Below are 115,343 nucleotides of genomic sequence, written 5' to 3' on the forward strand. Positions count from 1 at the left end.
ACTGATCAGGAATTCTATGTCTTCGCTGCCATGGGGGTGGGGCGAGCTGTCTTCGCGCGGCGTGAGCGAAACTTCCAGCGTGCACTGGGCCATGGCCAGGGTGCCGAGAATTTCCTGCGCCGCTGTTACCAGTTGTTTACCTGCTTTCTCACGCTGTTTGCCCAGCTTCTTTGCCGCCTTGTGATAGTGTGCGGCCAAGTCACCCATTTCTGTGCGCAGCTCTTCTACGCGCTCGCTGCTGCCTTCTAATCCCGTTAGCTCTTCCTGCAGGCGCCGGTGGGTCGCAATGACTTGCTCGGGCATCACCCGATGCTTTCTTGCTACGTCATAAAAGGCCTCCAGGCGGCGTTGTACCTCACTCAGACGCTCCGGATTAACCTCCACTGAGTCAATATGGCGCTGTATTTCACTGTGGGCCTCGTTCAGCTGAATGGCCGCACTGTCTAATAGTTCGCGGGCACCCTCAATCGCGGGGCCGCTGTGGGTGTCCTCATCCAGGAAGTTAAGTGCCTGACGGGTTCCAATCTCTTGCTGCTCGCACAGCTCCAGTGCCGAGTGGGCAGAGCTCAAAATTTCCTCAGCATTGGCCAGCAGCTTTTGTTCCTGCTCCATGGCGACCAGCTCACCTTCCTGCAGTGCAAGCTCGTTCAGCTCTTCTACCTGGTAGGCCAACAGCTGCGCGCGGGCAGTGTGTTCATCCTGGCTACCGGTGAGTAATTCCAGCTCGCGCTGGGCACGCAGCCAGTCTGAGGCGAGTTGTTCCACCGATGAGGCCAGTTTTTGCTGTCCGGCGTACACATCCAGCATTTCTCGCTGCACTGCTTTGCGCAGCAGCGATTGATGCGCATGCTGGCTGTGAATATCGATCAGTATGGAGCCCAGTTCGGCGCAATCCTGCAGGGTAGAGGTACTGCCGTTGATATAGGCGCGACTGCGGCCCTCGGTAGTCACCACCCGCCGCAATATGCACTCGTCGCCGCCGCTGAGGTCGCGGCCTTGCAGCCAGGCGCCGGCTGCCGGTATGTCGGAGATATCAAAAGTTGCTGTGATATCAGCGCGATCGCAGCCATGACGCACGGTTTTGGGGTCTGCGCGGTCGCCCAGGCAAAGGCCAAGGGCGTCGAGCATAATTGACTTGCCTGCACCGGTTTCGCCGGTGATCACGGTCATGCCGCGGGCAAACTCCATTTCCAGTGAGGAAACGATAGTGTAATTGGTGATGCTGATGTGGCTAAGCATGTGCGTACCCGATGGTTTTGTCAGTTATACCCTAGATGAAAGGCGGCATAAACATCTGCTGTGTTCAGTCGCAGGTTTTGTGTTTGCCGGGCACTGTGATACAACCGTGTTTATCAAGGGGCGCAGGTATTCATGACAAGCGATGTAATTTCTGAACGGGCCAGTGTTTTACTCAAAACATTGGTAGAAAGCCATATTCGGGATGGTCAGCCGGTGGGCTCCCGTACACTGGTGGAGCAGGCGGGTTTACCGGTGAGTGCAGCCACTATCCGCAATGTCATGTCGGACCTCGAAGATCGCGGTTACCTCATTTCTCCCCATACTTCCGCCGGCCGCATTCCTACCGCGATGGGTTATCGCCTGTTTGTCGACACTCTGCTGCAGGTGCAACCGCTGGAACAGCAGGCGGTGACAGCGCTGCGCAGCGAATTGAACCCCGATAAGTCAGCCACCGAGTTGGTGCAGAGCGCCTCGTCCCTGCTCTCCAGTATTACCGCCCAGGCGGGTTTGGTGACGGTTCCTCGTCAGGAGGCGGGTCAGTTGCGCCAGGTGGAGTTTTTGCCGCTTTCCGGTGATCGGGTGCTGGTGATTCTGGTGATCAATGAGCGAGAAGTGCAAAACCGCATCATTCACACCCAACGTGCCTTTACTGAGGAGCAATTGCGCGAGGCAGCCAATATGGTCAACCAGCGCTTTGCTGGCCGCCCTTTGCAGCAGGTACAGGAAGAAATTGTGCATGAGATGCAGCAGGCACGCAGCCAAATCGATGGCTACATGCAGGCTGCCCTGGACCTGGCGAGTCAGGCGTTGGACCAGGAAACCTCCGCAGATGAATGCCTGGTGGCTGGTGAATCCCGTCTGCTTGGCAATGCCACTGCAGATGAAATGTTCAAGTTGCGAGAGCTGTTTGATGCTTTCGAGCAGAAAAAAGACCTGTTGCACTTGCTGGAGCGCTGTTCCCAGGCGGATGGCATACAGGTGTTTATAGGTGAGGAGGCCGGATATGACGTATTTGGCGACTACTCGGTGATCACCGCTCCCTACAGCGATGGCGCCCAAACGCTGGGCGTTCTGGGGGTGATAGGGCCCACCCGCATGGCCTATGAAAGAGTGATCCCCATCGTGGACCTTACCGCTCGCATGCTGAGTTCTGCGCTGGGCAAATAGCGTCTGCGGCGTCTGCCGCAGATTGGGGCGTAATTTACCCCCAAAAACCCACAAATATCCCTTGAATCGCCCCGATTTGGCCCCATATCGCCACTGTAACCCCCTAGATTAGCCATACGGAGTGCAAGCGTGGCCGAGCAAGACCCAAAACAGCCAGAAAACGAGGTTCAGGACGAGCAGACAGCGAACCCTGAAGCTCAATTGGAAACCGCTGAGGAAGTTGCTGCAGCAGAAGCCGCTGACGCAGGTGCTGAAGGCGATACCGAAGTCTCATTGGATGACGAGCTGAGTCAGCTGCAGGAAGACCTGCTGGCCGCCAGGGATGCCGCGCTGCGCGCCCAGGCCGACGCCCAGAATGTTAAGCGTCGCGCTGAACAGGACGTTGAGAAAGCCCGCAAGTTTGCTCTTGAGCGCTTTGCCAGCGACTTACTGCCGGTTGTCGATAACCTGGAGCGTGCCCTTGAGGCGGCCTCCGGTGACGACGAGGCAATTAAGCCGATTGCCGAGGGCGTAGAGCTGACACTCAAAAGTTTCATCGACGTGCTGGGCAAAAACAAGGTTGATGTGGTGGATCCCCAGGGCGAGCCCTTTGACCCCAATTTGCATCAGGCCATCACCATGATTGAGAACAAAGAGGTTGAGCCCAATACCGTGACAGCTGTCATGCAGAAGGGTTATTCGCTCAATGGCCGGTTGATAAGACCCGCCATGGTAATGGTCAGTAAAGGCGGTTGAAGTAAAAAGGGGGTTGAATCAGGCCAAATTGACCCCAAATAAAGAACAACGCAATTGATACCGGCGCACAGCGCCAAGTAAGACTGGAGACATACAATGGGCAAGATAATCGGAATTGACCTGGGTACCACAAATTCATGTGTATCCGTGCTGGATGGCGATGGACCTCGCGTGATTGAAAACGCTGAGGGCGATCGCACGACACCTTCTATTGTCGGTTACACCGATGAAGGTGAGATCCTTGTTGGGCAGGCGGCGAAGCGCCAGTCTGTCACTAACCCTACTAACACACTGTACGCAGTGAAGCGCCTGATCGGCCGCAAGTTCAAGGACGATGTTGTCCAGAAAGACATTAGCATGGTTCCTTATACAATTCTTGCTGCTGATAACGGCGACGCATGGGTACAGGCCCGCGACGAAAAAATGGCACCGCCTCAGGTGTCTGCTGAAGTTCTGCGCAAGATGAAGAAAACCGCCGAGGAATTCCTGGGCGAGCCAGTGACTGAGGCGGTAATCACCGTTCCTGCTTACTTCAACGACTCCCAGCGTCAGGCGACAAAAGACGCCGGCAAGATTGCTGGCCTGGACGTGAAACGTATTATCAACGAGCCAACGGCTGCTGCGCTGGCCTACGGCATGGACAAGGCGAAGGGCGATCACACTGTAGCGGTTTATGACCTGGGTGGCGGTACTTTCGATATCTCTATCATCGAGATTGCTGAAGTTGATGGCGAGCACCAGTTTGAAGTGCTGTCGACTAACGGTGACACGTTCCTCGGTGGTGAAGACTTTGACATGCGCTTGATCGAGTATTTGTCACAAGAATTCAAGAAAGAGTCTGGCATTGATCTGCACAACGATCCGCTGGCTCTGCAGCGGCTGAAAGAAGCTGCCGAAAAAGCCAAGATTGAACTGTCTAGCTCACAGCAAACTGAGGTGAATCTGCCTTACATTACCGCTGATGCGAGCGGCCCGAAACACCTGGTGGTGAAACTGAGCCGCGCCAAGCTGGAATCCCTGGTCGAAGACCTGGTGACTCGCTCTATGGACCCTGTTAAGACCGCACTTAAAGATGCTGGTCTGTCTCCCTCCGAGATTGATGACGTAATTCTGGTGGGCGGTCAAACCCGCATGCCGATGGTGCAGAAGCAGGTTGCTGACTACTTTGGCAAAGAGCCTCGCAAGGACGTTAACCCCGATGAAGCGGTTGCCATGGGCGCCTCTATCCAGGGTGCGGTACTGTCTGGCGATGTGAAAGATGTGCTCCTGCTGGACGTGACTCCCCTGACGCTGGGTATTGAGACTATGGGCGGCGTAGCAACGCCGCTGATCGAGAAGAACACTACGATTCCTACCAAGAAGTCGCAGATTTTCTCAACTGCTGACGATAACCAGACTGCCGTTACCATTCACGTAGTGCAGGGTGAGCGCAAGCAAGCCACTGGTAACAAGTCGCTGGGCCGTTTTGATCTGGCAGACATTCCACCAGCGCAGCGTGGTATGCCCCAGATTGAAGTTACCTTCGACCTGGATGCCAACGGTATCCTGCATGTGTCTGCCCAGGACAAGGCAACCGGCAAAGAACAGTCCATTCGCATCACTGCCTCTGGCGGTCTGTCGGATGACGATATCGAGCAAATGGTTGCAGACGCCGAAGCTAACGCTGAAGCAGATGCCAAGTTCGAGGAGCTGATCACCGCGCGTAATACTTGCGATGGCCTGATCCACGCTGCCAGGAAGACTGTTGAGGAAGCTGGCGAGCACGCAACTGACGAAGAGAAAGCGGCCATTGAAGCGGCGGTTTCTGAAGCTGAGGAAGCGGTAAAGAGCGACGATAAGGAAGCCATTGACGCAGCTGCTACCAAGCTGACTGAAGCGACAGGCCCTGTAGCGCAGAAGATGTATGCGGCGCAGGCCGAGCAAGCTCAGGCGGCCGGTGCTGGCGCTGAGGCCGGTGCACAAGGCGAGCCTGCTGAAGATGTGATGGACGCAGAGTTCGAAGAAGTGAAGGAAGACGATAAGAAGTAACGCCTTAGGCGTCATCCCCACTCAGGTGGGGATCCAGAGGCTCTGGACCCCGGATGCACATGGGTGACAGAGCCAGGGTTACGCGGGACGCATGTGCCCGCGTAGTCATTTATGAAAATACCGTAAATACACTGAAGATTTATGTCAAAACGCGACTATTACGAAGTGCTCGGTGTCGGCAAAAGTGCTGACAGCAAAGAGGTTAAAAAGGCCTATCGCCGGGTAGCCATGAAGTATCATCCGGATCGCAATCCGGATGATCCCGATGCTGATGAGAAGTTCAAGGAAGCCACTGAGGCCTACGACGTTCTCATGGATAGCGAGAAGCGCGCGGCCTACGACCAATATGGTCACGCCGGGGTTGACCCCAACATGGGTGGCGGTGGTTTTGGCGGTGGCGGCAATTTCAGCGATATCTTTGGCGATGTGTTCGGTGATATTTTTGGTGGCGGCGGCGGTGGCCGCGGCGGTCGCGCTGGACCACAGCGTGGCTCTGATTTGCGTTACACGCTGGATATCTCTTTGGAAGATGCAGTGAAAGGCACAACGGTTGAAATCCGCGTGCCTAGCTTATCCGGCTGTGAAACCTGTGACGGCTCCGGTGCCAAGAAAGGCTCCAGCCCTGTGACTTGCGGCACTTGCGGTGGCGCTGGCCAGGTGCGAATGCAGCAAGGCCTGTTCCAGGTTCAGCAAACATGTCCTGCCTGTCGTGGACAGGGTCAGACCATATCCGATCCCTGTGGTACCTGTCATGGTCAGGGTCGGGTGGAGAAAACGCGTACACTGTCGGTGAAAGTACCGCCAGGTGTCGATACGGGCGATCGCATTCGTCTTTCTGGCGAAGGCGAAGCAGGACCGCAGGGTGGTCCTTCCGGCGATCTGTTTGTACAAATGTCGGTCAAGCAACACAACATTTTTGAGCGAGACGGTAAAAACCTGTACTGCGAGGTTCCGATTACTTTTGTCGACGCAGCACTGGGTGGTGAGCTCGAAGTACCAACGCTGGACGGCAGGGTTAACCTGAAAATTCCAGCAGAAACGCAAACCGGCAAGTTGTTTCGCTTGCGCGGTAAGGGTGTGAAGCCGGTACGTGGTGGCAGCGTGGGTGACCTGCTGTGCCGCGCTGTGTTAGAAACGCCAGTCAACCTGAACAAGCGGCAGAAGGAGCTGTTGGAAGAGCTGCAGCAAACTCTGGGTGAAGATGGCAAGCGCCAGTCGCCGCGTCAGCACAGTTGGTTTGAAGGCGTGAAAAGCTTTTTTGACGATATGACATCATGACAACAAAAATAGGCATTACCGGCGCCGCCGGCCGTATGGGCCGAACGCTGATCGAGGCTATTGCAGCATCCAGCGATGACCTGCAACTGGCAGCCGCTATCGAGCACCCTGAAAGCAGTTTGCTCGGTGCTGATGCCGGCGAGCTGGCCGGGCTGGGTAAAAACGGTGTTGTAGTCGTTGCGTCACTCGATGCGGTGATTAGCAACATCGATGTGCTGATTGATTTCACTGTGCCTGCGGCGACCATTGCCAATGTGCAGGCCTGCGCCGAGCAGGGGATCGGTATTGTTATCGGTACCACCGGGTTTACTGCAGAACAGCAAGCCATCATTGACACTGCTGCGATGAAAACAGCGATTTGCAAGGCCTCTAATTTTAGCACCGGCGTGAATGTCTGTTTCAAGCTTTTGGATATGGCTGCTCGAGTGCTGGGCGACGATGTTGATATTGAAGTGTATGAAGCCCATCACCGACATAAAGTCGATGCCCCGTCTGGCACTGCTTTGAGCATGGGCCAGGTGGTAGCGGACGCGCTGGATCGAGACCTGGATAAGGTCGCTGTGTATGGTCGAGAAGGACAAACCGGTGCGCGTGAGCGCGAGACCATCGGCTTCGCGACTGTGCGCGCAGGAGACATTGTCGGTGATCACACTGTTACGTTTGCCGCCGAGGGCGAGCGGGTCGAAATCACGCACAAAGCATCCAGCCGCATGTCGTTTGGACGTGGAGCTGTTCGGGCGGCCGGTTGGCTGAAGGCCCAAAATGCCGGACTTTACGACATGCAGGATGTGCTGGGCTTAAAATAAGTTAAGAACCGTTAATCCCCGTGAGACGGGGGAAACGATGCAATCAGGAGACAGAGTCTTGAGCGATTTTATCGTCAACATCGATGAAACCAATGCAGCTGCACTGCTGATTGAGGAGTCCCACAACCGTCCGGTCGTGGTGGACTTCTGGGCTGACTGGTGCGAGCCCTGCAAGGTGTTGATGCCTTTGCTGGAAAAAATAGCCACCGATTACAACGGCGCTTTCTTGCTGGCCAAAGTAAACGCAGATGAGCAGGGCATGATTGCCCAGCAGTTTGGCGTGCGTTCCCTGCCCACCGTCATGGTGATACAAAACGGACAACCGGTCGATGGTTTTGCCGGCGCGCAGTCTGAGCAGGAGATTATGTCGATGCTGGGCAAGTATTTGCCCAAGCCCTGGGATGGCTTGCTGCAATTGGCAGAAGAGGCGATTGCCGAGGGCGACTTTCCCAAAGCACTGACTCCGTTGCGCCAGGCCTGGGATGAATCAGGCAGACTTTACGAAATCACGGTGCCTTATGTGCACGCCCTGATCGAATGCTTGCGCCTGGATGAGGCCGAGGCCTTGCTGGATGAGGTCAGAATGGCCGATCAGGATGCAGCCTATGAACAACTGCGTGCGCAGCTCGAAATCAAACGCGAGGCTGCCAAGTCCCCAGAAATAGAAGCGCTGGAAAAGCAGTTGGCGCAGGACCCTGAGAACCTGGACCTGATGCACCAGTTAGCGGTTCAGTTTACCAACGCCGGTCAGTTCAAGGACGCGATGGAGTACCTGATTACTGTCTTGCAGCGAGATAGAGAACACGGCGACGGGGCGACCAAAAAAACCTTGCTGGACACCATAGCTTCGCTGGGCAAGGGCGACCCGTTGGCAGCAGAGTACCAGCGCAAACTCTATAGCCTGCTTTACTGATGGAATTGACCCGGATTTAGTTCGATGGCTGATTTACGTCTCTCGTTGTGCATGATCGTAAAGAACGAGTCCTACTTCCTGCCAAAATGCTTGGAGCAATCGGCCGAGTATGTCGATGAAATCATTATTGTGGACACAGGTTCCAATGATGACACCAAGTCGATTGCCGCTTTATACACTGACAAAATATATGATTTTGAATGGCAAGATGACTTTTCTGCTGCACGCAATTTGTCGATTGATAAAGCCACAGGTGACTGGATTATTGTTCTTGATGCCGACGAAGTTATCGAGCCGCGGCATTGGGCAGAGATACGAACGTTAATTCAGAGTACCGATCAAGAGGCGTTCTTTCTAACGGAGCGTAATTATAGCTTTGAATCTTTTGGGAGTGGTTGGCAACCAATTCAAGAAAAAAGCGCCTACACTCGAAATTTTTCAGGCTACAAAGTCCATAATATAGCCCGTCTGTTTTGCAATGTTCCCGGTATTCGCTACGCAGGGCATGTGCATGAAATAGTGGACAGGTCCCTGACAGCGGGCCGTTCTCAGGTTGTTGATATACTCATCCATCACCACGGAGACGAAAGTCCCAATAACCCAAAGAAAAAGCGTCAACTAAACTACCTGCGTTTGATGGAGTTGGACCTGGATAGCGACTCGTCAGGGCGTCTGTATGGAACTGCGGCCTCAATACGAATGCATTATCTCAAAGACTTTGATAGAGCGATTGCATACTACGATCGTGCCATCGAACTCGGGTGGGAGGTTGAGGAAAGCCAAGAAGCGCAGGCATCAGCGCGCTATTTGGCAGGTGATTTTGATGGCGCGTATTCAGGCTTCGAGCAACTTTATAAAGCGGGCTATCGGCGGGCAAATCTTTGCATAAATTTTGCCAATCTGGCTGTCAAGCGCGGCAACCCCGGCTTTGCGGCTGACCTGCTTGAAGAAGCGATTCAGCTGGGTATTCCTGATCCGAAAGTACGGATAAGCCTGGAACACAACATCCGTTACCTCCGAGAACAAACGGGATGATTATTTATAGCGACCTCTGGGGTCAATTTTTGTGAGACCTGTCAACATTGTGCACATCAGAGTCGCGATATACGGTAGCGATCGGCCTAAATACATGGCTATTTTTGACATTTAATCACTCAGTAAAGGAGGAAAAGCAGTGGATACCGCTTTCGCCCCGGAAGACATCGCTTTTCGCGATGAAGTAGCAGCGTTCTTTGATTCAGCTTTTGACAAAGATATCGAATCTCGTCTGTCTGACTCAGACCCCGCTGTGTTTCAGCCCGCCATCATTGAATGGCAAAAAAGATTGTTTGAGCGTGGCTGGATAGCACCCGGTTGGCCGGTAGAACACGGTGGTACAGGGTGGGACGCATCCAAAGCCTTCATTTTCGAAACAGAACGAGCCAGTCGTGGCATAGGCGATGTGAGCCCCTTTGGCCTGAAGATGGTTGGCCCGGTACTCTACGAATTCGGCACCGATGAGCAGAAGGAACGCTTCCTGCCCAAAATTCTCGCAAGCGACGAGTGGTGGTGCCAGGGCTACTCAGAGCCAGGCTCGGGTTCTGACCTCGCTTCGCTGAAAACCCGCGCGGTGCGCGATGGTGACGACTACGTTATTAACGGCGCCAAGATCTGGACTACTTATGCGCAGTTTGCTGACTGGATATTCTGTCTGGTGCGCACCAGTACCGAGGGCAAGAAGCAGGAAGGCATCAGCTTTTTGTTAATCGACATGCACTCGCCTGGCATCAAGGTGAATCCAATTGTTTCCATAGACGGTCACCACAGTCTCAACGAAGTGGAGTTCAAAGACGTGCGGGTGCCGGTTGCGAATCGTATTGGTGATGAAAACAAAGGCTGGACCTACGCCAAGGCGCTGCTGGCACACGAGCGCACGGCGATTGCCGGTGTCGCAGACTCCAAACGCGGAGTAGACCTGATCAAGAAGTTTGCCAGCGCGGAAGTAAACGGCGGAACACGGTTGATTGACGAGCCCCTGTTCCAGAAGCGTTTGTCCGATCTTGAACTGGACTTGATGGCGCTGGAGTTCACTGAATTACGAGTGCTGGCCTCGTTGGCGTCTGGCGGCGCTCCCGGCGCGGAGTCATCAATGCTGAAAATCACCGGCACCGAAATCCAGCAAGCGGTTCAGGAACTGACCATGGACGTGGCGGCCTACTTCCAGGGCGTGCTACCCAAGGGCGCTCCAGATTCAGAGGTGTTGGGGCATGAGTTTGGTCCGGGAGCCTTCACCAGCTTCATGTATGGGCGCGCGGCGACCATTTACGGCGGATCCAATGAGGTCCAAAAAAACATCATCGCCAAGGCCGTTCTCGGTCTCTAACGCGCAGGGAGTAATGACAGATGAATTTTGAATTCTCAGAAGAACAGGTCATGTTGCGCGACAGCGTCGCGCGCTACGTGCAGGATGATTACGATTGGGAAACGCGGGTCGCCATTGCTGGCTCCGAGACGGGTATTGACCGGGCCAAATGGCAAACCTTTGCTGAACTGGGCTGGCTTTCTATTCCGTTTGCCGAAGAGCACGGTGGGTTCGGCGGTGGTCCCCTCGATGTTATGGTGGTGATGGAAGAGCTGGGCAAGGGCCTGGTGCTGGAACCCTATTTGGCAACCGTGCTTCTCTACGGAGGCCTGTTGCAAAAGGGTGGCAGTGCACGGCAACAGGAAGCTCGCATCCCCTCTATTATCGACGGCAGTAGTTTAGGTGCCTTTGCTTATCTCGAGCGCCAAAGTCGTTTCGAGACTAGCGACGTGCTGACGACTGCTACAGCCAACGACGGTGGCTACGCACTGAACGGTGAAAAGGTTGTTGTTTTTAATGGTATGAACGCAGATCAACTGATCGTGTCGGCTCGCACCAGCGGCGAGCAGAGCGATGAACAGGGCATTAGTCTGTTTTTGGTTGCTGCAGATGCCGAGGGCATTGAAAGTGTCAGCTATCGAATGATGGACGGACAACGCGTCTCCAATATCGTGTTTAAGGATGTGCAGGTTGCTGCAGACGACCTTGTTGGCGAGCTCGACGGCGGTCATGCGCTGATTAATGCCGTTGCTCGTGATGCTAACCTCGCGCTTTCTGCTGAGGCGCTGGGAATCATGGCTCAGCTAAATGCCAAAACCGCGGAGTATGCCCGAACTCGAGAGCAGTTTGGCGTGGCCATTGGCAAGTTCCAGGCGTTGCAGCATCGTATGGTTGATACCTTCATCAGCTATGAGCAAACTAAATCAATGCTGTATCGAGCGGTTTGTGCGCTTACCGATGACCAGGAAGACGAAGATCAGGCGATTCATGCGTTAAGGATGATGGTGGACAAAGCCGGCAAACACATCTTTGGCGAAGCTATTCAGCTTCACGGGGGCATGGGTATTACCGACGAACTGGATATTGGTCACTATGCCAAGCGATTGATGATGATTAACACCACTTTTGGTAATGGCGATTATCATCAGGCAAAGTTCAACGCACTACGCTATAACTAACCAAGCACAATTACGCTCCCCGGCCAGCAACGGGTGGGGGAGCTCCCTTTAGGAGAGATACAATGAAACTGGGCTTTCTGCTGGGCTACTCCGGCAAAAAAATTAACATTCCAATGGATCTGATCAAGCATGCAGAATCTTTGGGCTTTGATTCGGTCTGGACCGCAGAGGCCTATGGCAATGACGCGATTACCGCGGCTAGCTGGGTATTGGCGCAAACAGAGAAGATTCGGGTCGGTACCGCCATCATGCAAATGCCCGCGCGAACACCGGCTATGGCCGCAATGACAACCATGTCCCTGGATCAGCTATCCGGCGGTCGGTTTATTGCAGGTTTGGGCGCCTCTGGCCCCCAGGTTGTTGAAGGCTGGCATGGGGTGCCCTACGGCAAACCAGTGACACGTACCCGCGAGTACATCAAAATCATGCGTGCGATTATGGCGCGTGAAGGTCCCGTGGAGTTCGACGGCAACATGTACCAGATGCCCAATAAGAGTGAAGGCACGACTGGGCTTGGCAAGCCGCTGAAATCGATCTTGGAAGGCAATTCTGATATTCCTATTTACACCGCGTCTATCACTCCAGCCGGATTGCGCTGTGCCGGTGAAGTGGCTGATGGTGTATTCCCAGTGTGGATGGATCCGAACAAGTACGACATCATAGGCGATCATCTGGAAACCGGCTTTGCCAAAGCGGGCAATGGCAAGGGTCTTGATAACTTTGACATTGCGCCTTTCGTATCGGTAGCGATGAATGATGATCTTGATGCGGCATTTGATTCCCTGCGTCCCTGGCTGGCGCTCTACATTGGTGGAATGGGCGCTAAAGGTAAAAACTTCTATCACGATTACACCACACGTTTAGGTTACGGCGAGGCAGCGGATAAGATTCAGGACCTGTATCTGTCTGGCAAGCAAGCTGAAGCCTGCGCTGAGGTGCCCCGAGAGCTGCTGGATGAGGTCGCGCTGGTTGGTCCTAAAGACCGCATTCGGGAACGCCTTGGAGCCTGGAAAGAGGCGGGTAAGAAAGGACAGGTCGGCACGATGCTACTGGGCGTGCACGATCCCGCGGTACTTGAGTTGTTCGCCGAGGAAATGCTCTGATGGATGTCGCCGGTAAGGTTATTGTAGTCACCGGCGGCGCTAATGGTATTGGACGTGCGCTTTGCGAGCGCTTTCACGCTGGAGGCGCTCGCAAGGTTGTTGTTGCCGACCTCGAAGAAAGTAACGCCCAAAGTGTTGCCCTGACTCTGGGAGGGGACGCATTTGGTGTTGATGTACGCGATGAAAGTGCGCTTGCAGCGATGGTTGCCAAGGTTGAGGCCGACCATGGTGGCATCGATTTGTTTTGCAGTAATGCCGGCATCATCGCTTTGGACGGTGAACCCTGGTGGGCTACCTCAGCTGCCAACGAAACCTGGCAAGCCATGTGGGACATTCATGTGATGTCACATGTCTTTGCCGCGCGAGCATGTCTTCCCGGTATGCTGGCGCGTGGCAAAGGGTATTTCCTCAATACCGTTTCAGCTGCCGGTCTTCTCAATCAAATCGGCGATGCGGCTTACTCAACGACCAAACACGCTGCAATCGGCTTTGCTGAATCGCTGGCAATCACCCACGCTGACGATGGTATTGGCGTATCTGCGTTATGCCCACAGGCAGTAGCCACTCGTATGATTGGCGACAACGGCGATGGTGGCACTGCAGGCGTAGACGGAGTGTTAACACCCGAAGCCGTTGCCGATGAAGTTATTAAAGGTTTGGCCGAAGAACGATTTTTGATTTTGCCGCATGAAGAAGTTGAAGCGTATCGCCAGAACAAAGCCCGGGACTACGATCGGTGGTTGGGCGGCATGCGTAAACTGCGTCGCAACATGGGCGTGCCCACTGTTTGATTTAAACGAGGTTCTCAAAGTTGGAACGCAAGGATCGGTTCGCCAGAACAATTCTTAACGGCTTTGAGGCCTTCTTCGCTGAATTCCAGAATATTACCCTGGCGGCAAAAACCCGCTTTGAAAATTCCGACTGGCACGGTTTACAGGAATCGTCACGCCGTCGTATTGACCTGCGTAAGGAAAAAACCTCCGAGATTATTCAGTACGTGGAGTTGATTGCAGGTGAGTACCTGAAGGACTTTGAGTTCTGGAGAGAAGTTCGGGAAATTTATGCGGGGATGATAGCAGGGCACAATAACTTTGAAATCGCCGAAACGTTTTTCAACTCAGTGTTTTGCGCGGTTTTCAAGCACCGAAAAATTCGTAATGACTACGCCTTTGTTTTTTCGTCGCACGGCGATATTCCCCCTGCAGACGTGAGCAAGGTTTATCGAACCTACCCACTCGGCAAGTCGATAGATGCTGCGATCACTCAAATGCTTGGGGATTACGCGTTTGACATTCCTTACGAAAATTTAGAGCGTGATGTTGCCAGTATTAGGATTGTGGCCGACACCTACCTGCGCCCACGGTTCGACCTCGACGGTGAAAATATGCGTCTTGAGGTACTGGAGCATCATTTTTTTCGTAACAAGGGCGCCTACATTGTAGGCCGTATCGTCAGTGGCGAGCAGTCTATGCCCTTTGTTCTGCCTGTACTTCATAATGAGCAGGATGCGGTTTACGTGGACACCGTGCTCTTTGGGGCTGACAAGGTCAGCGTGGTGTTCAGTTTTACGCGTTCTTATTTTTTGGTAGACGCGAGCATTCCATCGGCTTATGTGTTGTTTTTGCAGCAGTTGATGCCAGCCAAGCCTATATCTGAAATTTACAGTGCCATGGGTTATAACAAGCACGGTAAAACTTACTATCACCGCTGTGCCTATCGGCATATGACGAGCACCAGTGATCAGTTTATTATTGCCCCGGGCATTAAAGGCATGGTGATGAGCGTATTTACGATGCCGTCATATGACTTTGTGTTCAAGATTATTAAAGATCGGTTTACCCCACCCAAAGATATGACGCGAGAACAGGTCAAGGCCAAGTATGCCCTGGTGAAACGCTGGGATCGCGCCGGGCGTATGGCCGATACTCAGGAATTCACTAATCTCGCTTTTGCCAGGGAACGTTTTTCCGACGAGTTGATAGACGAGTTGTACAAAGTCGCACCTTCGTTGATCGATGAACATGGCAAGGCCTTGATCATCAAACATGTTTATGTCGAGCGAAGGATGATTCCGCTTAACTTGTATTTACAGAATGCCACTGATGAGCAGGTGTTGGATGTAATAGACGAGTACGGCAATGCCATCAAACAATTGGCTGCAGCGAATATTTTTCCCGGTGACATGCTGTTAAAAAACTTCGGTGTTACGCGTCATGGACGAGTGGTGTTTTATGACTATGACGAAATTCAACCTTTGACAGAGTGTAATTTTCGCATCATCCCCGAGCCACGCACCGAAGCCGAAGAAATGGCCAGTCAGCCATGGTATATGGTTGGCCCTAACGATATTTTCCCGGAAGAGTTTCGTTTGTTTTTTTCCGGCAACCAGCGTGCACGAGAGGCGTTCGACGCAATTCACAGTGATTTGTACGAGGCCTCATTCTGGCAGGGGTTGCAGGAACAGGTTCGCAGCGGCTACGTGGAAAGTTTCTTTCCCTACCGCCGAAAAATTAGATTTGAAAGGGGAGAGGCTGCCTGATGGCGACAATTTATCTTATACGACACGGACAAGCGTCGTTTGGTTCGGCGAACTACGATCAGTTATCTGAACTTGGGCAGCTGCAGGCAACGCGGACCGGGCAGTACCTGGCTAGGGCCGGTGTCAGCTTGGACGCAGCCTACAGCGGAGACCTTTGGCGTCAAAGAGAAACCTGCGAGAGAGCCTGTAAGGAACTTGACGGCGACATTGCGCATCATGTTGATCCCCGCTTTAACGAAATTCGCAACGATGAGCAGGTAGAGCATCTAACGCCCATTGTGGCCGAGCAGAATCCAGCCCTCAAGCAACTGTTGAAAACGGGTCTTTCCAACAGTAAGCATTACCAGAAACTGATCGAGGCAGTGTTCAACTACTGGGTGAGTAATGACTGCAGCGCCTATGGAATACAGTCATGGGATGAGTACTCAGGCATGGCACAGGCTGCGCTGGCTGAGGTCATGAGCCGAGAAGGTAGTGGGAAAACGATTGGTATTTTTACGTCAGGCGGCACCATAGCGACGCTTGTAGCCCATGTGCTCGGTTTAGGTGGTACTCAAACCTATCAGTTTTATGAGCCTGTATTTAATTGCTCGGTCACCCAGCTTTTTTACTCTGGCGAGAACGTTTCTCTTTCTTACTTTAACGACCGGTCGTTCCTGCAGCTCTTGGGTAAGGAGCGCGGTGAAGAGCTGGTGAGCTATCGCTAGGGTGGAGCGCCTGAGAATTTGAGATTCAGCCACTTTCCCGATTTATAGCGGCGCAGAAGCATGCTGGATTTAATGATGTAGTCCAATAGCATGACAGCGAAAATCCAGTGGACAGACAATCCCAGCTTGAAGAAAGCCAATGCTGGTAGCAGGCGGCCAAAAATGATGCCGCATACGGTTGCTAACAAAGGAAAGCGAGTGTCGCCAGCTCCACGAAGGGCGCCCGACAGAGTAATATCTACCGCCATGATTGGCTGCGCGATGGCAATGATGTAGATGAACAGAACCGTTAGCTGCACGGTTTCTTCATCATCGATCATAAAGCTCGCAAGTTCTTTGGCATAAATTGCCATTAGTACTGAGAAGATAGACATGGCCACTATAGCCATGCGCAGTCCTCTCCATCCTGCTTTCATGGCTAATTCGGGGTTGCCTGCACCTAACTGCTGTCCTACTAGCGTAGCGGCTGCGATGCCAAAGCCAAACCCAATGACAATTGAAAACGACACAATACTGATGCCAATGCCATAAGCGGCGTAGGGGGACGTACCGTACTGGCCAACGATAGCGAAAAAAGCCAGAAATGCCACCTGAACGAAACCCTGCTCTAAAACAGAGGGAGCACCGATGCTGACTAATTGACGGGCAGTTGGCAGGTCTATGCGCCACTGCTTCAAGGCTTTTATCGTAAACTTGCCGCGCCACCATACCGCCGCGAATACGCAGGTGACCATTGCGCTAGCGAAACTACCTCCAAGGGCGACCCCTGACACACCCATGGCGGGTAATCCGGCGACACCATGGGCCAGTAGGTAGCCAAACAGAATATTAAACATGGAGCTGAACAATAAAAACCAGAGGGGGGTGATGACATCACCGGTTGCGCGCAATGATGTGGCCAAAAGCATGTTCAGCGCCGAGAACAAGTTGAAAACACCGAGCCAAAAAATGAAGCTGGCTGTTTTGCGGGTGGTTTCTTCGTCAAGTCCGAACATACTGGCGACAGCCTCTGGCATCAGAAGCGCAGGAAGCGAAAGCACCAGGCCAAGCAACAATCCAAGGGCAATTGAGGTCCAGGTGACTATTTCAGCTTCGGCGATGCGCTTGGCCCCCCAGCTACGGGCAACCATAGCTGTGGTCGCTATTGAAAGCCCCATCAGTACCGCTTGAATCAGGAAAAAAATTCGATGCCCGCTGGTAACCGCCGCCACCGCGCTGTTTCCCAGCCCGGAGACGATCTTGATATGGGCAAAGCCCACTGTGGTGAACAGCAGGTTAGAGATAATCGTGGGCCACGCAAGCTGCCATACCCTGCGGCTGGTGGAAGAGATTTGTCCGGTTTGATCGTTCATGTGAGGGCTAGTGCTTAGTGGACAGGGATTTGCATTCCCTATGACGGAAGCAGTCGCCTGTATGGTCGTTTACCATACCTGTGGCCTGCATGTGGGCGTACATGATGGTAGAGCCGACAAAGGTAAATCCTCGCTTCTTCATGTCTTTGCTTAACGCGTCAGAAATATCGGTGGTCGCCGGTACCTGAGACATGGACTTCCACTGGTTCTGCATAGGTGTGCCGTCAACAAAGTCCCAGATATAGCTAGCAAAGCTGCCTTTCTCGGCCTGTACTTCCAAAAACGCGATGGCGTTCTTACGTGCGCCAAACACTTTTAGTCGATTGCGGATTATAGCGGGGTTCAGCAAGAGCTTTTCCAGCTTGTTGTCGGTATAGCGCGCCACTTTATTGGCGTTGAAGTGATCGAACAGCTTGCGATAGGCCTCGCGCTTCTTCAGTACTGTAATCCAGGAAAGGCCGGCTTGAGCGCCTTCCAGAATCAGAAATTCGAATAAGGTTTGGTCATCCCATACCGGCACTCCCCACTCTTCATCGTGATATTGCATATAAAGCGGGTCGGTGCCACACCATGTGCAACGGGTCTTGGCCATGAGGCACTCCTTGTCTCGGAAGAGCGAGTATGGGGTCGAGCTTGTTCATTGTCTAGCCACGTGGTTGAACTGGAAGCGGGGGTTCGCTTGTGCCAGACTCAATGAATCAATTGAACTAGGACCAGTTATGACCGATACAGTTTTGTATGAACAAACCGGACACATAGGTCGCCTGACATTAAATAACCCTGCTCGTCACAACTCGCTAGGGCAGGGTGAGCTAGAGGCAATACAGGACTATTTGAGCGCCGTAGAGATGAGTAGTGAAGTTCGTGTTCTGATAGTGACCGGCGCCGGGGAAAAAACCTTTTGCGCGGGTGCATCGCTTGCCGAACTCGGTGCTGGAAAAATTAGCGGTGACTGCTTTCAGGCCACCACTGATCAATTAGCGGCATTATCGGTACCAACAATCGCATCACTCAATGGCAATGTATTTGGCGGCGGCGTTGAGTTGGCACTGAGCTGTGATTTTCGGGTTGGGATTGAAGGCAGTCGTATGCGGGTTCCAGCTGCCGCTATCGGCCTGTGCTATCCCATTAGCGGGATCAACCGCTTTGTCGAACGCCTGGGTGTAAACCTTGCAAAGCGCATATTAGTGGCATCAGAGGAGTTTAGCGCCGACGCTATGCTGGAGATTGGCTTTCTCGACCACCTGGTGCTGCCGGCCCAAAGGGGGCAGATGACGGATAAACTGGCGCAGCATATCGCGGGCCTCGCACCACTGGCGGTTAAGTCAATGAAGCAAATTTTGCAGCAAGCGGCTGCTGGAGGCATCGATATGGATGAGGCGCGGGAGCTATCCGATAGGTGTTCGAGTTCAGAGGATTTGCAGGAAGGGTTTGCTGCGCAACGGGAAAAGCGTCAACCGCGCTTCCAGGGGGCGTAGTACACTTATTTTGGTGCCAGCGGCCCATGACAGCGAAGCTCACGGTCTATAGCCATCCAGGGCAGGCCCAGGTTTTCCAGCCAGTTAATCGCAGCCTTCTCAGTCTTGAGTCTGGCTACACTGGACGCGCCACAGGCTTCCAGGCAGCTGTCTGCAACAACACTGACACTGAGCATGCCGGGAATAGGGTAGCCGTCGATCGGGCTAAGACCCCGGCCGAAGTTTTCATCGTTAAATCGTGTTCGGCGTTCAAAATCTCCCCGCATCGCAAAGCCTTTTCCGTTGAGCTTGATCCGATTAATGGCGGTGCGATTTCCAAACGGATGACGCAGTCCGAGTAACCAGTTGGCACCGTCAAACTGTTTGCCGATTGTGACGGCGTCCTGAGCCATCTCAATCATGGCGTTCTCTATTCCTTCCTTGATCAATTTTCGGCGTACCGAATCTATCGCATATGGACGAATGCAGCTGTTCAAATCCAGCAGCATGCCTTTCTGGGGAAGCAGAGCGCCCTGATGAGTCAGCTCCAACTGGGACCAACCCACCAGGTGAAGCATGGCTTTAACCTGAGAATCGGTCGCCTTCAGCCGGCCATCGTCGTCGTAGCAATTGAGTAGCAAGCGAGTGGTTGGATCGAATATGTGGCTGCTTTCTTCCCAGAGCGCGGTAACAAAATCGAAAAGGCTAAGCGCTTCTGGGTCGAGCGCCGTGTAGCAACCGGTTCCTGCAGACTGATTAATTTTACTGATCAGGCTATCTGCGTTGAAAGCACTAAATTTGTGTTCGAGGCGGGAAAGCTCAGCTGTGGCAATACTTACCAGCGCATCAGCCTCACCGGGAAGAGTATCGATAGTTAACTGACAGGAGCTACCAAAGCAGTGAATACGTTTCCTGTGCATCATGATGTGGCCGACTACTCCCGGGTGACGGTCGAGTTTGTGTTAAGTGACGCCTATATTATTGGGAGAGTCGGTATATGGCAACGCTACTAAGCCAATCTGCGTCACGAATCTGATTGGAAACTTATGGCATTGGTAAAGAAACATGAAACTGAGAACCATCATTTTGGCTGACGGTCACTGCACCGCCCATAGAATCTGCGAGTGACCGTACAATTTGGAGCCCCGCCTTGTTCTGAGATCGTTCAGACTGTGTTGCAGACAGTCCAACGCCATCATCGGATACGGATAAAAGTAAGATACGTTGATCATGCATTGAGCGATCAACTTTAGCGTCTATTTCGATAAATTGAGCCGCTCGATCGTCAGTAAACGCGTGTAATAGTGAATTCTCAAGTAGCTCATACAGTATGACAGCAGCGGGGGAGGCAATTGTTGCCGGGAGAAGCTCCGAGGTAGTCAGATTAATGGTAGTGATTTTCGCTGGATCAACGGGGGTGAGGTCAAGCAGGTAGTTTGTCAGGCTATCGACATAAGTGTGAACGTCTGCCATTAACAAACCGCCTTGAAAGTAAAAGCACTTCTCCAGCAGCTCCATTGCCTTCAATTGCCCGAGTACCTTCGGCCGGCTTTCGCCGGCGACTTCTGCAGGACCGAGATATTTTCCGACTAAATCCAGAGTTGCAACATTGTGCTGGTGAACAGCGCGAACGAGATTGTCCTGCAGCTCGTGACTTTCTTGTAAATCGTCACGTGCCCGATCTGCAGCATCCAGCATTTCACCCGCATTTTTGATAGCTTCTTCCTTTAACAGATGCTCGCGATAAATACGCATGGCACCCCAGATAGCAATTAATAAGATAGCGCTGTAAAGACAATATGCCCACCACGTCAACCACCAGGGCGGGAGCACCTGTATTCTCAGGGAAACACCATCATCGCTCCAAATGCCTGCAGAGTTTGCGCCTCTCGCGCGAAACACATAGTCACCAGGCCGAAGATTGGCATAGGTAATTTTATTATTAGTGCCATCATCAACCCAGCCCGAATCGAGGCCTTCCAAAATATGGGTGTAGCGGTTTTGGTCTGGGTTGGCGAAATCTAGCAGTCCAAGCGTAATAACTATACTTCGGCTCTGGTCTCTCAGGTGGATTTCAGATCGATTTTGAATATTAGTGTAGAGGGCAACTTCACCGTTAACGATCTCTATTAGAGGTATTGTGAGCTGTGGTTGTGTTGGGTTTATTGAGACATTTTCCGGATGAAATATGTTGTATCCATTCGGCCCGCCGAAAAAAATTCTTCCGTCCGCTGTTCTAAGATACGCTCCAAAACTAAAGTCGTTTCCTTGGAGTCCGTCTGTCTCTCCATATTTAGAAATTAGGATGCCCGTTTCTGATAGATGAACAATTCCAATGCTTGTCGACAACCAAAGATTTGAATTTTCATCTGACAAAATCCCATAGATGGAACTTGCAGCAAGCAAAGACTCTGAACTAAAAGGTTCTGCTATAAATGATAGTTCGCTTGATTCTTTTTTATGAAGTTCAAATACCCCATGATCTTTGGTGCCTAGTAGAATTCTTTGTGTATTGTCTGCGTTGATCGTTAGCAAAAAAATCTCGTTAAAACCCTCCGGATAGGAAATTTCTGTTTCTAGGAATTTATCCGATTCGCGCTCATACAGAAAAATAGATTTTTCCGTTAGCAGATAAAAGTCTCCTGTAGGAGAAAGGCATAATGCAATTACGGAACGATCCTCTAGCCCCGGGTACCTGAAAACTTTTTTGTCAGACACCCGCACAATCCCATGATCATAAGTAGCAATCCAAATATCTTCTTCATCAATCTGAAGAATCTTAGTAACTGAAACATCTGAGAGTTCTTCGTAGGGAAACGGCTGTGTCTCTCCACTATGTGGATCGACTATGGCTATCCCATTTTTCCAAAATCCAATCCAAATATGGTCACTCGTTGCTTCAATTGACGTTGCCCTTTCATCAGGAAGGTATGTTTCTGAGTTACTTTCGAGCTTTATGTGTTTCTCAGTCTTAGTATCGTACCTAAATACACCATCGAATGTGCCGACCCAAATGGCTCCGCTGGGACCTTCTTCAATGGCCATAACGTCGTTGTATACATTACTATTTCTCGAGGTCATCAGCTCAAAAAATGTCGGTTTTGCTTGGTCTAGCCCGCTGTATGTCCCGATCATAAGCCTGGTGTCAATTTTGTGAAGCGTGGTGACATGATTGCTGGCAATCTCTGAATTTTCTCGGCCGTAGTGCGCAGTAATCTCTAACAAATTATTTGCCGTATATAGGCCGTGATCGCTAGCAATCCAAAACTGGCCGCGGTATTCGACAGCATCAGTTACTGTAACCTTCCTGTTCGCGTCGACAGTGCCTTGGCTGATAACAACCCAATTTTTAGGATCGATTGTTAGTAGCTCTCCTCGCTCTGTTCCAATAATTGCAGTCTGATCGTTGATGCTTTTTAACAAAGATATATTGTGGGCTCTAAGATCAATAGGAATGCGTTTGCTGGTTTTAAGGGAGATGTTAGCGAGATACAGCTGACCAGCGGAATAAACAATGATCGAACCGTTTGGTAAAGCCAGTGAAAGAGTATTCGATTTTGTGATTGGTATTTCTGAAAACACTGTCGTGAGATCTTGCACATCGCTCAAAGTGCCGTTGGCGATCAATGTTTTGGATGAGGAGTGAAGTATAAAGTTGCCATATACGTCTCTGGTAATGCCGGTCAGATAATCGACGCTCGTTAATTGGCTGTGGTCTGCACTTTGGAAACCTCCAAGATGGTCGTTCCACGCTACGAGGCCTCCGCCATATGTAGCTACTACCAGATTTCCCCTTGAATCCTCAGAAATTCCTCGTATATCAGACGCCGGTAATCTGAATTTAGCCCTCCTTGAAGCGGAATATGTATGAACACTTGCGCCGTCGAGGTGGTACAGCCCTGTTTGGGTGCCTATCCAAAGGTGCTCAGACTCATCAGTAAACATGGCGGTGATTGTTTTCCCATGAATCATTGACGATAGAGGCGATGAGTGAAGCTGAGTTTTAACTTCAGCCAAAGAACTGTGAGAGCCTGCTGTGAATAAGAAAAACAGAAGTATGAGGGCTTGGCGCGGAATCGCCGAGAACTTCACTTTTTTGGTCGAGTAGGTCCAGTAATATGGACGCTATTATAATGCGGTGTAACAGTCATCAAATTTAGTGGACTTGATGTCATTCGAAGTGATTTAGAAGTTTAGGCGTATTCGACATCAAGAATGCCTGATTTTTTTATTTCCATGATAAATTCCTCTTTTGCCTTTACCAGATCTGGCACTAGCTCGCTTGCAGTTGGCCGGTCTCCTCCTCTATCGGCGTCCTCGATGGCCGCAGCTATTGATTTTACTCTCTCTGCCCCAATGTTGGCGCTCATTGATTTGATTGCATGTGCGGTCTTATAGGCGTCGTTGGCTTCAATGTCAGCTACTTCTAGCGCCAGCTGAGAAAGCTTTGGTTCAATTTGCTGGATATAACCATCGAAAATGCGAGGCAGCAACGAGTTGCCGGTTTGTTGTTCCACTTCCCTGATATTGCGAATAGCAGAATCATTAATAACTTCAGTGTTAAATGCTTGAGTGTCCTCAGGTAGCGAAGGCAACGTTAACGTGGGCTGCAGAAGGTCGACTATTTCTCTGCTCTTTTTTGAACCGTGCTTCGCTAAAATTACTTGTAAGTCAGTAACGGTGAAAGGCTTTGTTACGTACTCATTCATTCCGACGCTCGTACAGCGATGTTCATCTTCCTTTGTTATTCCAGCTGTTAGTGCAATGATCGGTACTTCCGGTAGCGAGTTATCGCGTTCATACTCTCGAATTAGCAGGCATGATTCGAATCCATCCATGACCGGCATCTGACAGTCCATAAATACAATATCAAAGCTTTCATTTTTAAAAGTTTCGAAAGCTTCTTGGCCATCAGAAGCAATGACTACTCGACATCCGATAAGATTGAGCATTTCTTTGGCGATTTGCTGATTTACTTCAACATCCTCAGCCACCAATGCCTTAATTGTTGGAGCGTTATTCACGCTTTTAAGTGAAACATTGTCGCTTCTCTGGTTATTTGCACTTTCAAACTTAGGAAGTTGCTCTAGTAATGCTGAATTTGTCAGAGGTGCAGATACTTCGACCCAGTCGCGGATAAGAGGAATAGCTTTTGTTCTGTTAAGCGGCACAATTACGATTCCCGCGGTGTCTAAAAGGGCTTGAGTCGTTACGGATTCAGAAATTTTTTCTAAATCTTCCAGGCAGCAGATGTTTACATTTACTCTGGTCGCAAGTTCAACGAACTCAAGGGCTGTCTCTGCTACATGATGTTCCACATTCAAAGAAGAAAGATGCGAGGTGATCATTTTTTCCTGGTTTTTGTTAGTTGAAAAAACCGAGGCTTGGAAGTTTTTTGACGTGAAAGTATCAATTCGGTTTTTTGACGCTTTGAGTGGCATTGTGATTTCTATAGAGCTACCTTGCTTTGGCTCAGATTTGACTGTGATGGCGCCATCCATCATATCCATAAATTTTCTTGATATGGACAAGCCAAGCCCTGTACCGCCATATTGCCTTGTTGTACTCGCATCAGCCTGTGTAAAGGCGTCAAAAACCTTATCTTGCGTTTCCATATCCATCCCTATTCCAGTGTCGGTAACAGACACATGGACGTCGAATGAATCTATTTCGTTTAAATCTTTAGTCACTGTCGTTTCAACTATCACATGGCCATTATGAGTGAATTTAATGGCGTTGCTAACTAGGTTCATTAGGACTTGACGAATTTTGGTTGGATCTCCTGTGAGCTCAGTTTTTAGTTCAGAATCACAGATGTTTATAAGAGCTAACCCTTTTCGATCTGCCGGTTCACTCTGCAAATAGCAGATGTCATCAATTAAGTCATTTAGACTGAAATCAATATTTTCGAGTTCAACTTTGGCGGCCTCAATTTTTGAAAAATCTAGAATTTCATTAATTAAGCTAAGCAGTGAAACCCCGCTGTTATGTGCTGCCTCCGCGAAACGTCGCTGCTCTTCGCCCAAGCTCGTATGAAGTAATAGTTCGGTCATGCCTATCATTCCATGCATGGGAGTTCTTATTTCATGGCTCATTGTCGCTAGAAAATCTGATTTGGCTTGATTTGCTTTTTCGGCTGACCTTCTTGCATCTTCCAGGTCTACGGTTCTCTCCTCTACTTTTTGTTCTAGGTCTCGTTGTCGTTGAAGAGAAAGCTCAGCTTGTTTTTTTTGCCTGCGAAAAATTATCAGAACAAAGACTATGCCAAGTATTATGTATGCTGCATAGGCATATGGACTTAACCAAGGCGGAGGCGCGACGGAAATTGGAAGCGAAAGAGCGTTCCAGTTCCAGGTCCCGTCTGGGGAGGCGGCAGCCAATCTCAACGTATATTTTCCAGGAGGTAAAGTAGTAAACGAGACCACTCTCGCATCAGGAGAAATGGTCCATCCTGGGTTAACCCCTTCCAACATGTATGCATAATTAACGGACTCTGGGTCTGAGTAGTCGGCTGCATAAGCCTCAATAGATAACATTCGGTCTTTGTGGCTGAGATTTAGCTGATCTAATTGATGGTATGGGACATCAAAAGTCCTTTCTTCATTCATGACTTTGATAGAAAGAATGCTCACAGAGGGTGGAACACTCTTCTTTGTAGCTGCTTCAGGATCGATTACATTGAACCCTCGACTTCCTCCGAAGTAAATTGACCCTGACTTAGATTTGAAAGAAGCCCCCATGTTGAATTCACTTCCTTGCAGTCCGTCTCTGGCTCCGTAATTGGTAACGTTGTTGTCAGAAATTTGTATTTTTGAAACGCCGCTATTGTGCGAAACCCAGATGTCACCTTGTTTGTCTGACTGGATGCCATAGATGTTGGAACTGGGCAGGTCAAGTTCGGTCGAGCTGCGAGTGATATCAGCTGATAGTTCCGAACGGCTTTCGATGTCCCAGCTGGTGAGGCCTTCGCCCGCGCTTCCCATCCACAGAGTTCCGTCATCGGCCTCAAGAAATGCCCAGATTATAGAGTTTAGAAATGCATACGACGCATCATCTGTTTTTGGTTGATCAAATGTCCGATCTTCCTGATTGAAGCGAGAGAGACCTGCCTCTGTGCCGATCCAAATATATCCGAGTGAATCTTGGTATAACGCGATAACATTATTGCTTCTCAAGCTAGATGGATTTTCAGGGTCGTGTTTTAAATTGTCGAATGAAGAACTAGCTTCATTAAAAATACTTAATCCGCCGCCGTATGTGCCAATTAGAACTTCACCAGAATTAGTTTTGAGAAATGTAGTGATGCCATTCGCTCCTACGGAGCTTGGGTCAAGAGGGTTATGTTTAAATTTCTCTATCTTGTTTGTACCAAGATGCAGTCTGTTTACGCCGCCGTCATATGTTCCAATCCAGAGCGTTTCCCCGTCGCTCAGCAGGCTCATTACGATAGAGTTCGATAGCCCTGGGCTTGTGAATTGATTTATCCATTCGAACTTTTCTTTGTTAGGCCTGAGTCGATTCAGCCCCTCATCTGTACCAACCCAAATGCTTCCGTCAGAAGTTTCAGTAAACGTGTTAACAGAGTTGCTGGATAATCCCCCGATTGCTTCGTCAAACTTTGAAAACTGCCCGGGTGTCCCGCTAGCGAGCCCATATAAAGTTCCAACCCAGTATTGCCCCTCGCGGGATTGAAAAACACTGAAAATAAGATCTTCTGGTAGGCCTGAGTTTTCGCTAGTGTACCTAATGAAAGTCCCAGCGGTTCGGTTGAACAGATTGAGGCCTTTATGTGTACCTACCCAAATGTTGCTCTCGAAGTCTTCATATATGTAGTCTATTTGGCTTGATGATATAGAAGAGTTATTTGAATCCGAGTGTTCGTATCTAAAAATAACGTTATTTTCAACGTCATACTGAAAAAGCCCGCTTGACGTGGCTATCCAAATTTCCATGCCAGACGCCAAAATTGATTTTACGTCTTCAAACGAATTGCCCAGATTGACTAGATCAATTCTAGCCCGCTCATGCGACATAGAAGCCTGATCAATTTTGACGATAGCTCCCTCAGTTGTGGCACCCCATAGTTGGCCATCTTCGGTTTCTGTAAATGCGATTATTGTTCCAAGTGCAGCTTCGTCTGGCCCTCTTGCCACGTAGTGGGTAAAGGAGCCGTTCTGTGAGTTAAACACACTATATGCGTTTGAATAGCCAAGCCAGATACGGCCATCCTCGGCGATGTGCATTGCCGAAATGTCGTTTGAGAGAGGTGTGTTTCTGTCATTCGGGTTGAAAAATATTGATGTGAAGCTGTTGTTTCTATAGTCATACTTATTAATGCCCCCTCCTGTGGTTGATATCCATATCGTTCCGTCGTCATCTTCGATGATATTTGATGCTAGGTTGCTGCTGATAGAGTTATCGTCACTGCTAGAGTACCTATAGTTCTCGACATGAACGCCGGTATATTTGTTGACGCCTTCTTGAGTGACGAACCAAAGAGCACCCTGAGAATCTTGAAAAGTCTGCCGAACACTTTGTTGTGTTAGCTTTTCAGATACAGGTGAAAGAGTGAAACTGACGTCTATGCGTCCCCCCGTCTCTGCAATCGAAGAAGGGGGCAAAGCTAGCATTAACGCCGAAACGAGTGTGTAAATGTATTTCATGGCCACCGAACCATAGTCATCTCGGTTTACCGAGATTGTAGTTGGTTAGGTTAGCCGATACCAGAAGTGATAATGAAGCTGAAATTGTAAAAGTTGTAAATAAAAGGGGCGTTAGACGATTTGCTAGCCGAAACTATAAATCGTGTAACGCCTTCTCCAAATGGAGTTAGAACCGTTTTAGCGAAGGCCCCACCTGTATGCGGCCTGGTCAGCGTCGGAACGAAGGCCCCATCGGTATGCTGACTGTTCAGCAAAGGAACGCAGGCCCCATCGGTACGCGGACTGGTCAGCGAAAGAGCGGAGGCCCCATCGGTACGCTGACTGGTCGGCGAAAGAACGCAGGCCCCATCGGTACGCTGACTGGTCGGCGAAAGAACGCAGGCCCCATCGGTATGCTGACTGGTCGGCGAAAGAACGCAGGCCCCATCGGTACGCTGACTGGTCGGCGAAAGAACGCAGGCCCCATCGGTATGCAGACTGGTCAGCGAAAGAACGCAGGCCCCATCGGTATGCTGACTGTTCAGCGAAGGACCGAAGGCCCCACCGGTAAGCAGACTGCTCAGAAAAGCTCATGCTGCCCCACTGATAGTCACTGCTGCCGGCGTATGTCTGTGCTTTGGTTTCAGCCGTAGTGGCAGTGTTGCCCCACTTGTAGCCGCTGCGAGCGGGTGTGTTTTTGGCCCACTGAGCATTAGATTTGGTTGGCTCGACGTTCTTACCCCACTTATAGCCCGCACTTCCGCTGCGGGTGTAGACCTTGGAGTCGGCAATAGAGTGGCTTACGCGATGAACCAGGTTGTGGGTCTCGGTTGCTCCGTTCTGGTCAGCTTCGGCCAGTGACAGTGAGGGTGTGAGCAGCGCTATCGCAATGCTGGTTAAACCCGCTGATTTGATCGCTTTGTAAGTATTCATGTCATCATTCCTAGTTCTAGTCTTTTGTTAGCGCCTGAATGTGATGCTTTTAGTGCTCTGGTTACTCTCCGTGAGACGCAATTCACATTAGCTTTTCCCTACGCTTGAACACGTTATACGACCTGTAATCGGGCTGTTGAACCCGTACGCGTGACCATTTTGGGGTAATTGAGTTAAAAATTACGCAGTAGGATATTGGTAGAATCCACCTAAAGGCTTTCTATCTATATGAAAAATATAGAAAAATCTAGAAAATCCGTTGAGCGCGGCGTGTTTGACCCATAAAGGTCAAGAAGACTAAAGAGGGCGTTTTCTGCTGCCTTGGGTAGTGCGGCTACTGAGCCCGATTTGAAAGGCTTTCAATTTTTTGTTTTTCGAGTTCGTACATCTGGTCCCAGGCAAAGGGGTGGTTCAGTGGCGGTTTGTGGTTGAGATCCAGGCGTTCCACATGATTTTTTACGCCCCAGACTCGCATGTCGCTAAGCCCTTTGGCCGGTGCAATGTTCGACAATATGCCATCCAGGCCAGGCAGGCTGATCTCTCCGCTTTCATTCATGACCGCAGGACCTTCAAAGTGCTCTTGCATTGCCATATCGCGCATCAGGTCGAGATCTGCATTGCCACAGCCGGTATCACCCAGAGTGATGGCCCTGGTGATACTTACGTAACCATTGCCCTGCTGGAATGGGCTGTAAGCGAGCAGACCGTCGAGGTTTATGGCAGGCTCAGCAGTACTGGTTAGTTTGCATTTCACATCGTCGGGTGTGAGTTCAGGTTCCAGCTGAAGTAGTAGGGCTACCAACCCAGAGACCAGGGCCGCAGCTTGTGAAGTGCCGGTCATTACCAGTTCACCTCCCTGTAGCTGGTATTCAGGATGTTCCTTCAGGAGCCCCGAACCAGGCCGGGTGATGCCAGTAATATGTCCGCCGGGTGCGACGATGTCAGGTTTGATGTGTCCTTCTGGAGTGGGGCCTCGCGATGAGAAGTCAGGTACGTAGTCGTCTTTGCGAGTCTCCAGAGTCCACGAGTCCGTTACTGCACCTACGGTAATAATGTAGGGGAGGTTTCCGGGCGAGCCCACGGTCATTGCTTTTGGCCCATCATTTCCGGCGGCCGCCACTACGGTAATACCCTCAGCCCAGGCTCGCATTATGGCCTGGTTGATGGGGTCCAGGTAATAGGGCCAGCGAGGCCTGGCAGAAAAAGACAAATTAAGCACCCGAATGCCATATTTGTCTTTGTTATCGACCGCCCACTGCACGCCGCGAACGATATCAAGCAGGCCGCCCTGGCCGGCCTCATTAAAAGCTTTAATGGCCACCAGGTTTACATCGGGAGCAATGCCCTTGAATCCACCCGAAGGCTTACCGTTCAACCGCGTTTCTCCGCTGTGTGCCAGAACGCTGGTCAGGTGGGTGCCGTGCCCGCTCTCGTCAAATACGTTGTCGCTGCTATTATTAATAGCGTCATAGCGGGCAACTACTCGATCTTTACCTGTGGTGCTGAGGGTGAGGGCAGGGTGGTCCCAGAGTCCGGAATCCAAGACTGCAACCGTCACTCCTGCGCCGCGAACCCCATGGCGATGAAGGTCCTCTGCGCCCGAAACTGCGCTGTAATAAAAATTATCTGCGTTGTCAGGATATCCCGGGATCAGCTTAACCTCACAATCATGACCAAAACTGGCGGTGACTGCATAGTCGCTTTGCTCCGGCGCACTATTGGCTGTCGATGTGAATATTAGCGCCAGTTCTTCGCGGCCAGCGAGGAAGGGGACAGAAGTATCCTCTAGTGATAAATGAGCCTCACCTATGGACGAGCTTGTAATGCTGCTTACAGGTAGCTTGTGTTCGCCCAGTTGGATGAGTTTGATCGCCCCAAGCGCCGCCGGCCAGCTGAGCTCTAAGGCGGTTAGCTTTTGCGCTTTGTCTGTTTTGTTGAACAGCGGCCAGACGAAACCGTTTTGTCTGCGGCTAATTTCGACTGCGCCGGAGATACGGCAATCTGACGGTTGTGTTTGAGGTTCTTGCGGTTGGTCGTTCAGGGCGAGGTCGTCAATGTGGCGAATGACACGTCCTGTGTTTAATACGGCGGCCATTTGCTGGCTCGATAGAGTTGCGCCGATCGCGTTTATAATTGGCAGCTGGTGAGTGACGGTACCGCCTTCGTGGATGACCAATGACGCCATTTCTTCAGCGGAAGCACCTTGCAACATGACATCCAGGGAGTCGGGCTGTTGTGCTTTCGCCGTGAAACTGATCGCCACAAGAGCGGTGAGCAGCGGCAACTGTTTGATCAGTTTCATACAGTAGTGGCAGGTGTTGCGGTTGTAATCAAGACTGCTGCAGCGCTTCACTAAAGTTTTGGCGCAGCATATCGGGCACGTCTTCCGGGTAGATTGGCCGAGCAAAGAAGTAACCTTGCAGCAAGTCAGCACCGCGTGCGACCAAATAGTCCAGCTGCTCCTTTTCTTCAATGCCCTCTGCAATGACTCTCAGGTTCAGGGTTTTGGACAGAGCGATAATGGCGTCCACGATCGCTGCTCCGTCAGAGGTGCCAAGATCGGCGACAAAGCTTTGGTCAATTTTGAGTGTGTCTATGGGAAAGCGCTTGAGGTAGCTGAGCGAAGAGTACCCTGTACCGAAGTCGTCAACTGCCAGCTCAAGGCCCAGGGCCTTTAGTTGTTGCAGTTTTTCAATATTCGTTTGCGCGTCAGTCATGATGGCGCTTTCCGTTAGCTCAAGTTCCAAACGGCTGGCCTGCATGCCTGACTCGCGCAAAAACTCTCCAATCGAACGCGGCAGGTCGCTTTGGTTAAATTGTAATGGCGAAATATTGACGCACACCCTGAATGGGGGAAGGCCCATTGAGTCCCAGTAATTGCAGTGGCGGGCTACCTCTTTCATCACCCACTCACCAAGCTCGATGATTTGCCCGGTTCGCTCCGCCACAGGTATGAAGTCCAGTGGTGAGACCATTCCGCGAGTAGAGTGCTCCCATCGCACCAGGGCTTCCATGCTAACGACATCACCAGTGGCAGTGTCCACTTGTGGCTGATAGCGAAGTTCCAGCTCATTATTCTGCATGGCATCACGCAGCTCTTCTTCCATCTTTAGCTGTTCGACGGCCTTGGCGTTCATCTCTTCGTCATAAAAGCGGAAGCAGGCACGCCCCTGGGCCTTCGCGGCGTACATGGCAGTATCCGCGTTACGCACCAGAGTGTCGGGATCTTCACCGTCCTGAGGGAACAGCGCAATACCCACACTGGGGGTCACAACCGGATTGTGTGATTGCAGGGCGATAGGTTCCGAGAGTGCTGCGAGAATACGTTGCGCCACTCGTTCAACCTGCCCGGCATTGGGGATGTCCGACAATACTACCGTGAATTCGTCACCGCCAAGTCGCGCAATTTCGGTATTGGAAGTATGAGAGTCATCTTCTGCGCTGTTGTCCGAGTAATAGTTGATGGCGTCGTCTTCACGTAGCTCAACGGTAAGCCGCTTGGCTATCTCTACCAGCAGACGGTCTCCGCGACCGTGGCCAATAGAATCGTTTATGCGTTTGAAATTATCCAGGTCGATGAACAATAAAGCGGCATTGGTTTTGTGGCGGCGACAGCGCTTCAAAATGCGATTTAGTTGCTCGTTGAAACTTCGCCGGTTTGGCAGGCTGGTAAGTGGATCATAGTAGGCCAGATAGCGCAGTCGGTCCTCTTGGCGTTTAAGCGAGTTGAACGCATTACTGGCACGCAGCATGTACTGCACGTCTCTGCTCAGCAAAGACCAGTTCACGGGTTTTGTTTTGTATTGTGTGGCGCCTGCCTCAAACCCCTGATCGATCGACTGGCGGTCATCGGAGCCGGTAACGATCATGATAGGGATGGATTCGCCCTGGGGCATTTTGCGCAGTCTTTTACACACTTCCAGGCCAGTCATGCCCGGCATTTCAACGTCTAGGAACACCAGGTCGGGCCGCTCCCGCATAAATACATCAATGGCCTCTGGGCCATCCGCTGCCTCCACGACCACCATGTTTTCCGCTTCCAAACATTGCCGCGTTAACAGCCGAACATTGAAGTCGTCATCGCAAACTAGGATCTTTGCTTTGTGGTGTGAGCGTTCTTCATTGGGCATGTGTATGGGAGATAATGTGGTTATAAGAGGCGTAGGCTATCATCACTCGAACTCATCTCCTAGCCCGAAGCATAGAAAGGGCAAAACAAGTCATAGAGGCGCGAAAAAACCGATTATATGGGGCGACAGAGAGCGTATTGCGTTTGCATTGTGCTGCCCGGCGCCACCAGCTTTAAATCCAATCAGGTGTGGGTTACGGTGAGCGCAGGCGTTGTTGCAAGGGATGCAAGCTTTCTCGATGCAGAGTCGGTTCTGCAAGCGGCTGAGAGTAGACCTTACATCGCAGGGAAAAGCGGCCGTAACCGAGTGGCTTTTTCGGCGAACCGCTCAGGAAAACAGCGGTTCGCGGCGCTGGAGCTGCAGTTGCTTTGCGAAGCGAGGTAGCTGCTGTAAAGGGATCGCTGGGCTATAGTAGAAGCCCTGTACCTGCTGGCACTTATGTTCGCGCAAATACTCTACTTGTTCATGGGTTTCTGCGCCTTCGGCCACTACCATCATGCCCAGGCGCCGCGCCATTTCAATGATCATGGCGCACACTGCTTCCTGGTGCGGGTTGTGAGGCAGGTCGCGCACAAAGCAGGCGTCTATTTTTAACGCTGAGATGGGTAGCTCTGTCAGATGTGACAGCTGTGAAAATCCGGTACCAAAGTCGTCCAGCGAGAAGGAAATACCCAGCAGGCGCAGTTGATCCATGCGACCTTTCACTGCTTCAGGGCTTTTCAGTATAGTGGTCTCGGTGAGCTCGAACTCGAGTCTTGAGGCGTCGGTGCCACTGCGCTTGATGATGTCTTTGACGATGTCTACAAATCGATCGTCCTGAAACTGGCTAAAGGAGATGTTCACCGCCACATCCACATCGCGGATACCTTGCTCTTCTACCCAGACTTGCGCGGCGCAGGCGTGTTGAATCACCTGGTAGCCAATCGTTCGCAGCAGCCCCATGTCTTCGCAGGCGACAATGAACTCGCTTGGGCAGAGCAGGCCTCGCTCCGGGTGGTTCCAGCGTAATAGGGCTTCCAGCCCTACCAACTTGCCGGTTGTCAGGTCTATGCGGGGCTGATAGTGAAGCTCAAACTGATTTTGTCGCACAGCGGTTCGCAATTCAGCCGCCAGCGAATTGCTGCCGCCCTGATCGAAAGTGAGTTGCTCGCTGTAGCGAATGTACTTGCTGCCTTCTACGCTTTTAGCCTGCTGCATGGCAGAGCGGGCGAAATCAACCAGCTCAGAAAACTGCTTGCCGTCATCCGGGTAGATTGCCGCACCAATGCTGGCATCGATCGACACCTGCTGTTCGCTGAGAATCATTGGAGCAGTAATCGACTTGATCATTTTTTCGGCGATCAACTCAACGTCTCTGGAATTGCTGACATCCTCCAATACGATGGCAAACTCGTCACCGCCAAGGCGGGCGATGCTGTCTGTGCTGCGCATTTTGTTAATGAGGCGGCGTGAGATCGTCTTGATCAGCAGGTCACCGTCGGTTTCGCCATAGTGATCATTGATATTAGCGAACTGGTCCATGTTGATGTAAAGCAGCGCAGTGTTGAAGTCGTAACGTTCGCTGCGCTCCATGGCCCGCTCCATATGGGCGCGAAAACCGGCTCGATTGAGCGCGCCGGTCAGCGAGTCGCGGTTAGACAATTGCTGGATAGTGTCTCTGGCTTGCTTTAGCTGAATTGAATAATCAAGAACCCTGTGAACCAGCGCGTCCTGTAATTGGCCGCGCACCAGGTAATCCTGGGCACCTAGCTCGCGCAGTTGTGAGGCTAGTTGATCGTTCTCTTCGTCTAGCAGGAGAATGAGCGGCACCGTCGCCTGGTTTTTCTGGGCCAGGCGCAGCAGGTACTCGGTTTCCGGACCATAGGTCATGATGACAGCGTCGATCATGGGATCGAGCAGAGCTTCAATGGGGCGTTGCATAGATTCAGAGGAGGCGAGATTGAACCGGGCTGGTAAGGCGCGCCCGAGACAGGCAGACAGAATTGTATGATCTGCGTTGTTCTCGGAAATAATTAATACCGTGTGTTGGTCCACTCTTCGTCCCTGGTTTCTCGCCCGTCTGCATCTTGAGCAGTCATCGTTGCACTCCCTTTTAGAATGCTCTAACGATCACTGCTTATTCGTTATATAACATGAAGTTATACGGAATAATTCAGAGGAATTCTACTGATACTTTATTAAAAAGTACCAACTGTGGGGGCTGAGCGCTCGCGTTAGCAATAACTGGCCTTGGTCGCCATTGGTACTGGCAGTGGGTGTATTATTCTGGCATCTGAATCCTGTTGGAATAAAACCATGAGTGAAGATGTATTGTTCGAGGTGCAGGAGGGCGTTGCCCTGATCACTTTGAATCGCCCTGAAGCCCACAATACACTGTCGGCCGGTATTATTGAGGGGCTGGGAGCAGCCTATCAGCACTGCGACGCCGACGACTCGGTTCGCGCAGTGGTAATTACCGGCGCCGGCAGGAGCTTTTGCGCCGGTGCCGATATGAGCGGTGGTGGGGAGACTTTCGATGGTGGCGCCGTTGCGCAGGAAATCAGCTCCTGCCCTTTAGCCATGCAGGCATTTGAAGTGCGTAAACCGGTGATTGCGGCCTGTAACGGCCACGCGGTGGGCGCCGGGCTGGGAATGGCCATGCAGACAGACATCCGCGTCTTGGCCGACGAGGGTAAATACGGCTTCTTGCAGTCTCGCCGCGGTGTCGTGACCGACTTCGCCATGGAGTACTTGCTGCCCAGATTAGTAGGCATGGAACGAGCGCTGGAACTCCTGATGAGAGGCCAGCGGCTCAACGGCAGTGAGGCCGTAACCTGGGGTCTCGCCGGAAGAAGTGTGCCTGCGGAAGCAGTATTGGAAACAGCGTTGGATATCGCGCGGGATATGGCGGTGAACGCAGCCCCGCTGGCCATGGCAATGCACAAGCGTTTGGTTTGGCAGGGGATGGATATGAGTTATGCCGAGTTAGCCCGCAAGGAGACCAGGGGGCTTAACTACAGTATGACCAAGCCCGATGCCGTCGAAGGCGGCATGGCCTATTTTGAGCGGCGCGCGCCTGAATGGAGTGGCTGTCTCAGCGAAGACTGGCCCGAATGGATGAACGATTAAAGTGGCGGCTTTCAGTCCGGCAACTCGCAGCTGAATACCGGAATATTACGGTCAGTTCGAGCCTGGTACTCATCAAAATCCGGGTAAACTGCCAGCAGGGTAGGCCATAGCGCGGCTTTTTCTTCATCACTCACCTGCCGCGCCCGATAGGTCTTGTCCTGCCCATCGGCCATTATTTGAATGTCAGGATAGGCTTTGATGTTGTAGTACCACACGGGGTTTTTGGGCATACCTCCGCTTGATGCCACCAGCAACTTGCTGTCTCCGTGAGGAATGTGAATCAGAGGTAGGCGCCTTGTTTTGCCGCTTTTAGCGCCGGTCATGGTGACCATGCAAACGGGGCCGCCAAGAAAGGTATTCATTAGTCGCCCCTTGCTCAGGCGAAATACGCCGGCCTGAAAACGACTGGTCCAACGTATGATCAGCTTAATTGCAGGCAGCTGATTTTCTTTATATTGCATGATGTCTTCGCGGTTGGTTTTGACGTAATCGTACTTCACCATTTTAAATGTCCTTTGAGCGCGGGTAATAGAGGTTAATCTACAATTACCATGCTGCCAAACTATGCTAGACTCTTCCATCCGTTTTGCCTCTCCCTGTAAGCCCATGAGCATCGCCTCCGACAAACTGGAAACCATTCGCCAGCAGGTGCAGTACCATCTGGACCATGCCGAGCAACATCGCCTTAGCCCCGAGCAAGAGCTAGCGCTGAAAGAGCGCATTGCGGCTCGACTGGTGGCGGAAGACGCCGTGCTTGTCGCCCATTACTACACCTCACCGGCGGTCCAGGCCCTTGCGGAAGAGACCGGGGGCTGTGTTTCTGATTCTCTTGAAATGGCCCGTTTTGGCCGCGACCACTCCGCCAAGACCCTGGTAGTCGCGGGGGTGAAGTTTATGGGCGAGACAGCGAAAATTCTGACGCCGGGTAAGCGTGTGTTAATGCCCACGCTTGAAGCGACCTGTTCATTGGACCTGGGCTGCCCTATCGATGAGTTTTCGGCGTTTTGCGACCAGCACCCTGATCGCAAGGTCGTGGTTTACGCGAATACTTCCGCAGCAGTGAAGGCTCGCGCTGATTGGGTGGTTACTTCTGGCATTGCCCTTGATGTCGCCGAGCATTTGGCAGATCAAGGCGAGAAAATTATCTGGGCGCCCGATCAGCACCTTGGAGATTATGTGCGCCGCGAAACCGGGGCAGACATATTGATGTGGGATGGCGCCTGTATCGTTCACGAAGAATTCAAAGCCCGCGGGATCGCTGATCTCAAAGCAGTGTATCCGGATGCGGCTGTGCTGGTGCACCCGGAATCGCCCGCATCTGTGCGGGAACTGGCCGATAGAGTGGGGTCTACCACCCAGATTATTCGCGCAGCCAGTGAAATGGACAACAAACGCTTTATTGTCGCTACCGACCAGGGCATTTTCTACAAACTGCAGCAGGAAGCACCGGACAAGGAATTCATTATTGCCCCAACTGCCGGCGACGGTGCCACTTGTCGAAGCTGTGCCAATTGCCCGTGGATGGCGATGAACGAACTGGAGTTATTGGCTCAGGTGTTCGATATCGGCGACAACGAGGTCTTGGTAGATAAGACTTTGGGCGAGCAGGCGATGGTGCCTTTGAAGCGTATGCTCGATTTCGCTGCCGAACTACAACTGACGGTCAAAGGCAACGCCTGAGTTGCCGTTACAAGCGTTCCATTTGCTGTCGCATTTCTGCAACATCCTTTAGCCGCTGATTGATTTTGGCGCTGGTCAGGTAGTCGTTCTTTACCAACTTTAAGGCATAGCTCAACTGTTTTTCTGCCTGATCCAGAATCCCGTTGAGGATGAAATATTCCGCGCGCGATTGGTGCAGACCGATAATGTTGCCTGATAAGCCCTGTACTTCCGCCAGCAGGTACCAGAGCCCCGGATCAGTGGGGCGTCTTTTCCCCTGGGCGACCAGAACTTCCTCGGCGATGTGCGGTTCCTGGTTTTTCATCAGGGCGTTGGCATAGGTCATGGTCAGAGGATGATTACCCGGGGACAGGTTTAATTGCCGTAACAGTTTGTCCACTGCTTTTTCAGGTTGGGCGCGAAGCATGTCAATTTCCGCATCGGCAATCAGGTATTCCAGCCGGTCCGGGTCGCCAGACCAGATACTGTCCAACTCCAGTGCAGCTTCGTCAGCCCTGCCAGCATTAGTCAGGGCGATCACCAGGCCATAGCGCGCTGCCTCGATCGAGCGGGGATTGCCATCCAGTTCTCCTCTAAAACGCTGCACGGCTTCTTCTGGTGTATTGGCCAGTTGGTTCACGACTCGTGCGCGCATTAACTGGTATTCAAGTTTTGCCGGACGGATGCTCTTGGGGTATTGGCGCGCCCGGTTGCGAGTATCGGCGATACGGTTTTCAGATAAAGGGTGAGTCCGCATAAACTCAGGAATGCGATCGCCGCCTGTATAGCGCGATGCTTGCAGCATGCGCTCGAACATTGCGGGGGCGGCGTGCGGGTCCATGCCCGCATCTACCAGGGTTTGCATGCCAACCCGGTCTGCCTCTTGTTCATTGCTGCGGCTGTAGCGTAGCGCGGAGTCCTGGGCGAGCGCCTGAGAAGCGCTGATGGCCGCCATCCCCGCATCGCCACCGGCCGTTGCCATGATTACCAGTCCCGCCAGCATGGCGGCCAGGTTGATTGGGGCCTGTTTTTTTCGGAATTCAACGCCGCGGGAGAAGTGCCTTTGGCTCAGGTGAGCGATTTCGTGGGCAAGCACGGTGGCTAGCTCATCTTCTGTCTGGGCATAAAGCAGTAGGCCATTATGAACGCCGATTACGCCCCCGGGAACAGCAAACGCGTTGATAGAGGCATTGTTGACCACGACCAGTTCTACCCTGCGGTCTTCGAGTTTGCTATGGGTGACCAGCTCATAAATCAGGTTTTCAAGGTATTCGAACAGTAGGGGATCATTTTCTGTGGGGGCCTGACTGCGGAAAATACGCAACCAGGTTTGCCCCAGCTGGTGCTCAAACTCCTTGGAGAACAAACTGGTGCTGGACTCTCCCAGGTTGGGGAGTTTCAACTCTTCTGTCTGTGCGCTGACCGGCGCAGCAATGAAATAGCAAAGCATCAGCGGCAGGACATAGCGCCAGCAATGCGCTGCTTTACTCAATCGGGATAACACGTTTCTGGTCACTTCAGTTCGCAGCAAAATGGCAGTCTATTGTACTGTATGCGAAGGCAAGGATGAAAAGATCTGCCCGCCAAGGGTCAGAGTGGGAAAGCTCGGGAAAGTTCATTCCCTGAGGGGGAATGCGTATACTGGGTCTCTAGGAAGTTTTATGAGAGCAAAAGATGAGTGACCTTTCTGTCATCGAGGTGGACGCCCGCGGCCTGGACTGTCCCATGCCGCTACTAAAAGCCAAGCGGGCCCTCAATGCAATAAAGAGCGGCGAGCAGTTGCGTATTCTGGCTACCGATCGTGGCTCACAGCGCGATTTCCAGGTATTCGCCAAGCAGTCAGGCCATCTCCTTTTGGCCTCCGAGGTAGACGGCGACGTCTACCGTTATTTGTTGCAAAAGCGTTAGCGCACAGGAGATCGAGGGCATGCTCGATATTTTTAAGAAGTGGTCCCGGACTTATTTGTTCGAGGAAGAGTCGGTGCTGCTGCTGGTTTTACTGGCGATTTCCGTTGCCCTTCTGGTGACTATTGGCGACATTCTCGCGCCGCTATTGGCGTCGATTGTGCTGGCCTATCTCATGCAGGGCTTCTCCTCGCAGCTACAGAGCCATGGAGCGCCGCCCTGGTTGGGGCTGGCGCTGTCATACGGTGTATTCATAGGTGCCTTTTTTGGTTTTACCCTGGGTCTTCTGCCCCTGGTTTGGCGGCAGTTGATGGCGTTGGCCAGTGAGCTGCCTCGCTATCTGGATCAAGGACGTCAGCTACTGAGCGTGCTGCCGGAACGATACCCGGAGATTTTCACGGCAGAGCAAATTAACGAGTTGGTGGGCATGGCCCAGTTAGAAGCCGCAAATATGGGGCAGATGTTAGTGACACGTTCACTGGCTTCACTGCCCGGCTTATTTACTGTCATGGTCTACATGATTTTAATCCCTATGCTGGTGTTCTTCTTCCTTCGCGATCGCGAAAAAATCCTCGATTGGCTGGCGAAATTTTTACCTGAAAAACGGCCTTTATTGCGCCGGATTTGGGGGGAGATGAATCAGCAATTTGCGAATTATGCTCGCGGTAAAGTGCTGGAAATTATTGTGGTGGGTAGCGTCAGCTATGCTGCATTTGCCTGGATGGGGTTGAACTACGCTGCGTTGCTGGGCTTGCTGGTGGGCTTATCAGTGATCATCCCCTATATAGGGGCCGCGCTGGTCACCTTGCCAGTGATTTTCGTCGGCTTTTTCCAATGGGGCTTCAACACTGAATTTTATACTTTGTTTGCTGTCTATGTTGTTATCCAGGGTCTGGATGGAAACGTGTTGGTCCCATTGCTGTTTTCGGAGGCGGTCAATTTACACCCGGTGGCGATTATTCTCGCCATCCTCTTTTTTGGCGGTATTTGGGGGCTGTGGGGTGTGTTTTTCGCGATACCCCTGGCGACCTTGATCAAAGCCATTATTAATTCCTGGCCTACCCGAGATGCGATATCCGCAAACTCTCCGGAACCAACCATATCTATGGAGTAATTGATGTTCGCTAATTTAACACGACGGAAGTTACAGCTTCTGTCAGGCCCCCTTTTACTTGCTGTACTGTCTGCGTGCGCCCACTTTCCCGATGCTGGCTTGGCGCCCGTGCAGAGCCCTAATGACGAGCGAGAGTATCGCCTGCTGACGCTGGAAAATCAGATGCAGGTTTTGTTGATCTCGGATCCGGATACCCTAAAAGCGGCTGCTTCGCTTGACGTTAACGTGGGCAGTGGCGATAACCCCGAAGGTCGCGGTGGTCTCGCTCACTTTCTGGAGCACATGCTGTTTCTCGGCACTGATAAATATCCCGATGCCGCGGAGTATGCGGAATTTGTGACCGAGCATGGCGGTAACCGCAATGCCTACACCAGCTTTGAACACACCAATTACTTTTTTGACATTAACGCTACCTATCTTCCGGAGGCACTGGATCGTTTTGCGCAGTTCTTTATAGCGCCACGGTTTGATGCCCAGTATGTAGACAGGGAAAAGAATGCGGTAGAGGCTGAGTATCAGATGGGCCTGAAAAGCGATGGGCGTCGAGCCCTGGATGTGTTGCAGGAAGTCATGAATCCGGAGCATCCGTTCAGTCAGTTTTTAGTGGGTAGCCTCGAGAGTCTGGCCGATCGCCCAGGGTCTGCCATTCGAGATGAGCTATTGAGTTTTTATGACAAGTATTACTCAGCCAATATGATGCGTCTGGTGGTGCTGGGGTCCGAGTCACTGGATGAGTTGGAAGATTTGGTGCAACCCCTGTTTTCTCCCGTGCCTAACAAGTCCTTCCAGCATGCTCCAAATGCAGCGCCCATGTTTGCTGATGGCGTTTTGCCAATGGAGGTGGAGGTAAAGCCGCAGGCCACCCTGCGTCAGCTGAAGGTGTCCTTCCCGATCGCCGATTATCGGTCGGAGTACAAGGCCAAGCCGCTCTCTTATCTGGGTAATCTTGTGGGGCATGAGGGAGAGGGAAGTTTGTTGTCGCAACTAAAAGCTGAGGGTCTGGCCGAGGGTCTTGGCGCGGGGCTTGGTTTGGCCTGGCGCGGTGGAGCCTTGTTCAGCATCAGCGTCTCTCTTACTGAAGAGGGGGTTGTCAATCAGCAGCGCGTGCTGCAGCTTTTATTTTCCTACCTCGAAATGCTCAGAGAGCAAGGTCCCAAGGAATGGCTTTACGATGAACAGGCTCAGCTTGCGCAGCTGGCTTTTCGATTTCAGGAGAAGGGCAGCCCCATGGGGTATGTGAGTGCTATCTCGGGAGGTATGCATACCTACGATCCGATTGACGTATTGCAGGGCGGTTACCTGATGAGTGATTACCAGGCGCCGATGTTAGAGGAGCTGTTAGGAAACATGGTTCCGGTCAATGCACTGGTAGAACTCCAGGATGCTTCGGCGCGGACCGATCTTGAGTCTGTACATTATGGCGTGCCCTATTCGGTGCGTCAGCCCAGTGCCCAGCAGCTGGCCGCTTGGCAATCCGGTAGCGTCACCGACGCTTTTCACTTGCCCACCCCGAACCAGTTTATTGCTGAAGACGTCTCCCTGGTCAACATCGAAAAGGACAACCCGTCGTCGCCAGTTCTGGTGTTGGATGAAGAGCGCAAGCAAATTTGGTATGCCCAGGATGAGCAATTTCGTTTACCTCGCGGTGCCACCTATATCAATTTCCGCTCGCCGCTGGTTGGGCAATCAGCGCAGCAGAATGCGAGTGCGGTGCTTTACACCGCTCTGCTGAAAGACCAGGTGAATGAATACACCTATCCTGCATTGCTGGCAGGGCTTAACTTCAGCTTATATAAGCATGCGCAAGGTATTAGCCTGCGTATCAGCGGGTACAACGACAAACAGGCGGTGCTTTTGCAAGAATTGCTGCAAGTAATGGCCAGCCCAAACTTTGACTCCCAGCGCTTTGATAACATTCGCAAGGACATGATTCGCGCACTGGAAAATTCTGTGGCCAAGCGTCCTAGCAGTCAGGTGCTCGATGATTTGCGTGAATCTTTGCTCTACGGGGAGTGGGGCGAAGAGCCTGTGATCGCAGCGCTGCGAGGCATGCAGGTAGAAGACCTCAATGCCTACGTCGTTAATTTCTGGGGCAGCGCCAATGCCGAGGCAATGATCTATGGCAATTATTCGCCCGACTCTGTTCAGGCGCTGGCCCGCAAACTTGATTTAGTTTTGCCGGACGGTGTTGCTCCCGATTTACAACCCTTGAAAGTGCTAAAGATCGCTGAGGGAGAGTCATTGCTTTATCCCGTCCAGGTTGAACATGACGATGCGGTCCTTGCCTGGTATCTGCAGGGAGCGGGCAATTCCTGGAAAGACCGCGCTGCCACCGCGCTTACTGTGCAAATCATGAAGTCGGGCTTTTTCCAGCAGCTTAGAACCGAACAGCAGTTGGGCTACATCGTGAGCACATTTGCCTGGCCGCAGCTTGATGTTCCGGGTCTGGTGATGCTGATTCAGTCACCGGCTGCTGATGCCGCAGCTCTCTCAGACGCCATGAACGCTTTTCTTGGCGATGTGCCATTGGCAGTTGATGAGGAGCAATTCCAGCGTCATCGGGATGCCTTAATAAACGAAGTTTTGCGGCCTCATAAAAACCTCTGGGAGCAGGCGGAGTTTTACTGGCAGTCAATTGCTAAAAAACAGTATGAGTTTAATGGCCGTCAGACCATGGCCAATGCTATTAAGTCGCTCAACAGGGAACAATGGCAGGCTTATTTTGAAGAAGTCTTCCTGAATCAACAGCGTTCTCTGCAGGTCGCTGCTCCTGGCGCACGTGGCCAGTTTCCGCGAGGGGCAGGGCGGAGCGTTGAGTCCGCCGTTCAGCTGAAGTCAGGCCATGCAGTGTACGATATCGAATAAAAAATGTAATAAAATTACATAAAATAAATAGGAAGTACTGCAAATAGCTGTTTTTTATCACTTTTTAGCGTTCTTATTTGGAACCCAGGTTTCAATGTTGCTCTCTATACTGTAGTATTATTACATTGCAGTAGCCTGGGGAGAGTTCCTGTGGGCCGTTCTGGCAATCGACTATACTTCCAAGGCCCATAGAAGATTACAAGTTCTATTAAAGAACCATCATGTGCCTGCAGAGCAAAAGAAACCTAGAGGTGAGCATGGCTGAAGATAAGGACCCTATTGAAACTCGAGAATGGCTGGACTCTCTCGATGAGGTAGTGAGAAACAGTGGTGCCGAGCGGGCGGGCTTCTTGATGCGCGAGTTGGGTCGCTACGCAATGGAGAGCCATGTCCGCCTGCCGTCTTCTGTTGTAACTCCCTTTGTGAATACCATTCCTCCGGTTGAAGAGAAAAGCATGCCGGGAGACCTGTTCATGGAGCGTCGAATTCGCTCACTCGTTCGCTGGAACGCGCTCGCAATGGTGATGCGGGCCAATGACAATGACGAAGGGCTGGGCGGCCATATCTCGAGTTTTTCTTCCAGTGCCACGCTGTACGATATTGGCTTTAACTACTTCTTCCGCGGTACCGAGGGTGGTCACCCGGGTGACCTGGTGTTTTATCAGGGGCACTCGGCGCCAGGTATGTACGCTCGTTCTTATTTAGAAGGGAGGCTCAGTGAAGAAAAGCTGGATTCGTTTCGACGCGAGGTTGACGGCAACGGCTTGTCATCTTACCCCCATCCCTGGCTGATGCCGGACTACTGGCAGTTTCCTACTGTTTCTATGGGGCTGGGCCCCATTCAGGCTATTTACCAGGCCCACGTCATGAAGTATCAGCAAAGCCGCGGTTTGCTTGATCACGGAGATCGCAAGGTCTGGTGCTTCATGGGCGACGGTGAGTGTGATGAGCCTGAGTCGTTGGGTGCCATTGCACTGGCGGGCAGAGAAAAAATGGGCAACCTGAATTTTGTCATCAACTGTAATTTGCAGCGCCTGGATGGCCCGGTTCGAGGGAATGGCAAGATCATTCAGGAACTGGAGGGTGTGTTCCGCGGTGCTGGCTGGAACGTCATCAAGGTAATTTGGGGGAGGAAGTGGGACCCACTGTTACAGAAAGACAAGACTGGCTTGCTGCGCCAGCGCATGGACGAAGTGTGTGACGGTGAGTTACAGAACTACAAATACAACGGCGGCGCCTACACCCGCGAGCATTTTTTCGGCAAGTATCCCGAACTGCTGGAGCTGGTCAAGGACTTGTCTGACGAAGACATCATGTACCTTAATCGAGGCGGGCACGACCCCTACAAAGTTTATGCCGCCTATGCTGAAGCGGTAGCCGAGACGCAGCGCCCGACCGTTATTCTTGCGATGACGGTGAAGGGTTATGGCATGGGAGAAGCAGGCGAGGCCAATAACGAGACCCATTCGCTGAAAAAACTGGATATGGATAGTCTTAAGGCGTTCCGCGATCGTTTCGGTATTCCTATCAATGACGAAGAACTGGCTGATGTGCCTTATTATCGCCCCGATGCGGATAGTCCCGAGATGCGCTACATGCGCCAGCGTCGGGAAGAGCTGGGTGGATCAATTCCGGCGCGTCGTAATGAGATGGAATTGCTGAAAGCACCGCCGCTGGCAGGCTTTAGCAAACAGCTCGAAAGTAGCGGTAAGCGAAAGATTTCTACCACTATGGCCTTTGTCCGACTGCTCTCCAGTTTGGTCAAGGACAAGTCTGTTGGTGAGAGAGTAGTGCCTATTGTGCCGGATGAGGCGCGCACTTTTGGAATGGAGGGAATGTTTCGTCAATTGGGCATCTACTCCTCTGTGGGCCAGCGTTACACCCCACATGACTCCGACCAGATCATGTTTTACAAAGAAGACAAACAAGGACAAATACTCGAAGAGGGCATTAACGAGGCTGGCGCGTTTTCTGCCTGGTTGGCAGCGGCCACGTCTTACAGCACCAGTGGCTACTCCATGGTGCCATTTTACATTTACTACTCTATGTTCGGTTTCCAGCGCATCGGCGATCTGGCCTGGGCTGCTGGCGACTGCCAGGCTAGAGGCTTTTTGATTGGTGCTACAGCCGGTCGCACCACCTTGAATGGCGAGGGACTGCAGCACCAGGATGGGCACAGCCACCTGCAAGCCAGCACCATTCCTAACTGTGTTAGTTATGATCCGGCTTATGCCTATGAGTTGACAGTGATTATTCAGGACGGCCTGCATCGCATGTATGAGCTTGGCGAGAACAAGTTCTATTACATCACCACGATGAACGAGAACTATGTGCAACCTGCAATGCCAGAGGGTGCCGAAGAAGGCATTATTCAGGGTATGTATCATTTGCGTGCGAGCGAGGGGACGAGCAAGCAAAGGGTCCAGCTAATGGGGGCGGGCACCATTTTGCGCGAAGTCGAGGCCGCTGCCGAGATACTGGAAGCGAACTATGGTATCGACGCAGACGTGTGGAGTCTCACGTCAGTGAATGAGCTGCAGCGCGAAGGCAAGGCGGCGCTGCGTTGGAATCTGCTCCATCCTGAAGATGAACCGAAGGTGCCTTACGTGACTCAGCAGCTGCAAACGCAATCGGGTCCCTTTATTGCTGCCACAGACTACATGAAATCCTATACCGACCAGATTCGTGAGTTTGTGCCCGGGCATTTCACAGTGCTGGGAACGGATGGCTTTGGTCGTTCAGATACCCGAGGCAAGTTGCGAAATTTCTTTGAAGTGAGCCGCGAATTTGTCGTCTTGTCGGCGCTCAAAGCGCTGGCTGACCTGGGGCAAATTGAGCCCGCTGTTGTGGCAGCTGCGATGAAGGACTTGGGCATTTCCCCGGATAAAGTTGATCCGCTGACCGTTTGAGCAAGGAATCTATTGTGACTAAACAACAAGTGACAGTCCCTGATATCGGCGGTGCCGAGGGCGCAGAAGTGATTGAATTGCTGGTCGCGGTGGGCGATGAGATCAGCGTAGATCAGGGTTTGATCGTATTGGAGTCTGACAAGGCCTCGATGGAGATTCCGTCGACTGTCGCCGGGGTGTTGGTCGAACTGCTGGTGACTGAGGGCCAGGAATTGGCTGAGGGTGCGCCCCTGGCAGTGATCGAAGTGGCCGGCGAGACTGCGGCTGTGCCGGAGCCGCAAGCGGTTGACAGTGAAACTCTGGCAGAAGTCATCACAGAATCAGCGCCCGCTGAATCGGCTCCGTCGGTTGCCGCCAAAGCAGCAGACGCTGTCTCCAGTCGCGTTCCCGTACCAGATATCGGTACAGACGAGGCAGTCGAGGTGATTGAGCTAAGCGTTAAGGTGGGCGATACGGTCGCAGAGGGCGATTCCCTGGTTGTGCTGGAATCCGATAAAGCGTCGATGGAAGTGCCCGCACCTTTCGGCGGTGAGATTACCGAGATACAGGTGAGCGAAGGCGATAGCGTCAAGCAGGGAGATGCTTTGCTATTGATGAAGACTTCGGCCGCACCTCAACAGGACCCTGTAGTAGCAGAGCCGCCCAAGCCTGCTGAAGCTGCTCCTGCAATAGCGCCAGCTCCAAAACCACAAGTGGTGGCACCTCTTGAAGCAGACGCAGTGGAGTCTTCTGGTGGCATCTATGCTGGCCCAGCAGTGCGTAAACTCGCGCGCGAGTTTGGCGTGACGCTTGCTGAGGTCAGTGGCTCTGGCCCCCGTGGCCGCTTGCTCAAGGAGGATTTACAGAAGTACGTGCAGGATCGTTTAAACAAGCCAGCCACTGCAACTGCAGGTGGCGCTGGCTTGCCGCTCGTTCCGGAAATGGATTTCAGCAAGTTTGGTGAAGTGGATATCACCCAGCGCAGCAAGCTGGATAAACTCACCGCTTCGAACATGCAGCGCAGCTGGCTCAATGTTCCGCATGTGACCCAGAACGACTCGGCAGATATCACTGAATTGGAAGCTTTCCGCGCGAGTTTGAAAGTCGAGGCAGAGCGCCGCAGCGTGAAATTGACGCCAATGCCCTTCCTGATAAAGGCGTTGGCGGTGGCGTTGCGAGACCATCCCAAATTCTGCAGTTCGCTGGCAGACGGCGGCGATGCTCTGGTGTACAAAAAGTATATCCATATTGGTATGGCGGTAGACACCCCGGCAGGCCTGATGGTGCCGGTGATTCGCGACGCGGACAAAAAGAGCGTTTGGGATCTTGCCGAAGAGATACTCGAACTTGCCGGCAAAGCCAAGGAGCGCAAGCTCAGTCCTGCACAGATGCAGGGAGGGTGTTTTACGATTTCCAGCCTTGGCAATATTGGCGGTACAGGATTCACTCCTATCGTTAATACACCCGAGGTTGGTATTTTGGGTGTTTCCAGAGCAGACATTCAACCCGTGTGGGATGGCCAGGACTTTGCGCCAAGAAAAATGTTGCCGCTGTCCTTGTCTTACGATCACCGAGTAATCAACGGCGGAGACGCGGGTCGCTTCCTGACTCAATTGGTGGCTTTGTTATCGGATATTCGCCATTTAATCATGTAGTGCCTCACCAATTTGGTGCCTTTGGCATGGAATCTGCTAAGTTCCACAGCAGACAAAACTGATTATTGGATGATCAATGGCGGAGCCCTTGCCTGACTGGCAAAAATCCTTTCTTGCGCGCAACCGACTACCCGACGACTACCTGAGTCATGCACTGAAGTGGTTCGGTCCTCTGGCCACGGCGCTTGTTGAGCACCAAAATAGTGCGGCGCGGACTTTGCTGGTAGCGATGAACGGCAGCCAGGGGTCGGGAAAGTCCACTTTGTGTGATTATCTCTGCTCGCTGTTGCAGGCAGATTATGGGCTTGCCTCTGCTTCCCTTTCCCTTGACGACTTCTATCTGACTGCGCGGGAGCGTCGGCAGATTGCGCTGGATATTCATCCTCTGCTTGCAACCCGGGGAGCGCCGGGTACTCACGATATGGGCCTGTTATCTGCAACTCTGGATGCCCTGCTTGGTGGCAAGCCAGCGTCGATTCCCCGTTTTGATAAATCTATTGATGACAGAGTGCCGGGCTCAAAGTGGGAACAGGTCACCTCGCCTGTTCAGGTCGTTTTTCTTGAGGGCTGGTGTATGGGCGCAATGGCGCAGCCCGTCGATGAACTGGCTGAGCCAGTCAACGCTCTGGAGGTCCGCGAAGACAGCGATGGGCGTTGGCGTAATTATGTCAATAATTCGCTGGCCGAGCATTTTTCCCAGCTTTATCGACGAGTTGATCGCTGGGTCATGTTGCAGGCACCTTCATTTGAATGCGTTTATCAATGGCGTCTGGAACAGGAGCAAAAGCTTGCCCTGACTCGCTCTGGTAATGCGATCATGAGTGCCGCTGAAATTGCTCATTTTATCCAGTTCTACCAGCGCCTGACCGAGCATTGTCTGGCCCGTTTGCCTGCCCGGGTCGATCATCTTTATCGACTGGACAAGCAGCGTCGCATCCAAAGTTACACCTCTGCGGCTGAAGCAAATGTATGAGTCACAATAAGCCGAGGATCGTTTTTACTGATCTCGATGGCAGTCTGCTCGACCATCACGATTACAGTTTCAACGAGGCGAAGCCGGTGCTGGACGATCTCTGTCAACAAGATATACCCGTGATACCGACCAGCAGTAAGACCCGCTCTGAAATTGAAGCTCTGCGGCAACAGCTGGAGAGTCAGGATCCCTTCATTGTAGAAAATGGCGCTGCGGTTTTTATTCCTGAAAATTACTTTGCATCTGCGCCGGTCGGTACGGTGTGCCGCGAGGGCTATTGGATCAAGGAGTTCTCCAGTCTTCGCGGGCACTGGTTGACTCTGTTGGCCGCGTTGGAGAGCCGCTTTGGGGGAGAGTTCGATTCTTTCTATCGTCTGGGGCCAGAAGTAATAGCAAGCATGACGGGGTTGTCTCTTACTGCGGCCAAGCGTGCCAATGAACGCGACTACAGTGAGCCTGTGCAATGGCTGGGTTCAGACCCTCGCAAAGCAGAGTTTATTTCGGCCCTGCGCGCACAAGGCGCAAACCCTCTGCAAGGGGGGCGCTTTCTTACCGTGGCAGGTGATTGCGACAAAGCGCGAGCGCTGATCTGGTTGCGCACGGTCTATGAACAGGCACTGGGTACAGTGCAGGACATTGCTATCGGTGACAGTGGTAACGATGTTGCGATGTTGGAAACATCCCGTTGCGCCCTGGTCATCAAGTCGCCAGTTCATGATTTTCCCCGGCTGGAACGACAAGCGAATGTTAGTTACAGCACCGGGTTTGGCCCAGCGGGCTGGGCAGAGGGTGTGCAGCAGTGGCTAGAGTCCACTAGCGCCGCCAAACCATTGAATTGAAGGAATCCTGAGATGGGCGATTTTTATCAGAATGGAATAATTACCACCTTGCACAATCTTTCCAACAGACCCCTGGCGGAAATGGAAGCTGAGCTTGAGCAGTTCTCTCGGGAGCGACCCATGGGATTGATTCTGCCTTCACTGTATTCCGAGCTGGAGGGCGATGCACTGCCTGCGATCCTTGAGGAATTAAGGCACGCCGGTTACCTCTCTGAAATTGTGATTGGATTGGACAGGGCAGATGAGCCGCAGTATAGGAAGGCGCTCAGGTTTTTTGGCCGTTTACCCCAGCGTCATCGCGTACTCTGGAACGAGGGACCGCGCTTGCAGGCCCTAGACAAGAAGCTGCAGGACATGGACCTGGCACCCAAAGAGCTCGGTAAAGGGCGGAATGTCTGGTACTGCATGGGCTACACTCTGGCCTCTAACCACACTGAATCGGTAGCGCTTCACGATTGCGACATTGTTACTTACGAAAGATCCCTGTTGGCGCGTCTCATTTACCCGGTGGCGCACCCGCGGTTCAACTACGAATTTTGCAAAGGTTATTACGCGCGAGTGGCGGATGGAAAAATCAACGGCAGGGTAAGCCGCCTGCTCGTTACGCCCCTGCTGCGAGCCCTGAAGAAGAATCTTGGTGAAATGGAGTACCTTGAGTACATGGACAGTTTTCGGTATCCGTTGGCTGGCGAGTTTTCTTTTAGGCGCGATGTGCTCAATGATATTCGCATACCCAGTGACTGGGGCCTGGAAATAGGCGTACTGTCAGAGATGTACCGCAACTACGCCAACAACAGGCTTTGTCAGGCGGATATCGCTGATGTTTACGATCACAAACACCAGGATCTGTCTGCTGAAAATGACGCGGGCGGCTTATCAAAAATGTCCATTGATATCTCCAAGGCGCTATTTCGTAAGCTGGCAACTCGCGGTGTAACTTTCAACACCGAGAGCTTCCGTTCCCTGAAAGCCACCTACTACCGAATTGCGCTGGACTTTGTTGAGACCTATCACAACGATGCGGTGATGAACGGGCTTTCATTGGACATACACAACGAAGAAAAAGCAGTTGAGCTTTTTGCCGAAAATATCATGAAGGCGGGCGAGGCTTTTCTTGACCGGCCAATGGAGCGGCCGTTTATTCCCAGCTGGAGTAGGGTAATCAGCGCCATGCCTGATGTCCTTGATCAATTGCGCGATGCAGTGGAAGCTGATCACGAAGAATTCGGCACGGCAGGATAGGAATCATGCAGGCCCCCACTAGCGCTGACAGACAGCTGCTGGATAAGCTTCGACATCATGTGGAAGCTATTTATCATGATACGGCGATAGAGCTTGAAACCTGTGAACTGGCAGTGCAGTTGCAGCGGCTGATGCGGTTGGAAAACACTGCGGCTGAACCTCAGCAGCATGTGAATCACTGGAGTCAGCGAGACGCCATTGTCATGACCTATGGCGACACCCTGCTGCGTGAGGGTGAAGCACCGCTAGTGACGCTTAAAAAATTCTTCGACGACTACGCCGACGAGGTAGTCACCGGCGTTCATATTTTGCCTTTCTACCCATGGAGCTCGGACGACGGCTTTTCAGTTCTCGATTACTCCAGTGTTAACGAATCTCTGGGCGATTGGGAGAATATAGCGGCCATCGCGGAAGACTATCGATTAATGGCGGATCTGGTGATCAACCATTGTTCCGGGCGCAGCTTATGGTTCGAGAATTTCTTGCGTGGCCGGTCGCCCGGCAAAGACTATTTTTTCACGGCGTCGCCAGACGACGATTTGAGTGCAGTGGTAAGGCCGCGGACATCTGATCTGTTGCGAAAAGTAGAAACTTTCGAGGGAGCAAAATACGTTTGGTGTACATTCAGTCACGATCAGGTTGACCTGGACTTTCGCAATCCGGAGGTATTGAAGCAGTTCGTTTCTATCATTCGTCATTACCTGGATAACGGTGTTCGTATCTTTCGCCTCGACGCGGTGGCTTTTCTATGGAAAGTGCCCGGCACCAGCAGTCTCAATCTGGAGGAAACTCACGAGTTGGTGCGGTTGCTGCGTACCTTGATTGAATATGCAGTCCCAGATGCACTGTTGATTACAGAGACGAATATTCCCAATCGACAAAACCTGTCTTACTTTGGCAACGCCAATGAGGCGCACTGCGTTTATAACTTTTCCCTGCCTCCGCTGTTGGTCAACGCGCTGGTCACCGGCGATTGCAGTCATCTAAAAATGTGGATGATGAGTATGCCGCCTGCCCAGAATGGCACGGCCTATTTCAATTTTATCGCGTCTCATGACGGTATCGGTCTGCGGCCGGCAGAGGGTTTGCTCTCCGATGGCGAATTGGAGGCCCTAGTGGAAACTATGCGGAACTTCGGTGGCCACGTTTCCTATCGGGCTCTGGAAGATGGCCAAAATAAGCCCTACGAGATTAATATTTCTTTGTTTGATGCACTGCAGGGAACGACTTCAGGGGCTGATGGCTGGGGGCAGGAGCGCTTCGTCTGTGCTCATGCCATTATGCTGGGCCTGGAGGGTATACCGGGAATTTACATTCACAGCCTGTTGGGTACCCGTAATGACTACGACCGAGTTGAGAACAGTGGTCATTATCGAGCTATTAATCGTCATCAATGGGACTATGATCAATTGGTTGCTGAGCTGGATAGTCAGGGTTCTGCGCATGGCAAAGTGTTTACTCGAATCAAGGATTTGCTGCAAATTCGCCAGCGACAGGCGGCATTTCACCCTAATGCGACTCAATTTACCCTGCACCTGGGCGACGCCATTTTCGGGTTTTGGCGCCAGAGTTTTGACCGCCGGCAGAGCGTGTTCGTGATCAGCAACGTCAGTGACCGGGTCCTGCCGCTGATGTTGTCGGATATCAATCTCATTGGTACTGACGACTGGGCCGACCTCATCAGTGGTACGCAGTTTCACAGTCGTGAACAGGTGATCGATATTCAGCCCTACCAGACGCTTTGGATTACCAACGCAGCAGGCAACGAGGGGGTTTGAGGCATCTCCTCTGCTGCCGGTCTGTGCTAGACTGCTCCCGCGTTTACGTCGGTGAACGCGTTTATTGATGAAGCCAGGAATTGTCGGTCCATGATTATCAAGCCTCGCGTACGCGGTTTTCTTTGTGTCACTACTCATCCTGTGGGTTGTGAAGCCAATGTTAAAAGACAGATCGATTATGTGAAATCCAACGGTGCCATTGAGAACGGCCCGAAGCGGGTGCTGGTGATTGGTTCATCCACTGGCTACGGCCTGGCATCACGGATTACTTCGGCTTTTGGTGCCGGCGCCTCTACCCTGGGGATATTTTTTGAGAAGGAAGGTACTGAGAAAAAACCCGGCACAGCCGGTTGGTACAACTCCGCTGCCTTTCATAAGTTTGCAGACGCCGATGGGATCTACGCCAAGAGCATTAACGGTGATGCGTTCTCCAACGAGATCAAACAAAAAACCATCGACACCATCAAAGCTGACCTGGGTCAGGTGGATCTTGTCGTCTACAGCCTTGCATCGCCGCGCAGGCAGCACCCCCAGACGGGCGAGGTGTTCAATTCGACACTCAAGCCCATTGGCGGTGACACCGTGCAAAAGGGCGTCAATACCGATAAAGAAGAGGTACAGGATTTTCATCTGGAGCAGGCTACGCAGGAAGAAATCGACAATACCGTGGCAGTCATGGGCGGCGAAGACTGGCAAATGTGGATAGAAGCTCTTGATGACGCAGGTGTACTTGCCGATGGCGCCAGGACCACAGCCTATACCTATATTGGCGAGAAACTGACCTGGGATATTTACTGGCACGGCACTATTGGCGCGGCCAAGCAAGACCTCGACAAGCGAGTTATTGATCTTCGTGAGCGCTTGGCAAGCAAAGGCGGCGATGCCCGGGTTTCGGTGCTCAAGGCAGTAGTCACTCAGGCTAGCGCAGCCATACCGGCGATGCCTATTTATCTGGCACTGTTATTTAAGGTGATGAAGGCGCGGGGTATTCACGAGGGTTGTATTGAGCAGGTTGACGGTTTGTTTCGCGATTCTCTATTCAGTGATCAGCCATACCTCGATGAAGATGGCCGACTAAGGGCTGATGGGAAAGAACTTGATCCCGAAATACAGGCTGCTGTGGCCGCTCTGTGGCAGGACATTAATACTGACACGCTGCGCGAGCTCTCCGATTTTGCAGGCTACAAGCAGGAGTTCCTGCAGCTGTTCGGCTTTGAGATTGAGGGCGTCGATTATGGGGCCGATGTGGATACCGTCGCGCCCATTGAGAACATGGTCTAACAAGTGTTAGATCACGGAATCGCCTTTCGTCTCAATTCCCGAGTCCGAAGAATTGTTGCGCCCAATCCGGGGGTGATGACGGGCGCTGGCACCAATACTTATTTGCTGGGCGATGAGCAAGTGGCGGTGTTGGACCCGGGTCCTGCCATTCCAGAACATATCGAAGCGATTCTCGAAGCCGGCGACGGTCGGATTAAATGGATAGTATGTACTCACACACATCCGGATCATTCGCCCGCCTGGAAAGCGATTCACGAGGCCACCGGCGCTGAGGTTCTGGGAGCCTTGCCCGCGGATGATATGTTCCAGGACGATACCTTCAAACCAACCCATGAATTGGTTCATGATGAGGCGCTATGCACAGACGAATTCACTTTGAGGGCGGTGCATACCCCGGGGCATGTGAGTAATCATTTTTGCTTCTTGCTGGAGGAAGAGCACATGCTTTTCGCCGGCGATCATATTATGAACGGTTCCACGGTGGTGATTGTTCCCCCCAGTGGCGATATGAAAGCGTATATCGAATCCCTGCAACTGCTGTTGCGCTATGACCTGCACCTGATCGCTCCCGGGCATGGCGAGGTCATGGAAGACTCAAAGGCGATTGTTGAATGGCTGGTGAATCATCGGCTCAAGCGCGAGGCCAAGGTGATTAAAGGGCTACAACAGACGGGGAGAACTGATCTCGATCATTTGGTAAAAGTGGTTTACGACGATGTATCCGAAGACTTGCATACAATGGCCAAGCTCTCCATGAGCGCCCATTTGATCAAGCTCCACCGGGAAAATCGTGCGTTGCAGCATGAGGAGGATGCAACCTGGGAGCTGATTGAAATTTAGCCATTCCTGTTGCGTATAAGCATCCTCTTTCTTAGATTAAATTACACTATTCGTAAAATATTAAACCAATAATTACGAATATCGCTTGTTTGCCGACCAGAGACTCCCTAGTATAGGTGCCCCTGACTCTCTGGCTCAACCTATTAATGGCAGCAGCTACCTACCAGGCACGAACTCTCCCCCAGCTGGTCGCCCAGTCGGCGCAGGCCTATGGTGACCGAGTGGCGATTACCGATGGCGATGTTCAGCTCACCTATCAGCAACTAGATGCAGCCCGGCGCCAGGCTGCCCGTGCTTTTATGGCGGCTGGTCTTGCGCAGGGCGAACGCATTGCTATTTGGGCGCCCAATATCTACCAGTGGATTATCGCGGCTATAGGCGCGCAGAGTGTGGGTGTTGTACTGGTGCCGCTTAACACCCGGATGAAGGGAGCAGAGGCAGGCTACATTTTGCGCGCGAGTCAGTCGCGGCTGCTATTTACCGTGGCAGATTTCCTCGGGGTGAACTACCCGGCGCTACTCGCGTCAGAGGAGCTTCCCGAACTGCGTAATACGATCCTTTTGGAGGGCCAGGCCGATGGAATGCAATCCTGGGCTGACTTTATCACTGCGGGCGAGGTGGTTGCAGACGCCGAGGTTACAGAGCGCTCCGATGCGCTGACGCCGGACGATACGCTCGATATTCTGTTTACATCCGGTACCACCGGAAACCCCAAGGGTGTAGTGACTTGTCATGGTCAAAATATCCGCACCTTCGAGAACTGGAGTGCGACTGTCGGTCTGTGCAAGGACGACAATTATCTGGTCATTAACCCTTTCTTTCACTCGTTCGGCTACAAGGCCGGTTGGCTGGCCTGTATTATCCGCGGCGCTCATATTTTGCCAGTGAAAAGCTTCGATCTTGATGCGGTAATGAGTCAAATCCAGAGCGACCGGGTGTCTATGATTCCCGGCCCGCCAACCATTTATCAGTCGTTGTTGGCTCACCCCAACCGCAGTGATTACGACCTGTCCAGTTTGCGCCTGGCGGTGACGGGTGCGGCACCCGTGCCAGTGGCTCTGGTTGAACAGATGAGAAAAGAACTGGGCTTTGAAGTAGTGGTTACAGCCTATGGCCTTACCGAGTCCTGCGGTGTGGTGTCGATTTGCCGCGCGGACGATAGTGCACAACGAATTTCTCATACCTCCGGCCGCGCAATGGAAGGGGTGGAAATGAAGTTGGTTGATAACCAAGGTCAGGAAGTCCCCGAGGGTAATGAGGGTGAGATCTGGTTCCGGGGCTTTAATGTGATGCAGGGTTACCTGGATGATCCGGAACAGACAGCGCTCGCCATTACTCCGGACGGGTGGCTGAAAACGGGCGATGTGGGGGTGATGGACGCCGACGGCTACGTGCGGATCACTGATCGCATCAAGGATATGTTTATTGTGGGTGGCTTCAACACCTATCCGGCAGAAATCGAGAATATTTTGTGTAGCATGCCAGGAATCGCGCGAGCTGCCGTTATTGGCGTGCCCGATGCGCGCATGGGTGAAGTGGCGCACGCCTATATTGTTCCCGCAGCAGACGAAGCTATCGACGAGGCTGCGGTTATTGCCTGGGCTAAAGACAATATGGCCAACTATAAAGTGCCACGCACGGTCAGTTTTATAGCAGAGCTGCCGATGAATGCTGGCGGTAAAGTGTTGAAAAATGAATTGCGCGAGCTGGCCGCGAAGGTGCAGGAAGCTTGAATAACATCGCGGCAACAGAAGGTCCGGGCCAGATTGAACTGGACGAAACAGACCAGGGAATTATCGATCTATTGCGTGACGATGGACGCATGGCTTATCGGGCAATTGCGCGTGAGCTGGGAATCACCGAAGCCACTGTGCGTGCGAGGGTAAGGCGTCTTGAAGATTCTGACACCATGCGCGTTGTGGCTGTCACCGATATAGAAGCAGCGGGCTTTGGCATGTTGCTAGCCATAGGTGTGCAGGTCGAAAACCGTGACCCCGAGGCAGTAGCCAGAGACCTGGCCGCTATTGCTGAAGTTTTTTCTGTCAATGTGGTGGTCGGTACTCACGACATAGAGATTTTAGTCGTGGCCCCCGATTCAGCGGGTCTCAACGACTTGTTAAGTGAGACCCTGGGTAGGGTGCCCGGCGTTCGACGATTGACGCCAGCATTGGCTGTGGATGTGCTGAAAAATCAACCCGATTGGGTGCCTTTCCATGGGGCGTGAGCTGGATAAGCTGGACCGCGAGATCGTGGAGAAACTCTCTCCCGATGCCCGCGTCAGTAATCGGCAAATAGCCGACGAGCTAGGTGTGACTGAAGGTACCGTTCGGGCCCGCGTCAAGCGCATGGAAGAGCAAAAGCAGATACGGATCACCGCGGTCACCAATATCGATCGCTTTCGGGACGCCGCGTTGGCGTACATCTGGGTTGAAGTAGAGCGCAGTGACCAGACCAGGGCAATCGCAGAGGCTCTGGCGGAAGTTCCCGAGTTGGGCTTTGTCGGCGTCATGCTGGGCAGGTCAGACATCCTCGCGATTACTATGGTGAAAAACACTGAGCACCTCGCGCGTTTTGTCCACAGCAATATCAGCACCATCCCGGGCGTGCGACGTACCGAGAGTAGCCTGGGTGTAAATTTTTTAAAGCACGACTACCGCATGGCGCGGATAGTCGGTTGAATAAGTTTGTTGAAAAAGGGAAGACAGATGAATAAGCAAATGACGGCCCAGGAAATGGTTGCCGAGCTATCCGATGGCATGACCATTGGTATTGGAGGCTGGGGACCCCGGCGCAAGCCTATGGCGTTGATCCGGGAGATATTGCGTTCAGACCTCAAGAATCTCACCGTCGTCTCTTACGGTGGTGCCGATGTTGGCATGCTGTGCGCAGCAGGAAAAGTGAAGAAGGTTGTTTTCGCTTTTGTGTCCCTGGACTTTATTCCTCTTGAACCATACTTCCGCCAGGCCCGTCAGTCAGGTGCTATTGAGGTGATGGAAATCGATGAGGGCATGATGCTGTTGGGCTTACGTGCCGCGGCATGGGGCCTGCCCTTTATGCCAACTGAAGTGGGACTGGGCACTGATATCGTGAGCAAAAATCCGGGCATTAAGGTCATCGACAGTCCTTACGACGAAAAAGAGTGGGTGGCTATGCCCGCGCTTAAACTGGATGCCTCTTTGATCCACGCCGACCGGGCAGACACTCGCGGCGTTTGCCAGATCGCGGGTCCCGACCACTACATGGACGACTGGTTCGCCCGAGCGGCAGACAAAACTTATGTGTCGTGCGATGAGCTGGTGGACACAGCATTTTTCCATGATCCGGTGCAAGCCCGCATGGTGCACTGGGAGCGTTCCCAGACCACAGGCGTTGTTCCTGTTGCCGGCGGTGCTCATCCCACATCTTGCTCACCGATGTACGGCTTCGATGTGCCCCACTTCAAGGCTTACACCGCTTCAGCCAAAGATGAAGCAGGTTTTAAGGGATACCTGGATAAGCACCTGGGAGCGAGCGAAGAGGAATACCAGCAGAGCGTGGGCGGCCTCGATGCCATCCGTGCAATTGAGTTACCCACCTACTAACTGGCGCAGGAGAGAAACAATGACAGCAGCAACTGATTATACCCTCGCCGAACTTTGCATCGTGGCAGCGAGCAAGGCATTTGAGTCTGATGGCGAAGTACTGGCCACGGGTATTGGGGTGATTCCCCGTCTGGCGGCAAGTCTGACCATGAAAACAACCAATCCCGATTTGATGATGACCGACTCGGAAGCATGGTTGTTAAGTGAGCCTAATCCGCTGGGCAAGCGTGCAGATGATTTTGTTCCCGCGGCAGAAACCTGGATGGGTTTTTCGCGCATCTTCGATAACGTTTGGAGCGGTCGCCGACACGCGATGTTGGGTCCCACCCAGATCGACAAATTCGGGCAGACCAATACCTCAGCGCTGGGCGGTACTTATGATGCGCCTAAGGTAATGATGTTGGGCGCGCGAGGTTTTCCGGGTAACTCGATCTCTCACCCCAACAGCTTTTTTGTGCCCAGTCACAATACGCGGGTATTCATGGACGGGGAGTGCGACTTTGTTTCCTCGGTCGGCTACAACCCGGCGCGTTTACCCAAGGGTCATAGCCTGGATGATATTGATATCCGTTTGGTGGTGACCGACCTTTGCGTTATGGATTTTGGTGGCCCGGATCACCAGGTTCGCCTGGTGTCCCTGCACCCCGGAGTGACTGCAGAGCAAGTGCAGGACAACACCGGTTACCCGGTTGTAATACCTGAGGAGGTTGCGGTTACCGCTGCACCTACCCAGGAGCAGTTGGATATTATTGCTGCGATGGACCCGCACAACCAGCGGGCCTATCAGATCAAAGACAATCCCCCCGGGGACAGGTCCTGAGTCGAGGTTTGAACCATGCTTGAAACACGTCTGACAGAACTATTGGGATGCAAGTACCCCATTGTGCAAACTGCAATGGGATGGGTTGCAGAACCCCGGTTAGTGGCCGGTAGCTGCAATGCGGGAGGCTTTGGCTTTCTCGCTGGCGCAACGATTCCTCCCGAGGAAATGGAGCGCGATATTCTGCGAGTGAAAGAGCTGACAGACAAACCCTTTGGCGTGAACTTTCACATGTACCAGCCCAATGCGGCCGACATCGTGGACATGGTCATTCGTCATGGCGTTAGAGCCGTCAGTTACTCCCGCTCACCTGGCCCTGAGTTCATTAAAAAGTTGAAGGATGCGGGCGTCATCTGTATGCCTACCGTGGGTCTTCCCAAGCACGCGATCAAAGCCGTTGAGTTGGGCGCGGATGCAGTCACTGTGCAAGGCGGAGAAGGCGGTGGACACACCGGCTCAGTACCCACAACGTTGCTTATTCCGCAGGTGATTGATGCTGTGGGTCAGCAAGTGCCCGTGGTGGCTGCCGGAGGCTTTAAAGATGGCCGTGGTCTGACGGCTGCGCTGGCCTGGGGTGCAGATGGTATCGCCATGGGGACTCGCTTTTTGATGACAGAGGAGAGCCCGGTCCCAAGAGAGACTCTACAACGCTATATCGACTGTAAAAATCCCGGAACGATTATCGTGTCCAAGGCCATGGACGGGCTGCCCCAGCGGATGATCATGAACGAGTTGCTGACTGAGCTGGAGAAAGCCAGCACCCTGCGCAAACTGATCATAGCCATGCGTAATGGGCTTGCGTTTCGCCAACACACCGGCGCGACGTTTTTCTCTTTATTGAAGTCGGCCATTGCCATGGGCAAGGACGACGATATGACTGCCGCGCAGGCCATTATGTCAGCCAACGCCCCGATGATTATTCAAAAAGCGATGGTAGATGGGCAGCCATCCCAGGGTGTGCTTCCCTCAGGACAGGTAGCAGGTGTTATCGACGAACTGATGACCTGTGAAGCGCTAATTACATCGATTGTGGCAGAGGCGGAACAAAGTCTCTCCCGACTGGCGCAGCGCGCCATCTGAATTTTTAACAGGAGCTGAAAAATGTCTACTCCCTTTACGACTAACATTAGCGACGGCATTGCAGAAATGATTCTCGATCATCCGCCGGTAAACGCTTTTGACAGTGCTGGCTGGTTTGCCATTGCCGACGAGATTGATGCGCTTGGCGTTAATGACGATGTCAGGGTGATAGTCATTGCGGCTGCAGGCAAGGGTTTTTGTGCCGGTGTTGATATCAAGGAACTTGCCGCCGACAGCAGCAAAATCGTCGACGTAAACAAGGGTAATTATGAGACATTTCGGGCAATCCATCGCAATCCTAAACCGGTGATCGTTGCCCTGCATAGCTTTGTGCTCGGCGGTGGTATTGGCATGGCGGGAGCGGCAGATATTATTCTTTGCTCGGATTGTGCGCGTTTTGGTGTGCCGGAAATTGATCGTGGAGCGATGGGTGGCGGTGCTCACCTGCAGCGAATGTTCCCGGTGCAGAAAGTGCGATACATGTACTTCACCGGTGAATTCATTGACGCCCAGGAGGCTTATCGCCTTGGGGCGGTAGAGCGCGTTGTCCCACTCGAACAATTGTTGCCAACGGCCCGCGAGATTGCCGGGAAAATTGCTGAAAAATCGCCGGCGATGGTCAAGCTTGCCAAGGAAGCACTCACTGGCATTGAAGACGGCAACCTCGAAGACAAGTATCGCTGGGAGCAGGGTTTTACCCTGGAGGCTTACACAATGGGTGACTCTCAGGAATCGCGAGATGCGTTCGTGCAAAAGCGCGACGCAGAGTTTTAAGGTTTAAGAGAAAGTACGGCTATGGATTTAAGTTATACAGACGAACAACAAGCGTTTCGCGAGGAAGTACGCAGCTGGCTAGAGGCTAACGCCCCTGCCCAGGCGCTGCAGTCCTTCGATACCGAGTTGGGCTTTGAGCAACACCGGGAATGGGAAGCAACCTTGAACAAAGGTCGTTGGGGCATGGTGACCTGGCCAGAGGCATTGGGTGGACGAGGCTGTGACCTTATCGAATGGCTGATTTTTGAAGAAGAGTACTACAAAGCAGGTGCGCCGCTACGAGTTAATCAGAACGGCATTTTCCTGCTCGGGCCCACGTTGATGGAGTATGGCACCGAGGAACAGAAAGCGCGCATTCTGCCAAAAATGGCGAATGGCGAAGAGGTCTGGGCACAGGGTTGGTCTGAACCCAACGCGGGCTCCGACATGGCTGCAATCCGCTCCACGGCAAAGCTTGAGGGCGACAAGTACATTATTAACGGCCAAAAGACCTGGTCTACCCGGGCCGTATGGGCTGACTGGTGTTTCGGCATGTTTCGTACCGACCCGGATTCAGAACGACACCGTGGCTTAACCTTCATTCTCGTGCCCCTGGACTCGCCGGGTATTACCGTGCGGCCGATACCACAGTTGGACGGGTTGCCCGGGTTTGCAGAAATCTTTTTCGATAACGTAGAAGTGTCTGTCGACAACCGCTTGGGTGATGAAGGCGCAGGCTGGAGCGTAGCCATGGCGACCGCAGGCTTTGAGCGCGGGCTAATGCTGCGTTCTCCAGCCCGGTTCCAGGAAACCGCGCGACGGTTGGTAGAACTTTATAAGGAAAATCGAGAATCAGCAGAAACAGATCCCGCGGTAAAAGAGGCGGTGATGCGCGCTTATATGGATGCTGAGAGTTATTGTCTCACCACCTATCAAACGGCGTGTCGCCTCAATAAAGGCGGGAAAATTGGCGCTGAATCCTCCACCAACAAAATTTTTTGGTCTGAACTAGACCAGAATATGCACGCGACTGCCATGAGTATTCTCGGTGCGCGCGCTGAACTGCTACCGCATGCACCAAACGCGAAAGGGGTAGGTAATTGGCTGGACGGCTGGTTGTTCTCCCAGTCCGGACCCATCTATGCAGGGACCAACGAGGTCCAGCGCAATATTATCGCTGAAAGAATGCTGGGCATGCCGAGGAAATAAATCATGGACTTTACCTTTACTGAAGATCAGTTGTTATTTCAGGATTCGGTGCGCGATTTCCTGGTAAATGAGATTACCCCTGAGCGTATCAGGGCCAGTTGGGAATCCGAAAGCGGACGCGATTCTGCACTTTGGTCTCAATTGGCTGAGCTTGGGCTAACTGGTATGACTGTGCCAGAAGCCTACGGCGGCCTGGGCATGAGCGCGTTGGATTTTGTATTGCTGGCTCAGGAGTGTGGCTATGTGGCCCTGCCGGAGCCTTTGGTAAACAGCGCTCTGGTTGCTGTGCCTTTGTTGGTTGATATAGGCGGTGAGTTGGCGGATCAATGGTTGCCGAAAGTCGCCACGGGCGAAGCCAAAGTGGTGGTTGGACTGGAGCAGAATTTGCTGGTTGAAGACGCACATGTCGCTGACCTGTTGCTCCTGCAACAGGGTGACTCGCTGGTGGCGGCAACCGCTGACGCGGTCAGCTTGATTCATAACGAATCTGTAGATCCTTCGCGCAAGCTGTTTGCAGTTTCGGTTGCTGGAGGAGCGGCTGTTGTTGCCAATGGCGACCAGGCACAGTCCCTGATTCAAAGTTCATTGGACAGAGGCGCACTTGGCGCGGCGGCACAAGCGCTAGGGCTGGCCCAACGCATGATCGATCTCTCTGTGCAGTACACCAGCGATCGTAAACAGTTTGGCCAGGCGATCGGTGCTTTTCAGGCGGTTAAGCATCACATGGCTAATGTGGCCGTGTGTCTGGAGTATGCAAAAGCGCCTGTCCACCGCGCCGCTTATTCAATCGCTTGCAAAGAATCTGTCGCCTCCCATGCGGTGTCACAGGCAAAACTCAATGCCTGTGAGGCAGCTAACCTGGCAGCGAAAAACTGCATTCAGGTGCACGGCGCCATGGGATACACCTGGGAAGTCGATTTGCATATATACATGAAGAAAGCCTGGGCCATGGCCAATAGCTGGGGCGACGCCGGTTTCCACAAGACACGTGTGGCAAACCACATTTTTACTGACGGCGCGGCACTAGGTGCCGGCGCTACCTTTGCCTGAAGAGAGGAATAGAACAATGGCAGATGCCTATATAGTAGATGCAGTACGCTCCCCCACTGGTCGTCGTAAAGGCGGCTTGGCCCACATGCACGGCGCCGACCTGGGCGCTCATGTGTTGAGAGCCTTGGTTGATCGTAATGGCATTCCCGAGAATGACTATGAGGATGTTATGTTTGGCTGCCTGGACGCTATTGGTCCCCTGGCTGGTGACATAGCAAGAACCTGTTGGTTGGCGGCGGGACTATCGGATGAAGTGCCTGGGGTTACTATTGATCGGCAATGTGGCTCGTCCCAGCAGGCGGTGCATTTTGCAGCACAGGCAGTCATGGCTGGCGTTAACGACGTAGTCATTGCGGGTGGGGTGCAAACCATGACCCAGATTCCGATCTCTTCCGCCATGACCGCCGCCCAGCCCATGGGTTTTAGTGACCCCTTCAGTGGATCACCTGGTTGGGTCGCACGTTACGGCGATACTCCGCCAACACAATTTCGTTCAGCGCAGATGATCGCCGACAAATGGAACTTCAGTCGCGAAGAACTTGAGGTTTACTCTCTCGAGTCTCATGCACGCGCTCTTAAGGCGATTGAAGAGGGGCGCTTAGACCGAGAAATCGTCCCGCTCGAAGGCGTAGAGATGGACGAGACTCCGCGCCATTCAACGCTGGAAAAAATGGCAGAACTGGATTTTCTGTTCGGCTGCGACAAAGTTACCGCCGGCGTATCCAGCCAAACCTGTGACGGTTCCTCCGCCATGCTGATTGTGTCCGAGGATGCGCTTAAGCGCTATAACTTGACACCGCGCGCCCGTATTGCCCACATGAGCGTGCGAGCTGCCGACCCTATCTGGATGTTGACCGCGCCAATTCCCGCTACCGAATATGCATTAAAGAAGTCCGGTATGAGCCTGGCAGATATCGACCTGGTCGAAATAAATGAAGCCTTTGCCTCCGTGCCCATGGCGTGGCTGAAGGAAACCGGCTACGACCACGCCAAGACCAACGTTAATGGCGGTGCAATTTCCCTGGGTCACCCACTGGGTGCCACCGGCACCAAATTAATGACCACCCTGCTGCATGAGTTGGAGCGCAGTGGCGGCAGGTACGGTCTGCAGACGATGTGCGAAGGCGGCGGTCAGGCCAACGTAACCATTATCGAACGGCTGTAAATCAGTTGGATAGACGATACAGCTGGTGGTAGGTAGGAGGTGATGGGCGGACCGTCTGCAGCATGAATGCTGCAGCCGAGCCTACAGGGAAGTGTTTACGGCGTGTCCGGTAATCACTTCCTGCCTTCCGCAGGCGAGCAAACAAGAACACAGATAGGACTTAGAAAATGGCAGGAATTCTTGAAGGAAGGGTAGCGATTGTCACCGGCGCCGGTGGCGGCCTGGGAGCAGCTCACGCGCGAGTGTTTGCCGCTGAGGGCTGTGCCGTCATTGTTAATGATATCAACACCGATGCCGCACAGGCTGTGGTTGACGAAATCACCGCAGCCGGCGGAAAAGCAGAAGTCAACAGCTCCGACATCACCCACTACGACGATAGCCTCAATGCTGTAAAGCAGGCCATTGCCAGCTTTGGTGATCTGCATATTGTGCTCAACAATGCCGGTGTTAACCGCGATCGCATGTTTGCTTCCATGACGGAAGCCGAGTGGGACACCATCATGTCAGTGCACCTGAAAGGTCACTTTTGTATCAGCTCTCATGCGGTGCATTACTGGCGCGGTCAGTCCAAAGAAGGCAAGCCCGTTGACGGACGTATTATTAATACGACTTCAGGCGCAGGCTTGCAGGGGTCTATCGGCCAGTCCAACTATGCTGCTGCCAAGGCCGGCATTGCGGCACTGACGTTGAATCAGGCCGCTGAGCTAGGTCGTTATGGTATTACCGCTAACGCCGTTGCTCCCTCCGCAAGAACGGGCATGACCAGCGCCGTACCGGAGATGGCAGAACGCATGAAAAAGCCTGAAGACGGCAGCTTCGACCATTTTGCTCCAGAGAACGTATCGAATCTGCTGGCCTGGCTAGGCAGTGCCGAAGCGGCTGACGTCAGCGGTCGGGTATTTGAAGCAGAAGGTGGGCGTATTTGCCTTTGTGATGGCTGGCGTACTACCGAAGGTGTTGATCGCGGTGCACAGTGGGCGCCCGCTGAAATTGGCACAGCGATGAAAGAATTGCTGGAACAAGAGGTACCCGCGCAGAAAGTCTGGGGTAGCTGAGCTCAAGAGGTCACTATGGAATTTGCGTTTACAGAAGAGCAGGAAATGATCCGCGACACGGCGGCGGCATTTTTAGCGGAAGTCTCAGACAGCGAAGCGATACGTCAAGTGATGGCCACACAACAGGGCTATGACCCGGCGCTGTGGCAGCGTATTTGCGGGGAAATGTACTGGCAGGCGATTCATATCCCTGAAGCCTATGGCGGTATGGGTCTTGGCTACGTGGAAGTAGTGGCCATGATGGAGCAAATGGGAAAACATTTGCTGTGTTCACCTTTTTTTTCAACGGTCTGCCTGGCCAGTAACGCGCTGCTTGTGGCGGGTACTGAGGAGCAGAAGTCACTGTGGCTGGGCAAGCTTTGTGAGAGCGCATTGACGGCAACTGTTGCTTTTAATGGCGGCAGCAGTAGTTGGAACGCTGACGCTATTACCGCAACCTGGAAAAGAAGCGGTGATGATTTTGTGCTCAATGGTAACTACCGTTACGTGGTTGATGGGCATACCTCTGAGCTATTGATCGTTGCTGCCCGTGAGCAAGGCAGCACTGCTGAGGATGGCATTAGCTTGTTTCTTTTGCCCGCTGCAACGGCGGGAGTGACCAGCGAGTGGCTGCCCACGATGGATCAGGCCCGCAAGCAGGCCAGTGTCGATTTGAGCTCTGTCACTGTCGGCGCTGAAGCACTCATGGGCGAGGCCGGTCGGGGTTGGAGTCAACTGGCGAAAGTATTGGATCTGGCTGCGATTGCACTTGCTGCAGAGCAAGTGGGTGGCTGTCAGCAGTTGCTGGATATGACTGTTGAATATACCTCGGAGCGGGTGCAGTTTAATCGCACCATCGCCAGCTTCCAGGCGGTTAAACACAAGGCGGCTGACATGATGTTGCAAACAGAGGTCGCCCGCTCGGGCATTTACTATGCCGCCTGTGTAGCGCAGGAAGCGCTCTTCGGGGGCGAGTTGGCCGTCGAGCTGCCGGAAGCAGCGAGTATTGCAAAATCGTATTGTTCCGACGCTTACTTCGCGATTGCCGGCGACAGCATGCAGCTGTTTGGCGGCGTGGGTTTTACCTGGGAATACGATGTGCACCTCTACTTTAAAAGAGCGAAATCGTCTGAGCAGATGCTGGGCGGCGGCTCGGTGCATCGCGAGCGCATTGCCGTGGCCTTGTTGGATGAGGGAGTCGTTTCATGAAGTTGAGTTTCAGTGCACAAGACGAGCAGTTTCGCACCGAAGTAGCTGGCTGGCTAAATGCCAACCTCACGGGTGAATTTGAAAAGCTCAAGTTTCGCGGCGGTCCCGGCGATGAGCATATGTACCCCGAAGAGCGAAAAGCCTGGGAAAAAAAGCTGGCTGAGGGAGGCTGGACTTGCGTTGGTTGGCCCGCGGAGCACGGTGGCAGGGCTTGTTCGATTGAGCAACAGGTTATCTTCTTCGAAGAATATGCCAGGGCCGGTGCGCCCGGACGCGTGGGGCATATTGGTGAGGGCCTCACTGGTCCGACACTTATCGCATTTGGATCAGAGGCGCAAAAAGAGAAGTATCTTCCGGGCATTGTGTCGGGCGAGGAGCTCTGGTGCCAGGGGTATTCTGAACCTGGAGCGGGATCAGATTTGGCGAATGTGAAAACGAAGGCGCGTTTCGATGAAGATCGCGGGCAGTGGATTCTTAATGGCCAAAAAGTATGGACGTCCCTGGCGCATGAGGCAGACTACTGTTTTGTGATTGCCCGCACCGACCCCGACTCTGTGGCGCACAAAGGCCTGGGTTTTTTCTTGATCAAAATGGATCAGCCCGGTGTTGAAATTCGGCCTATCGAGCAAATCACCGGCACGTCTGAATTTAATGAAGTTTTCTTCGACGAGGCCGAGTGTGATGCGCAGGACATTGTTGGCGCCCCCGGTGATGGTTGGAAGGTTGCGATGGGGTTGTTGGGTTTTGAGCGTGGCGTATCCACTCTAGGTCAGCAAATGCAATTTCAGAATGAATTAGATGAAGTCGTCGCGCTGGCAAAAACAAACGGGGCTGCGCGCGACCCCATCATTCGCCAGCGCATCGCAAGAGCGCATGCGGAGCTCAAAATTATGCGGTACAACTCTATGCGCATGCTATCGGGCCAGAGTGGTAGCGATGGTTCATTGCAAAAGGAAGCGCTGATCTACAAATTGTTTTGGGCAACCTGGCATCGCGGGCTGGGCGAGCTGGCGATGGATGTGATGGGCCCAGAGTGTGAAATACTCGACGACGGCCCCTACGAACTTAATCGCTTGCAGTCCATGTATCTGTTTGTGCGCTCGGACACTATTTACGGCGGTACTAATCAAATCCAACGCAACATTATCGCCGAGCGTGGCCTGGGAATGCCTAAGGAACCACGAGTGACGGCGAAATAGAGGTTATCCATGAATTTAAAAGCACCTGAATATGTGCAAGGTCACGGTCTGATCAAGGGTAAATCCGTATTGATTACTGCGGCCGCTGGCGCGGGGATCGGTTTCTCGGCAGCGACAAGGGCGGCGGAAGAAGGCGCCAGGGCAATTGTACTGAGTGACATCCATGTGGGTCGCCTGGAAGCAGCGGTTGCAAAGCTGCGAGAGGAGACCGGGCTGCAGCAAGTCTACGCAAAGGTGGGTAACGTTGCTGTTGAAGAGGACGTGCAAGCCCTGGTGGATTTCGCTGAGACGGAAACAGATGGGGTAGATATCCTGATCAATAATGCGGGTCTTGGAACGTCCAAACTGCTGATTGAAATGGAAGATGACGAATGGAATCGGGTTATAGATGTCACCCTCAATGGCACGATGCGCATGACCCGATACATGATGAAGATTATGAAGGCTAGAGGGCAGGGCGGCGTTATTGTTAATAACGCTTCGGTGCTTGGCTGGCGGGCACAACAAGAGCAGGCGCATTATGCAGCGGCAAAGGCCGGCGTGATGGCGCTGACGCGCTGCGCTGCGCTGGAAGCGGCAGAGTTTAACGTGCGTATTAATGCAGTGTCGCCATCTATCGTGCTGCACCCCATGTTGCGCAAATCTGCGTCAGAAGAATTGCTGGCTGAACTGGAGTCGAAGGAGGCCTATGGTCGTGCCGCTGAAGCCTGGGAAGTTGCTAACGTAATGATGTTCCTCGCTTCGGACTACTCAAGCTACATGACCGGAGAAATTGTCTCCTGTTCCAGTCAACGTTCCTGAAAAAAGACACAAGTTATCGGAGATAAACCATGAGAGAAGCTGTCATCGTATCCACCGCCAGAACCGGTCTTGCCAAATCATTTCGCGGTGGTTTCAATAACACTGAGGCGCCGGCTATGGGTGGCCACGTGGTCCGCGCGGCCGTCGAGCGCGCAGGAATAGACCCTGCACAAGTGAACGACTGTATTTTTGGTGCAGCGGCCCAGCAGGGCACCCAGGGTTATAATATTGGGCGCCTTAGTGGGATTGCAGGCGGACTGCCGGATTCGGTTGCCGGGATGGCCATTGAGCGCCAGTGCTCATCGGGACTGATGTCAATCGCGACTGCTGCCAAAAGCATTATCTGCAACGAATACGACATTGCTGTAGCGGGCGGGGTGGAGTCTATTTCGCTGGTGCAGACCAAACACAAAAACGCTTATCGCAGCGTCTCCGAAACTGTCACTGCTATCGACCCCACGGCTTATATGCCCATGCTGGAAACGGCCGAGGTGGTGTCTGACCGCTATGGCATCAGCCGTGAAGCGCAAGATAGCTATTCTCTCCAAAGCCAGCAGCGCACCGCTGCGGCCCAAGAGGCGGGTTTGTTTGATGATGAAATCGTGCCAATGAACGCGACCAAGGCCGTTTTTAACCGTGAGACCAAGGAAACAAGCTATGAAGATGTTGTTGTCGACAGGGACGATTGCAATCGCCCCTCGACCACCATCGAGAGCCTGGCAGGCCTGGACCCGGTGTTCAAGGACGGTCAGTGGGTTAAGGAAGGGCGCTTCATCACCGCAGGCAATTCATCACAATTATCAGATGGTGCTTCGGCTTGCGTGGTGATGGACTCTAAGATGGCCGAGCAGCAAGGGCTTTCACCCATAGGCATTTATCGTGGTTTGGCCGTTGCTGGCTGTCATTCAGATGAGATGGGTATTGGTCCGGTGTTCGCGGTGCCCCAATTGCTCAAGCGCCATGGGTTGGCGATAGGTGATATTGATCTTTGGGAACTGAACGAAGCCTTTGCCTGTCAGGTGATCCATTGTCGTGGCGAATTGGGTATCGATAACGACAAGCTCAATGTTAACGGCGGTTCTATTTCTATCGGCCACCCCTTTGGTATGAGCGGGGCTCGCATGGTTGGCCATGCATTGCTGGAGGGCAAGCGCCGGGGTGCCAAGCGGGTGGTTGTTACCATGTGCATAGGTGGCGGTATGGGCGCAGCGGGGCTTTTTGAGGTCGCCTGATTTTTTTCTGCGGAGTCACTCAGGCTCCGCAACTTTCCCCCCCTTTTTCTGTCGAACCCTGTGCTACAATGGCGCCGTTACGGCGTATGTCATTGAAACGCGGTTGAATTTTTGTGTAAATGCTCGGGTGGGCGATGAAAAAAATCGGCGAACTGCTGGTAGAACAGGGTAAGGTTTCTGAGCGAGACGTTGAACGCACCTTGTTGGCGCAGGGTGAGATGGGTGAGATGTTCGGTCAGGTGCTGATCAAGCTAGGTCTGGTGTCAGAACTGGATTTCGCCCAGGTGTTGAGCCAGCAATTAGACATTCCTCTTTACGCGGCATCTGACTATCCCGAAGAGGCAATCAAGCTGGATGGCGTTGCTGAAGACTTCCTTTTTTCTAATGCGGTGGTGCCCGTAAGTCAGTCAGAGGGCACGGTGAAGTTTGCCGCCGCCACGCCGCAGGACCCGTTCCTCAGCAAAGCATTGACCATGGCCCTGGAAAAACCAGTGGACATCGTGCTGGGTCTGGAAACCGATATCAATCGAGCTTTCCAGCTCTATTTGCAGGTGGATGAAGACGGCGACGAGGACGGTATCAATGACCAGTTTGCCGGCCAGAGCGACGACGAGTTTATTGAGCACCTGAAAGACCTGGCCAGCGAGGCACCGGTCATTCGCCTGGTGAACCAGATCATCCATCGCGCCGTTGATTTGCAGGCCTCTGATATCCATATTGAGCCGTTTGAGGACGGCCTGCAGTTGCGCTATCGCGTCGATGGCGTGTTACAAGAGCATGCTGATGCACCTGCGGCCAACCTCACCGCTGCGATCGCGTCTCGTATTAAACTGCTGTCACACATGAACATTGCCGAGCAAAGACTGCCCCAGGATGGTCGCATCATGACCCGTGTCAAAGGGCATGAACTGGACCTGCGGGTTTCGACGATACCCACGGTGCATGGCGAGAGTATCGTGATGCGTGTGCTGGACCGGGAAAGTATCCAGCTGAGCCTTCCTGATATGGGGTTCAGCGCCGATACCCTGGAGCGGTACCAGGAACTACTCGCCAAGCCCCACGGCGTGCTGCTGGTGACTGGCCCCACTGGTTCAGGTAAGACCACTACGCTTTATGCCTCACTGGCCTCGCTGGATTCCGAATCTCTCAAAATCATTACTGTGGAAGATCCGGTGGAATACCAACTGGAGGGCGTCAACCAAATTCAGGTGCAGGCGCAGATTGAACTGACCTTCGCCCGATCTCTGCGCTCTATTCTTCGCCAGGACCCCGACATCATTATGATTGGTGAGATGCGTGACACCGAAACAGCCCAGATCGGCGTTCAGTCAGCGTTAACAGGTCACCTCGTGCTGTCTACTTTGCACACGAATACTGCCGCGGGCGCTATTACTCGGCTAGAAGATATGGGTGTAGAGCGCTACTTGATTACATCCTCGGTAAACGGGGTGCTGGCCCAGCGACTGGTGCGAACCTTGTGTAAGCACTGTAAAGAAAAGGTTGAGCTGTCGCCGGAAGCGATATCCCGGTCGGGCATTGAACCGTTCCTGGCGTCAGGCCAACGTGAGGTCTATCAGGCCGTAGGTTGCTCCGAGTGCATGGAAACAGGCTACAGCGGTCGTACATCGATACATGAGCTGTTCCCGCTGGACGATGAGATGCACCGGGTGATTATGAACGGCGCTGACGCTACCGTGTTGCATGCGGCGGCGCGAAGACAGGGCATGATAACACTCTACGAAGATGGCCTGCGCAAAGTGGCCGCGGGCCGCACGTCTATGGAAGAACTGTTGCGTGTGACCCAGGACCAGAGCGAAACAGAGACACTGGTTGATGCACCTGTTGTTGAAATTTCCCTGGAAGAGGTGTCCGCCTAAGACATGGCATCCTTTACCTACAAGGCAGTGGGCCGGGACGGTAAAACTCGGCAGGGTGTGGTTGAGGCCAGTGGCCAGGAGTTGGCGTCACGCCAGTTGCGCGCACAGGGTCTAACGCTGCTGAAATTGGAAGCAGGCAATAGCCTTGATGACCCTGAAAAGATTCTCGGGAAACCGCCTAGCCGCCAGGAAGTGTTATCCATGACTTCTGAGTTGGCCGTGCTGCTGCGAGCCGGGCTGCCACTGGATCGCGCACTGAAAGTGTTAATTGATATGGCTGTGCAGCCGCAGATGCAGTTTTTGCTCAATGACCTCCTCAAGGCAGTGAAGGGCGGCAAGGCCTTATCGATTGCAATGCAATCTCATGAAAAAATCTTCGGCTCGTTTTATATCAGCATGGTGCGCTCAGGTGAGGCCAGCGGTCTGCTGTCCGAGGTATTGGATCGTCTCGTTGAGTATCTGGAAAATGCCAAAGCCAATCGGGATAGTGTGGTCTCGGCGTTGATTTATCCGGCGATCCTGCTGGTGGTGGCCGTCTTGTCGATCGTGTTGATGCTGGGCTTTGTCGTACCTCAGTTTGAGAGTTTGTTTGAAGATATGGGTGAAGCCCTGCCGCTGTTGACCCAAATGGTTTTGAGCGGTGCTGATTTCATCAAGTCCTGGGGCTGGCTGTTACTGATTGCGATTATTGGGGGCGGAATAGTTTTTCGTAACTGGTCGTCAACCGACCAGGGAAGAGCCGCGTTGGATAGCCGTATGCTTGGGTTGCCTCTGGCTGGCGGTATTGTGTTTGAGTTTGAAGTATCAAAATTTGCCAGAACGACGGGAACTCTATTGGGTAATGGAGTGTCTCTGTTAAAAGCCATTTCTATTGCTATCGATACCGTGGACAACCGTGTGATACGCGACGCGCTGCAAGTATTGCCTCCTGCGGTGAAGGGTGGTCAGCGGATGTCCATCGCTTTGGAAGAAAGCAAAATGTTTACGCCCATGGTTATTCAGATGATCAGGGTCGGCGAAGAGTCCGGTAGTTTGGACAAGATGCTGCTGGAGCTGGCAAAAGTGTTCGATGACCATGTGCAGTCCGGCGTAAAGCGTGGGCTGGCATTGTTGGAACCGATATTGATCCTCACCATGGGGTTTATTATTGCGGTGATTATTATCGCGATTTTGATGGGTATTTTGTCAGTCAATAATCTGGCGGTATAAGGCACGGCAAAAAGCCGGCGCTTGTTTTTGCACAAGCGGAAGCCAGCAAAGAACAGAAATTAAAGTTTATGGGCATAAAGACGCTGCCCCATTGAGGACCTACGAATGAGAAAAGTGACCAACCAGTACCGCCTATCCCGCAAGCAAAGCGGCTTCACCCTGATGGAATTGCTGGTAGTGCTCGCTATTCTCGGCTTGCTGATGAGCCTTGTCGGTCCGCAGGTCCTTAACCAGTTGGGAGGTGCCAAGACCAAAACTGCAGGCATTCAGATTAAAGATCTGGAGCAAGCGCTGGAAATGTATAAATTGGACGTAGGGCGTTTCCCGTCTACCTCTGAAGGCTTGTCCTCTTTAACGCGTAAACCCGGTAGTGCGACAGGCTGGAATGGTCCTTATCTCAAGGCCGATGTCCCCCTGGACCCCTGGAATCGCGAATACCACTACAAGTATCCCGGCGAAAATGCTGAGGTGGATATTTATACCTATGGCGCTAACGGCTCTCCCGGTGGTGAAAAGGAAGACACCGATGTGGGTAACTGGAAGTAGGCTGAAATTGCGCCTGATTTTTTCAGGGTTTCGCTGAGTTGGCGATGACTGCCTGCGCGCAACAGCCAATACGCCGTCCGCAACCAGGCTTTACGATGGTTGAGTTACTGGTCGCTATTGCCATTGTCGGCCTGTTAATGGCCGTCACCGTTCCTGGTTCCATGCGGTTTTATCAATCGATACAGTACCGCCAGGCAGTGAGAGATGTGCTCACCACTCTTGGGCAGGCAAGACACCAGGCCATGGATAAAGGACAAGCGCAGAATGTAGGCTTTGATGCTGAACGAGGACAAATCCAGTTTTACGACGACGTGGTGCAACTGCCAAAAGGCTTTGAAATGACGGTCACCACTGCCAGTGAAGTCAACCAGCAAAACCTGGGCGTCATTCGATTTTACCCCGAAGGGGGTTCTACGGGCGGAGATATTGATGTCACATCGCCCCGCGGCAGGGGTGTCCGAATCTCTGTGGATTGGCTGATGGGATCGGTGAGCCAGGAAGCCTATGACGTCAACTAGGCAACAGCGCGGCTTTTCACTGCTGGAAATGATGGTAGCGATCTCTATTTTGGCGCTGGCCTTGGGTTCGTTGTATCAAGCCGCTAGTGGCGCTACTCGCAACGTGCGTACTTCTGAACGTTATGCGTATGGCGTGGAGTTGGCTCGCTCTTTACTGGCAGAAAATGGCGTGGTGCCGGAAAACGGCACACAGCAAGCGGGTGAGACACCCGGGGGCTATGATTGGCGCGTTCAAACCCAGTCGATCGACTTGGCACGGTCTGGCATGGGAAACACCAGGCTTTATGCCATTGAGGTCGGGGTCGCCTGGTTTGATGGTCGTAAGCGCCGCGAAATTGTACTCAACTCGGTGGTGCCAGGTTATGGCCGTGAATCGAGATAGCGCATCGCGGGGCTTTACCCTGATCGAAGTCGTGGTCTCACTGGCAATTTTGTCTTTGGTGTTGCTTGGAACTGTAACTGGCCTGCGAACGCTCGGTAATACCCAGGTCTCACTTGAGCGGGTGACGCAGCGAGCGGATGAGGTTCGCACTGTCAGCGCCTTTCTTCGCGATCTGATGGAGTCTGCTGTCGTTGGCAGCGGTTCGGGTGGCCTGACATTAGGAGGCGGTAGCTCTGCTGCGTCTTATTTTCGCTCCGGCAAAGGGTTCCTTGAATGGAAAACTAACCTCTTGTTCGGGGAATCCTATGGAGGAACTTATGTGGTGCGAATTGGTGCAGAGGGCGATCAACTTGTACTGAGATGGTTAGAGCCGGACGCCACCTCACCCAACGAAAATAAGTGGAGGGACGCACCTTCCAGAACACTGGTTGATCATTTGGAGGAGTTTTCCGCCTTTATGCGACCCGAGTATCACAAAGACTGGGTTAACAATTGGGAGGATACTTCCATTGCTCCTGCGCTGGTGCGGTTGCAGATCAAGGCATCTGGTCGCTACTGGCCGGACTTGATAATGCAGGTGCAAAAATGATCAGGCAGCAGAGAGGTGTCGCCCTGGCACTGGTCATTTGGTTTGTGGCAGGGATGTCATTGCTCGTTGCGGGCATTGTTGCCAGCGCGCAGGTGGATACCAAAGTTACCCAAATACACTTGGCCAAGGCTAAGGCTGTTGCTGCAGGAGACGGCGCCATTCAACTGGCCATGATTCAGCGAAGGTCTGGGTATGCATCTGCGGGCCAGGGGCCTCAGGTCTCGGAGACGATTCATCAGCTTGGCGAGGTTGAGGTTGTGGTTAGGCTCTATCCAGCCTCTGGCTTTATCGACGTTAGTAGCGCTCCCAAAGAGGTGCTTACCGTGCTGTTTAGCGTGGCGGGTGGTTTGGACCCTGGCGAAGCTCAATACGTGGCAGAGAATGTGGTAAAGTGGCGTTCTGGAAAAGGGCAAACCAACAGAAAGCGCAGGCGAACAGGGTCGGAGAATAAATTTCACTCTCTCGAGGATATGTTGCGCGTGGAAGGGGTTTCTCGCTCATTGCTAGACGGCATTAGGGACTATGCAAAAGCGGGTAGTTGGGCAAGCTCATCTACCGATTGGGGTGCATCTCCGGCGGCGATGATGTCCGTGTTGAAATCTCTGGACCCGGCAAAAGCGGAGCAAGCAGGTAAGCGCAGAGCTGCCAGCGCGAGAGGCGATAGGGGCGGCAGGTCTGAACAAGGTGGCGAGAACAGTGGCGTCTTTCGGGCGGATGCATATGTGCAATACGGTGGACGCACCTGGCTGCGTCGGCGTTGGTTGAGCGCGAAACGTGGGCAATACGGTCTGCCATGGCGCGCTGTTCGCACGGAAGCGCCCAGGGTCGTGCAGGGGTAAATAAGAATGAGAGCGGGAAATGTTTGAATCCAGCCAAAACTGGGAACTGTTTGGCTATGACATGCGCCAATTGGGCAGGCACTTTATGGCTGCCTGGCGGGAGCTTCTTTGGGCTTATGACTCGCCCGTGCGCACGCATCTGGATGAACCAGTAAGCTTGCGTTCACCTGCTGCTGAAACAGTCTATCAGGCGGGTCTGCCCTCTGGGTTATCAGAGGCGAGATGCAGCGCGATTCTGCTCAATGACGATCTGGCATTGTCCCGCAATCTGCGACTGCCTCTGGCCGTTGAGGCCGAGCTTGATGCGGTACTCGCTTTAGAAGTCAATGCCAATAGTCCATTCTCGTCGGAAGATACGGGGGCGGGCTGGGTGCTAACCAGTCGTGACGAAAATCATATTTATCTGACGCTGGTTATAGTTTCGCTCAGCGCGTCTATGACCTACATATCCCAGCAGTATGGCGGTCACGATGCTAATGCCCAGGAAGTCTGGGTCGATGTCGCCGGGCAAATGGCAGTTATTAATGGCTTTGGCGAAAGCCAGCGCGAACAGCTTTATCGGCGTCGCTTGCTTAAGGTGGGCGTGATGGTGGGCGCCGCTGGCTTAATACTGCTGTTGACGGCCGGCGTGGCAGCAGGCTTGAAAAAGCTGGAGTATGATCGCCTGGAAAGCGTCTCTGCAGAAACTCAGCGAGAGGCTGCGGATGCAACCCAGATGCGTTCTGCTGTGAGCGCTGCCAATGAAACTATTGCAGCTGTTAACCAAATTACCGCTAGCTATCCCAGCGCACATTTTCATCTTGGCAGGCTGACTGAACTATTGGGCGATGATGCCTTTGTCGAGCGTTTAGCGATCAATGGCCTTGAAATTGATGTGCGAGGAAGAGCGGTCGATGCTTCAGCTATTATGGAGCTGCTAACCGAGCAAGCAGATTATCGTGAAGTGACTGCGGCGAGCCCAATCCGAAAGATCCCCGGTACAGGAGTGGAGCAATTTCACCTTAAAGTGCGGGTAAGGGGAGGTGAGTCTTGATCGCCTGGATAAAAACTCACCAGCGCAGCGCGTTGATTTGCGCCCTGACCCTGCTGTTGCCTCTGCTGATGTACTTGAACTTGCTGTTTGGTGCCTATGGTTTGAGGGCAGAGTATGCGCGTGATATGGAGCGTCTGCCTCAACGAATAGCGCGCTTACAGGGTTTGCAAGAGGTGGAGGGTCAGTTGCGAGATTCTTCCGGTGTTGTCCAGCAAACCACCGCTAGATTAGCGTACCCTTCCACTGCTGAAAGAGCGTCGATTGCTGCATCCATGCAGTCAGACGTTCGTCAATTGATGGCCGATGCAGGTCTCACGGTCAGCAATAGCCAGGTTCTGCCAGTGCGAGAAGAGGAAAGTTTTGATTATATTGGGGTGAAATTGACCGTTGCTGGTGACATAGATGCACTGGACCGAACCCTGGCAGAGATGGCAGATTTTACCCCATTGATTATTGTGGAAGGGCTGGATGTCTGGCCCACGCGTCAGCGCAGCACGCGCGGCGCATCGGCTAAAGTTGAGAAACAAGAGGCGACTGTATCCATCCGTTTGCTTTCGCTGAGGTCGCTGAGATGATTTTTTTTGCTCGCTATCAGGGGTTGTCAGACCCTCTCAGGACTGAGCGCAGAGTGGAGTTGATTGTGCTGATATTTTTGGTGCTTCTCTTGCTGCAATTCGGGTGGGGAAGTTATCGGGCGCTGTTTCCCCCAATACCTGATCCAGTCAGGCCTATGCGTGACTCATTGCAGGTGGCTAATGTTCAGGGGCTTTCTGTGGTGAGCCCAGAGCAGCGTGCACAGATTAGGCAGCGTCCATTGTTTTGGGCAAGCAGGGCGCCAGTGGTTTTGGAGCCGGTTAAACCTGAGCCTGAACCCAAAAAGGCGAACACAGCCAAGCCGGGTAAGATTGAAAACGTAAAGTTGGCTGGCGTTTTTGGTGGAGGTGATACAGGAGGAGTTATCGTCATCTCCAAAGGTAAAAAACGCAGGCTGGCGGTTGGAGAGGAGTTGGATGGTTGGAAGTTACAGTCGGTGGAGGCATTTTCAGCCAACTTTGGCAGTGGCGATCAGCAAGCAACTCTGGCGCTCAGTATCGTCGAGATTTCGCAAGCGCAAGCCTCGGAAGGGCAGGTGCAGCCCGATGGCCAGGCGTTGGATAGCGGGAAAAGCCCGGGTGCGAAAAGCAAGTCCAATCGCAAGTCCAAAAAGAAAACTGAAGTATCCGGCCGCTTGCGACTCGGTGGCGGCAACGTTGACGGCAGATGACTGGATTGATAATAGAATGACTAACAGGCCAAATGGAATGAATATTTTGCGAACTATGGCGACGGTCTCGGCAGTTTTCTTGCTGGTCAGTTGCACCACGCCAGTTGGAAAAGACCCAACTGCGGGAGTTGATTCGGTCGAATCCGCGGCCGAACAGGCCTCGCTATCAACCAGTGCAACAGATCTGGCCGTCAGCAAGAAAGAAGAAGGCTCCAGGGAAGCTGTTCTTTATCAGGGTACCGACAGGCATGTGAACATGCCCAAAAAGCGAGAACCCGTTCGCTTCCTCGGAGACGATGTTAGTCTGAATTTTGAACAGGCGCCGCTGAGCGAGGTGACCCATGCCATCATGGGGGATATTCTGGAGCTGGACTATGTGGTCGATCATCCTATCCAGGGGCAGGTCACTTTGCGTACCAGGACCCCTATACCCAGAGATCAGCTGCTTGGCGTGCTGGAATCGCTGTTAAAAGCGAATAACACGATCATGATTCGCGGTAGCGATGGCCGATATTTGGTCACTGGGTCCGCCCGTGGGACCAAGTTGTCTCCCAGTGTGTCTAACCCGCGCGATAATATTGCAGGCTACTCGACTGTCATCGTGCCGTTGCAGTTCATCAGTGCCAAAAATATGGCAGAAATTCTCAAGCCTGTCGCAGACGAGTCAGCGTTTGTGCGTATTGATAGTAGCCGTAACTTGCTGGTGTTAGCCGGGACTCGCACTCAGTTAGATGGCTGGCTGGACATGGTATCGACCTTTGATGTCGATCAGCTTAAAGGTATGTCGGTCGGCTTGTTCCCGCTAGAGAACAGTGAGGTTGCTGAGGTAGTAGATGCCCTGGATGCCATCATGGGCACAACCCAGGACGGGAGCAGTATGAAGGATATGATTCGGGTTGTGCCTGTCGAGCGGCTCAACAGTATCCTCATAGTGACGCCCCGGGCACATTACCTGGGCACCGTAGAGAAGTGGATAGAGCGGCTGGATGAGGCCCATTATTCTGCGCTGGATCGCCGACTGTATGTTTACCCGGTGCAAAATACCACGGCCAGTCGTTTATCAGACCTGATCAACAGCATTTATTCGGGTGGGCAGTCCAGTGGCAGGTCACAATCGCGTGGAGGTTATAGGGACTCTTCGGGTGTTGCTCCGGGTTTATCGCCGGAGACGCTTGGATCAAGCAGGGGCATGGGTTCTTCTAATCGCATGGGGTCAGGCCGGTCTTCGGGCAATACCGGCAGTTCAGTTGCTAATGTGAATATGGAGGGTGTCACGGGCAGTGGCGATGAGACTGCCGAGGTGCGAGTAGTCGCCGACGACGAAAATAATTCTTTGATGATTTATGCCACTTCTATGCAATACAAGGTGATCAAAACAGCCCTTGAACAGTTGGATGTAGTGGCAACCCAGGTGATTATTGAGGCAAGCATTATCGAGGTCAGCCTGACAGATGAACTCCGCTACGGTCTTGAGTGGACGTTCAGCAATAGCTTGGGTGCGGATTACGATGGCAGCGGCTTTCTTTCTAGTATCGCTGGCGCAGAGTCACCAGCGTCTATCGTGCCTGGCTTTTCCTACACAGTGACCAATTCCATTGGTAATGTCAGCGCCGTGCTGAATGCGCTAGCAGAGGAAAGCCTGCTCAATATTATCTCTACGCCATCGGTGATGGTGTTAGACAATCACTATGCCTATATTCACGTTGGGCAGCAGGTGCCGATTATTGACTCCCAGACCGGTTCGCTTGCCAACGACACCGACCGAGTAACCCAGTCCATCACCTATCGGGATACGGGGGTGAAGTTGGACGTAAAGCCCTCGGTCAATGCAGGGGGGCTGATCACCATGGACGTGGCCCAGTCGGTTACTGACGTCGGCGAGATTGATGCCGCTACAGGGCAGCGGGCATTCCTGGAGCGCAATATAGAAAGCCGGGTGGCGGTGCGTTCTAACGAGTCAGTGGTCCTGGGGGGGTTGATTCGTGAGAATGCCGGAACTGCGTCTCAGGGTGTGCCCTGGCTGCACAGTGTGCCAATCGTAGGTTCGCTGTTTGGGACTGATTCAGCGAGAAGTAACCGCACAGAGCTCTTGGTGATTATCACGCCACGGGCATTGTACAACGAGGATGAACTTCGCAGCGTGAGTGAGGAGATGCGGTCGAAAATTCGCAATCTGGAGCTGATCGACGAAAATGGCTTCTAGTTCGACGTTGATCAACGGGGATTGGTATTTTTCACACACGGGCCGTCGCGACCGTGCACAGCCCAATAAATGAGCTCTAGGGACAAATGGGTCACTTGCGGCTCGCTGTTGCTGGTCCGTTTCTTGAAGGATGCAGGTGCTGGCTATTTGTATCGACGAGGCCTTGGGAGCTAGAGCATTGCTATTGCATATCTTTTTACCCTTTGCTGTCGTATAATCGCGCCCGATTTCGTTAAATGGTTAACAAAAACAGTATGTTACGTGTAATTTTATTGATGGTTATTGCGCTGCTCTGCGCTTGTGTGGACAAGACCGAAAATTCACAAGCGCTAACCCCAGAGCAGATGAAAGCGCTTGAAATTCGTGTTGAAGAGCGCTGGCATGCGCGTATTGCCCATGACTGGGGAGCGGCCTGGGAATATAGCTCACCCGCTTATCGAGAAGTTTTCCCTAAGCACCTGTATGTCAAAAAGTTTTCGTATACAGCGAACTGGGAGTTGACAGGGGTTGAGGTAACTAATTACTATCCGTCTGCAGCTGTAGCGAGTGTGGTGGTTCGGGTCATGTCCAAGCCGACCAAACAAACTTCTGCGGTAGCGAAAGAGTTAGGCGCTATGCCACGCGAACTTCAAGAGCAGTGGATTCTGGTCGGCGGGGAGTGGTGGTTTGGTGACAACTTTTAGCTGTTTTGTGAGTTGACAGCTGGCTGCGGCTAGCAATAATAGCGCTAGCAATCTTTGAAACATTGGATTGAAACAAGACTAAAATTAGGAGTCTCCTATCATGAAAACAAACTTTAAGCCTCTTGGCTTGGTCGCAGCGGTTGCAGCTGCATCTGCTGGCTACGCGGGAGTTGTTAACGCAACTGCCTCAGTTGCAGCCGAAACAGAACTCGGTGACCTGGCAATTGTTCCTTACTACACAGTGCTGGATGGTTACTCCACCGGCGTTAACATCATCAACTCGTCGGATCGTACCCAGGTACTTAAGTTCCGCTTCCGTCGCGCTGTTGATTCAATGGACGCGTTGGACTTTAACGTAGTGCTGTCTCCCAGAGATATGTACACAGGATTTATCGGCAAGGGTGCAGGCGACAAGATCTTCTGGACCTCTAACGATAATAGCTGTGTTGCACCCAGCTATGGCAACCTGACAGCAGCGGACAATCAGTTCGAATTGCCCCCGCTCTACTCAATAGGCGCGGAAACGGGTTACATCGAAATTATTAGCATGGGTACACCATTAACTGAGACTGCGCCTATTGCTGTTTCAGCAAAGCACGACGCTGAAGGCGTTCCTGCTGATTGTGGCCTGGTTCGAGATAACTTCTTTGCTAATGGCGATCAAGCTTCAACCACAAAGGGTGTGATTAACTCTGCAAAGACACATCAAGGCAGTCCGGCTGTAGTTTCTGAGTACGAAGCGGCACCAGACTCACTCAAGGTGTCCTACTTCATCAAGTCCGATGAAACCGGCGTTGAATTCGGCGATAATGCAGTACACATCGCTGGGTTCCTCGATACTCCTGCAATGACAAACCAGCAGACGGGTCTCTTCTCCGCAGATTTGCAGGGTTTTGACTATCCTGACCTGAACGGTGGTTCGCCTCTGGATGTTCTGCTTCTGGGCGTTGATTCTCGAGGAAAATATAACGACCTTCGATCAATTCTTGCAGCTTCTAACCTGATCAACGATTGGTCCAACAACAGCGTTGAAGCACTTGGCGCGACGGTTGATACCGACTGGGTTGTGACTTTCCCAGGTCAGTATGTGATGTTGGATTTGGCCACATACCTCTTGGGTGGCGGCATAGCCGGAACCAGCGATGTTTGTGTGCGTGATGGCGACGGGGATGTTGAAGATGGTACGGTCGATTGTGACTACCGTGATATTCCTGTGACTGCAACGTTCAACGTGTATGATCGTGAAGAACAGGGCATCATAATCGAAGAGGGCGAGCTGGTAGTGTCTCCTTCACCACCCGTTACAGTTCCTCCAGAAGCTTTGAAGGACGAAGTTAACGTGATTCAGTGGGGCGATGCGCCAGTACTGAACGCGCCTACTTCTGTATCTGTTTCGACACCTGAAGGCGCTAAGTTCGGTTGGGCTTCTTTGAGCACTGTATCGTCCGACAACCTGGCATTGTGTGACCTCGTTTGGGACTTCACAGATATAGACCCAGAAACGGGAGCTCCAGCTGGTAATTATGAGTGTTCCATTGAAGCTACCGGTTCTGTACCAGTAGTTGGCTTTGCCGCATGGCAGCGTGCCTTTGCAGCAAATCCCGGCTCGAACTATGGTCGTATCGTAGATCACAGCCGTACGCAGGCTTCAGCTTCTATGTAAGCTGAGAGTCTTGAAACTAAAGCCGACACCCTAGGGTGTCGGCTTTTTTATACCTGTAACAATTTCACATGGCGATTTAACGACGATGAAAATTATGTATAAAGTTTTTGCAATGATGACGCTTCAGTTTGCGCTGGTGACTGTTGTTTTTGCCCAAAAAGCTATTATCGAGGACGAAACCGTAACTATCAGCGATTCGGAATTCGAGTATTTGGTGAGTCGCTGGACCAGGCAGATGCGCGATGCTGCCCTTGCCGATGAGGGTGACCGGCTTGAACTTATCAATCTGTCCCTGGCAAACAAGAAAGTAGCACGAATGGCGAACCAAGTTGCGCTTGAAAATCCGGCCGCGAGGTGGCAGTACCAGCTAGGCCTTGAGGCTTATCAGCGCGATTTTGTGTTTCGACAGTATCGTGAATCGCTACAAACACCAGACTTCTCCGATCTGGCACAAGAGCGATATAAGCTGAAGTATGAAAAAATAGCCGCGATACCAGAAAAACGCGTCTCATCACACATTCTATTCGCGGTAAAGCTTGGATCATCCGAGAATCGCGAGGAAATTACACCTAAAGCTCAAGGTGTACTGGATCAACTTCGAGCAGGCGCAGATTTTTCAAAAATGGTGGCAGAGTACTCCGATGAACCGGGTGCGGTCGAAAAAGACGGTAAATTTGATAAGTGGGTAGCCTATGGCGAGCTCGGTGTATCGCCTCGATACACTAACGGGTTATTTTCCATCGCCAGTGTTGGCGAATACTCGGACTTAGTGTTGACCCAGTTTGGTATCCATATTATTAGACTAGACGGTATCCAAGAGAAGTCATACAAACCCTACGAAGAAGTAAAAGCGGACATCATTAAAGAGCTTGAAGCCGAGTATATAAGCCTTTCTATGAAGGAGTATGTTGGTGGCTTCAATATCACAGAAAATGCAGTGATTGATGAAGAAGCGATTGAGATGATTCTCGCGCCCTACGCCAGCGAGTAGTGATTTGCGACTGCCCAGAGGTAGCGGTACTCCTTTGTACTTTTAACGGGGGCCGCTATTTAACACAGCAGATACGCTCAATCTCAGAACAAACTCATCCAGCAATCAGTCTTTATATTTCTGATGATGGTTCACAGGATGATACTTGCGATATCGCCCGAAAAGTCGCCTCAGCTAATCTACAGCTTGCTGTCGACCTGCGCACAGGGCCCGGCCGCGGGGCGACGAGCAATTTTTTGTCGCTAATTTGTGATTCAGCTATCAATGCGGATTATTTCGCTTATGCCGATCAGGATGATGTCTGGGATTCAGACAAGCTAAGCCGAGCGATTGCGAAACTGGCTGAATGTGATGCTCGACTCCCCGCGCTATATTGTGCGCGAACCCGCTCCGTTACCGAGCACGGCTTGGTAGTGGGGGTTTCTCCCAGTTTTCTTAAGTTGCCTTCGTTCGCAAATGCGCTTGTCCAGAATATTGGCGGCGGCAACACCATGGTGATGAACCGAGTGGCAAGAAACTTGTTGCGCAGCGCGGGTATGGTTGAAGTGGTCAGCCACGACTGGTGGACTTATCTGTTGATTAGCGGGGCTGGTGGCCGAGTTGAGTTTGATCAGAACCCCTGCGTTGATTATCGTCAGCACCCGGATAACCAAATTGGGGACAATCAGGGTGCGTTGCGCCGTTTAGTCAGATACTGGGGAGCACTCAGTGGTAGGAATCAGCGCTGGAATCAGCGCAATATTGCTGCCCTATCGCAGAACCTGGATCTACTCACCCCTGAGAGCCGTTTCACTCTCGAAACTTTCAGTGCTACCAGGTCAGGCGGATTGGTTGAGCGAATAAAAGGTGCAAGGAAGGCGGGCCTTTATGCGCAGACTTTCATTGGCAACTTGGGCCTGTTGGTGGCTATTTTATTAAAGAAAATCTAGGCGAGTTGCGTATAATGCTGCCAGCGCTTGCAAGAGCGCCACTGACTTGTTTCGTTCCGGACATTTATGGCACATTCCAGGAAATTGATCGTTGTTCTCGGTGCCCACCGATCGGGCACGTCCTTGTGCGCTGCCGCGGTAGAGAGCCTGGGAGCTGATGCCTGTCTTGGTAAACATTACGCCAACGAAGAGAACCAGAAGGGTTTTTTTGAACATCCCGAGATAGTCGATTTTAACAACCGCTTACTCGAGTTTTTGGGCGGCAGTTGGGATAACCCGCTGTTTGATGGCGCTGCTCATCTTGCAGGCCGAGATCTAAACCAATGGGAAAACGACGCTGCAGCGCTCATTACTGTACTGTATGGCGCTGCGCCCGTTGCGGTGCTTAAAGATCCGCGAATGTGTCAGCTGCTCCCTTTTTGGGTCGAGGTGTTTAGCGGCGCTGGCTATGCCAGCGATAATGTATACTATATCCACACGCTGCGTGATGTAGCGGAAGTCTCTCTTTCTCAGAAAAGCAGGGCTCAAGCCAACCCGGACTTCTATGAAATAGGGCGAAGTCTGGACGAAGCCGCCGCGCTCTGGCTGTCGCTTTCAGCCCAGGCCGTTTCTGCCGGCCGTGATCTCAATGTTATTTATCTCTCCTACGCCACATTGATTGAAGAGCCCGCTAGTGTTCTGAAAAGAATGACTGCCTTCTTGCATTTGTCTCCAGATCCAGAGGTGGTGGCGCAGTTTTGTCAGCAGTTTGTGGATAGAAGCTTGCATCGCAGTAAGGCGGATGCCGATGTTACTGCAGAGCTGAAGAATAACTTCTCCCAGGTTTTTGAGTTCGAGGCAAAGCTACAGCTTTTCCTTGATCCGGCAAGTGATAACTCCAAGATAACCGACGCCTGCGAAGCTATATACCAACGACCTGACACACAAGTTCGGCTCAGGGAAATTTTAATACCCACACTTTCGCGGCTTAGCAGTAGCATCAGAGCCGATCGTCTTGCACTGACGCTGAGTCAAGAAGTGACTGAAGACTTGCGCAATCAAGTTGAAGAAGTCGCAGATAATCTGCGATGTCAGGCAGAAGAATTCGCCGAAAATATTGATGGCATGACTCGCGAGCACGAGGAAGTCGTGTCACCTCTTCGCCAAGAGGTGGTTCACTTGCAGGAGGGCAATGCCGCGTTACAAGATCAGTTGGGCGGGCAACGCCAAGAGGTTGCGCGTGTCTCCGCAGTCGCTGCATCCCTGGGAGAACAGAAAAGCGAACTGGAATCCCTTAATTATGCGCTGACCAGTGAGCGGGACACACTGGCAGTAGAGCGAAGTGACCTTGAGGCGCAGCGTGACGACTATATAGAACAAGTCCAGCAGATGGAGAACTCGACTTCCTGGCGGATCACCAGGCCAGTTCGTAGTTTGAGCCTTCGTATTCAGCGCTTTCGCGACTCGCTGGCCAGTAACTGGGTGCAGTTTAGGTTAAAGGCGATACTGGTATACCACCGCATGAGCCTGCGTCATCCTGCGGTTGCCTGGACGATTAGACGACTGGTTCGCCCTTTTTTCCGTTTTGCCAACCGGTTATTCTCGGTCGGCCCCAGAGACATGCACCAGTCCGTCAGCTCGGATATTCTGCAGCCCATGCGTTACCAGCAGCAGGAGGAAAGTGAGAACTTTGCTCCACTGGTCAGTGTGATCGTGCCGAACTATAACCACGCGGCCTACCTTGAGTTGCGACTGGAGTCGATCTTTTCACAAACCTACCAGAATTTTGAAGTCATTCTGCTGGACGACGCGTCTACCGATGAGAGTGCAAAAGTATTGCGCAGCTTCCATCAACGATACCCGGGAAAAGCAACCCTGGTTATCAATGAGGAAAATTCCGGCGGTGTATTTCACCAGTGGGAGCGAGGCCTGAATCTCGCCAAGGGCGACATTGTCTGGATTGCAGAGAGTGATGATTGGTGCACCGAAAACTTCCTTGAAGTGCTGGTTCCCTATTTCGAGAACGAGGCCATTATGCTGGCCTATGCTCGCACGGTGTTCATGGATGGCGAGGGTGAGCAGCAGATCTGGTCCATTAATGAATACCTTAATGATATCGACCCTCAGCGTTGGAATCACCCTATCCTGGAAACCGGTCCGGCGATCGTTCGCGAGGCGTTTGCGGTCAAAAATATTGTTCCCAATGTGAGTTCTGCGCTGTTCAGAACACCTCGCCAATTGGAGATTCTGAACGACCCCGAGTGGCGGGAAATGAAAACCTGCGGTGACTGGTTGCTGTATTTGCATTTACTGCGCGGAGGTATGCTGGCCTATTCACCTGTGGCCTGTAACTATTATCGAATACATGGGCAAAACACTTCGGTGGAATCCTATTCACAGGACAAGTTCTATCGGGAGCATGAGCTAGTTGCTCGCACCGTGCAGCAATTTTACGATGTCCCGGATCAGGTCTTTGAGACCTTGCGAGACAATCTGGAAATTCATTGGCGAGAGACACGCGGTGAGTATTCCGATGAGGCGTTAGACGCCTGTTTTAGTCTGCAACGAATACGTGCCCTGAAAACTACCAGGGCACCCAATCTGCTCATGGCGTCCTACGCCTTTTGTTCAGGTGGGGGTGAAACATTTCCGGTCAGTCTTGCCAACATCATGAAACGGCATGGCTATAACGTGACTTATCTCGATTGTGCGCGGGAGCCGCGGCTGGATGGCGTGCGAGACAGGCTGCGCAGGGATATTCCCATTGTGTCTGACTTTGCTCAGTTGGAGCGTATTATCGGCGATTTTGATGTGCAAGTGATTCATTCCCATCACGCCTGGATGGATAGCACCATACTCGATATTTTGCCCGAGGACATGCCTTGTAAAACGGTGGTCACGCTTCACGGGATGTACGAAACCATCAATGAATATGAATTGAAGCCGATACTCCCTCGACTGGTGAAGCGCAGCGCAAAACTCATCTACGTTGCCGAGAAAAATCTGGATGCCATTCGAGATCACGGCTTGCTGGAGTACGCGCGGGTAGAGAGAATTGACAACGCATTGGAGCAAGAGGCGTTTGAGCCGATTTCAAGAGCAAGTCTGGGAATAGCTGACGACGCTTTTGTGTTTACGCTGGTCAGCCGGGCCATGGAAGAAAAGGGTTGGCGTGAAGCGATTGAGGCGGTCACTCGTGCAAGAGAGGTATCTGCAAGCAATATTCACTTGCTACTGGTAGGCGATGGCCCGGAGTATGATCGTATGGCGTGCCTCGACGGCGATCTTGCGGACTTCGTTCACCTTGAGGGCTATCAGCGAAATGTGCGCGGTTATTTTGCGGTCGCTGATATGGGTTTTCTTCCTTCCAAGTTTCGGGGTGAGAGTTTTCCGCTGGTTATCATAGAATGTCTCCAGAGTGGTATTCCGCTGCTGGCCAGTGACCTTGGGGAGATATCACGGATGCTGGAAGGCCCCAAGGGTATGGCCGGAGCAGTGCTGTCACTGGATGGTGATAATATTGATATAGCCGCTCTGCGGGATAAAATCGTGAGTATTGTGACCGATGAAAGAGTCCGCCAAGCAATGTACGATGCCGTGCCGGAAGCAGCAGCCAAGTTTGATCCGGCTATCCTGGCTGATAAACATGATATTGTTTACCGTGCTGCACTTGAGGTAGTCGCTTAATACAGTCACCCGGCTGTCAGGACATAGAAAACTGATGAAGAAGAAATTATATCTGCATATCGGTATGGGAAAGACCGGTACAACTGCATTGCAGAACTTCTTCTGGGAAAACCGGAAGGCGCTGGCGAAACGCGATGTCTGCTATCCCAAGCGCGGAACGATGGCCAATGCTCACCACCTTTTGTCTCCACACATTCCGCGATTCCTGGAAAATGAATGGAATTTCCAGGCGGTCGACGAGTGGGCACCGGAGCTCGCGAAGAGCGCCCAAAACCGGGTGCTTTTATCTTCAGAATTAATGGCCTGGGCCGAAGAATCAAAGGCCCGAAAGTTCTGCGCACAAGTATCAGCCTGGTTCGATGTCTATGTGGTGATATACCTGCGGCGCCAGGACGATATCATTATGGCCAGCTATAACCAGCAAATAAAAGCGGGGCCGCAAAAGCGGCGCGTCGACCTGATATACAGGAAGCAGGTGGAACGCTTCGATTACCCAAAAATCCTGGCCCCCTGGGCTGATTCGCTGGAGCCGGGTAAGGTAATAGTCCGCCCCTACGAAAAGCAGCAATTTCATGGGGGAGACATTCGCCACGACTTCCTCAGGCATGCGTTTCAAATTGATGTCGACGACAGTTTTGCAATTAGCAATAAGGATTCAAATCCTCGCCTGCCACTGAATGTTTCAGAATATAAGCGGATGGTAAATTGCCTGGTTGAAGATGGACGCATGAACGATCATTTCAATCAGCTACTTATGGAATTTGCAGCGGAGCAAGACGCATCATCTACCCGTGAGTTGTCCACCCAGTCGGTGCTGTCACCAGAACAGCGTACGGAAATTATTGAACTATGTAGGCAAGACAATGCTTTTGTCGCTAATCATTATCTGGAGCGCCAAAATGGCTGTTTGTTCAAGGATGCGGAGCCTTCTCTAGACGATTCCTGGGACGGCATTGACCTCTCCAGTGAAGATGCGTCACACATTACCGACTTTCTCAAAGGCCGGGAGCCTCGCCTGATGCGACATCTTGCGCAACAGATTGAGAGTTTCAAAGATGCCCTGGCTTACCAAAAACGACACTCTGCGAGATTCTTGTCCCGCAGTGTATTGGGTGAAACCGCGGCATCGCCTGTTTACCGAGTTGCCAAGGAAGACTCCAGTCCATTGGTTATCGGCGGGGTTGGTGGAAGCGGAACTCGCCTGGTTGTTAATTTGCTCAGCAAGATGGGCGTGGTAATGGGTGGCGAGCTGAACGAGTCTCTCGATAACCTGTGGTTTAGCCTGCTTTTTGTACGCAGATCAATCTTACTACAGTCTGATAGCGAGCAGGATAAATTATCCTGGCTGTTTGCCAATGCCATGCGCCATGGCGTGGAGGTAACATCCGAGCTCACCGACCTGCTGGGTCAGGCGCTGGCCTGCGACAGGAGCCCGGTGATACCAGAGGAGCAACTTCTTCAGGCGAGAGAGTCGCTGCTATCTGCGCCACCCCGCGACCGCAGGGATCAGCACTGGGGCTGGAAAGAACCAAACTCACATATTTTATTGCCGATGCTGGATCGCTGTTTTCCGGAAATGAAGTTTGTTTTTGTGATGCGTAACGGCCTGGATATGGCGTTTAGCGACAATCGCAACCAGCTTGAGCACTTTTGGGGTGATCTAATGCTGGAGGGGGACAACAGTCCCACGCCCCAGAACTTGCTGCGATATTGGATTGCTGCTCACAAACGAATGCAAGGTTTTCGGCAAAGGATGGGACACAGGCTGCATTTCTTGAGCTTCGATCGACTATGTCTTGACCCAGAGGGGGAACTGGAAGCCCTGCGCGAATTTGCAGGCATTCAGATCAGTAAAAAAGATATGGCGCTGCTCGCGGATAGCGTTTCACCGCCGAAAACTATGGGGCGTTTTCGAGAGCATGACCTCTCTGTGTTTGATCCAGCGGATATCGATTTTGTGAAAATGCTTGGGTTCGACGTCACTTGATTGCTCTTTATTGGAACGCCTGGATAGCGCTCATTGGTTAATGAGCCCACAAGCTGGCGCGATTCGGTGCTCAACCGGCGCATGCTTATCTGTGTATTCACCGGATTTGCCTCCGGGATGCCACTTTATGTGCTGTTTCAGTTGGTGCCTGCCTGGCTTCGTGAGGGAGGAGTGTCGCTTGCGGAGATAGGCTTGTTTGCCCTGGTCGGAATCCCCTATACCTGGAAGTTTGTCTGGGCACCTTTGATGGACCGTTGGGTACCGCCGTTCCTGGGCCGAAGGCGCGGCTGGATGATAATGTTTCAGTTAGCGTTACTGCTGAGCATCGGCGTATTGGGGGCTTACCAGCCCGAAAAAGACATTGCAGTGATAGCCTGGATAGCTTTTGCAGTGGCTTTTTTTAGTGCCAGTCAAGACGTGGCACTCGATGCCTACCGGAGAGAGATCTTGCCGGATAAAGAGTTGGGTCTGGGCAACTCTATACACGTGCAGGCCTATCGAATTTCTAGCCTGGTGCCCGGTTCTCTCTCGCTAATACTGGCCGATAGTCTTCCCTGGAGTAGCGTGTTTTGGATTACCGCAGGATTCATGGCAATTGGTGTGGCGATGAGCCTCGTGGTGGCGGAACCTGAGTCTGAATACCCGACGGCAGTTGGTCTTCGAGAGGCCGTTGTTGCGCCGTTTCGCGAATACCTAACGCGGCGTGGGTGGCAGGGTGTCTTGTTGGTTCTTGGTTTTATGTTTCTCTACAAGATCGGCGATAATATGGCCACAGCCCTGGCTACGCCCTTTTATCTTGATCTGGGCTTCTCCAAGACAGAGATTGGACTGGTCGCAAAGCACGCCGCTTTGTGGCCGGCGATTGTGGGCGGTCTTTTGGGGGGCGGGTTAATGATTCGTCTAGGCATCAATCGCTCCCTTTGGTTGTTCGGAGTCGTGCAAGTGTTAAGTATCCTGGGGTTTGCTGTTTTGGCGACAGTCGGCCATTCATTGAGCCTACTTGCGGCGGTAATTAGTTTTGAGTACCTGGGTGTGGGCATGGGTACTGCCGCTTTTACAGCATTTATTGCCAGAGAGACCAGCAAGGTATATGCGGCAACCCAATTTGCTCTGTTTACGGCCCTCGCTGCTCTTCCCCGCACGTTTGCAAACGCGAGTACAGGTATCATCGTCGAGCAAGTGGGTTGGATGCAGTTTTTTCTGATCTGCGCGCTGGTGGCCTTGCCTGGAATGGCATTATTGGCCTGGGTTGCGCCCTGGCGTGTGACTGGCAGAATTGATGAATCATGATGTCGACTCGCCACGGACCCTGATTATGCATGGAGGCATGCATAAAACCGGGACTAGTGCTATTCAAAAATTCTTGCACGAAGAGCTTGATCATCCCAAGTTCGAATACTTCACTGTTGGTAAAGCTAACTCATCGCTCATTGTGTTGGAGTGTTTTCATCGGCGCTTGGCGCAATTACCCCACTACCCTGATGAGAAGTTTACGAATAATGACCTTGTGCGCCGGGGTGAGAATGCCAGAAAGCGATTTATAAGGCGTATGCGGAAGACAACGAAAGAAAATGTTGTTCTATCGGCAGAATCCTTCACTTTGTTGGATCGGGATGAGTGCGCTGACTTCTTTGATGTGGTAAGCGAGAGCTTCTCTACAGTAAAATTAGTGCTATATGTGCGACCTGTGAGGGAGCGCATCGAGAGCGCGTTTCAACAAAAGCTAAAACGCCGGCTTGTCGCGCTAGATCGCCGAATTAAGCCGAACTTTAAGCAACGCATCTCAGATTATGACCAAATTTTTGGTCGAGAAAACGTCACTGTGCGATGTTTTGACCCCGGTGCTTTCACCGGCGGTAATGTTGTTAACGATTTTCTTGAAACCCTTGGTTTGCCAATTCACACGAAGAATGAATCTCGTGCCAATGTGGGTTTATCGTTACCAGCGGTCCAATTGCTTTATGTGTACCGGCAACGGTTTAATGTTGCGATCCCTGAAGATACGAACTTGATTCAAAGATTGGAAACATTGGAAGGTGACAGCTTTCGCATGCACCAAGACTTACTGGACCGTATTCTTATGGATAGAATAGAGCGGTTTAGCCGCATTAGAACATGGCTTGAAAAGCTAGGCACATGGGTCGGCATTGATTTTCGTTTGAAGCATGGGCCTTTACATCGACTCTTTTTGCGCAGTAATGACGACTATCGCTGGCTGGAAAAACGGACAGGTATTTCTGTCGTTTCTCATGGCAGGGATGAATCGTCTGGCGTGAACACGGAAGAGGATCTCGTTTCTATCCCTGACGACAGCTTAAATTGGTTGCAGCAGCAAGCAGAAATCGATTTCCAGTTCGTGCCGCAAAAGAGACCCGACTCAACTGTCATTGCTGAGAACCTGAGAAAATTGGCACTCTCACTTTAAAGTAATCCATAATGTGTCGGTGCACAAGAAAAAGCCGACGAGAAAATTTAGCGTGGAGGAGATTTTTTGAAAAAGCTTGTCTTGCATATCGGCATGGCAAAAACGGGAACCAGTTCTATTCAGGAAACGCTGGGGTTGGACTCTGTACAGTTGGCAGAGCAGGGCGTTTACTATCCTCCCTGGAAGCCTTATAACCATTCTTTTATGTTTACAGCTCTGTTTCTGCGCGACCCTCAAAAAAGCTTTTATTACAGGCAGCTATCGCCGATATCAGATGAGTCCTGGGCGCAAGAGGTTACACGCTTGAAGGCGCTGTGGCATGATTTTTTTGAATCGTTCACGCAGGGCACTTGCATCGTATCTGCTGAAAATCTGGGCCGTTTATCTGCTGATGAAATATCTTCTCTCAAGGACTTTGTGGCCCCTTGGTTTGACGAACTTATAGTAGTAGCTTACGTGAGAGACCCGTTACAAGCTCTGAGAAGCAAATGGGAGCAAGACGTAAAGGAATTACGCGAGCCTTTAACGGGCCAGGAGTTACTTACTAAAACCAAGCATCAAATGAACTATCGCTTTTTTGAGCGCTGGATAGAAGCCTTTGGCCGAGACAACTTCAGGCTCAGGCGATTCGAGCCTAGTCGGTTTGTGGGCGGAAATTTGCTCACAGACTTCCTTCATACGGCCTCAATCACTCTTCAGAATGATCTCGTCATTTCTGAACGGGAGAGTAATCAATCTCTGGGTGAAGAAGGCACAGCATTGCTTCTCGCAATGAACGCTCGTTATCCATGGTATTCGGATGCCGGATACAATCAGGACCGTGGCATGGTCCGAAGGCAGCATTTATTTTACAAGGCGATGCGTGAATCCGGTGCGGGGCCTTTGCGTGTTAATGTTCTCTTTGATGAAGTTGAAGCACAGAATTTCAATTTAAAGATTGATTACCTTAATTCGCTGCTTCCAACGAGGGACCGTTTCGATGAAGTTGCAGCAAGTACTGAATTGACAAAGCTGCCAGACTCCTCATCTATCCCTGCCGAGTACGTGGTCGAGTTGGTCAACGGATTGAGTCATCTGGTCGATGATATGGCTGACAGAACTGATCATTTGCAGAATATGAAGGCAAAGCTCCCGGAGAATTGAAAAAGCGGGATTTGCGGAGGTTCGCGCAGTTACTGAAAAGCTCGGTAGCGTTTAATTTCCAGCGTACCATTGGTTTTGAATCGCACCCCTTCTGCTTCTAGTCGCTCTTGTTGGGTATACTTCGAAGCTGAACCTCTGGGAAAGGAAATTCGCCCCTGGGCATTGATGATCCTGTGCCACGGGATAGTCGTTTCCTTGGGTAGGCGCTTCAAGGCTAGGCCCACTCGCCGCGCGGCACCTGGCATGCCGGCTTGTTGCGCGATATCGCCATAGGTAGCGACCCTTCCTTCTGGAATAAGCGCGACCACTTGCCAGATACGATGATCAATGTCGGGTTCGTTTTGCACTGCTATAAAAGTGAGGTATAGGTAACCAATGTTTTATAAATATAGATTGCCCCATCCTGACGCGAGGCACTTACTTTGGGTAATGCTTCTGGGAATGGCACTGGCCTCCTCGGCAACCGCGGACCGTCTGCATTTCGCTGACGGAGAGTCTATCACCGGTACATTCGCGGGGATAGCGGACGGCCACGTGCAATGGACCTCTGTCATTCTGGGTGATCTCTCGATAGGCCAAAACCACGTTGAGTATATCGAAAGTGGTTCCCACTTTGATCTGCAGACGACGGGATCTGAGTTGAGCAATTGTTGGATGTTCATTCAGCAAACCAAGCAGCATCTTCACTGCGATCAGGGCGTGCAGCGACTGGGCGATTGGACCCTGGTTGTCGCAGCGGGAGAGACCATCACACAGCCTCAACCTTTATTACAGCAAAAGGGCGGGTTGATCCTGGCTCTGGAAGATTCGGCGGGTAATTCGGAGATCACCAGGTACGATATCAACGCCAGAACTGAGCTTCGCTATCTCGAGTCGCGGCATACCATTGCCCTGCGTTACCAGGACGAGAGTTCTAATGGAGACAAAACCAGAGAGTCATGGTTAGGTAGTTATCAATACGACCAGTTCTTCACTGATCAGTGGTTTGCCACCGGCAATGCGTTTTATGAAGAAGATAAATTACGGGAGTTGGACCAGCGAGCTTCTGTCGGTTTGGGAATGGGCTACCAGTTTTTAGAAACTCCTTATTTTGATCTTTTAGGCAAAGGCACACTCAACTACGTCGACGAACGGTTCACAACGGGTGTTACCCGCGATCGCCCGGCTTTTCTATGGAATCTTGATTTCGCCTGGCGAGTCAATGATCAGGGCGTGGAGGTTTTTCATCGTCATGCGGCACTGCAGTCGTTTGAAAAGCAGAGCGATTACGAGGTGAACACCACGACAGGCCTGAAATATCCAATCAATGGTGCTTTTAGTTCTATTTTCCAGTTGGAATATAACTACGACAATCTGCCAGCAGAGGAGTCTATTGATAAGGTAGATCGTAAGTGGTCAGTGGGTGTTAACTATGACTGGTAGCCTTCGCGGCTTGTTTTCCCGCTGATCACCCCCATACTTGCCACTTACGGAGAGCAATTATGCGATTCTTTTTCATGCTCCTGCCCTGGCTGGAGTTATTTACCCTGATTCAACTGGGCATAGAGACCAGTGCCCTCACGGCCATTTTTTACGTTCTTGCCACCCTGACACTGGGAGTGTTGGTGCTGCGCCGGCAGGGAATGCAAATGATTGGGCGCTTACAGGGCGTGCAGCAGGGCAAAGTACTCGGGTCTGAGTTGCTGGTGGACGATATGGCCATGGGGCTTGCGGGAGTGTTGTTGATGTTTCCTGGAATGATCTCCGACTTTGCCGCAGTGGTGGTGATCATAGGTCCGCTGAGAAGGCGCCTGGCAAAAGCACTGGGCGGCCAACAGCCCCAACCCTATGCTCCAAAGCGAGATTTTGAGAGCGACGTCACTATCGAGGGGCAGTTTACGCGTATTGACGAGGAGGATTCGAAGTAAGTTGTTGATTAATATATATTTATTTTCTTAAAGCAGCGAGTCGATTAATTTTCATTCCCCCTTGACTCGGTCAAAACCCTGACTAGAATTAGCACTCTCATAAAAAGAGTGCTAATTCGCCCTTGAAAAGGGTTTTTAGCGCCCCCATTGAGCTTTCAACCCTTCGGGGTCTCTCATAACACTGTAATTAGGAGAAAGAGACACATGAGCATTCGTCCGCTGTACGACCGCGTGGTCGTTCGTCGCAACGCAGAGGAAGAAACCACCGCAGGAGGTATTTTGCTGCCTGGTTCCGCCAAAGAAAAACCCAACCAAGGTGAAATCATCGCCGTAGGTGAAGGCAAGGTTCTGGACAGTGGCGACATTCGCCCGCTGGCCGTGAAAGTCGGTGATACCGTGGTTTTTGGCCAGTACGCTGGCAGCAACACCATCGAAATCGACGGTGAAGAACTGATCATTATGGGTGAGAGCGAAATTTTCGCGGTTGTCGACTAAGACACCCCTCCCCATTTTTCGAGAAACAGATTGAGTATTTTAAGGATCTAAGACATGGCAGCTAAAGACGTAATATTTGGCGACGACGCTCGCGCTCGTATGCTGAAAGGCGTGAATGTTCTCGCCGATGCAGTAAAGGCAACTCTGGGGCCCAAGGGCCGTAACGTAATTCTGGATAAGTCCTTCGGTGCACCCACTGTGACCAAGGATGGCGTATCCGTAGCAAAAGAAATCGAACTGAAAGACAAGTTTGAAAACATGGGCGCACAAATGGTTAAGGAAGTGGCTTCACAAGCTTCTGACGCGGCCGGCGACGGCACCACCACAGCCACCGTACTGGCTCAATCCATTGTCAATGAAGGCCTAAAGTCCGTTGCCGCTGGCATGAACCCCATGGACCTCAAGCGCGGTATCGACAAAGCCGTTGCAGCTGCTGTGGAGAAGGTACAGGAAGCGTCTATCCCCTGTGCAGACACCAAGGCAATTGCCCAGGTGGGTACTATCTCCGCAAACTCTGACGCTCAGGTGGGTGACATTATCGCTGAAGCGATGGAGAAAGTAGGCAAGGAAGGCGTTATCACCGTTGAAGAGGGTTCTGGCTTAGAAAACGAGCTGGACGTGGTCGAAGGAATGCAGTTCGACCGCGGCTACCTGTCTCCTTACTTCATCAATAACCAGGACAGCATGAGCGTTGAATCCGAAGCGCCATTCATCCTGCTGGTTGACAAGAAAATCTCTAACATCCGCGAGCTTCTGCCCCTTTTGGAGCAGGTTGCCAAGGCGTCCAAGCCACTGATCATCATCGCTGAAGATGTTGAAGGTGAAGCGCTGGCCACCCTGGTAGTGAATAACATGCGCGGTATCGTAAAAGTTGCTGCCTGTAAGGCCCCTGGCTTCGGTGATCGCCGCAAGGCTATGTTGCAAGACATCGCTATCCTCACTGGCGGTACTGTCATTTCTGAAGAAGTTGGCATGGACCTCGAGTCGGCTACCCTGGAGCACTTGGGCAGCGCCAAGCGTATGACCATGGACAAGGACAACAGCACTATTATTGACGGTGCAGGCGACGCAGCTGCTATTCATGCGCGTGTTGGCGAGATTCGCACCCAGATTGAAAATACCTCCTCCGACTACGATCGCGAGAAGCTGCAAGAGCGCGTAGCCAAATTGGCGGGCGGTGTTGCAGTTATCAAGGTTGGCGCTGCCACCGAGATCGAAATGAAAGAGAAGAAAGCGCGCGTTGAAGATGCGTTGCACGCCACTCGCGCCGCGGTTGAAGAAGGTGTGGTAGCTGGCGGTGGTGTTGCACTGGTACGCGCTATTGCCGATATTGCAGATCTCAAAGGCGACAACGAAGACCAAAACCACGGCATCGCGGCAGCACTGCGTGCAATGGAAGGTCCTCTGCGTCAAATCGTTGGCAACGCAGGCGACGAAGCTTCGGTTGTCCTGGATAAAATCCGTCAAGGTGAAGGTAACTACGGCTACAACGCGGCTACCGGTGAGTACGGAGACATGATCGAAATGGGTATCCTCGATCCAGCTAAGGTCACTCGCACCGCGCTGCAGGCCGCAGGTTCAGTCGCAGCACTGATGATCACCACTGAGGTGATGGTTGCTGACTCTCCGGATGATGGCGCTGGCGGTGCACCTGCCATGCCCGATATGGGCGGCATGGGCGGCATGGGCGGCATGATGTAAACCCCGCTTCTGCAAGCACCTCGAAAGCCCGGCATCCGCCGGGCTTTTTTATTCCCAAGGTGCGTCTCTAGAGGCAGGAAGCCGGCAGGGGGCGTGGCTGGGAATGTTGACTGTACTCGTCTCGAAGCAAGCTCCCAAAAACCAAACTAGCCAATTCCGCCAACTTCAATTAACGTACCCACCTCAAATTTCAGCACGTTCATCAGGAGTGCCACGTGAGCCAAATCGTACAATTTGCCGAAGAAGAAAAGTATTCCCTGATTACCCTGGATGATGGCAAGGCCAATGCAGTGTCATTCGTCATGCTGGACCAGCTTAATTCAGCGCTTGATCAGGCTGAGGAGGCTGGCAAGGTGGTTGTCATCACGGGTCGGCCTAGTAAGTTCTCTGCCGGCTTTGATCTCTCGGTGATGAGCCAGGGCGGGGAGCAGGTAATGAAGTTGGTTAGTGGCGGTGCCGATTTCGCCAAGAGAATATTGCAGTTTCCTACTCCCGTGGTCATAGCTGTGACCGGACATGCCCTGGCGATGGGCGGCATAATGCTGATGACCGCCGATTATCGTATTGGCATTGCCGGAGACTATAAGCTGGGGCTCAACGAAGTTGCCATTGGAATGAGTATGCCGCGCTTTGGTGTGGAAATCGCCCGGTCCAGGCTGGCCCCGGCTCACTTTGAACTCTCGGTCAATTGCGCGTATTTGTATGACGCGGAAGGGGCTGTGGAGGCGGGTTACCTGGATGAAGCGGTAGAATCAGGCCAGCTGATGTATCGCGCCGTCGCCATTGCTGAGCAGCTTTCTGGCCTGAATATGGAGGCCCACAAGAACACCAAGAGCAGGGTCCGTGCCCCACTGCTGCGGGCTTTGGAAGAGGCAATGGAGCTGGACTTCGCCGAGGGCGGCGGCTTGTAGTGAGTCGATCAAATGAGGCGTTTTTCATGGGCGGGTAAGACGACGTTTCACGCTCTTGAGCAAAGTGTATAATAGGGCAGGTAACACAAAAAAAATGAAAAGGGGTTAGGGTTATGAGCAGTATTGTTTTGGAATTTATTTTTCGTTGGGCACACGTCCTGTTCGGTATTACCTGGATAGGTTTGCTCTACTATTTTAACTTTGTGCAAACAGAGTACTTCAAAGAAGCCGAAGCAGACGCCAAGGCCGATGCCGTTAAAAAGCTCGCTCCGCGCGCGCTGTGGTGGTTCAGGTGGGGTGCGATGTTTACCTTCCTGACGGGACTTGTCCTGCTGCACCAGGTCGGTGCCACCGTCAACATCATGGGTATGCCAGCGATATGGATGGGAGCACTTGCAGGTACCCTGATGTTCCTCAATGTTTGGCTCATCATCTGGCCCAAGCAACAGATTGTTATCGGCCTTAAGGAAGGCGATGGCCCATCAGCTGCAGCTAAGGCTGGTTTGGCGTCTCGCACCAATACCTTGCTTTCTGGTCCCATGCTTTTCGGTATGCTTGCCTCCAAGCACCTGCCGATTGACGCCAGTGCTGCCGGACTCGGAGCCTGTGTAGCACTGATTCTGGCCCTGGAAGCCAATGCACTGTTTGGCAAGACTGGTCCAATGACCAGTGTGAAGGGTGTCATTCACTGTAGTGTCGGCCTGACTGCGGTAATTTGGGCACTGCTGGCGTTTATTTAGACACTAAGCTGCTACCCAAGCCCGCCCTGTCCAGGGCGGGCTTTTTATTGTCGATAAAAGGCATCTGGCCTGTTTATTTCCCCAAATTCACACTGTGGCAGGGAGCCGTTGTCCTGTAAGATACTGCCCCATCTTAAGAGAGGTATTTTATGGCGCAGATATCGGGTGATAAGAAGTATAAGCGCATTCTGCTAAAGCTCAGTGGTGAAGCGCTGACGGGTAGCGAAAATTTCGGCATCGACCCCAAGGTTTTGGACCAGATGGCCCTGGAAATAGGGCAACTGGTGGGTATCGGTGTTCAGGTTGGCTTGGTTGTGGGCGGCGGGAATCTATTTCGCGGCGCTGCACTGCAAAGCGCTGGCCTTGATCGCGTCACCGGTGACCATATGGGGATGCTGGCCACGGTGATGAATGCGCTAGCTCTGCGAGACGCCCTGGAGCGCTCTAATATATCGACACAAGTGATGTCCTCCATCCCTATGAGTGGCGTGGTCGATCATTACGACAGACGCAAGGCGATTCGTGCCCTGGGCAATGGTGATGTGGTTATTTTTGCCGCCGGCACTGGAAACCCGTTCTTTACGACTGATTCATCGGCTTGTCTTCGCGGTATAGAGGTGGATGCTGAGTTAGTGTTGAAAGCGACCAAGGTAGATGGGGTTTACTCCGCTGATCCGATGAAAGTAAAAGATGCGATTAAATACGATCGCCTCACCTATGATGAGGTGTTGGATAAAAAGCTTGAGGTCATGGATCTTACTGCAATTTTGCTGTGCCGGGATCACGAGATGCCGGTGAGAGTTTTTCAAATGGAGAAACAGGGCGCGCTGCTGAACATTGTTCGTGGCGGCCAAGACGGCACTCTGATCGAGGGATAGTCGAGCCTATAAAGGAAACTGAATAATGATTGACGATGTAAAAAAAGAAGCCGACGAACGCATGTCCAAGAGCCTCGATGCTCTGAGTCACAACTTCAATAAAATCCGCACGGGGCGGGCTCACCCCAGTCTGCTTGATGGTCTGCGCGTAGAGTACTATGGCGCTGAAACGCCATTGAACCAGATGGCGAACGTGAATGTGGAAGACGCTCGCACGCTGTCACTGACTGCCTGGGACAAAACCATGATCCCGGCGATCGAAAAAGCGATCATGAAATCCGATCTCGGACTGAATCCGGCAACAGCGGGTGAAGTCATTAGAATTCCTATGCCCATGCTGACCGAGGAAACGCGCAAGGGTTATATCCGTCAGGCTCGCCATGAGGCTGAGTCTGCACGCGTATCTGTGCGCAACGCTCGTCGGGATGCCAATGCGATGCTCAAGGAATTGGAAAAAGATAAAGAAATAAGCGAGGACGATGAACGCCGTGGTCATGATGGAATTCAAAAAGTGACTGACAGTTACATTGCCCAGGTTGAAAAGATGTTGGCTGCTAAAGAAGCCGACCTGATGGAGATCTAGGGTCTAGTACCCTGGAACTTTGACCTTTATGTCCAGTGGCGCCTTCCCCAGAGACGAGTCTGACGCAGGGCCGATGGTAATTCCTCGCCATGTTGCCATCATCATGGATGGCAATAACCGTTGGGCCAAACGCAATGGTGTTCCTGGGCCTGCCGGCCACCGCGCAGGGGTTGAGGCCGTGCGCAATATATTGCGTGCCTGCCGTCACCACGGTGTCGAAGTGCTCACAGTCTTTGCTTTTAGCAGCGAAAACTGGGGGCGTCCACTCCCCGAAGTTCGTGCTTTGCTGGCCTTGCTTTCACGCTATCTGCGCAGTGAGGTGCGCGAGTTAAACAAGGACGGCATCCGCTTGCGTTTTATTGGTGAGCGCACCCGGTTCAGTGCGCGTTTACAGCGCTTGATGCAGCAGTCCGAGCACTTGACCGCCGGCAATGCTGAGGCGACGCTGGTGATAGCGGTTGATTATGGTGGTCAATGGGACATTGCCCAGGCTGCGCAAAAACTCGCTCTTGAGGTGCAAGCCGGCCGGCTCGTGCCTCAGGATATCACCCCTGAATTAATCGATAGCCACATCTCGGTGGCAGATTTACCCAGACCAGATCTCTGTATTCGCACTGGCGGTGACGCCAGAATCAGCAATTTCATGCTCTGGCAATTTGCCTACAGTGAGCTTTATTTTACCAATACACTTTGGCCTGACTTCGGCGAGCTTGAGTTTGCACGGGCGCTGGCTGATTACAGTCGTCGCGAGCGTCGTTTCGGATTGCGTGATCCAGACAGTATAGCGGCAGGGGGTTCACTCGATGCTTAGACAGCGGGTCATCACTGCCCTGGTTATGGTGGGGCTGTTTCTGGCTGCAGTTGTGTTCCTGTCAGTTAGCGCTCTGGCGGTAGTACTCGGGTTACTGGTTTTGGCAGGGGGCTGGGAGTGGTCTCGCATGGCGGGTTGGGAGTCTGGCCTTGCCCGGGCTCTGTTTGTCTTTGTGCTGGCGGCAACGCTGGTCGCCCTGGGGATTCACTGCCAGTTGCTGGCAGAACCTTCCCGAGAATTAGTACAACCTGTGTTGGGCCTGGCTTGTCTGTGGTGGTCTTTCGCGCTGCTGTGGGTAAAGAGCTACCCGGGCAGCGCAATGATGTGGAGTAATCGGTTCATGCGCAGCCTGATGGGGCTGTTGATCCTGGCCCCTGCCTGGACGGCGGCCGTTTATCTGCTGAGTTACCCCATGGGCGGCATGCTGATGGTGTTGATGGTACTTATTGTGGCGGCGGCAGACATTGGTGCTTACTTTGCCGGCAAGGCCTTGGGTAAACACAAATTGGCGCCGGAAGTCAGCCCGGCCAAGACCTGGGAAGGTTTTTGGGGCGGTGAATTGGCGGTGGCTATTATCGCGCTCCTGGTGTGGTATTTCCTGCCTGCTCAAGGTGCACATATCAGTTTGTTGACCGCACTGACAGTGGCGCTGGCGACCAGCATGGCCTCGGTGGTGGGCGACTTATCTGTGAGCATGGTTAAGCGCGAAAGTGGCACTAAGGACAGCGGCAGTCTGCTGCCCGGGCACGGTGGGGTATTGGATCGTCTCGATAGTTTGTGTGGCGCCGCCCCTGTGTTCGCTCTCGGCCTGCTGCTGGCGGGGTGGTGAAGTGACAGCCTCTCTGCGCCAGGTCAGTGTATTGGGGTCCACCGGATCGATTGGGGTGAGTACGCTTGATGTCATTGCCAGGCATCCGGGGGATTTTGCAGTCTACGCATTGGCCGCCAACCGGTCAGTGGAGGCGATGCTGGCGCAATGTTTGCAGCACCAGCCTCAATTTGCGGTGATGATGGACGAAGCCGCTGCCCAGCTACTGAGTGATCAATTACCCACAGATAGCCAGACTCAGGTCTTACAGGGAGAAGCTGGGCTTACTCAAGTGGTGACGGCTCCTGAGGTCGATAGCGTGATGGCGGCTATTGTGGGTGCAGCTGGCCTGCCTTCTACGCTCGCTGCCGCGAACGCGGGTAAAACCGTGTTGCTGGCCAACAAGGAATCGTTGGTCATGGGCGGACACCTGCTGATGCAGGCGGTACGAGAGTCCGGGGCCAGACTTTTGCCCATCGATAGCGAACACAACGCCATTTTTCAATGCATGCCAGTGGATGAGCAGGCCCGCCCGATGCGCGACGGAATCAGCAAGGTGTTGCTGACTGCCTCTGGTGGGCCTTTCCGCAGCTGGACTTATGAACAGATGTACAACGCCACTCCCGACCAGGCCTGTGCCCACCCCAATTGGTCTATGGGGCGTAAAATTTCAGTCGATTCAGCCAGTCTGATGAACAAGGGGCTGGAGTTTATTGAGGCCTGCTGGATTTTTGACCTGACCCCGGATCTGGTGGACGTCGTTGTTCACCCACAGAGCATTATTCACTCTATGGTGCAATATTTAGACGGCTCTGTGCTCGCGCAGTTGGGCAATCCGGATATGCGCACGCCCATCGCCTATGGACTGGCTTGGCCTGAACGGCTGGTCTCCGGGGTAGCGCCACTTGACCTGATTGCCGCCGCCCGTCTAGATTTTGAGGCGCCTGATGAATCCCGTTTTCCCTGTCTACGTTTGGCCAGGGAGGCAGTGGCCGCGGGTGGCACTGCCATGGCCGTTTGCAATGCCGCTAACGAAATAGCAGTGCAAGCATTCCTGGATGAACAACTTCGATTTACCGATATTCCCTCTATTATCGAGGGTGTAATGGAGAAAGTGAGCATTGTTGAACCCACGGCCTTGAACGTGGTCGAAAATGCAGACAACGAAGCCAGAGAGGTCGCACGTGACCTTCTGGCAACTATGACCGGGCACACCCCGGAAGCGAACCTGGCCTGATGGACATGCTTTACACTATTTTTATCACCCTTGGCACACTGGCCGTTTTGGTTGCGGTGCACGAATACGGACACTTTTGGGTGGCCCGTAAGTGCGGAGTTAAGGTACTGCGTTTCTCTATTGGTTTTGGTACGGCTCTGGCCAGTTGGAAAGATAAGCAGGGAACCCAATACAGTGTTGCGGCCATTCCTCTTGGCGGCTACGTGAAGATGCTTGACGAGCGCGAGGGCGAAGTTCCCGAGGAGTTACTGGACCAGACGTTTAATCGCAAGCCTGTGCTTCAGCGTATCGCCGTTGTTGTGGCCGGTCCGCTGGCCAATCTTATACTGGCGGTTGTCGCTTATTGGTTCCTGTTCATGGCAGGGGAAACAGGCTATGCACCGGTTGTTGGTGATGTAGAGATCGGGTCAATTGCCGATGTGGCCGGTTTGGAAGCCGGACAGGAAATAGTAGCGGTTGACGATATCGATACTCCCACCTGGCAGGCCCTGAGTTTTGCCTTGCTCGATCGGATAGGGGATACCGGCACCATCAATTTTACGGTCAAGTACTCTGGGTCAGATATGGTTTACCAGTCTGAAGCTGCGATTGATCGCTGGCTTTCAGAGCAGGAGCAACCAGACTTGTTCGGCGGCCTGGGCCTTATTATGTACACCCCGGACGTGCCACCGGTTGTCGATAGCATTGTTGACGGTGGTCCGGCGCAGCGCACGGGATTGCAGCCGGGTGATCGAATTCTCAGCGCCGATGGCGTTGCTATGGAAAAGTGGATGGACTGGGTAAAACACGTTCGCTCCAGGCCGGAACAAGCGATAGTTCTAGAATACGAACGCGGAGAACGCTTGCTGACCGGGGAAATTGTGCCCGATCGTCTAACCGATGAGGATGGCGTCGATTTTGGTCGGGTAGGGGTCAGCGTAGCGATTCCGGAGATGCCCCAGGAACTGGTTCGCAGTTTCGACCGTGGCCCGATTGAAGCCGCTGGGGCCGCCGTGGTTCGCACCTGGGATTTAATGGGTTTCACCGTAAATTCTATTAAGAAGATGATCATGGGCCTGATATCGCCAAAAAACTTGAGCGGCCCCATTACCATTGCTAAAGTGGCGTCCGCCTCGGCCAAGTCCGGCCTGGAGTCCTATATAGGCTTCCTCGCTCTGCTTAGTGTCAGTCTAGGAGTGTTAAACTTACTGCCTATCCCTGTGCTGGACGGCGGACACCTGCTTTTTTATACGGTAGAGCTATTGGCTGGACGCCCAGTACCTGAGAAAATACAGGCGCTGGGTTATCAGCTAGGCCTATTTCTGGTGCTGGGGATGATGATGCTGGCCTTATATAACGATTTTACGCGCCTGTAACTCTGGCCGAAGAAAAAACACGATAATAGCCTCGCAGGCGTAACCCGTTGATTGAGTGAATTTTGATAAAAAGACTGACCCAATACCTGGCGCTGGTACTGATTTTTTCGGTCCCCGTTGCCTCTGCCGAGACATTCCTCATCTCCGATATCCGGGTGGAGGGGCTGCAGCGTATTTCCGCCGGTAGCGTTTTCGCATCGCTACCCGTCGGTGTTGGCGATATGGTCGATGAGTACGCTATTCGAGCGTCCGCCCGAAGCCTGTTTGCCACCGGTAACTTCGACGATATTCGTATTGGCCGCGACGCCAATGTGCTGGTAGTCGTGGTGGCAGAGCGCCCCAGTATCAGCGAAATTAATATCGATGGTAACAAGGCCATTGAAACCGAAGCCCTGCTGGATGGCCTCAAGGGCTCTGGCCTTGCCGTCGGACAAGTGTTCCAGCGTTCCACGCTGGAAGGTATGCAAATGGAACTGCAACGCCAGTATGTGCAGCAGGGTCGTTACGACGCTTCCATTGATACCGAAGTGCTTCCTGAACCGCGCAACCGGGTGGCGATTAATATCGATGTCGACGAAGGCACCGTGGCCGCAATTAAGCATATCAATGTGGTTGGTAACGAGATATTTGTCGACGAAGATCTTGACGATATTTTCGAGTTGAAGACCACTGGGTGGCTTTCGTTCTTTACTAATGACGATAAGTATTCCAAAGAAAAACTCACCGGTGACCTGGAAACCCTGACTTCCTATTACATGGACAGGGGCTACCTTCAGTTCCGAATTGACTCAACCCAGGTGTCGGTGTCTCCCAATAAGGAAGAGGTGTATATCACTGCCAATGTCAGCGAAGGTGACAAGTTCACCGTGGGAAAGGTCGATTTATCGGGCGACCTGGTGTTGCCAGAGCAGGACTTGCGGCGCTTCCTGTTGGTTGCAGAGGGTCAGACTTTCTCCCAGCAGTTGGTAACTTCCACTGAGGAGTACATGACGCGACGGTTGGGCAATGAAGGCTACAACTTCGCCAAGGTGACTGGAATACCGGAGGTTGAAGAGGGTAACAATGTAGTTTCGATGAAGTTCTTCGTTGACCCCGGTAAGCGCACTTATGTGCGTCGCATCAGCTTTAAGGGAAACATGAGAACTGCCGATGATGTGCTGCGCCGGGAAATGCGGCAGATGGAAAGTTCACCTGCTTCTGCCTCCAAGATTGAGCAATCGCGGGTGCGGCTTGAGCGCCTGGGTTTCTTCAGCCGTGCCACCGTGGAGACCCCGCAGGTTGCAGGACATGACGATCTTATTGACGTGGAGTTTGAGGTGGAAGAGCAGTCATCCGGCAGTATTGGTGCCAGCTTTGGTTATGCCCAGGATGCGGGGTTGATTCTCGGACTGAATCTGCAGGAGGACAACTTCATGGGAACCGGCAAGCGGGTCGGTATTAACCTGAATTCGTCCAAGTACCAGGACATTTACAGCTTCAACTACACCAATCCCTACTTCACAGAGGATGGCGTCAGCCGCGGCTTTAACCTGTTCTATCGCTCTACAGACCTGTCAGAAGTGAACGTTGCCAGCTATACCACTGATACTTATGGGGCAGCACTAAACTTTGGCTACCCGATTAAGGAAACCCAGCGTCTGGGCTTCAGCTTTGGTATTTCTGATACTGAAATTACCGCTGGCCGATACGCAGTGCAAGAAATTAAGGCCAGTCCGCGTTTGGAAGAAAGCGTCGATTATTGGTTCGACAGCACCCAGCTGCAGGACGGGACGTTCGCCGATGTCGAGGAGGTCATGCCGATTGCAGACATCCCGTTTGACTACCTCACCATCCCCGAAGAACTGGGCTTTTTGGATGAAAACGGAGATAACTATCTCAACTGGACTGTTACCTCCAGTTGGAGCCAGTCCACCCTGAACCGGGGAAGGATGGCGACCCGCGGTACCTCGAACTCAGTGTCATTTGAGGTTTCTATGCCCGGTTCGGATCTTGAGTTTTACAAACTGATCTACCGCGGTGAAATTTATATTCCTATCAGAGGGTCTTGGACCGCGCGCCTGCGGGGCGAGCTCGGTTATGGTGATGGATATGGAGACACTACAGAACTGCCTTTCTACGAGCACTTCTTTGCTGGAGGCTTCGGCTCGGTGCGAGGTTTCGAAAGCAATACCCTTGGTCCAAGGTCGACACCGGCTGAGTTGTATACCGCTCGTCAGCCAGTGACCGGGATTGATGATGAAGGCAACCCCACCGAGATAGGTGGGCCGAACGGACAGCAATTTGGCTACGTCGGTAATGACGGGAAGCTGCTGGTGGAAACCCTGCGAGACGACCCCGACCCCTTTGGCGGCAACGTGTTAGTTGAAGGCAGTGCAGAATTGTTGTTCCCGCTGCCGTTTATCAAGGACCGGAGCAAACTGCGCTCCGCATTCTTTGTGGATGTAGGCAACGTGTTTAATACCAAGTGTGCCCCCAGCCAGGTCAATTGCTTCGATGTTGATGCGGACGAGCTGCGCTACTCAGTGGGTGTCGGTGTTACCTGGATAACCGGATTTGGCCCGATGACATTCAGTCTTGCCAAACCACTCAACGCAGGCCCTGAGGACGAGGAAGAAGCCTTCCAGTTCACTCTGGGTCGTGGATTCTGATTTTAATATCTAAACCATGGAGATAAACGTGTTTAAATTTTTGAAAGTTAGTATTGTCGCATTGGCGCTTACCGTGCCCGCCGTGGCAATGGCACAAGGCAAGATTGCAGTAGTCAACCTGCAGGAAGCCATTCTGCAAACAGACGCCGCTCAACAGCGCCTCAACGAAGTTCGTGGCCAGGACGATTACCAGGCAGATAAGGCCGAGTTCGATAAGTTGAAGAAAGAATTTGATGAGCTGGTGAAAAAATTCCAGAAAGATGCGGCAGTAATGAGCCAGGAGCAGCAGCTCGCTGCGCGGCAGAAGCTCGCCAACAAGCAGTCAGACCTGGAGCACGTTACCGGCAAACTGCAACAGGCGGAACAAGGCGCAGGTCAGGCCCTGCTGCAAGAGTTGTCACCCAAAGTGCAGGAAGTCTTGCGTGATCTGATCACTACCGAGGGTATTGGTCTTCTACTTCAGCAGTCTTCTGTCATTCACGCTGATGCCGGATACAGTATAACGGCCAAAGTCACTGATAAGCTGAATCAGCTGCCGACTCAGTAATATTGTCGTGATGACTCTCGGGGAGTTGGCGCAACGATTTAATCTGACCTTGTCAGGTGACGCCCAGCGCTCCGTATCGGGTTTGGCCACTCTAGGCGGAGCCGGGCCCGATCAGGTCAGCTTTATTGCCAGCAGAAAATATCTTGAGCAATTAGCCGATACCGCTGCGGCAGCAGTGCTTATCCACCCCGATTTCGCCGATCAATGCCCTGTTGATACCCTCGTCACCGAGGATCCCTATCTTGCTTTCGCAAGAATGACCTCGTTATTTGATCGGTCTTCCCGGACTGCAGTGGGCGTGCATCCAGCCGCAGTGGTTTCTGCTGAGGCTGAAGTCGCCGACAGCGTCAGGATAGCCGCCAACGCGGTGGTGGAAGCTGGCGCAGTTATTGGGGAAGGAGTTGTCATTGGTGCAAATGCCTATGTCGGCGCAGGCAGTCGGATCGGGGCTAATACCTGCCTGAATCCCGGTGTCATCGTTTATCACGATGTTTGGCTGGGTGCGCGTTGCATCGTACACAGCACTGCGGTGTTGGGCTCAGATGGTTTTGGTTTCGCACCGGGGCCAGAAGGTTGGGAAAAGATCCATCAATTGGGAGGGCTGCGAATTGGGGATGATGTCGAGATTGGTGCCGGAACCACCATTGACCGCGGTGCGCTGGAGCATACGGTCATTGAAGACGGTGTCATCATTGATAACCAGGTGCACATTGCGCACAACTGTCGCATCGGAAAAAATACCGCGATCGCTGGTTGCACCGGTATGGCAGGAAGCACGATCATAGGCGCTAACTGCACCGTGGCAGGCGCTGTTGCCTTATCGGGTCATATTGAAATCTGCGACGGCGTCCATATTACCGGTATGAGCATGGTGACGCGGTCTATTACCGAGCCAGGCGTCTACTCTTCCGGTGTCCCTGCGTCACCCAATAGAGAGTGGCGCAAGAATGCGGTGCGTTTTTCACAGCTGGACGGCATGCACAAGCGTCTGGCGGCCATTGAGAAAGGAAGCGCGCCCTAGAACAAGGAAACATCTCCTGATGATGGATATAGAACAAATTCGGCAGCATCTGCCGCACCGCTATCCTTTTCTTCTGGTGGATAGGGTGGTGGAGCTCAATCTTGGTGAATCCATCGTTGCCTACAAGAACCTGACAATTAACGAACCTTTTTTTGACGGGCACTTCCCCGGTCAGCCAGTTTTTCCCGGCGTTTTGCTGGTTGAGGCCATGGCTCAGGCGGCCGGCATTCTCGGTTTCAAGACCATGAACAAGACCCCGGCAGATGGCTCAATTTACTATTTTGTTGGCGCCGACAAACTGCGTTTTAAGCGGCCTTGTGTGCCTGGTGACAGGGTAATGCTGCGGGCTTCTATCATTTCTGACCGTCGTGGTATTTGGAAGTTTGCTGTCAGTGCAGATGTGGATGGAGAACTGGCAGCCTCTGCGACGATTCTCTGCGCTGATCGATGATTCACGAAACCGCCATTATCGAACCGGGTGCTCGCCTAGCCGACGATGTTAGCGTTGGGCCCTGGTCTTTGGTGGGGGCTAATGTCGAAATAGGTCCCGGCACGATCATTGAACCTCATGTAGTGATTCGTGGCCCTACTGTTATAGGGGCAGGTAATCACATTTATCAATTTTCCAGTATTGGCGAGGCTACTCCCGATCTTAAATATCGTGATGAACCGACCAAGCTGGTAATCGGTGACAACAATGTTATTCGCGAGAGCGTGACGATTCACCGGGGTACCGTGCAGGATCGGTCTGAGACCACCATAGGCAATGAAAATTTACTGATGGCCTATGTGCATATCGGCCATGACTCAATTTTAGGCAATAATACGATTCTGGTGAATAATACTGCCCTGGCAGGGCACGTGCGCATCGGTGACTGGGCAATCCTCAGCGGCTATACCCTGGTGCATCAGTTCTGCAAGATCGGAGCACATAGTTTCAGTGGTATGGGCACAGCCATTGGTAAAGACGTGCCTGCCTACGTCACGGTTAGCGGTTCGCCAGCCGAGGCCAAGACCATTAATATTGAGGGCCTGCGTCGCCGAGGTTTTTCTGCTGAAGCGATCAGTCAATTACGTCGAGCTTTCAAAATTCTCTATCGACAGGGCCTGACCCTCGAACTGGCGCTACAACGCCTCGAAACTATGCTGCGGGAAACACCAGAGATTCAGGTGTTAATCGATTCCGTGCGCTCCTCGGAGCGAGGCATCGTTCGCTAAATCCCGGGAGGCACTTTGCGTATTGGCGTACTGGCCGGAGAAGCCTCCGGTGATATCCTTGGATCCAGAGTCCTTAAGGAACTGCGGGCACAGTGCGATGAATTGATCGTGGAAGGTATCGGCGGTCCGTTGATGGAAGCACAGGGCCTCACCAGTATGTTCCCCATGGATCGCCTCTCGGTCATGGGCTTTGTCGAGCCGCTTAAGCGACTTCCCGAGCTATTGCATATTCGCCGGGCCGTGTTCGAGCATTTTCGTGACAACCCACCCGACATTTTTCTGGGTATAGATTCTCCCGACTTTAACTTACGGCTGGAGCGCAAGCTTCGTGAGCAGGGAATCAAGACTGCTCATTTAGTGAGCCCCTCGGTTTGGGCCTGGCGTCAGGGCCGAGTCAAGAAGATCAAGCAGTCGGTAGATCTCATGCTTTGCCTGTTTCCGTTTGAGACCCAGGTGTATCAGGACCATCAGGTCCCCGTTCGGTTCGTTGGACATCCTCTGGCGGACGAGTTGCCCAATCGTGTGGACGCCCTGGCTGCGCGTCAGGCCCTGGGGTTGGCAACTGATAATAAGCTGCTGGCCATGTTACCCGGTAGTCGCAGTGGAGAGGTGAGTCGTTTGGCGCCCGCTTTTTTGGCTGCCGCGCGGCTGCTTTGGCAGCAGAACCCGCAGTTGCGTTTCGTTATGCCTGCGGCCAACACTGCACGAGAAGTCGAATTAAAGGCCCTCTTGGCACAACAGCCGGACCTTCCTGTCACGCTGGTTTGCGGACACTCGAGAGAGACGATGGCCGCCGCTGATGCCGTTCTCCTGGCATCTGGCACGGCCACCTTGGAGGCCGCGTTGACCAAGCGACCGATGGTAGTGACTTATCGCATGGCGGCTTTTTCCTGGTGGCTGGTGACGCGGCTGGTGAAAATCAGCTTCGCGGCATTACCTAACGTATTAGCTGGACGTTCAGTCGTTCCCGAATTGCTGCAGAATGCGGCGGTCCCTGAGGCCATGGCGGCAGCGATTGAACCGTTACTGGCTGATGAGGCGATAGCGAACCAACTGCAGGCTTTTGACCGTATTCATGCGCAACTGAAGCAGGGCTACGCGGCCAAAAGCGCAAATGCCTTATTGCAGCTTCATGAAGGAAACCGGGTCGATGGATGATCTGTTTCAGGTGAGTTACAAGGGCATAGATATCGCCGGGGTTGACGAGGTGGGGCGGGGGCCGCTGGCGGGTGATGTTGTCACCGCCGCCGTTATTCTCGATCCTTCAAATCCTGTCGAAGGCCTGCGTGATTCCAAAAAACTCAGTGAATCGCGGCGCGAGGAGCTGGCAATAATAATTCGTGAAAAAGCGATTGCCTGGTCTATTGCCAGGGCGTCTGTCGCTGAGATCGATGAGCTGAATATTCTTCAGGCGTCGCTGCTGGCGATGAAGCGGGCGGTGGAGGCACTAACACCCCAGCCAGGATACGTGCTGGTCGACGGTAACCGACTGCCTCAGTGGTCCTATCCATCAGAGCCTGTGGTAAAGGGCGATGACAGGGTGCCTGCTATTGCGGCCGCCTCGATACTGGCGAAGGTGCAGCGCGATAACGAACTGGTTGCGCTGGAACAGAAGTATCCAGGCTATGGTTTTGCGGCACATAAGGGATATCCCACCGCCGCTCATCTGCATGCATTACAGTCACTGGGGGTGACACCAGTGCATCGTCGTAGCTATGCACCAGTGCGGAGAATTATCGAAGCCCAGGGTTGAGCGTGGTCAGGGCTGGTGCTATTTCAGTCCAGTAATTCAAATAATTTTACCACTCGTTGCACCCCGGAAGTGTCGGCTGCCTCGGCCGCAATGCGTTCTGCTTCGGTCCGGGTGGCTAGCCCCATCAGATAGACGACGCCATTCTCGGTGACTACTTTGACCCGGTTTCCCTGAATGTCTCCACTGGCCAGCATGAAGGATTTTACCTTGCTGGTAATCCAGGTGTCTGAGGTGCGTGTCATGCCCGAACTGGGAGCAGCGACCTCCAGTTCGTTGTAGATGCGCCTCACTCCTCGCACTTCCTTTACAACGCCGGTGGCTTGATCTTTCAGTGCCTGGGTGGAGACCTGGCCCGCAATGAGCACATAGCCGTTATAGCTGACGATGACCAGGTGGGCCTTATCAAAGGCGTCGTTGGCGGCGCGAACATTGACCATAGCCTTGGTTTCAATACTTTCATCCTCCAGCCAGCGGCCCATTGTTCTCTCTCCCTCCTCTTCTTCAATGGGCTCCGCTTCCATCGTGGCAAGCATGCTGCCGCAGCCACCGAGACTGAGTAAGCCAATGCTGAACAGTGCGAGTAGTAGGCGTTGAGTCATGATTTATGTTTCCTGGTTGTAGTCGCCAAAAAGGCTTAATTCAATAAGTTGATACAGGCTTTGCAAAGCCATCGTGTGCAGTTCGATATGCTTTGAACGGGAAGGTGCCTGGATCTGCATGCATGGGTCACCGGCGTTGAGCAAAGAGGCCAGGTCGCTGTTTTCGCTGGTTATAAGCGCCACCGTTAACATGCCTCTCTCCCTTGCTGCCTCTAATGCTATCGGCAGGTCCGATGATCCCGGGCCGCTGTCGATGAGGAGTAACAGGTCGTTTTCCTGGCCGAGTGCGCGAATTTGACGAGCATAAAGCTGTGCCCGGTCGTCGCTGCCGGTGGTGCCGGACAAGATGGCGCTGTCAGCGCTGAGGTTGAATGCCGGTAGGGCGGGGCGCTCATGCTCAAGGCCACTGAGCAGGCAATGGCAGAATAACTGGCATAGCGCTGCGTCTGGCCCATTGCCGCAGCAAAAAATTTTGCCATCCTGCAGTAGCACTTGAGTGATGAGTTCACTGCTCTGGGCGATGGGAGCCGCCAGTTGATCCACCGACATGGCAATAGATTCAATGGTGTCTTGAAAACGCTCGGCAATGATCTGATAGTAGTCCACTGATGCCCCTGGCTGATTCAGTTGGTAAAGGCCCCGCGTATCCACTGCGGGCTATCGTTCGTTGTGGATTGTCGCGGCTCAAAGGTGATCACGTCAAATCTACAGGGCAGATTTGCAAGTTTTGTGTGGCGTTGCAGGAAAAACTGGGCAGTGCGCAGCAATCGCTGTTGTTTGCGATAGTCCACCGAGGCCGCTGCTGTTGCGAAGCGCGGGTTTCGGCGCGCCCTAACCTCAATAAAGACCAGGTAATCATGGTGCCTGGCGATCAAGTCGATCTCACCGCAGTGGCAGCGATAATTGCAAATGAGGACCTCAACGCCTTGCAGTGACAGGAAGTGTGCGGCGCGTCGTTCGTACTCATCGCCTAACTGCTTCATGCTGATCCCCGGCATTAACTGTGCTCAAGGGACAGTGTAACTACAGTGACTTGAGACGGTCGCCATCAAATCTGGCCGGCGGCAGTTCGCGCACTATTTGCAGCTGTGAGTTCATCGTCAACAAGCCAGTATCTCCGCGAATGAGTGCATCTGGTCCCGCTTGCAGTTGTACCAGACGTGATTGCAGTAAATAGGCGTCTGCGCCCAGGGCATTGAGTCGGGTGTAGTAATCGCTGTTGGCGCCAACAAGGGATTGTTGCAGCGCTGGGTTAGAGCCCAGTAACCAGGGCAGCTCGACAATGGTGGTGCCGTTCAAATCCTGGTTGCGACTGTCATCTCGTGCACCATACGCACTGGAGCTTGCGTAAACCGGCAACGCACCGGCGTAGTGGAAGGCCAGTAGCGGCTTGATTGCGCGTGCCTCTTCTGGTGTGCGACTCAACATAAAGACAGTGTCGAGGTCTGCTCGTCGCCTGGGTGTAAACTCCAGGTTGATGGCCAGCATGTCGCGTAGTTTGCGACGCCGTTGCTCACTTGCTTCGATGCCCAGGCCACTTTTGACGCTACTGGAATAGTCGTCCTTACCGGTGTAACTGATCACCTGAGTGGTGGTGCCTCCCAATGCCCGCCACTGCTCGTCCAGGGCCGATTCCATTTCGTCGCCCCAGCGACCCGCCGGGCGGAGGACCAATGCGCGGCGGCCACCGTCGCCAAATGCCAGGCGGGCCAGTTGTCTGGCTTCGTCTGCTGGCGCCAGCGATAGCTGTACCAGAGCGGTAGCGCTTGTTGCGACCGGCTGATCAATGCGGTTCAGGGCAATGGTTGGTACAACTCGATTGGTTTGTTTCGCCAGCTCAGCGACTGAGGCTTTACTCAAGGGGCCAACCACTAGCTGCGCACCCTGCTGAACGGCGACCGTGTAGGCCTCGGTCGCAGAACCATACAGGTCTGAGTCAATCACCTTTATTTCTGTTGGGGCATCGCCCTTGTTTCTGGCCGTGAAATAGTGCGCCAGATAACCGTCGCGAATGGCTTTACCTGCTGGTGCGAGACGGCCGCTCAGCGGAAGCACCAGCGCAACCTGTTGTGGCGTCACTGCCGGCTCCAGCATGTATTCAAGGCCGCCAGGAAGCGGCGAAGCAGCAGGGTGGCCAGGGTAATTGATCTGCCAGCGCGGCAGGGCAGTGCGGAGCGTCGTTGCATTGTCATTGGCGATGTTTGCCAGTTCCAGCCAGCCTAGCCAGGTTGGATCTGCAGCGCTTGACCTGGCCTGTGCAATCTCGCTTTCCGGGCTGCGCTGCAGGTCGTGCCATAGGCTGCGCTTGAGTCCGGGCAGGTCCTTTGCCGGTGCAATTTCCATAATGCGGACACCC

General features: G+C 52.7%; 98 protein-coding genes (2 of these 98 running past the window's edge). 81 read left to right on the top strand and 17 right to left on the bottom strand.

All coding sequences use genetic code 11. The annotated features are described in order from the left end of the window. Positions 1-1,239, bottom strand: the 5' portion of a protein-coding gene (recN, locus tag EYC87_RS00670; RefSeq protein ID WP_279251159.1) for a DNA repair protein RecN. The gene continues 411 nt to the left of window position 1, outside the view; only the first 1,239 of its 1,650 coding nucleotides appear in the window; the start codon lies at positions 1,237-1,239; its stop codon lies beyond the left edge, outside the window. A 132-nt stretch (positions 1,240-1,371) separates the two neighbouring features. On the opposite strand from recN, the gene hrcA reads away from it, so the two are divergent. The 13 genes from hrcA to EYC87_RS00735 all read left to right on the top strand — a co-directional run bounded on the left by hrcA (position 1,372) and on the right by EYC87_RS00735 (position 16,034). Continuing rightward, entirely contained in the window at positions 1,372-2,406 is a 1,035-nt protein-coding gene (gene hrcA / locus EYC87_RS00675; RefSeq protein ID WP_279251160.1) for a heat-inducible transcriptional repressor HrcA, read from the top strand. A 129-nt stretch (positions 2,407-2,535) separates the two neighbouring features. Further along, positions 2,536-3,141 carry a nucleotide exchange factor GrpE gene (grpE, locus tag EYC87_RS00680; RefSeq protein ID WP_279251161.1) on the top strand — a complete coding sequence of 202 codons (606 nt, stop codon included), beginning with the start codon at positions 2,536-2,538 and terminating at the stop codon, positions 3,139-3,141. Positions 3,142-3,237: 96 nt separating this feature from the next. Then, the gene (gene dnaK, locus EYC87_RS00685) at positions 3,238-5,169 is read left to right on the top strand and encodes a molecular chaperone DnaK (protein WP_279251162.1); all 1,932 of its coding nucleotides are present in this window, start codon (positions 3,238-3,240) and stop codon (positions 5,167-5,169) included. Positions 5,170-5,310: 141 nt separating this feature from the next. After that, the gene (gene dnaJ, locus EYC87_RS00690; RefSeq protein ID WP_007230371.1) at positions 5,311-6,447 is read left to right on the top strand and encodes a molecular chaperone DnaJ; all 1,137 of its coding nucleotides are present in this window, start codon (positions 5,311-5,313) and stop codon (positions 6,445-6,447) included. Beyond that, the gene (dapB, locus tag EYC87_RS00695) at positions 6,444-7,253 is read left to right on the top strand and encodes a 4-hydroxy-tetrahydrodipicolinate reductase (RefSeq protein WP_279251163.1); all 810 of its coding nucleotides are present in this window, start codon (positions 6,444-6,446) and stop codon (positions 7,251-7,253) included. Before dnaJ ends, dapB begins: the two co-directional genes overlap by 4 nt. 58 nt (positions 7,254-7,311) lie before the next feature. Next, positions 7,312-8,166 carry a thioredoxin gene (gene trxA, locus EYC87_RS00700; protein WP_279251164.1) on the top strand — a complete coding sequence of 285 codons (855 nt, stop codon included), beginning with the start codon at positions 7,312-7,314 and terminating at the stop codon, positions 8,164-8,166. A gap of 24 nt (positions 8,167-8,190) precedes the next feature. Then, positions 8,191-9,201: a glycosyltransferase gene (locus EYC87_RS00705; RefSeq protein ID WP_279251165.1), complete on the top strand. Its 1,011-nt coding sequence runs from the start codon at positions 8,191-8,193 to the stop codon at positions 9,199-9,201. Positions 9,202-9,340: 139 nt separating this feature from the next. Continuing rightward, entirely contained in the window at positions 9,341-10,528 is a 1,188-nt protein-coding gene (locus tag EYC87_RS00710) for an acyl-CoA dehydrogenase family protein (RefSeq protein WP_279251166.1), read from the top strand. 20 nt (positions 10,529-10,548) lie between these two features. Further along, positions 10,549-11,685, top strand: a complete 1,137-nt coding sequence (locus tag EYC87_RS00715; protein ID WP_279251167.1) for an acyl-CoA dehydrogenase family protein — start codon at positions 10,549-10,551, stop codon at positions 11,683-11,685. Between the two features lie 62 nt (positions 11,686-11,747). After that, entirely contained in the window at positions 11,748-12,788 is a 1,041-nt protein-coding gene (locus EYC87_RS00720; RefSeq protein ID WP_007230354.1) for an LLM class F420-dependent oxidoreductase, read from the top strand. Continuing rightward, the gene (locus tag EYC87_RS00725) at positions 12,788-13,579 is read left to right on the top strand and encodes an SDR family oxidoreductase (RefSeq protein ID WP_279251168.1); all 792 of its coding nucleotides are present in this window, start codon (positions 12,788-12,790) and stop codon (positions 13,577-13,579) included. The genes EYC87_RS00720 and EYC87_RS00725 overlap by 1 nt, the downstream gene beginning before the upstream one ends. A gap of 20 nt (positions 13,580-13,599) precedes the next feature. Continuing rightward, positions 13,600-15,327, top strand: a complete 1,728-nt coding sequence (aceK, locus tag EYC87_RS00730; RefSeq protein ID WP_279251169.1) for a bifunctional isocitrate dehydrogenase kinase/phosphatase — start codon at positions 13,600-13,602, stop codon at positions 15,325-15,327. Then, entirely contained in the window at positions 15,327-16,034 is a 708-nt protein-coding gene (locus EYC87_RS00735) for a histidine phosphatase family protein (RefSeq protein ID WP_279251170.1), read from the top strand. The genes aceK and EYC87_RS00735 overlap by 1 nt, the downstream gene beginning before the upstream one ends. Here EYC87_RS00735 and EYC87_RS00740 read toward each other — a convergent pair. Continuing rightward, on the bottom strand, positions 16,031-17,386 hold the full coding sequence (locus tag EYC87_RS00740; protein ID WP_279251171.1) for an MATE family efflux transporter: 1,356 nt from the start codon (positions 17,384-17,386) through the stop codon (positions 16,031-16,033). The genes EYC87_RS00735 and EYC87_RS00740 overlap by 4 nt on opposite strands. A gap of 7 nt (positions 17,387-17,393) precedes the next feature. Continuing rightward, the gene (locus EYC87_RS00745; protein ID WP_279251172.1) at positions 17,394-17,978 is read right to left on the bottom strand and encodes a DNA-3-methyladenine glycosylase I; all 585 of its coding nucleotides are present in this window, start codon (positions 17,976-17,978) and stop codon (positions 17,394-17,396) included. Positions 17,979-18,105: 127 nt separating this feature from the next. On the opposite strand from EYC87_RS00745, the gene EYC87_RS00750 reads away from it, so the two are divergent. After that, positions 18,106-18,864 carry an enoyl-CoA hydratase/isomerase family protein gene (locus tag EYC87_RS00750; protein WP_279251173.1) on the top strand — a complete coding sequence of 253 codons (759 nt, stop codon included), beginning with the start codon at positions 18,106-18,108 and terminating at the stop codon, positions 18,862-18,864. 5 nt (positions 18,865-18,869) lie between these two features. Here the strand turns inward: EYC87_RS00750 and EYC87_RS00755 are convergent, their stop codons facing one another. The 7 genes from EYC87_RS00755 to EYC87_RS00785 all read right to left on the bottom strand — a co-directional run bounded on the left by EYC87_RS00755 (position 18,870) and on the right by EYC87_RS00785 (position 34,582). Beyond that, positions 18,870-19,766, bottom strand: coding sequence for an FAD:protein FMN transferase (locus tag EYC87_RS00755; RefSeq protein ID WP_279251174.1), 897 nt, complete (start codon positions 19,764-19,766; stop codon positions 18,870-18,872). 121 nt (positions 19,767-19,887) lie between these two features. Continuing rightward, complete coding sequence (locus EYC87_RS00760; protein ID WP_279251175.1) at positions 19,888-22,935, bottom strand: ligand-binding sensor domain-containing protein; 3,048 nt, start codon at positions 22,933-22,935, stop codon at positions 19,888-19,890. Positions 22,936-23,036: 101 nt separating this feature from the next. Further along, the gene (locus tag EYC87_RS00765; protein WP_279251176.1) at positions 23,037-27,506 is read right to left on the bottom strand and encodes a two-component regulator propeller domain-containing protein; all 4,470 of its coding nucleotides are present in this window, start codon (positions 27,504-27,506) and stop codon (positions 23,037-23,039) included. A gap of 177 nt (positions 27,507-27,683) precedes the next feature. Continuing rightward, positions 27,684-28,418, bottom strand: coding sequence for a hypothetical protein (locus EYC87_RS00770; RefSeq protein ID WP_279251177.1), 735 nt, complete (start codon positions 28,416-28,418; stop codon positions 27,684-27,686). A gap of 334 nt (positions 28,419-28,752) precedes the next feature. Next, complete coding sequence (locus EYC87_RS00775) at positions 28,753-30,720, bottom strand: S8 family peptidase (protein WP_279251178.1); 1,968 nt, start codon at positions 30,718-30,720, stop codon at positions 28,753-28,755. 28 nt (positions 30,721-30,748) lie between these two features. Beyond that, positions 30,749-32,548, bottom strand: coding sequence for a two-component system response regulator (locus tag EYC87_RS00780; protein WP_279251179.1), 1,800 nt, complete (start codon positions 32,546-32,548; stop codon positions 30,749-30,751). A gap of 327 nt (positions 32,549-32,875) precedes the next feature. Continuing rightward, complete coding sequence (locus EYC87_RS00785) at positions 32,876-34,582, bottom strand: putative bifunctional diguanylate cyclase/phosphodiesterase (RefSeq protein ID WP_279251180.1); 1,707 nt, start codon at positions 34,580-34,582, stop codon at positions 32,876-32,878. A gap of 261 nt (positions 34,583-34,843) precedes the next feature. Between EYC87_RS00785 and EYC87_RS00790 the strand changes: the two genes are divergently transcribed. Then, positions 34,844-35,656, top strand: a complete 813-nt coding sequence (locus tag EYC87_RS00790) for an enoyl-CoA hydratase/isomerase family protein (RefSeq protein ID WP_040542368.1) — start codon at positions 34,844-34,846, stop codon at positions 35,654-35,656. An 11-nt stretch (positions 35,657-35,667) separates the two neighbouring features. Here the strand turns inward: EYC87_RS00790 and EYC87_RS00795 are convergent, their stop codons facing one another. Next, positions 35,668-36,159: a nitroreductase family deazaflavin-dependent oxidoreductase gene (locus tag EYC87_RS00795; protein ID WP_279251181.1), complete on the bottom strand. Its 492-nt coding sequence runs from the start codon at positions 36,157-36,159 to the stop codon at positions 35,668-35,670. Positions 36,160-36,220: 61 nt separating this feature from the next. Between EYC87_RS00795 and nadA the strand changes: the two genes are divergently transcribed. Further along, the gene (gene nadA / locus EYC87_RS00800) at positions 36,221-37,336 is read left to right on the top strand and encodes a quinolinate synthase NadA (RefSeq protein ID WP_423243956.1); all 1,116 of its coding nucleotides are present in this window, start codon (positions 36,221-36,223) and stop codon (positions 37,334-37,336) included. 7 nt (positions 37,337-37,343) lie between these two features. On the opposite strand, the gene EYC87_RS00805 is transcribed toward nadA, so the two are convergent. Next, positions 37,344-38,765, bottom strand: coding sequence for a M48 family metalloprotease (locus EYC87_RS00805; protein WP_083793608.1), 1,422 nt, complete (start codon positions 38,763-38,765; stop codon positions 37,344-37,346). Positions 38,766-38,989: 224 nt separating this feature from the next. On the opposite strand from EYC87_RS00805, the gene EYC87_RS00810 reads away from it, so the two are divergent. The 46 genes from EYC87_RS00810 (at position 38,990) to EYC87_RS01035 (ending at position 93,775) form a co-directional block, all read left to right on the top strand. After that, on the top strand, positions 38,990-39,223 hold the full coding sequence (locus EYC87_RS00810) for a sulfurtransferase TusA family protein (RefSeq protein ID WP_279251183.1): 234 nt from the start codon (positions 38,990-38,992) through the stop codon (positions 39,221-39,223). 19 nt (positions 39,224-39,242) lie between these two features. Continuing rightward, positions 39,243-40,334 carry an AI-2E family transporter gene (locus EYC87_RS00815; protein ID WP_279251184.1) on the top strand — a complete coding sequence of 364 codons (1,092 nt, stop codon included), beginning with the start codon at positions 39,243-39,245 and terminating at the stop codon, positions 40,332-40,334. 3 nt (positions 40,335-40,337) lie between these two features. Next, entirely contained in the window at positions 40,338-43,199 is a 2,862-nt protein-coding gene (locus tag EYC87_RS00820; RefSeq protein ID WP_279251185.1) for an insulinase family protein, read from the top strand. Between the two features lie 257 nt (positions 43,200-43,456). Continuing rightward, positions 43,457-46,108, top strand: coding sequence for a pyruvate dehydrogenase (acetyl-transferring), homodimeric type (gene aceE / locus EYC87_RS00825; RefSeq protein WP_279251186.1), 2,652 nt, complete (start codon positions 43,457-43,459; stop codon positions 46,106-46,108). 14 nt (positions 46,109-46,122) lie between these two features. Beyond that, a complete protein-coding gene (gene aceF / locus EYC87_RS00830; protein WP_279251187.1) occupies positions 46,123-47,742 on the top strand; it encodes a dihydrolipoyllysine-residue acetyltransferase in 1,620 nt (539 codons plus the stop codon). Positions 47,743-47,818: 76 nt separating this feature from the next. Next, positions 47,819-48,715, top strand: coding sequence for a hypothetical protein (locus EYC87_RS00835; protein ID WP_279251188.1), 897 nt, complete (start codon positions 47,819-47,821; stop codon positions 48,713-48,715). Continuing rightward, positions 48,712-49,554 (top strand): HAD-IIB family hydrolase, encoded by an 843-nt coding sequence (locus tag EYC87_RS00840; RefSeq protein WP_279251189.1) that lies wholly within the window; start codon positions 48,712-48,714, stop codon positions 49,552-49,554. Before EYC87_RS00835 ends, EYC87_RS00840 begins: the two co-directional genes overlap by 4 nt. Positions 49,555-49,566: 12 nt before the next feature. Further along, positions 49,567-50,796 (top strand): glycosyltransferase family protein, encoded by a 1,230-nt coding sequence (locus EYC87_RS00845; protein ID WP_279251190.1) that lies wholly within the window; start codon positions 49,567-49,569, stop codon positions 50,794-50,796. Between the two features lie 5 nt (positions 50,797-50,801). Beyond that, on the top strand, positions 50,802-52,574 hold the full coding sequence (locus EYC87_RS00850) for a sugar phosphorylase (protein WP_279251191.1): 1,773 nt from the start codon (positions 50,802-50,804) through the stop codon (positions 52,572-52,574). 90 nt (positions 52,575-52,664) lie between these two features. Further along, a complete protein-coding gene (gene fabV, locus EYC87_RS00855) occupies positions 52,665-53,855 on the top strand; it encodes an enoyl-ACP reductase FabV (protein WP_279251192.1) in 1,191 nt (396 codons plus the stop codon). A gap of 3 nt (positions 53,856-53,858) precedes the next feature. Then, complete coding sequence (locus EYC87_RS00860; protein WP_341474963.1) at positions 53,859-54,695, top strand: MBL fold metallo-hydrolase; 837 nt, start codon at positions 53,859-53,861, stop codon at positions 54,693-54,695. A 146-nt stretch (positions 54,696-54,841) separates the two neighbouring features. Continuing rightward, the gene (locus EYC87_RS00865; RefSeq protein ID WP_279251193.1) at positions 54,842-56,428 is read left to right on the top strand and encodes a FadD3 family acyl-CoA ligase; all 1,587 of its coding nucleotides are present in this window, start codon (positions 54,842-54,844) and stop codon (positions 56,426-56,428) included. After that, positions 56,425-56,919, top strand: a complete 495-nt coding sequence (locus tag EYC87_RS00870) for an Lrp/AsnC family transcriptional regulator (protein WP_279251194.1) — start codon at positions 56,425-56,427, stop codon at positions 56,917-56,919. Before EYC87_RS00865 ends, EYC87_RS00870 begins: the two co-directional genes overlap by 4 nt. Further along, a complete protein-coding gene (locus EYC87_RS00875; RefSeq protein ID WP_279251195.1) occupies positions 56,909-57,373 on the top strand; it encodes an Lrp/AsnC family transcriptional regulator in 465 nt (154 codons plus the stop codon). The genes EYC87_RS00870 and EYC87_RS00875 overlap by 11 nt, the downstream gene beginning before the upstream one ends. Positions 57,374-57,400: 27 nt before the next feature. Beyond that, positions 57,401-58,276, top strand: coding sequence for a CoA transferase subunit A (locus EYC87_RS00880; protein ID WP_279251196.1), 876 nt, complete (start codon positions 57,401-57,403; stop codon positions 58,274-58,276). 19 nt (positions 58,277-58,295) lie between these two features. Further along, positions 58,296-59,096, top strand: a complete 801-nt coding sequence (locus tag EYC87_RS00885) for a CoA-transferase subunit beta (protein WP_279251197.1) — start codon at positions 58,296-58,298, stop codon at positions 59,094-59,096. A gap of 15 nt (positions 59,097-59,111) precedes the next feature. Further along, positions 59,112-60,176: an NAD(P)H-dependent flavin oxidoreductase gene (locus EYC87_RS00890; protein ID WP_279251198.1), complete on the top strand. Its 1,065-nt coding sequence runs from the start codon at positions 59,112-59,114 to the stop codon at positions 60,174-60,176. 21 nt (positions 60,177-60,197) lie between these two features. Continuing rightward, positions 60,198-60,950: an enoyl-CoA hydratase family protein gene (locus EYC87_RS00895; protein ID WP_279251199.1), complete on the top strand. Its 753-nt coding sequence runs from the start codon at positions 60,198-60,200 to the stop codon at positions 60,948-60,950. Positions 60,951-60,971: 21 nt separating this feature from the next. Beyond that, on the top strand, positions 60,972-62,138 hold the full coding sequence (locus tag EYC87_RS00900; RefSeq protein ID WP_279251200.1) for an acyl-CoA dehydrogenase family protein: 1,167 nt from the start codon (positions 60,972-60,974) through the stop codon (positions 62,136-62,138). Positions 62,139-62,141: 3 nt separating this feature from the next. After that, positions 62,142-63,188, top strand: a complete 1,047-nt coding sequence (locus tag EYC87_RS00905; RefSeq protein ID WP_279251201.1) for an acyl-CoA dehydrogenase family protein — start codon at positions 62,142-62,144, stop codon at positions 63,186-63,188. 16 nt (positions 63,189-63,204) lie between these two features. Further along, entirely contained in the window at positions 63,205-64,353 is a 1,149-nt protein-coding gene (locus tag EYC87_RS00910; protein WP_279251202.1) for an acetyl-CoA C-acetyltransferase, read from the top strand. Positions 64,354-64,520: 167 nt separating this feature from the next. Further along, positions 64,521-65,408: an SDR family oxidoreductase gene (locus tag EYC87_RS00915; protein ID WP_279251203.1), complete on the top strand. Its 888-nt coding sequence runs from the start codon at positions 64,521-64,523 to the stop codon at positions 65,406-65,408. A gap of 15 nt (positions 65,409-65,423) precedes the next feature. Continuing rightward, complete coding sequence (locus EYC87_RS00920; RefSeq protein ID WP_279251204.1) at positions 65,424-66,596, top strand: acyl-CoA dehydrogenase family protein; 1,173 nt, start codon at positions 65,424-65,426, stop codon at positions 66,594-66,596. Further along, positions 66,593-67,795 (top strand): acyl-CoA dehydrogenase family protein, encoded by a 1,203-nt coding sequence (locus tag EYC87_RS00925; RefSeq protein ID WP_279251205.1) that lies wholly within the window; start codon positions 66,593-66,595, stop codon positions 67,793-67,795. The genes EYC87_RS00920 and EYC87_RS00925 overlap by 4 nt, the downstream gene beginning before the upstream one ends. Before the next feature lie 9 nt (positions 67,796-67,804). After that, positions 67,805-68,596 (top strand): SDR family oxidoreductase, encoded by a 792-nt coding sequence (locus EYC87_RS00930; protein WP_279251206.1) that lies wholly within the window; start codon positions 67,805-67,807, stop codon positions 68,594-68,596. A gap of 29 nt (positions 68,597-68,625) precedes the next feature. Continuing rightward, positions 68,626-69,828, top strand: coding sequence for an acetyl-CoA C-acyltransferase (locus EYC87_RS00935; RefSeq protein WP_279251207.1), 1,203 nt, complete (start codon positions 68,626-68,628; stop codon positions 69,826-69,828). A gap of 134 nt (positions 69,829-69,962) precedes the next feature. Further along, positions 69,963-71,705, top strand: coding sequence for a GspE/PulE family protein (locus EYC87_RS00940; protein ID WP_279251208.1), 1,743 nt, complete (start codon positions 69,963-69,965; stop codon positions 71,703-71,705). Between the two features lie 3 nt (positions 71,706-71,708). After that, complete coding sequence (locus EYC87_RS00945; RefSeq protein WP_279251209.1) at positions 71,709-72,914, top strand: type II secretion system F family protein; 1,206 nt, start codon at positions 71,709-71,711, stop codon at positions 72,912-72,914. A gap of 105 nt (positions 72,915-73,019) precedes the next feature. Next, entirely contained in the window at positions 73,020-73,460 is a 441-nt protein-coding gene (gspG, locus tag EYC87_RS00950) for a type II secretion system major pseudopilin GspG (protein ID WP_007230369.1), read from the top strand. Positions 73,461-73,504: 44 nt separating this feature from the next. After that, a complete protein-coding gene (locus EYC87_RS00955; RefSeq protein ID WP_050756560.1) occupies positions 73,505-73,978 on the top strand; it encodes a GspH/FimT family pseudopilin in 474 nt (157 codons plus the stop codon). Continuing rightward, complete coding sequence (locus EYC87_RS00960) at positions 73,965-74,360, top strand: type II secretion system protein (RefSeq protein WP_279251210.1); 396 nt, start codon at positions 73,965-73,967, stop codon at positions 74,358-74,360. The genes EYC87_RS00955 and EYC87_RS00960 overlap by 14 nt, the downstream gene beginning before the upstream one ends. After that, positions 74,341-74,949, top strand: a complete 609-nt coding sequence (locus tag EYC87_RS00965) for a prepilin-type N-terminal cleavage/methylation domain-containing protein (protein ID WP_279251211.1) — start codon at positions 74,341-74,343, stop codon at positions 74,947-74,949. Before EYC87_RS00960 ends, EYC87_RS00965 begins: the two co-directional genes overlap by 20 nt. After that, a complete protein-coding gene (locus EYC87_RS00970) occupies positions 74,946-75,788 on the top strand; it encodes a hypothetical protein (RefSeq protein ID WP_279251212.1) in 843 nt (280 codons plus the stop codon). Before EYC87_RS00965 ends, EYC87_RS00970 begins: the two co-directional genes overlap by 4 nt. A 19-nt stretch (positions 75,789-75,807) precedes the next feature. Beyond that, the gene (locus tag EYC87_RS00975) at positions 75,808-76,821 is read left to right on the top strand and encodes a PilN domain-containing protein (RefSeq protein ID WP_279251213.1); all 1,014 of its coding nucleotides are present in this window, start codon (positions 75,808-75,810) and stop codon (positions 76,819-76,821) included. Continuing rightward, positions 76,818-77,396 carry a type II secretion system protein GspM gene (gene gspM / locus EYC87_RS00980; protein ID WP_279251214.1) on the top strand — a complete coding sequence of 193 codons (579 nt, stop codon included), beginning with the start codon at positions 76,818-76,820 and terminating at the stop codon, positions 77,394-77,396. Before EYC87_RS00975 ends, gspM begins: the two co-directional genes overlap by 4 nt. Further along, positions 77,393-78,085, top strand: a complete 693-nt coding sequence (locus EYC87_RS00985; protein WP_279251215.1) for a hypothetical protein — start codon at positions 77,393-77,395, stop codon at positions 78,083-78,085. Before gspM ends, EYC87_RS00985 begins: the two co-directional genes overlap by 4 nt. A gap of 16 nt (positions 78,086-78,101) precedes the next feature. Continuing rightward, complete coding sequence (gene gspD, locus EYC87_RS00990; protein ID WP_279251216.1) at positions 78,102-80,288, top strand: type II secretion system secretin GspD; 2,187 nt, start codon at positions 78,102-78,104, stop codon at positions 80,286-80,288. A gap of 254 nt (positions 80,289-80,542) precedes the next feature. Then, positions 80,543-80,971: a hypothetical protein gene (locus tag EYC87_RS00995; RefSeq protein WP_157045203.1), complete on the top strand. Its 429-nt coding sequence runs from the start codon at positions 80,543-80,545 to the stop codon at positions 80,969-80,971. Between the two features lie 100 nt (positions 80,972-81,071). After that, positions 81,072-82,634: a hypothetical protein gene (locus EYC87_RS01000; RefSeq protein ID WP_279251217.1), complete on the top strand. Its 1,563-nt coding sequence runs from the start codon at positions 81,072-81,074 to the stop codon at positions 82,632-82,634. Positions 82,635-82,728: 94 nt separating this feature from the next. Continuing rightward, positions 82,729-83,625: a peptidylprolyl isomerase gene (locus tag EYC87_RS01005; RefSeq protein ID WP_279251218.1), complete on the top strand. Its 897-nt coding sequence runs from the start codon at positions 82,729-82,731 to the stop codon at positions 83,623-83,625. Beyond that, a complete protein-coding gene (locus EYC87_RS01010; protein ID WP_279251219.1) occupies positions 83,625-84,554 on the top strand; it encodes a glycosyltransferase family 2 protein in 930 nt (309 codons plus the stop codon). Before EYC87_RS01005 ends, EYC87_RS01010 begins: the two co-directional genes overlap by 1 nt. A gap of 66 nt (positions 84,555-84,620) precedes the next feature. After that, positions 84,621-88,220 carry a glycosyltransferase gene (locus tag EYC87_RS01015; protein WP_279251220.1) on the top strand — a complete coding sequence of 1,200 codons (3,600 nt, stop codon included), beginning with the start codon at positions 84,621-84,623 and terminating at the stop codon, positions 88,218-88,220. Between the two features lie 34 nt (positions 88,221-88,254). Beyond that, entirely contained in the window at positions 88,255-90,207 is a 1,953-nt protein-coding gene (locus EYC87_RS01020) for a sulfotransferase family protein (RefSeq protein WP_279251221.1), read from the top strand. Between the two features lie 33 nt (positions 90,208-90,240). Next, positions 90,241-91,497: an AmpG family muropeptide MFS transporter gene (locus EYC87_RS01025; RefSeq protein WP_279251222.1), complete on the top strand. Its 1,257-nt coding sequence runs from the start codon at positions 90,241-90,243 to the stop codon at positions 91,495-91,497. Continuing rightward, the gene (locus tag EYC87_RS01030) at positions 91,487-92,632 is read left to right on the top strand and encodes a hypothetical protein (RefSeq protein WP_279251223.1); all 1,146 of its coding nucleotides are present in this window, start codon (positions 91,487-91,489) and stop codon (positions 92,630-92,632) included. Before EYC87_RS01025 ends, EYC87_RS01030 begins: the two co-directional genes overlap by 11 nt. Before the next feature lie 66 nt (positions 92,633-92,698). Beyond that, positions 92,699-93,775, top strand: a complete 1,077-nt coding sequence (locus EYC87_RS01035) for a hypothetical protein (protein ID WP_279251224.1) — start codon at positions 92,699-92,701, stop codon at positions 93,773-93,775. A gap of 29 nt (positions 93,776-93,804) precedes the next feature. Here EYC87_RS01035 and EYC87_RS01040 read toward each other — a convergent pair whose 3' ends face one another. Then, the gene (locus EYC87_RS01040) at positions 93,805-94,122 is read right to left on the bottom strand and encodes an MGMT family protein (protein ID WP_279251225.1); all 318 of its coding nucleotides are present in this window, start codon (positions 94,120-94,122) and stop codon (positions 93,805-93,807) included. An 82-nt stretch (positions 94,123-94,204) separates the two neighbouring features. Between EYC87_RS01040 and EYC87_RS01045 the strand changes: the two genes are divergently transcribed. The 19 genes from EYC87_RS01045 to rnhB all read left to right on the top strand — a co-directional run bounded on the left by EYC87_RS01045 (position 94,205) and on the right by rnhB (position 112,388). Then, on the top strand, positions 94,205-95,197 hold the full coding sequence (locus tag EYC87_RS01045) for a DUF481 domain-containing protein (RefSeq protein ID WP_007230895.1): 993 nt from the start codon (positions 94,205-94,207) through the stop codon (positions 95,195-95,197). A gap of 59 nt (positions 95,198-95,256) precedes the next feature. Further along, positions 95,257-95,682 (top strand): FxsA family protein, encoded by a 426-nt coding sequence (locus EYC87_RS01050; protein WP_007230893.1) that lies wholly within the window; start codon positions 95,257-95,259, stop codon positions 95,680-95,682. A gap of 204 nt (positions 95,683-95,886) precedes the next feature. Next, positions 95,887-96,177: a co-chaperone GroES gene (locus EYC87_RS01055; protein WP_007230887.1), complete on the top strand. Its 291-nt coding sequence runs from the start codon at positions 95,887-95,889 to the stop codon at positions 96,175-96,177. Positions 96,178-96,231: 54 nt separating this feature from the next. After that, complete coding sequence (groL, locus tag EYC87_RS01060) at positions 96,232-97,878, top strand: chaperonin GroEL (protein WP_279251226.1); 1,647 nt, start codon at positions 96,232-96,234, stop codon at positions 97,876-97,878. Between the two features lie 215 nt (positions 97,879-98,093). After that, entirely contained in the window at positions 98,094-98,789 is a 696-nt protein-coding gene (locus tag EYC87_RS01065) for a crotonase/enoyl-CoA hydratase family protein (protein WP_279251227.1), read from the top strand. Between the two features lie 113 nt (positions 98,790-98,902). Then, positions 98,903-99,529: a urate hydroxylase PuuD gene (locus tag EYC87_RS01070; protein WP_279251228.1), complete on the top strand. Its 627-nt coding sequence runs from the start codon at positions 98,903-98,905 to the stop codon at positions 99,527-99,529. A gap of 149 nt (positions 99,530-99,678) precedes the next feature. After that, positions 99,679-100,407 (top strand): UMP kinase, encoded by a 729-nt coding sequence (gene pyrH / locus EYC87_RS01075; protein WP_279251229.1) that lies wholly within the window; start codon positions 99,679-99,681, stop codon positions 100,405-100,407. Between the two features lie 25 nt (positions 100,408-100,432). Next, the gene (gene frr, locus EYC87_RS01080; protein WP_279251230.1) at positions 100,433-100,990 is read left to right on the top strand and encodes a ribosome recycling factor; all 558 of its coding nucleotides are present in this window, start codon (positions 100,433-100,435) and stop codon (positions 100,988-100,990) included. Positions 100,991-101,018: 28 nt separating this feature from the next. Then, a complete protein-coding gene (uppS, locus tag EYC87_RS01085; protein WP_279251231.1) occupies positions 101,019-101,801 on the top strand; it encodes a polyprenyl diphosphate synthase in 783 nt (260 codons plus the stop codon). Then, a complete protein-coding gene (locus tag EYC87_RS01090) occupies positions 101,794-102,630 on the top strand; it encodes a phosphatidate cytidylyltransferase (RefSeq protein WP_279251232.1) in 837 nt (278 codons plus the stop codon). The genes uppS and EYC87_RS01090 overlap by 8 nt, the downstream gene beginning before the upstream one ends. Before the next feature lies 1 nt (position 102,631). Beyond that, a complete protein-coding gene (ispC, locus tag EYC87_RS01095; protein WP_279251233.1) occupies positions 102,632-103,846 on the top strand; it encodes a 1-deoxy-D-xylulose-5-phosphate reductoisomerase in 1,215 nt (404 codons plus the stop codon). Continuing rightward, positions 103,846-105,201 (top strand): RIP metalloprotease RseP, encoded by a 1,356-nt coding sequence (gene rseP, locus EYC87_RS01100; RefSeq protein WP_279251234.1) that lies wholly within the window; start codon positions 103,846-103,848, stop codon positions 105,199-105,201. Before ispC ends, rseP begins: the two co-directional genes overlap by 1 nt. Positions 105,202-105,263: 62 nt before the next feature. Further along, positions 105,264-107,849, top strand: a complete 2,586-nt coding sequence (gene bamA / locus EYC87_RS01105) for an outer membrane protein assembly factor BamA (protein WP_423243957.1) — start codon at positions 105,264-105,266, stop codon at positions 107,847-107,849. A 28-nt stretch (positions 107,850-107,877) separates the two neighbouring features. Beyond that, complete coding sequence (locus EYC87_RS01110; RefSeq protein WP_279251235.1) at positions 107,878-108,396, top strand: OmpH/Skp family outer membrane protein; 519 nt, start codon at positions 107,878-107,880, stop codon at positions 108,394-108,396. Positions 108,397-108,406: 10 nt separating this feature from the next. Next, entirely contained in the window at positions 108,407-109,417 is a 1,011-nt protein-coding gene (gene lpxD / locus EYC87_RS01115) for a UDP-3-O-(3-hydroxymyristoyl)glucosamine N-acyltransferase (RefSeq protein ID WP_279251889.1), read from the top strand. A 19-nt stretch (positions 109,418-109,436) separates the two neighbouring features. Then, a complete protein-coding gene (gene fabZ, locus EYC87_RS01120; RefSeq protein WP_007227490.1) occupies positions 109,437-109,868 on the top strand; it encodes a 3-hydroxyacyl-ACP dehydratase FabZ in 432 nt (143 codons plus the stop codon). Continuing rightward, positions 109,865-110,635 carry an acyl-ACP--UDP-N-acetylglucosamine O-acyltransferase gene (gene lpxA, locus EYC87_RS01125; RefSeq protein ID WP_007227174.1) on the top strand — a complete coding sequence of 257 codons (771 nt, stop codon included), beginning with the start codon at positions 109,865-109,867 and terminating at the stop codon, positions 110,633-110,635. The genes fabZ and lpxA overlap by 4 nt, the downstream gene beginning before the upstream one ends. A 15-nt stretch (positions 110,636-110,650) precedes the next feature. Then, positions 110,651-111,793, top strand: a complete 1,143-nt coding sequence (lpxB, locus tag EYC87_RS01130; protein WP_279251236.1) for a lipid-A-disaccharide synthase — start codon at positions 110,651-110,653, stop codon at positions 111,791-111,793. Then, complete coding sequence (rnhB, locus tag EYC87_RS01135; protein ID WP_007227594.1) at positions 111,786-112,388, top strand: ribonuclease HII; 603 nt, start codon at positions 111,786-111,788, stop codon at positions 112,386-112,388. The genes lpxB and rnhB overlap by 8 nt, the downstream gene beginning before the upstream one ends. A gap of 23 nt (positions 112,389-112,411) precedes the next feature. Here the strand turns inward: rnhB and EYC87_RS01140 are convergent, their stop codons facing one another. The 4 genes in view from EYC87_RS01140 to EYC87_RS01155 are tightly spaced (at most 40 nt apart) and all read right to left on the bottom strand, a layout consistent with a single transcriptional unit that may run on beyond the window. Next, the gene (locus EYC87_RS01140) at positions 112,412-112,987 is read right to left on the bottom strand and encodes a BON domain-containing protein (RefSeq protein WP_007227319.1); all 576 of its coding nucleotides are present in this window, start codon (positions 112,985-112,987) and stop codon (positions 112,412-112,414) included. A 3-nt stretch (positions 112,988-112,990) separates the two neighbouring features. Further along, positions 112,991-113,593: a D-sedoheptulose-7-phosphate isomerase gene (locus EYC87_RS01145; protein ID WP_279251237.1), complete on the bottom strand. Its 603-nt coding sequence runs from the start codon at positions 113,591-113,593 to the stop codon at positions 112,991-112,993. Between the two features lie 17 nt (positions 113,594-113,610). Then, entirely contained in the window at positions 113,611-113,970 is a 360-nt protein-coding gene (locus EYC87_RS01150) for a YraN family protein (RefSeq protein ID WP_279251238.1), read from the bottom strand. A gap of 40 nt (positions 113,971-114,010) precedes the next feature. Next, positions 114,011-115,343, bottom strand: the 3' portion of a protein-coding gene (locus tag EYC87_RS01155; RefSeq protein ID WP_279251239.1) for a penicillin-binding protein activator. The gene runs 464 nt beyond the window's last position; only the last 1,333 of its 1,797 coding nucleotides appear in the window; the start codon falls outside the window, past its right edge; it ends in the stop codon at positions 114,011-114,013.

Origin of the sequence: Candidatus Seongchinamella marina (genome assembly GCF_026262685.1) — a bacterium.
Taxonomy (GTDB): domain Bacteria; phylum Pseudomonadota; class Gammaproteobacteria; order Pseudomonadales; family Halieaceae; genus Halioglobus; species Halioglobus marinus.

Coding starts and splice junctions, on each gene's coding strand:
- EYC87_RS00890 (WP_279251198.1), top strand. CDS start 59,112: ATGCTTGAAACACGTCTGACAGAACTATTGGGATGCAAGTACCCCATT.
- EYC87_RS00935 (WP_279251207.1), top strand. CDS start 68,626: ATGAGAGAAGCTGTCATCGTATCCACCGCCAGAACCGGTCTTGCCAAA.
- EYC87_RS01015 (WP_279251220.1), top strand. CDS start 84,621: ATGGCACATTCCAGGAAATTGATCGTTGTTCTCGGTGCCCACCGATCG.
- EYC87_RS00745 (WP_279251172.1), bottom strand. CDS start 17,978: ATGGCCAAGACCCGTTGCACATGGTGTGGCACCGACCCGCTTTATATG.
- EYC87_RS00750 (WP_279251173.1), top strand. CDS start 18,106: ATGACCGATACAGTTTTGTATGAACAAACCGGACACATAGGTCGCCTG.
- fabV (WP_279251192.1), top strand. CDS start 52,665: ATGATTATCAAGCCTCGCGTACGCGGTTTTCTTTGTGTCACTACTCAT.
- EYC87_RS00780 (WP_279251179.1), bottom strand. CDS start 32,548: ATGCCCAATGAAGAACGCTCACACCACAAAGCAAAGATCCTAGTTTGC.
- EYC87_RS00880 (WP_279251196.1), top strand. CDS start 57,401: ATGAATAAGCAAATGACGGCCCAGGAAATGGTTGCCGAGCTATCCGAT.
- EYC87_RS00725 (WP_279251168.1), top strand. CDS start 12,788: ATGGATGTCGCCGGTAAGGTTATTGTAGTCACCGGCGGCGCTAATGGT.
- EYC87_RS00900 (WP_279251200.1), top strand. CDS start 60,972: ATGGATTTAAGTTATACAGACGAACAACAAGCGTTTCGCGAGGAAGTA.
- EYC87_RS00795 (WP_279251181.1), bottom strand. CDS start 36,159: ATGGTGAAGTACGATTACGTCAAAACCAACCGCGAAGACATCATGCAA.
- EYC87_RS00945 (WP_279251209.1), top strand. CDS start 71,709: ATGGCATCCTTTACCTACAAGGCAGTGGGCCGGGACGGTAAAACTCGG.
- EYC87_RS00790 (WP_040542368.1), top strand. CDS start 34,844: ATGAGTGAAGATGTATTGTTCGAGGTGCAGGAGGGCGTTGCCCTGATC.
- EYC87_RS00705 (WP_279251165.1), top strand. CDS start 8,191: ATGGCTGATTTACGTCTCTCGTTGTGCATGATCGTAAAGAACGAGTCC.
- gspG (WP_007230369.1), top strand. CDS start 73,020: ATGAGAAAAGTGACCAACCAGTACCGCCTATCCCGCAAGCAAAGCGGC.
- EYC87_RS00820 (WP_279251185.1), top strand. CDS start 40,338: ATGTTCGCTAATTTAACACGACGGAAGTTACAGCTTCTGTCAGGCCCC.
- EYC87_RS01000 (WP_279251217.1), top strand. CDS start 81,072: ATGAAAACAAACTTTAAGCCTCTTGGCTTGGTCGCAGCGGTTGCAGCT.
- EYC87_RS00985 (WP_279251215.1), top strand. CDS start 77,393: ATGATTTTTTTTGCTCGCTATCAGGGGTTGTCAGACCCTCTCAGGACT.
- lpxD (WP_279251889.1), top strand. CDS start 108,407: ATGACTCTCGGGGAGTTGGCGCAACGATTTAATCTGACCTTGTCAGGT.
- EYC87_RS00765 (WP_279251176.1), bottom strand. CDS start 27,506: ATGAAATACATTTACACACTCGTTTCGGCGTTAATGCTAGCTTTGCCC.
- dnaK (WP_279251162.1), top strand. CDS start 3,238: ATGGGCAAGATAATCGGAATTGACCTGGGTACCACAAATTCATGTGTA.
- EYC87_RS01045 (WP_007230895.1), top strand. CDS start 94,205: ATGCTTCTGGGAATGGCACTGGCCTCCTCGGCAACCGCGGACCGTCTG.
- lpxA (WP_007227174.1), top strand. CDS start 109,865: ATGATTCACGAAACCGCCATTATCGAACCGGGTGCTCGCCTAGCCGAC.
- EYC87_RS00850 (WP_279251191.1), top strand. CDS start 50,802: ATGCAGGCCCCCACTAGCGCTGACAGACAGCTGCTGGATAAGCTTCGA.
- EYC87_RS01005 (WP_279251218.1), top strand. CDS start 82,729: ATGTATAAAGTTTTTGCAATGATGACGCTTCAGTTTGCGCTGGTGACT.
- EYC87_RS00920 (WP_279251204.1), top strand. CDS start 65,424: ATGGAATTTGCGTTTACAGAAGAGCAGGAAATGATCCGCGACACGGCG.
- EYC87_RS00815 (WP_279251184.1), top strand. CDS start 39,243: ATGCTCGATATTTTTAAGAAGTGGTCCCGGACTTATTTGTTCGAGGAA.
- EYC87_RS00755 (WP_279251174.1), bottom strand. CDS start 19,766: ATGATGCACAGGAAACGTATTCACTGCTTTGGTAGCTCCTGTCAGTTA.
- EYC87_RS00955 (WP_050756560.1), top strand. CDS start 73,505: ATGACTGCCTGCGCGCAACAGCCAATACGCCGTCCGCAACCAGGCTTT.
- rseP (WP_279251234.1), top strand. CDS start 103,846: ATGGACATGCTTTACACTATTTTTATCACCCTTGGCACACTGGCCGTT.
- EYC87_RS00735 (WP_279251170.1), top strand. CDS start 15,327: ATGGCGACAATTTATCTTATACGACACGGACAAGCGTCGTTTGGTTCG.
- nadA (WP_423243956.1), top strand. CDS start 36,221: ATGCTAGACTCTTCCATCCGTTTTGCCTCTCCCTGTAAGCCCATGAGC.
- dnaJ (WP_007230371.1), top strand. CDS start 5,311: ATGTCAAAACGCGACTATTACGAAGTGCTCGGTGTCGGCAAAAGTGCT.
- EYC87_RS00940 (WP_279251208.1), top strand. CDS start 69,963: ATGAAAAAAATCGGCGAACTGCTGGTAGAACAGGGTAAGGTTTCTGAG.
- EYC87_RS00965 (WP_279251211.1), top strand. CDS start 74,341: ATGGCCGTGAATCGAGATAGCGCATCGCGGGGCTTTACCCTGATCGAA.
- EYC87_RS01140 (WP_007227319.1), bottom strand. CDS start 112,987: ATGACTCAACGCCTACTACTCGCACTGTTCAGCATTGGCTTACTCAGT.
- EYC87_RS00875 (WP_279251195.1), top strand. CDS start 56,909: ATGGGGCGTGAGCTGGATAAGCTGGACCGCGAGATCGTGGAGAAACTC.
- EYC87_RS00905 (WP_279251201.1), top strand. CDS start 62,142: ATGGACTTTACCTTTACTGAAGATCAGTTGTTATTTCAGGATTCGGTG.
- rnhB (WP_007227594.1), top strand. CDS start 111,786: ATGGATGATCTGTTTCAGGTGAGTTACAAGGGCATAGATATCGCCGGG.
- frr (WP_279251230.1), top strand. CDS start 100,433: ATGATTGACGATGTAAAAAAAGAAGCCGACGAACGCATGTCCAAGAGC.
- dapB (WP_279251163.1), top strand. CDS start 6,444: ATGACAACAAAAATAGGCATTACCGGCGCCGCCGGCCGTATGGGCCGA.
- EYC87_RS00960 (WP_279251210.1), top strand. CDS start 73,965: ATGACGTCAACTAGGCAACAGCGCGGCTTTTCACTGCTGGAAATGATG.
- uppS (WP_279251231.1), top strand. CDS start 101,019: ATGTCCAGTGGCGCCTTCCCCAGAGACGAGTCTGACGCAGGGCCGATG.
- EYC87_RS00970 (WP_279251212.1), top strand. CDS start 74,946: ATGATCAGGCAGCAGAGAGGTGTCGCCCTGGCACTGGTCATTTGGTTT.
- EYC87_RS01090 (WP_279251232.1), top strand. CDS start 101,794: ATGCTTAGACAGCGGGTCATCACTGCCCTGGTTATGGTGGGGCTGTTT.
- EYC87_RS00775 (WP_279251178.1), bottom strand. CDS start 30,720: ATGAAACTGATCAAACAGTTGCCGCTGCTCACCGCTCTTGTGGCGATC.
- EYC87_RS00845 (WP_279251190.1), top strand. CDS start 49,567: ATGGGCGATTTTTATCAGAATGGAATAATTACCACCTTGCACAATCTT.
- groL (WP_279251226.1), top strand. CDS start 96,232: ATGGCAGCTAAAGACGTAATATTTGGCGACGACGCTCGCGCTCGTATG.
- EYC87_RS00865 (WP_279251193.1), top strand. CDS start 54,842: ATGGCAGCAGCTACCTACCAGGCACGAACTCTCCCCCAGCTGGTCGCC.
- EYC87_RS00885 (WP_279251197.1), top strand. CDS start 58,296: ATGACAGCAGCAACTGATTATACCCTCGCCGAACTTTGCATCGTGGCA.
- EYC87_RS00995 (WP_157045203.1), top strand. CDS start 80,543: ATGTTACGTGTAATTTTATTGATGGTTATTGCGCTGCTCTGCGCTTGT.
- EYC87_RS00720 (WP_007230354.1), top strand. CDS start 11,748: ATGAAACTGGGCTTTCTGCTGGGCTACTCCGGCAAAAAAATTAACATT.
- EYC87_RS00895 (WP_279251199.1), top strand. CDS start 60,198: ATGTCTACTCCCTTTACGACTAACATTAGCGACGGCATTGCAGAAATG.
- EYC87_RS00805 (WP_083793608.1), bottom strand. CDS start 38,765: ATGCTTTGCTATTTCATTGCTGCGCCGGTCAGCGCACAGACAGAAGAG.
- EYC87_RS00925 (WP_279251205.1), top strand. CDS start 66,593: ATGAAGTTGAGTTTCAGTGCACAAGACGAGCAGTTTCGCACCGAAGTA.
- EYC87_RS00975 (WP_279251213.1), top strand. CDS start 75,808: ATGTTTGAATCCAGCCAAAACTGGGAACTGTTTGGCTATGACATGCGC.
- EYC87_RS00910 (WP_279251202.1), top strand. CDS start 63,205: ATGGCAGATGCCTATATAGTAGATGCAGTACGCTCCCCCACTGGTCGT.
- fabZ (WP_007227490.1), top strand. CDS start 109,437: ATGATGGATATAGAACAAATTCGGCAGCATCTGCCGCACCGCTATCCT.
- gspD (WP_279251216.1), top strand. CDS start 78,102: ATGACTAACAGGCCAAATGGAATGAATATTTTGCGAACTATGGCGACG.
- EYC87_RS00840 (WP_279251189.1), top strand. CDS start 48,712: ATGAGTCACAATAAGCCGAGGATCGTTTTTACTGATCTCGATGGCAGT.
- pyrH (WP_279251229.1), top strand. CDS start 99,679: ATGGCGCAGATATCGGGTGATAAGAAGTATAAGCGCATTCTGCTAAAG.
- EYC87_RS00810 (WP_279251183.1), top strand. CDS start 38,990: ATGAGTGACCTTTCTGTCATCGAGGTGGACGCCCGCGGCCTGGACTGT.
- EYC87_RS01030 (WP_279251223.1), top strand. CDS start 91,487: ATGAATCATGATGTCGACTCGCCACGGACCCTGATTATGCATGGAGGC.
- EYC87_RS00930 (WP_279251206.1), top strand. CDS start 67,805: ATGAATTTAAAAGCACCTGAATATGTGCAAGGTCACGGTCTGATCAAG.
- EYC87_RS00740 (WP_279251171.1), bottom strand. CDS start 17,386: ATGAACGATCAAACCGGACAAATCTCTTCCACCAGCCGCAGGGTATGG.
- EYC87_RS00770 (WP_279251177.1), bottom strand. CDS start 28,418: ATGAATACTTACAAAGCGATCAAATCAGCGGGTTTAACCAGCATTGCG.
- EYC87_RS01070 (WP_279251228.1), top strand. CDS start 98,903: ATGAGCAGTATTGTTTTGGAATTTATTTTTCGTTGGGCACACGTCCTG.
- EYC87_RS01055 (WP_007230887.1), top strand. CDS start 95,887: ATGAGCATTCGTCCGCTGTACGACCGCGTGGTCGTTCGTCGCAACGCA.
- aceE (WP_279251186.1), top strand. CDS start 43,457: ATGGCTGAAGATAAGGACCCTATTGAAACTCGAGAATGGCTGGACTCT.
- EYC87_RS01020 (WP_279251221.1), top strand. CDS start 88,255: ATGAAGAAGAAATTATATCTGCATATCGGTATGGGAAAGACCGGTACA.
- hrcA (WP_279251160.1), top strand. CDS start 1,372: ATGACAAGCGATGTAATTTCTGAACGGGCCAGTGTTTTACTCAAAACA.
- EYC87_RS01050 (WP_007230893.1), top strand. CDS start 95,257: ATGCGATTCTTTTTCATGCTCCTGCCCTGGCTGGAGTTATTTACCCTG.
- EYC87_RS00715 (WP_279251167.1), top strand. CDS start 10,549: ATGAATTTTGAATTCTCAGAAGAACAGGTCATGTTGCGCGACAGCGTC.
- EYC87_RS00915 (WP_279251203.1), top strand. CDS start 64,521: ATGGCAGGAATTCTTGAAGGAAGGGTAGCGATTGTCACCGGCGCCGGT.
- EYC87_RS01150 (WP_279251238.1), bottom strand. CDS start 113,970: ATGAAGCAGTTAGGCGATGAGTACGAACGACGCGCCGCACACTTCCTG.
- EYC87_RS00835 (WP_279251188.1), top strand. CDS start 47,819: ATGGCGGAGCCCTTGCCTGACTGGCAAAAATCCTTTCTTGCGCGCAAC.